Below are 112,235 nucleotides of genomic sequence, written 5' to 3'. Positions count from 1 at the left end.
TCACCGATGGCCCTCCAATGCTCAAAAGTGAGAACGCACGGCCTTCTGGCTGGGTGTATATCGACGTACGTGGCAGAGACTTGGCATCAGTTGTCCGCGATCTGCGCCAAGCCATCGGCCAGCAAGTCACTTTGCAGCCGGGGATGAGCTTGAGCTATTCGGGGCAGTTCGAGTTTCTTGAAAGGGCGAATGCCCGACTAAAGCTGGTTGTTCCAGCCACTTTGCTCATCATTTTCGTGCTGCTGTATCTGACCTTTTCACGAGTTGATGAGGCGTTACTGATCATGGCCACTCTCCCGTTCGCACTCACCGGGGGAGCTTGGTTCCTCTATCTGCTCGGTTTCAACCTTTCGGTGGCCACAGGCGTTGGTTTTATCGCACTGGCGGGAGTTTCTGCCGAGTTTGGCGTCATCATGCTGCTCTACTTGAAGAATGCCTGGGCAGAGCGTCAAAGCGTTGGTGACAGCTCAGAACACGGGCTGATCGAAGCAATTCGCCAGGGCGCGGTGCAGCGCGTACGGCCAAAGGCAATGACGGTGGCCGTCATTCTCGCTGGGCTGATACCGATTCTCTTAGGCAGCGGAACTGGCGGTGAGGTGATGAGCCGTATCTCGGCCCCCATGGTCGGCGGGATGGTTACAGCTCCGTTGCTTTCGCTTTTTGTCCTGCCTGCCGCATATCAATTGATGCGTCGCAGGCAGCTATCCATCAAATCTGCACGTTCTCAGGAGAAAATTGTATGAAACTGACTCAATCTGTTGTCGCTGCCACCCTGCTCGCGCTGTCTCTTTCTGTCTGGGCTGACGACATGCCGGGCATGAAAATGGATGGAATGGGTAGCTCCTCCGCCAGCGCGGCACAGGCCGCGAGTGCCGAGGGGATAATCAAGGCGATTGATCACGACAAGCACACCATAACCATTTCTCATGGCGCTGTTCCGGCTGTGCATTGGCCACCAATGACGATGGCGTTTGCTGTGGCAGATGACCAGATCGTTGGGCTTCAAGTTGGAGACAAGGTGTCATTTTCCTTTTCACAACCTGGAGGTAGAGCAACCATCGTTTCGATAAAAAAGTGATGTAGCCTGCAGGGCGATTGCTGTCATTTTCACTTGGCAGCAATCGTGCAGTTACCATACCAACGCTAGGCTGGAGCTGACATCATCTGGCTTCATAGCTGGCCGCCACTTCATCATTGCCCTGCCGAGGTAGGCCGACGATTTGGTACGCATCACGTACCGCGCTCCGGCCAATTTCTGGCGACCCGATTGATATGCCTAGGGCTGTCACACGGCATATCGTGCGCGGCTTCCCTGTCCAAAGTGTAATCACCAGATCAGCGTGCTGAAAGGTTCCGTCCTTCATTATCGAGTTGAACTTACCTGAAAGGATCTAGTTCTTCCCAAACAAATATGCTGAGGGCAGCCCATGAAAACTATGAAATTCGCAATTCTTACTTCCACCTTGATCATGTCATCACTGGCTTTCGCCGAGGGCGGCGGCGACCGCACTTTTGCACGCATGGCACAAGCACGCGAGGTCGCTTTGTCTGTTATTAAGCCCTCCGCCTCAGTCGAGACGCAAGAGGATGTCGCGCAACAAAAGCCTGCCACTGATAAGAAGCAGCCGCATTGCTAAGGGCTCCAGCTTACGGAAATGTAATTACCCCGTTGGCTGGCTTATGGCATCTTTCGACGTATCAAGCGCACTAGGTCGCCGAGCGATAGCACTCGGAGGCGCGCCCAGTGCGCACACCTTACATCCGACTGACGGGACACGACTCGGTATGCAAGCCAAAACATCTCGGCGCACCTTTGTGAAAGGACTCACCGCAGGCGGGATTCTCGGTGGTTTAGGCCTCTGGCATACCCCAATCTGGGCCGCTCCTAAACCGGGCGAGACCAATGTCTTATCAGGTACAAACTTTGACCTATTCATCGGAGAAACACCGGTAAATATCACTGGGAACTCCCGGACGGCCATGACCATAAACGGTGGTATTCCTGGGCCTCAGCTGCGCTGGCGTGAGGGCGATACCGTAACCTTGCGGGTCAAGAACCGCCTTAAGGATATGACTTCAATCCACTGGCACGGAATCATCCTGCCCGCAAATATGGACGGCGTCCCAGGCCTCAGCTTTCACGGGATTGAGCCTGATGGCACCTACGTCTATCAGTTCAAGGTCAAGCAGAACGGAACGTACTGGTATCACAGTCACTCCGGCTTCCAAGAACAGGTTGGCGTATACGGCCCACTGGTCATCGATGCCAAAGAGCCTGAACCTTTTGAGTATGACCGCGACCTCGTGGTGATGCTTAGCGACTGGACGGATGAAAATCCTGCTTCGCTGATGAAAACACTCAAGAAACAGGCGGACTTCTACAACACTCATAAGCGAACAGTGGGTGACTTCATCAGTGACGTGGCTGACAAGGGTTGGTCAGCAACCGTCGCTGATCGCAAGATGTGGGCCGAGATGAAGATGAATCCTACGGACATTGCGGACGTCAGTGGTGCGACGTACACATACTTGATGAACGGACAGTCTCCGGACTCTAACTGGACTGGCACTTTCAAACCTGGCGAAAAGCTAAGGTTAAGGTTTATCAATGGTTCAGCCATGTCCTACTTCGACGTCCGTATCCCAGGTTTGAAGATGACTGTTGTGGCTGCTGATGGCCAGTACGTCAAACCTGTAATCGTGGATGAATTCAGAATCGCCACTGCCGAGACGTTTGACGTGATCGTCGAACCCACCCAAGAGGTCTACACACTGTTTGCGCAGTCAATGGATCGGTCGGGTTACGCCCGAGGTACCTTGGCTGTCCGGTCTGGCATGACTGCTCCTGTACCTGCGCTAGACCCTCGACCTTTAGTCACCATGGCCGACATGGGTATGGCCGGTATGGATCACGGTGGGATGGCCGGCATGGGCGATATGGCTGGAATGGATCACAGCAAAATGGCCGGTATGGGAGACGACTCGATGCAGGGTATGTCAGGTATGGACGGCGGAGCCATGAAAGATAGCTCTGGTGCTATGCAAGGCATGTCCGGTATGGACAGCATGGAGGGAATGGATCACAGCAAAATGGCAATGGGGGGCATGAGTGGCATGGGAGAAATGCAGTCGCACCCAGCCACAGAGTCCAACAATCCCCTCGTCGACATGCAAGCAATGTCGACCACTCCAAAGCTCGATGATCCTGGCATGGGCCTTCGCGACAATGGTCGAAAGGTGCTGACGTATTCTGATCTGAAAAGCACGTTTGAAGATCCAGATGGCCGTGAGCCAAGTCGCACTGTTGAACTGCACTTGACCGGTCATATGGAGAAATTTTCCTGGTCTTTCAACGGCGTGAAGTTTTCAGACGCCGAGCCGGTAAAGCTGAAGTACGGCGAGCGAGTTCGGTTCGTTCTCGTAAACGACACCATGATGACTCACCCCATCCACCTGCATGGGATGTGGAGCGACCTTGAAGACGAAAACGGGCAATTCCTTGTCCGCAAACACACCATCGATATGCCGCCAGGATCAAAGCGTAGCTACCGAGTGACTGCTGATGCGTTGGGACGCTGGGCCTATCACTGCCATCTGCTGTACCACATGGAAATGGGCATGTTCCGTGAAGTGCGCGTGGAGGAATAAGGAGATGGCTATGAGTAATTTCTTAAGCGGGACTCGCATGCACTCAGCGGTACTCACGGTCGCTCTCACTGCTGGTGTTACTTTGCCGGCAGTTGCTGAGTCCAGCCAGGGCATGGATCACAGTCAGATGCAGGGCATGGATCACGGCCAAATGCAGGGCATGGATCATAGCCAAATGCAGGGTATGGATCACAGCCAAATGCAGGGTATGGATCACAGCAAAATGGAAGGTATGCAGCCCGCCAAGCAACCACAAACTCAAAGTCGGACTCCGATACCACCACTTACCGATGCTGACAGAGCCGCAGTTTATAACGCCCCTGGTGGTCACGAAGTCCATGACAGTGCTCTTAACTCATTTTTTATATTTGAGAAGCTGGAATGGCAGGATGCTGACGATGGAAGCGCGCTGAACTGGGAAGCCCAAGGTTGGATAGGGGGAGATATTGATCGGCTTTGGTGGCGCACCGAAGGAGAGCGCACCAATGGGAAGACTGAAGAAGCTGAGGTTCACGCTTTATGGGGACACGCCATCAGCCCTTGGTGGGATCTAGTCGGCGGGGTTCGTCAAGACTTCAAACCAGGCGACCCTCAGACGTGGGCTGCCTTCGGTATCCAAGGCTTGGCTCTCTACAATTTCGAGGCCAAAGCAACTGCTTATCTCGGGGAAGGTGGCCAGACTGCTGCCCGGCTGGAAGGCGACTACGACATTCTCCTTACCAACAAGCTGATATTGCAACCGACGGCAGAATTCAATTTTTACGGAAAAAACGATCCCCAGCGTGGAGTGGGTTCGGGGCTGTCTGAAAGTGAAGTTGGTTTGCGGCTCAGATACGAAATCCGTCCGCAGTTTGCACCTTACGTCGGTGTGACTTGGAACCGGTCTTATGGAAAAACCGCAGACTATGCCCGCGAGGAAGGTGAAGACAATAGCGAAGCACGCCTAGTGGTCGGCGTCCGAGTTTGGTTCTAATCGAAGTAAGCGGTACCCAATAATTATCTCACCTCATTACAACAGCTTCGTGCTGTGAGGAGCCTTGCATGTCCGTTTTCAAATCCTGTGTTGTGGCCGTTGCTCTTTCATCCAGCTTACTGCTCAGTGCAGTTGCCCAAGCCCACCCGAAGCTGCTGTCTTCAACTCCTGCTGAAGGTGAGAGCGGCCAAGCCCCGGCAAAGATTGAGCTGCACTTTTCTGAAAACTTGGTCACTCAGTTTTCCGGAGCCAAGTTGATCATGACCGACATGCCTGGCATGCCCAATTCACCTATGGGTGTGAAAGCCAGCGTGGCCGGTGGCGGTGATCCTAAAACGATGGTCGTAACTCCTGCCTCTCCTCTCACAACTGGCACCTATAAAGTGGAATGGCGAGCAGTCTCGTCCGACACCCACCCGATCACCGGCGCCGTAACCTTCAAAGTGAAATAAGCATGAGCGACTCTTTGAATGTGGTGCTGCGCCTCGCGCTCTACCTGGATCTAATGCTCCTGTTCGGTCTCGCGGTCTTTGGGCTATACAGCCTTCGGGGAAAGGAACGAGCATCGGGAACAGTTCTGCATTTTGGGTCGCTACTCCCTGGCACTGCCGCTGTAGGTATGTTTTTGTCTCTCGCCGCTTTTGTCGTTATGACAAAAAATATGAGCGGTGCCTCCGACTGGGCGGAGCTGCGGCCCCACCTGGAAATGATGCTGTACGAGACAGAAGTCGGCTACAGCTGGCTTACACGCATGATCTCGCTCGCGGTGGTGATTTTCTTCGGAAGCCAGAGTAAGCGATGGCCAACAGGCAGTCTCTGGATCGCTACTTTGGCGGGCAGCATCGCGTTGGCCACGCTCCCGTGGACAGGTCACGGGGCGATGGACGAAGGGGTGCGACGGTTCTGGCACTTTGCGGCTGATATTCTGCATCTACTTGCCGCAGGTGGCTGGATCGGAGCTCTCGCGGCGTTTGGCTTGATGTTGAGCATCAGGAGGTCTAATTCGGAGCAACTCGTACGAGTGCTGTCACGAGCGCTCAAGGGGTTCGAAACAGCAGGCGCGTTTATTGTGGGTACAATCATAGTGACGGGCGTCGCCAACTATCTCTTCATTGTCGGCCCGACGTTGCTAGAAGTTTCAACCAGCACCTATGGCGTCCTTCTGTTCTTAAAAATTCTGCTTTTTGCATGCATGATCGGGCTGGCTACCCTCAACCGTTTTTACCTAAGCCCTTCACTCGAGCGCTCTGTGGAAGCCGGTGAGTATTCTTTAGCAGCAACTGCTTTGAGAAAAAGCGTAGTGATTGAGTCAACCTGTGCTGTGGTTATCGTCTGCTTGGTGGCATGGCTAGGAACGCTGAGCCCTTCGGTTGAGATGGCTCAAGGGTGAGCGGTAGCCAGATCTGAGCGACCTCTAGGGCGCTCAGATCCAGGCCCGATTATCGGCTGACGGGGTAGTCAGCAACCACTTCTTGCGTTCCCGCTTTGGTAACTCCCAAAACTTGATAAGGCTGATGAATCTGGCCGTAGTCCATGCCGGGAGAACCTGCGGGCATACCTGGCACTGCGATACCTGCAAGGTCGGAGCGACTACTCAACTTTTTGATTTCTTCGGCTGGGACATGGCCCTCTACGAACTTGCCGTTGATAACACCCGTGTGGCACGACGCTAGTCCCTGCGGCACTCCGAGGCTCTGCTTGATAGTACTCATGTTACTTTCGACGTGGTCGATCACTTTGAATCCATTCGACTCAAGGTGCTTCACCCATTCCTTGCAGCAGCCGCAATTAGCGTCACGATGCACGTCAATTGTGAGTGGGTCAGCTGCCTGGACGACCCCACATATCACCAATCCCATAGCGACCAAAAGCTTTCGTTTGGACATTCAATGCACCTCATCAGGTTTTGGACGGTTGCTCTATGCCGTTGGCATCCGCATCCTCTGACAGGTAGGTTAAGCGCAAAAAATCAGATCGCGATTACATTTTTGTAAGCCGCCTGTTAGCTGATATCACCGCACACCGGCCTGCCGTGACAGGGAGTTCCGCATTGGCTGTTGAGGCCATTACATTTACGTAAGCTTGCGCACAGTTGTCAGATTGGTAGCACACTAGAACACCGCAAAACCGGAGCCCGCTCATGAAACTCTTGGTCGCAGAAGATGAACCCAAAATCGGAATGTATCTACAGCAGGGCCTTGTGGAGGCAGGCTTTAGTGTCGACCGAGTCGTGACGGGCACTGAGGCGCTAGCCCAAGCGCTGGGCGAGAGCTACGATCTCCTGATTCTGGACGTGATGATGCCGGGAGTTGATGGCTGGGAAGTTATCCGGGGTGTACGCGCATCTGGCAGCCCAGTCCCTGTGCTTTTTCTAACAGCCAGGGATGGAGTCGATGATCGGGTCAAAGGGTTAGAGTTGGGCGCGGACGACTATCTCGTTAAACCCTTCGCATTTTCCGAACTACTTGCTCGCGTCAGAAGCTTGCTTCGTCGTGGCTCCGCCGTACCCAACCAGACATCTATCAAGATCGGAGATCTGGAGGTCGACCTGCTAAAGCGCCGGGCCTCGCGCTCAGGTCGACGCATTGACCTTACCGCGAAGGAATTTTCGCTTTTGGAACTCCTTATGCGCCGTAGGGGGGAAGTCTTGCCAAAATCACTGATCGCCTCACAGGTCTGGGATATGAACTTCGACAGTGATACCAATGTAATCGAAGTCGCGATACGCCGTCTCAGGGCCAAAATCGATGATGATTTCGACACTAAACTGATCCAAACCACTAGGGGAATGGGCTACATGCTAGACGCTCCTGATACCGAATGAAGCGCACATCTCTCACCCTTCGTTTGAGCTTGATGTTCGTCTGTGCAACGGTTGCCGTGCTAGTAGTCGCGGGCTTTACGTTCGATGCGTTCAGTCGTCATCATTTCAAGGGGCTCGACCGTCAACTCATGACGGAAAAGCTCGAATCCATTCGGAAAATTATGGATGGCGAAGCTGGCTCCGCAGACTTGTCAGAAGTGGTGCTGCAACTCCAAGCCTTGCTAGGCGCCCACCAGGAACTGTCAGCATCAATTGTCACCCTGAGTGGGCGTACGATCTTCGCTACCTCCGACGGAGCCGCACAACCCGCTTCCAACGCTCACGAGGTTGGGCAGGATATGTTGGAGTGGACGGCTGCCGGCCACATGTATCGAGGCATGAAGGCCGAAGTTCATTTAGTAAATGAAGCTGAGCCTCTGACCGCTTGGTTGAGTCTGGATGTGACCAGTCATATGCAGTTCGTCGAAACCTTACGCTGGTGGTTGGTAATCGGGCTGGCTGTCAGCGCTTTGGTAAGCGCGGCTTTAGGATGGCTGGTGGCGCGTAGTGGGCTTAGGCCGGTTGCGCAAGTCACACAGGTCGCAGCTTCGATGTCAGTCGGATCGCTAAAAGAGCGCATACCGCTGGAATCAGTGCCCCACGAACTTGAGCTTCTCGTGTCTTCGTTCAATGCCATGCTAGGTCGCCTTGAGGATTCATTTGTCAGGCTGTCCAATTTTTCAGCCGATATCGCGCATGAATTACGGACTCCCATCAGCAATCTGCGCACACATACTGAGGTCATTCTTACGAAGAAACGTGCGCCAGAGGATTACGAGGAGAACCTATATTCCAATCTGGAGGATCTCAACCGGCTCTCCGGGATCATTGATGGCATGCTTTTTCTAGCAAAGTCAGACAATGGCCTGGTTCTACCTGATAAACAGAAAATCGAATTGCGTTCGGTCGTTGAGAAACTCTTCGAGTATTACCAGTTACTGGCAGATGACACTGGTGTAAAGCTCCAGGTCTCGGGACACGGCACGGTCTACGGTGACGGTACTATGTTGGACAGGATGATTTCCAACTTGCTGTCCAACGCGATTAGGTATACCTCCTCAGGGTCTACGATCTCCGTAGATATCATATCTGATCGAAACACTGTGCTTCTGTCAGTGACTAACCCCGGAGACGAAATTGCGGCAGAGCATCTGCCTCGTTTGTTTGATCGATTTTACAGAGCTGATCCAGCAAGGAGAGAAGGCGCTACCAGCAATGCAGGCCTAGGTTTGCCAATCGTCAAATCATTGGCGGAGGCCCATGATGGCACTGTGGGGTGCTATTCCGGAGGCGGGCATACGGTGTTTACGATAACCCTACCTGCTTTAGTGGCGCCTAATAGGGCGTGATTCAGCATCCTCAAGAGCATCGTCACTAAGGAACGGCTCAGTGGTTAGGCCACACTTTCTCCTGCGCTCAGAGACGACCTAGTTCAGCTCTGTTACCAGCGAAGGCAGACACTCCCCATAAGCTCTGCAAACTCGGTCGCAATGGCTCAACAGTCCGCATGTTGTGTGGTGCCACAGCTTTGCGCCAAAAAAACTACCGATTCCTAGTTCGGCAAATGTCTGGTAAGCAGGGCCTAGTCCAGGATATATGCTTTACCGCATATCTGATAAATCGTATATTCGATTTATCGTATGTTTGGAATGCGTCATGAGTAAGCCCGCCAAAGTCCTGTTCGTCTGCGTTTCCAAGTCTGCTCGCTCGCAAATCGCGTAGGCCCTGTTTCGGCATACCGATCCGCGTTTCGCAGCATTCAGCGCTGGCTGCGAGCCCTCCGTTGTAGATCCGCGAGCAATAGCTGCACTGGAGAACGCGGAGGTCGATGCATCACGCTTGCGCAGCAGATCTATCGACGAATTTCAGGGGGAGCGGTTCGATTACGTCATCACGCTGTGCGACAAATCCGGACGTGAGTGCCAGGCGATGCCTGGAGTCGGGGAGATCATCGCGTGGGCCTTTCCTGACCCGGTTACCCGCGAAGATCCCGGCGCGTTTCGGCACACCCTTCACGATATCCATGAGCGCATCAAGCTCTTCGTGTTGGTCAAGACAAAGCATCTGGAGGATGTATGACAGAACCCATGAATCCGACCGCGCTCTTCAAGTGCCTGGCGGATGACACCCGAACCAAAATCACGATGTTGATCGTGAGAGAGGGTGAACTGTGCGTCTGTGAACTGACGGCAGCCCTAGATCAGAGCCAACCCAAAATTTCCCGCCACTTGGCGCTACTTCGGTCGTCAGGCCTGCTCATGGATCGCCGTCAGGGGCAGTGGGTTTATTACCGGCTTCATCCCGATCTCCCGGCCTGGGTCACTGCGATCCTGAAGGACGTCGTCGATGCGAACCAGCAGTGGCTGCAAGACGAAGCTACCCGGCTGTGCGACATGAATGGCCGTCCCATCAAACAAGCCGTGTGTGACTGATCCACGTCCCTTTCCGAGTGTTTGAAATGCTACTTGCCGTACTGATATTCGTCGTCACTATCGTGCTGGTCATCTGGCAGCCCAAAGGGCTGGGTGTCGGATGGAGTGCGAGCCTGGGTGCTGTCCTGGCGCTACTCACCGGGGTAGTCAGCCTTGGGGACATTCCTGAGGTGTGGCACATCGTGTGGAACGCCACTGCCACGTTCATCGCTGTGATCATCATTAGCTTGCTGTTGGATGAAGCAGGGTTCTTCGAGTGGTCAGCACTGCATGTTGCCCGCTGGGGTGCAGGCAGTACCCGGAAACTATTTACCTTTATCATCCTGCTAGGTGCCGCCGTATCGGCGCTCTTCGCGAATGACGGGGCGGCACTGATCCTGACGCCTATCGTGATCGCGATGCTGCTGGCATTGCGGTTTACTCCCGCTGCCACCCTGGCGTTCGTGATGGCAGCAGGGTTCATTGCGGATACCGCGAGCCTGCCGCTGGTGGTCTCCAATCTGGTCAATATCGTTTCCGCCGATTACTTCAGCATTGGCTTTAGCGAATATGCCTCTGTCATGGTGCCGGTCAACATCGCCAGTGTTGCGGCGACATTGGTAATGCTGCTGTGGTTTTTCCGCAAGGAACTGCCTGCGACCTACGACCTTGCCCAACTGCACCAACCTTCAGAGGTGATCCGCGACCGGGCAACGTTTGTCGCAGGCTGGTGGGTTTTGGCTCTCCTACTGATCGGCTTTTTCGTGATTGAACCACTGGGCATACCGATCAGCGTCATTGCAGCGGTGTGTGCGCTAATCCTTTACGTGATAGCGGCTCGCGGCCACGCCATCGACACCGGAAAGGTGCTTAAAGGCGCACCCTGGCAGGTGGTGATCTTTTCGCTGGGCATGTACTTGGTCGTCTACGGACTCAAGAATGCCGGGCTCACTGATCACATCTCACAGATCCTGAATACCTTCGCTGGCCATGGCATCTGGGGCGCCTCCCTTGGCACCGGACTGCTCACAGCGTTGCTATCGTCGATCATGAACAACATGCCTACCGTGTTGGTCGGCGCCTTGTCCATTCACGGCACAGAGGCGCAGGGCGTGGTTCAGCAAGCCATGGTGTACGCGAACATTATCGGTTGCGACCTGGGGCCGAAGATCACACCCATTGGCAGTTTGGCGACACTGCTCTGGCTGCACGTCCTCGCAAAAAAGAACATCACTATCACGTGGGGTTACTACTTCAAGACCGGGATCGTGCTGACCCTGCCCATCCTGATTGTCACGCTCTGCGCCCTGGCGCTACGACTCAGTATCTAAATCCATGAGGCACTCCATGAAAGTCCTGTTCATGTGCACCCACAACAGCTGCCGCAGCATCCTGTCCGAGGCCGTGTTCAATCATCTGGCTCCGGCTGGAGTCGAGGCGGTCAGCTCGGGCAGCTTCCCAAGTGGTCGCGTAAATCCGCGAGCCTTGCAGACACTTCAAAGCGCCGGCATCTCCACGGAGGGTCTGAGTAGCAAATCCTCTGACGCCTTTGAGGGTTCGCCACCCGACATCGTGATTACGGTCTGCGACCGGGCTGCCGGTGAAGCTTGCCCAGTATTTTTTGGGCCCGCGCTGAAAGCGCACTGGGGGCTGTCCGACCCTTCCGAAGTAACGGCATCAGAGGCTGAAATCAGAACGGCATTTGAGTCGACCCTGGCCAAGATCCAGGAGCGTGTAGGCGTATTTCTGAGCCTGCCTCTTAGCACGATGAGCGCTGACGAACTGAAAGCTGAATTGAATCGCATCGGCACGCTTTAGGCCGACAGTCCGGGCTCAGTATCACAGAGCCCGAAGGAGTTTTTTATGCAAGACACACTACCCAACGTACAGGCCGATCTGATCGACATACCGTCGCTGGAGCGACTGGCGACCAGCACCTCGTCAACGCACAAGCCGCGCATCCTGCTGCTATACGGATCGACCCGAGAGCGCTCGTTCAGCCGGTTGGTCACTCAGGAAGCTGCACGCCTGCTTGAAGAGTTTGGCGCCGAAACCCGGATCTTCGATCCGTCAGGTCTGCCACTCCCAGACGATGCGCCTGATAGTCATCCGAAGGTGCTGGAACTGCGTGAGTTGATGCAATGGTCAGAGGGCCAGGTCTGGTGCTCGCCCGAGCGTCACGGCGCTATGAGTGCAGTATTTAAGGCCCAGATTGACTGGGTGCCGCTTGCGATAGGCGCGGTACGACCTACCCAAGGCAAAACCTTGGCAGTGATGCAGGTCTGCGGTGGCTCCCAGTCGTTCAACGTGGTCAACCAGTTGCGCGTTCTGGGGCGCTGGATGCGAATGTTCACCATCCCAAATCAATCCTCGGTCGCCAAGGCGTTCACTGAGTTCGATGACTCCGGTCGGATGAAGCCTTCGTCCTATTACGACCGTCTGGTGGACGTGATGGAGGAGCTGATGAAATTCACGATCCTGTTGCGGGATCGCCAGGACTATCTGGTGGATCGCTACTCCGAGCGTAAAGAGTCAGCGGCAGCGCTATCGCAGAGAGTTAATCAGCGCTCCATCTAATCCAACCCCAAAGGGAGCAATCGCCATGAGCGAGATCACGATCTACCACAACCCTCAGTGCGGGACGTCACGCAACACGTTGGGACTGATCCGTAACAGCGGAGAGGAACCCACGGTAATCGAATACCTGAAGACCCCGCCTGACCGCGACACGTTGGTAGGTTTAATCAACGCCATGGGTACTGGGGGGCGCGCATTACTCCGCATCAAAGGCACGCCTTATGAAGAGCTTGGGTTGGCCAATCCCGACCTGACCGATGACCAGCTTATCGATGCGATGATGACGCATCCAATTTTGATCAACCGCCCGATAGTCGTTACCCCACTAGGAGCGCGCCTGTGTCGTCCCTCAGAGGAAGTACTCGATCTGTTGCCGCAAAAGCAGCGCGGGAAATTTGCCAAGGAGGATGGCCAACTGCTTGTTGATGATGAGGGCAACAGGATTTGATGGCGCTTGCTGCCGAATAGTGACCGCTTGTGGCCGATATCTGCCGGTTCCTAAAATCGCTTGGAGGTGAATGCCTTCACCCCTCGCTCAATTCGCGAAGCGGTCTCGGCCCCACGCTGCCCGCTATGTGGAATTGGCCCAGAGGCGGCTATCGACCTATAGCAGACGTCTTCTGCAATTGCGGATGCTAGCCGGGTAATGCGTACGCCTCCGCAAATGCAACACGACCATTTTTGGGGGTGCAGGGGGCTAGCGCCCTGGAGCTTCGGGCGAAGCTCAACTCAGCTGTACCGCTGCGGGGAGCCTGTGAGCCCGATGATATGGTTTTGTGGATTATTCGTTCGAGTTTTTGGCGGCAGAACTCGCTAACTCATCATCCTCCATGCGTCTGCTCATGAGCTGCTCCAGCATCCAGGTCTGCGCTAAATCGAACTCTTGCATCATTCCATCGAATTCGTCGAGTGTGAGGGGCCTAGAGGCCTTGTCATGTTCCATACGACCTCTGGAGTCTGCTGAGACGCTATGAGGATGGGGAAACCGGTTAGGTGGAGTCAGTACAGTGCTTATTTGGCTATGAGCCTTATGATGATGTTGCACAGCCATCCTCCGCAAGAGCTGCCGGGCAATTTGGAGCCTTAGGGCGTCAGGCGAGAAACTCATCATTCGGTCATAATGTGCGACCCTGGCAATCTTGCTCAGGACTGCACCATACCCCGCACCTACGGTGTCATTTTTCTTTATGAGATCTTTCGCATGAGTGTTGATTTGAGCGAAGAGGAAATGCGCAGGGCCCTATTTGGTTCACCTGATAGATCTGTACCTCAGAGCGCGGAGCGCCAACCTTCACCTGTACCACCTGCCCGCGCAACACGCCGACTTACCAGTGGTCACCCACGTTCTTGAAGCTTCAGGTGACGTTGCGTGTTACGAGAGAGTTCGAGGGGCAAGAAGAGATTTTTATCTTCTATGCCAGCACGCTCAGCAGCCTGATGGCAGAACAAGATGCCAGAAACGCGGCCAAGAAAAAGGGATTCAAACATATCGAGCTGGTTTCCACCACTTCGATCTAAGCGACATCGAGAGCAGCAGGCTGTTAAAACACTCGGCTAGGTTTCAGAATCTTGCAGGTCGTTTTCATTTTCAGCACGAGGGTGACGATGTGATAGGGAATATCTTTGGTGTCTTTTCTCGTCGGAAGGAAAATAAAGGAGTCGTCCGAAAGCCTCTGACGAAAGAGTTCCGGCACAGGACGATGATGTTGCTGCGAGATGCTGGCCAAGGCGACTTGTCTGAGACCCTCGAATTCCTGCATGGGCGGCTCACTTACCTGGTGGGCCGCGCGCACCTCACGGAAAAACAGGGGCGTACTCGTGAAATGGACGCGTTGGAGTTTCTGGGCAGTTGCAGTGACGCGCATTTTTTAGACGCTATTGAGTACGTCGTTCACTCCGACGCTGGCCCTTATCTGCACGGTCGGCAAGGTGAAGTGGTGAGCCGGTTAAACGAGTTTTTCAGTATTGATGACCTGCCTTACTTCGTCACGCAACCCGTGTGGGAACGTGGGCAGTCAACGTTCTACGGGCAGGCCACTGAGTGCATGACGCTTCGTGAGGAGTCGAAGGTCATTCCCAAAGATAGCCAGGTCATGCACGACACTGCCATCGAGCCTGCTCTCCAATTGCTGCGCAAGCCCGCATTCTTGAACGCCAACGCGGAATTCATGGGCGCCCTGGAAGATTACCGACATGGAAAATTCAGTGACTGCGTCACGAAGTGCAACAGCAGCTACGAAAGCGTGATGAAGGTCATTTGTGGCCAAAAGGGCTTTGAGTATTCGCAGGGCGACACGACGTCGAAGCTGCTGAGAACGATCATGACGAAGACCGAAATGGATACGTTCTGGGAGACACCTCTGATGATCGTTGCAACGCTGCGTAATCGCTTGAGCTCTTCACACGGTGCCGGTGAAGTGCCAAAGGTGGTGCCTGAGCATGTCGCCAAGTACGCCTTGAATATCACTGCTTCGGCGATGTTGTTTCTGCATGACCAAGCCTACAGGGCTTGAGCAGAGCTTTGAACCGTGGTCGACGAATACTGCCGGCAAAGTCAGCGAAGGCGAACGCGGGGTAGAGAGCCGTTGCATTGAGGTACCTGTAGGCGCTGGGAAAGTTTTTTACAGGTACCGACGTAATCTTCGCAGTTCACTAACCTGCGCGCATCGTCCACATCACAGGTGATCCAAATGCCGATTGTTTCCTACCTTGCTGTTCGAAGCTGCGAAGCCGTTCTTCGTGAGGACATGGAGTACAACCTGGCTCACAAAACTTGGCCAAGCGTCAACAGAGTCATTGAACGCATGCTGTCCCGCAGCGTTGAGCTACATGACGCCTATGCTGAGATTCATAAGGCGCTCGATCATCACCCGCGCGCGCTCAAGGGCTTCTTTGACGTCTTCCTGTACACGCCCGTGGCTTGGAGTCCGGAGAAGATTCGCGAGGCTAGAATCGCTCGTAAGGAGCTTATCGAGGTCAATGAGCAGATCTCGTTGGTGGCCAGCCAGCTCGCCGGGCTCCTGACGCGTCGCGATGAGTTGAAGGAGTATTCAAGCTTCAGTTGCGACACTCACTACCATGTCCTTGATGTGATGGCCGAGGCGTCAGAGCATAACTACCTGTTCGAGTCGCACGTGAAGGAACATTTGGATGAGCTGCAGTACCAGTACGATCTGAAGTACTGGCCGTCTTTGAGCGCTTTTGTTGAGGTCATCGGCATCAATGCTGACGGCACTGAGGTTGTTGCAAATGATCCAGCAACAGCTGCCGCAACAGAGGGACGTCGATCAGGTCTGGCGGATTTTTTGAAGGCATTTGCTGCTCGCGTCAGCGATAACACGGTCAAGCACCACGGCTTCATCCCCAACGACTTCAAGCTGTCCGATAACGCTTTGGCCTCGTTGGTCAACTGTTCCTTGACCCTGGACGTAGATGACCTGATCGATGCGAGCTTCATCAAGCGATTCCGCCAGCGTCAACGACAATCCAGTAAGGTGTAAGGACTTTTGGTTTGCGGAGCAGTGGTCGTCAGGTACATCTCGAATTCAACGAAACCGGCAGGATGGTTACTAGTCTTCAGGCCATGTCGGAGTTCTGATGAGCGAACTCCGTTGATTCATTTGGGCGTATCCCAACGGCGTGGGGTTTAAAGTCTGCTGCGAATGCGTTGGTACCGCTTCGACTAGGCGTGGAAAACGATGGTTCATCTCACTGGCTCAAGCGGGCGAGTCGGGGAATGACCGCTTTGCGACTGAGGGCGACTTAAGGCGTTGTCCCCCAAATCGCGACGACGGTGTGCTGCGGACTCTTTTGGTTGGTGCATGCTCGGCATCGCCCAATGGGAACCGGCTATTACCCTCAAGCACTTTGGCGCTCGGATAGTCCGCCCAACTATCCCCTTGGGTGAGGACAATCTCCGGCTGAACCGCTTTAACAGTCAGGAAATGGCTGTCGTATTCGATCACGACTTCAGTCTCAGGATCGAATTCAGACAGGTATTGGATCAGCTCGCGTACGTTCACCGTGGGCACCCGTTTCGATTGATTGATGGAAGTGTAGGGCGGAATCCGGTTAGGGGGTTGGAGCCGGAGGGTTTTTATGCGTCACCGGATCCATGAAAAGGTCAGGCGATGCCGCCACTCTCGCGCCGTCTCAACCCTCGGTGCGGCAATGGCACCTTCGCTTCTTGGAGGAGGCCACAGTCGTATCAACATGCCGCTCGCATCACACGTACGCTATTTGAAAACCTCTTCCCAGTCGCGACTCATAAGCACGACGGACGTCTGCCAATGCGCTCTCCATAGCCTCTCGGGCGTTGGCGGTTTCTCTTATGAACTCCAGACCTAAACGACCGAATTGCCCAACGCCAACCAGTGCGTCGTCACATCCTTCCTCCGCTATGCGCTCAGGTAATCTTGCTGACTTGGGCTTGCGCAAGGAAGCTGGCTTGAGTGAGCTGTGCTAGTGCGGTAGTAGTATGGTAGGCGTGGTTAGATGCTTGCAATCATTCGAATCACGTTGGTTAAGGGTAAGCGTCCGGCGAACTCACCTTGCGTAAGTCAGGCCGGCACCCACTGATGCGGCAGCAACTGTCCGATCTCACTGGCCCGTTGGGTCGGCAGCCGCGTCAGCACATCTTTTAGATAGGCATACGGATCATGCCCATTCATGCGCGCCGACTGGATCAAACTCATGATTGCCGCAGCCCGCTTACCGCTGCGCAGGGATCCCGCAAATAACCAGTTCGAGCGCCCGAGTGCCCATGGCCGTATCTGGTTTTCGACCTGGTTGTTGTCGATGGGCACAGCCCCATCATCCAGGTAGCGCGTCAGCGCTACCCAGCGTTTCAGGCTGTAATCGAGGGCTTTGGCCGTGGCTGATCCATTGGGCACCAGGTCGCGCTGAGCCAACATCCAGTCATGCAGTTTTTTGAGGATCGGCACCGCCAATTCTTGTCGTACTCGCCAGCGCTCTTCATCACTCATGTCCCGCGCCTGACGTTCGACCTCGTACAAGCCGCTGATCGAGTGCAGGGCCTGTTCAGCTAGCTGACTTTTGTTCGCCACGTGCAAATCAAAGAACTTGCGCCGGGCGTGGGCCATGCAGCCGATTTCAGTGATGCCTTGTTCGAAACCGGCTTTGTAGCCAGCGAAGTCGTCGCAGACCAGCTTGCCGTTCCAGTCACCTAGGAAGTTGCGCGCATGTTCGCCAGCACGGCTTGGGCTGAAGTCGTAAACCACCGCTTTGAGCGCTGAAAACGGCGTCGTGCTGTAGGCCCAGACATAGGCCCGGTGGGTTTTCTTCTCGCCTGGCGCAAGCATTTGCACCGGTGTTTCATCAGCGTGGATCACGCCCTGGTTCAGCACGGCTTCACACAGTGCATCGACCAGTGGCTGAAGCCGCACGCCGGTTTGTCCGACCCACTGGGCCAGGGTCGAGCGAGCAATTGCCAGCCCGGCGCGGCCAAAGATTTTCTCCTGCCGGTACAGCGGCAAGTGATCGGCAAACTTGGCCACCATCACGTGGGCCAACAAACCTGCGGTCGGGATACCTTTGTCGATAACCTGGGCTGGCACCGGTGCCTGGATCAGGGTTTCGCACTGGCGACAGGCCCATTTGCCCCGCACATGTTGCTCGACGGTAAACACGCCCGGCGTGTAATCCAGCTTCTCGCTGACGTCTTCGCCGATGCGTTGAAGTTGGCAGCCACAGACGCACTGGGTGTTTTCGGGTTCGTGACGAATCACCGTGCGTGGAAACTGCGGCGGCAAAGGCGCACGTTTCGGGGATTGCCGTGGTTCGGCCTGTGGCGCATCTGGGAGAAGCTGTTTTAACTCGGCCTCGATAGCTTCAAGGTCTGTGTCGAGCAGGTCATCCAGCAAGCTGCTTTGCGCCGGGCTGATTTGCTCGCTGCGCTTGGCAAACTTGTGCCGTTTGAGCAGGGCGATTTCGAACTTGAACTGTTCGATGAGGATTTCATCGTTCTGAATCTTCCTGCTCATCGCCTCGACCTGGGATTGCAATTGCAACGCCTGTGCCGCCAAAGCACGAAGCTGTTCCGGGGTCATCTGGTCGAGGTTGGGCGAGAAAGTCATGCCGCCGATTGTGCCAGAGCAGGCGCGGGGCGGCGACAAGTAGACCGGCCAAATGGCCGGCGGTTACAGCATGCTGATCACGCCGCCTGAGCCGACGCGCTGCCACGGCAGGCCCAGCACCAACGCCTGGAGTTGTTCGCTGTCGAGTTCGACCTCGCAGCCGTGGCGAATGCCGGGCCAGTGGAACTTGCCTTGGTTCAGGCGCCGCGCGGCAAGCCAGACACCGACGCCATCGTGCACCAGCACTTTCATCCGGGTAGCCCGGCGATTGGCGAACAGATAAGCGCAGTGCGGCTTCGCCGCACCGAACACCGCAATCACCCGGGCTAATGCCGTCTCGGTGCCGGCGCGCATATCCATCGGCTCGGTGGCCAGCCAGATGGCATCGATGCGGATCATTGAGCCACAGCCCGAATAAATTGCGCACAACCCTCGGGATCCGAGGCTGGCCATTTCACCGTGATCACTTGCCCGGCCACGGGCAACTCGATGATCACTGACGCTTCGACTGGCCGTTTAGGTGCGGCTTTTAGCGGGACGAAAGCTGGTAGTGAAGCCGCTGCGGGCTGATCTCGATAGAGCGGTAGCCATTTGCGGATGACGTTGGCATTGATGCCGTGGTTGATGGCGACACTGGACACGGTTGCGCCAGGTTGCAGGCATTCCTGAACGACCTGGGCTTTGAACGGTTTCGGATAAGAGCTTCGTTGGCGCATGGAAATCCTGGCGATGAGGGTGATCGCGTCCGCTTAAAAATACGCGGACACCATCGCCCTTAATGCTGGAGTTCGGAAGGTGAGTTCGCCGGACGCTTACGGTTAAGGAGAGTAGATGAGTGTTCAGGGTGTGATTTTTGACGCGTTCGGGACGCTTATGAAAATTCAAAATGGCGTGCATCCCTATCGCCAGATCTATCAAAAAGCCCGTCAGCAGGGGCGCAGACCACAAGCCGATGATGCCTTTATCCTGATGACGAAAAGCCTAGGCTTGGCAGAGGCGGCAGATTATTTTGGAATCAAAATTGCGGCCCAGGAGCTGGAAGCTATTCAGTCGGCGCTCGATGAAGAGCTCGCGGGGGTTCAGGCTTTCCCTGATGCGATTGACGCGGTCGGTGCGCTTAAGGAGGCAGGGTTGAGGGTCGGAATCTGCTCTAACCTTGCTCAGCCCTATGGCGGGGCGGTGAGGCGCCTTTTTCCGTGTATGCATGGATATGGCTTTAGTTTTGAAATTGGGTGCGCCAAACCTTCGCCAGCTATATATCAGACCACTTTCGAACTGATGGGCGTCCGGCCCATTCGCAATGAGAGCGGGCCTACTGTCCTGATGGTCGGTGACTCTCTGCGTTGCGATCAGGATGGCCCACGAGCAGTGGGTATCGGCGGTTATCTGTTGGACAGGTCTGGCAAGACGGGCTTCAGTAGCCTCATGGAATTCGCGCAGTTCGTGCTTGCCAGCAAACTCGGTTGACTTTGAGATGATGGCAATAGCGTCGGTGGTGTGCAGCTCTCAAAGCACGACAAGGTACGGCAGCTGTTGATTGCCGTTAATTTTGAATGGGTAGCTCTGTGAGGAAGCTGCGATACCAGCCTAACGGCGACCACTGCCTTGGAACTCATGGGAGCCACCGCTTATGCACACACGCTTAGCCGTCCCGGACAAAGAACTCATGTCTCCTTCGGCAGCTGAATTTCGAGCCCCAATTCAGAATTAAAAAAGGATTCCAAGCCACTAGCCCAGATCACAAGCTTGTGACCGGGTGATGCGTCGACTGAAAATTCCAGTGCTCATTGGATTTGGTTTAGATTTTGAATGCTTCCCTCTATGGCGCTTGATTATAAATAAAGCCTGCAGGCCAGGTTTGGGCATTGGCGTGGCATCGGTATCCGTTCTCAATTCAGAATTGGGAAGCTAGCAACGTCATCTATGATGACGCCCAGCATGCCTCTAGCATGTGCGGTGTTGGGCGAACCGACGTCACCACGTCGAAACACAGAATGAAAAAAATCTTAAATTGGTGCTGTTCTGATTTTGAATTGGTAACTACCCAAGGCTTATCGACTATTAATTGAAATATTGAACTCTCTAGAAAGCGCGCGATAAAAATTCCAAATTACCTGATTTGGCCCGCGAACGCTGGGTTTTTCGTGGCCGGCCATTTACGTTTTTCGATTTTTTTGGCCGGCCAGTTAGTGGACTTAGTGAACTTTGGCCGGCCGAGTTAGTATACTCGGTGTACTTTGTCCGGCCGAGTTAGTACACTCGGTGTACTAACTAAGGATGCAAAAAAACAGTTGCGCGCTGGTCTGGGTTGTGGAAGCATAAAAAGACGTTAAGTGAGACTTAGGTTTTCAAGTGAATATGAATGCGTTGTCATCTGCCCGGTCGGTGGCACCGTTGGTAGAGCTTATCCCTACCGTTCGCGATGGTCGTAGCCAGTTCAGGCTATTATGCTCAGATCCCCTTCTATCTGCTTTCTTTGACAATTTTACCCGCGGTTTGGCGAAGGAAAGAAAGTATAGGACAGTTAGAGCATACTGTTACGCGCTCAAACAATTTCTGAACTACATCCAAGCGCTAACTAATCTTTTGGGTGGTTTGACATCTTTAGATCTTCTTGATGCTCTGGAAAACTATGAGAGCTTCTTGACGTTCGGCACTCTGAGTGACATCGAGGTTGTGAGAAAGGTTGCTCGGGCAGTCGGGGGGCGTAGCCTTGGTGGCAGCTCTGTTATTGTTCATCTAGCGGCAGTCAATAAATTTATTTCTGCAAGCGAAACTTTTCGGGCTGGATTATTGGAGCTTGAGGAAAGGGGATATATTGCATCTACGGCAATGTCGGGTTTCTCCCTTCAGCGAGTTGTTTCGATAGAATCCCCGCAAAAAGTTCGGCAAGCGATCAAGGCTAATAGTTGGTTGGCTGGATGCATCGCCGGTGGCGCAAAAAAGATTAAGCGCAAAGGGCTTAAGCCAGTTGCCCGTCGATCAGAGCTCGCTCACACCGACGAGTTTGGCGGCGACGAAATGACGTTTCCTATCGATAAATGCAAGGAGTTAATAGAGCGGGCGCCATCCCTGCGAGATAAAGTACTTTGGAGTTTGATTGCCGCTATTGGTTGCCGGATCTCCGAAGCACAAACAATGCTGGATGAAGATATTGAGATTAATATCAATCATCCGGAAATGAATCAGGTTTTGATTGTCGATCCTGGCACTAGGAGAGATAAGCTTATTCGATTTTTGGGTGAGCATCAGATTAACGAGCTTCCGCACAAAGGCAGAGCGAGCCCAAAGACGTTCATGATCGAGCCATTTGCAAGTATGTTTTGGATGGCGTTGGCTGAGTATAAGGCCGATGAGTACTTAAAGCAGAAGCATAGACCATTTCCTGTCAGGCATCCGTTTCTAATTAGGAACTTGGAATCAGGTAAGCCGATGTGTAACTCATATCAAGCCCTCTACGAACGCTTTGCTAAAGCAGCGTTTGAGCTTACGGGGCGCAGCTATGGTTTTCATAGTCTGCGTCACATGTATGGTTACTATCTGGTTAATCACTGTCCTAACCCTTACTCAGGTGGCCGCCAGTTTGGGATTGCCATTGATAAGGTGAAGCAGTTTATGGGGCACGTAAAAGTCGCCACTACCAAGAAGTATGCTCGTCAGGATGCCGTGATGTTGGAGTCTACCCTCTGCGCGATTAATTTGGCCAAGCTCCATGGAGGGGTAAAGACTGTCCGTCAAGCCCAGATTGCTCATCTTGAACATGAGATCAAACGTTTGAAATCTGAAATTACAGCGGAGGCCGCATGATCAATCTTGAGAAATCCAAAGCCGTATGGCTGGTCTCTGAAAATAATATTGGAGCTGAGTTCGATATTTCAGTGCGGAATGTAAGTCGGATGTATCGCCAGAAGTACTCAATGTCCGACACGACGACCCCGCTATCAATAGTGATCAAGCCTATTGAAAAAATGGGTTTGGCACCGTTCAGTAAATATGGCGCCGCGCAAATCGAAGATATCATGCTTCTTGGTATTCGTGATAAAAATTCTCAAACTCCGGAAAATTGGCCATTCAGAAGTCCTGGTGCGAAATCTAAGTCCGGAACATTTTTCAAACTGGTATTCATTGATCTATGGGTCAGACGAAAAGTTATTTTGCCTCCTGATTTTACTGCACCGGTTCATCAGGAAGACTTACTCGATCAAATGGCCTCATCTTCCGGATGTTCTTCAATGCTTCGCGTCCGAAGCGTTAATACTCACTCCTCATTAAGCTACGAGGGAGGGATGTCGCAGGCCGACCGTGCCTTGCGAATGTCGCATTGGTTTCGATTGCTTTTGAGTACAACGGCCTATGATTCGGCAGATCTTACTGAATCGGACATGCGGGTACTGAAAGCTGCGAGTACCAAAAGTGAGAATGAATGGCTACTTCGCTATTACCCTAGTGATTTCATTCTTTTTCTTTCTGACTCCGAAGATCAGAAACAGTCGGCGACCAAAATTTTTGCGGAATCTCGATCCGAGGCTAGTGCTGCGCGTGAACGCTCAAGCCCTGTAGCACGTAAGAAGACAACCCAACATGATGGTGCGGTTGATCGGTCGTTGAGATTTCTCCAGGGAGATGATCACAGTTTGGCGAAACTGGTCGAGACGGTAGGTGGAATTCAACATGTTCGAGTAGACTATAGCATTAAGACAAGCGCCGACGACCCAAACGATGTAAAGTTCGGAGTTGGATTTTCTAACTTGCCGGCCAAGGTAAAAGATTTCGCCAAGCTCCTCAATAGCGCATATGATTCTTTTGTGCGTTCTAAAAAATATCAGCAGGATAAAAATTCGCAACCGCCTCGTGCATTGCTCATGGCATACGCATCTACCTATCTTTTTAAATTTTTTGAAACTCGGGATGGACATCTTGCTGAGTTTCCTGCAACCCTGAATGACTTTTCCTGTGAGCTATTTGTTGCGGGCGATCCTAATCTCGTAGATGGATTGATCGTTTACACTAAGAAAAGGCCGCAGACTCTAGTTCAATTTATGAATGCTTTCGCCTTCGCCAGTGGTTGGGCCGCAGATACGCTTTACGCTCGAATTAAAATGATCGACAGTTTTTTTGATCATATCGTCGAAAATCAAGCCCGATTTGCAAATGCAGATCGTGTACGGAACGCTTTCAATCCGGGTTGTTATCCGAGGTTGAAAAAGCGCTATGGTACAACGAAGAAGCCAGTTCCACGGCAGTATTTCGCAACATTTATGAGCATGCTGTATTCTCTTGAAGCATTGGCCATGCACCTCAACGACATGGCGGATGGCGAGGTTGGTGGTGTGTTAGCGGGTGAGTTAGTTCATCCGACTATTGATGAACTCACTCAGTTGCCGGAGTGGGCCGGAATCTGGGGGGTTTACGGTAATAAGATGGCCTCGGTGGATCTAGATGCTCTTAGTTACTGTCCGATTTTCTATCACGATCAGAAGCCTGTAAGGTTCGAATATATCCCCCGCTTTTATCGTGCGGCTGATATGGAAGTAGTTCGCAAAGTCGGAGATGTCTTTGAGCATCGGGTGGAGAGCCGTATCATCATGAACGATGTTCGGATCACCCAGTTGATGTGTGAAACAGGTATACGTCAGCAGCACCTCATCTGGCTGGATAGAGATGAGTATGACTGCCACGTCGATGTTAACAGCCGACGTGGACTGGTTCCGCTCTATGTGACTACTGACAAAGCTCACTCGTCGTGGAGCGCAATTACTTCCCGACGTGTGATGGATTTACTACACAGGCAAGCGGCATGGTATGACAGGTGTGCCAATGCAGATTTCAGTGAAAAGATTTGGTATGGGGGGACTAACGGTTCCGCGTTCGGACAGTTCAGACCTTTGTTCAGGCTCCAGCAGGGGATTGGCAGCTGGGATAATCATGAGGCATTCACCTCATTTCTCTTGTGCCTGCAATATTTTATAAAAGCTGGACTAAATGATAATCAATTGAAGGATTTTGTCTGGCTTCAGTATCCTGGTCAACCGATTCAGTTTATTGAAAATCACAGTGCCGATGCTCTCGCATCACACTCCGGCAAGACTTTCAAACGTGCCATCTCTCCCCATGGATTACGAGCTGGTTTTGTAACCGAAGCCATTAAGTTCTTGCCTCCATTTCTAGTTGGACAATACTTTACTGGGCAAACGGAAGAGCTTGTTTATTACTATGCTGTTCATGGTGACGATGATCCTGATATGAGTTTTGAGCAAATTCTTGCTAAAATTCTGTTAAGTAATCAGCAAAAGATTGACGATGGCCTGGCGCCAAACTTGACGAATGCAGTCGTTCAGCTGAACTTGAGGCTTCAGCAAGATATTGAGCGCAATCCGGGCGCTGCTATCGATAAGTATAGGCTGTTTAGTCTGGAGCGGGCAAAGAATAATAAAGGTGAATTTGCGAAGAATGGGGTTGACCTAATTCGGCTTCAAGAGGCGACCGCGTTGGCCTTCAATAGCACCCACATTTGCCCATTCGGCAACAATTGTACTATGGAGGCGATTGCGATCGTTGGTGGGCCTAATTACTGCGCTGGGTGCCCTTTTGCAATTAGAGGTGCAGTACATTTGCCCGCAATTTCGGCTCAAAAAGATAAGTACAAAGAACTTATGTTGGGGGTTCTCGGGATGATCCAGGAAATGTTAAGTCGTAAGCCAGAACATAGGTCAAGCGCTGACATGGAGCGGCTTGAAAAGGAACATGACCATTTTGCATTCCAGGCATTACTGCTTGAAGCAGTTGAATTACAATTGGTAGAGATTTCGCAGCAGGGTGACGGTAAAGCCCTTATGGTTCAGCGTCGGGGTGAAGTGATTCAACAATACGCACGGTTTGGCTTGCCGGAGGAAGCTCAAGTGCTAAAGCGACTGGTTGATGCGCAGACATTTCCCGATTCGAACAGCCCTCAACTGGAGTGCCAACTGTCCCTATTGCGTTATGAACTACTCATGGACGGGCCTGACGCTCGTAAGAAACTACGCACATCGTCTCAGTCTGGAAGGTCAGCCGCACATCATGTAGGGGCACTGATCGGAAGCATGGTCAGTAGTGGAATTATCGATGAGTTTGGGGTCTACAAAATTTGCGCTGATTCGGCGATCCAGAACAAGGCTCTCGCTGCCCCATCACCAGTTATGTTAGGGCTATTAGGGTAGCTATGAAAAATCGGAAAACGCACGACCGAAAATCTTCCACCTTTGATTCGTTCATTGCCGCAAGAGGTGCGGCGACCGAGCGGCTCGTGATGAGCGCGGCGCGGACTGTGGATGCTTATAAGTACCGGAATATCACCGAGTACTGTAAGACGCTAGCGAAAATTATTGGTCAGCTGAGGGAGGCGGAGGCACAGAGTACTGCATCGCCATTTCACAGTGGCAAGTGCAAAAATTTCAGCCATGTCACACTTCTTCGAAATGAGAGCTACCGTCAAATCGTGGAGCAAGCCTTCAATGTATCTCGATCAAACTCGATGACTGATGATGTCATTGAGGAGGATCTTGAAGTTTTGAAAGCAATAAATGCTGGGTTGGTTGCCCAGGTCACTCTTTTGAAGGCTAAAATCATTTCTTTGGACTCGTGCCAAGAGGACGGAGGCTCACGGGGGGGCATTGGTGAGTATGAAGAAGGTGGGGCCATCATTGATGAGCTCAATCAGAAGTTGTTTCTCATCCTTAAACTCTTTCAGTTACTTCGACTTAATACGATAAAAGCTGTGCGAATTATAGAGGTGCCCACCGACGCTCATGAGGCCGGGCTACATGGTGTTCTTGGCCTAATCGCTACTTCGACCGAGCTTGATCAACTGGAGCTTATTTTAGACTCGCTCCCCACGGAGCTGCGAAAACAGTTGAATGCCATACTCCGATCCGCTGAATTTCAGCGCTCGTAGTGTTGCGTTGTAGTGAGTAGGTGCTGGCCTGCCAGCATTATCGACCAGTTGTATTTTGAGTTCTACAGACCTGAAGGGTATTGACATGGGCACCTTTCCGCAGGATCAGCAAGAAAACTTCTTGGAGGTACTGTACGCGGCACTGAGCATGTTTGAAGGCGATACGGTGCGTGCTCGCGAGTGGATACTGAAGCCGATCAAAGGCCTCGGCGGCAAGACGCCGGCCCGCATGACTGCGACGCGGGCAGAAACCGATCTCGTGCTCGACTTTGTTAGGCGCCTAGAGCACGGGTTCAGCGCCTGATGCTGATGAGTCTTTGATTGAATTGGATCGGTCATTACTTACGCAGCTCCGGCCCCGACCTCTCTTAAAGACCCAGATCCGCGCTGAAACGGATGTCGCGCAAGTGTGGAGGTAACGCATCAATCGGGCACCAGCCGATGGACTCACGGCTCAGCAAGTGCCACATCTCGGTTTGAATGACCAAGCCTCCGTGTAAGGGACTACTCTCATCATGCATCTGCGCACAGACGCCTTCGGGGAGTAATTTAAACAGTATCATGACCAATTTCTGGGGATAACGGCCATTCCCCAGCATATCTGCGATTGGCTGGTAGGCGATGCAGTTCCAAGTGCTGCGAGACTCTGAAATCTGTTGGATTTTCGGTCGAAGAGCCTGCTCTGAATGGCATGATGCAACCAGCCACCACATCAATTCTACGTCCTCTTGAGTCAGTCCATCTGGTGGGGGATCTCGGTACTGGTCATAGTCTTCGAACGGGATGATGGCCGGTCTTGGAATAGGCGTCCCGGGCTGCCAGTTGGTCAGAGGGCTCTGGATATCGGGGGTGGAGGACATGACAATCTATCTGAAATGCGAAGGGCACCCGACTTTATCCCGAATCGCATCCTTGGTCGACTTCATCCGGTACTCAGCGTCAGGAGGTATGTGGTGCTGTATTTGCCCTTCACATGAGCTGGTGCCGCTGAACGTTGGTCTATCAGATGAGGACTTGGGTAGTGTGCAACCAGTTGCATACTAAAAAAAGAAAAACTGTTTGGCTCAAAGGCCCGGTTTTGTTAGACTTAGTACATTAAGCAGCTGCAGGTTGAATGTCTTGTAGCTAAGGAAATGTGGGGGGACTTTGTATAAGGGTTCGAATCTCTGCGCCTCCGCCATATTTTGTACAGCAAAGCCCTGATTATTCAGGGCTTTGTCGTTTCTAGGGTTCGGGTTTGCGGGGCGCCCTCGATGCGCGGGCGCTCCCGGGACATCGCTGCGAAAGCGTGCTATCAGACGTGCCTCTCCTGCATTCCGTTTTTGGTGTCGCCACGATCTGCCCTCACATCTTTTCCTGATCGATGCTTTCGACGTCGTTGAGCTTGAGGCGACGGGCTGCCCTCGTTCCACGGGTCTTTGCAGTTGACAAAAAAGTCGCGCGGTTGGGACAGCGAACTCCTGATATGGCTCGTGCTCGTCTCTCGATATGCTTCCATCGCCGTTTTGCCCGCATCGTGAGGAAGTTCCAAGAAAGGCTAGATGGAATGCAGAAGCGATCTATTGCAATTCGCAATATAAGATTGATTTCTTGCTTGGAATTGTTCCTGTTGTAGTTAAGGAAGTGTTCTAGCGTTAAGCACACGACAGGCGAGGATCGAGGATTTACCTTTACCCGATTTGGTGACTGTCGCTTACGGCACCGTATAGGACAATTGATCATGGATGTTAAAGCTGAATACGCTAAAACAATTGCTGGCGCCAAGGCCGTGCCCGAAGGCTCTGTATTTCACGGGCAATTGCAAAGACCGGGCGAGAATGAGGAATCAAAATTTTACGCGACGGAAATCACCCAGAACCTGGGAGATTCTTACCAGGTCATTGGGAAAACAATGGTGAATGGGCCGCCAGGGGAGTGGATAGTGATTAATGTTCGAACCGAGAAGGACGGCAAGTTACGCATCGGTCCAAACCCGGATGACGAAGTATTTATCGGTGGTGTAATTTCGGGTGCGATGATAACGGCTAAGAGCGGCAGTATCACCTTGAAGCGTCAGCCGAACGGAGGCTTTGAAACGACTGATTTCAACTTCGAGTTTGGCAGTGGTGGTACGTTCTCGGGGAAGGTAACTGTTAAGCCGTCGGCAAAGACGTAGAGGGCTGCTGCGTGTGAATGGCCCCGGTATACCAAGCTTACTCGGGCCGGACACCGAGATGACCGCGGCCTTCGCTTTGCCTTAAACCGACGCGATGTTTTAGCTCAGGAATAGAGGCCGGATCAATTCGGACCACATGACCGCAATCCCGCTGCTACCTCAGGTCGCAGACGAAAGCCCTCCGAAAAAATTCCTCCACCGCTTACAATCACACCTCCCCATCGCAATTCAAACACTCCAGGCAGTATATGGCGCTCGACCCCATCACGATGTTGACTATCACAATCGCGCTTGCTGCCGCCGCTGCGCTGTACCTGGCGGTGGAATGGCGCAATGTGCGGGAGTCTTCGCTGCTGTTCTGGGCGACAGGGTTCGCGATTATCAGCGTCGGCTCGACTCTGGCGTTGTTGCGCAGTAGCGGCATTCTGCTGATCGGGATCTGGTTCGCCAACGGCATGCTGGTCACCGCCCACTGGATGTTTCTGTTGGGCGTTGCGCGTTTCACGGAGGCGAAGCTGTCGCGCGGCTGGTATCTGATTTTCGTGGTCTGGCTGGCGATGTTGCTGCTGCCGGAGGAGGCGTGGTGGTCGAAGGTGATGCTGGCGAGCAACTCTCTGCTGATCACCATATTGGTGCTTCGCGCCAGTTTTCTGCTGCGGCCCCATGGTCGGTCGCTGAGCGTCGGTGCGGTGCAGTTGCGTTTCGTGCTGTTGATCCACGGGCTTTTCTACTTTTCCAAGGCAGTCACGGCGGTTGTGCCGGGCACGCTGATCGATCTGGCGGCGTTTCGCGGCGAGATCATTCAAATTTCCCTGGTCGAAGGGGCGATGGCGATCATGCTGATTGCTTTGTCGATGACGGGTTCCGAGCGCTACCGGCGGGAGAAACGCATCGCGCGGCTGGCAGCCCGGGATCCGCTGACCGCGCTGTATAACCGTCGGGCGCTGGAAGTCCGGGCGCCGCGCCTGTTCGAGGACGTTTCGCCGGAGCGGCCGGGGGCGTTGCTGTTGATCGATATCGACAACTTCAAGCCGGTCAATGATCTCTACGGCCACACCGCGGGGGACCGTTTGCTGGTGGTGCTGAGCGAGATGATCCGCTCGGTCTTGCCGGAAGGCTCGCTGGCCGCGCGGCTGGGCGGGGACGAGTTCGTGATTCTGTTGGGTCATGCCTCCAGTGAGAAGGTCGTGGAACTGGGTGGCATTCTGCGCGAGCAATTTCACAAGGCGGCCTCCCAAGCCTTCGACACCCCTCAGCCGGTGACGCTGAGCATTGGCGCCAATCTGTTCGGCCATCGCCCAGCCAGCCTCGCAGCATTGATAGAACAGGGCGACGCTGCGCTTTACGAGTCGAAGCGAGGAGGGCGCAACAGCATTCGCCTTGTCGATCGAACAGCCACCAACGTCGAGTCGCTCGGTACTCCCTGACCGGCTTTATTACCTCGTGCAGACACTCGGACGAAGGGTCATCCGCTCCCCCTGCAGTTGGTCTGAACATTGCTGTGGTCCCTGTCGCAGAGCCCGCGACAACTGAAAATTGGCGCTCAGGCTTTTGCACCCATCCCCATCGTCAGTATCGACATGCTCCCAGATGAGCGTGTCATGGAGCCCGTCGTGAGTACCCTCTCGGAAATTGCAGCAAACCTGTTGAAGCGTGAACGTATGGCCGAGAGCACCGGCGCAGGTGTCGAGACGCAGGCATCGGGATGGGAGCAACTGATGGCCATTGCCAAGGAAAGCGATATCCACAAATGGCAGGCAGCGCTCAATCAGCACATCGCCGATAACCCCGGAAAACGCAGGGTCACGATGCTGCGCGTAATTGAAGGTGGAATGGCCTGAAGAGTGTCCATTACGCGCTATTAGTCGACTTGTTGGCGTTAGTCGGCAGTTGTGCGGAAGCGTAGAGTCGCAACACTGTTCCAGGTATATCCGGATATTTCCCATGACTCGTCCACGCTTTCTGCCCGATAACTTCACCCTGGCTTTGGTCACGGTGGTGATCATTGCCAGTTTTCTTCCCGCCAGCGGCCAAGTCGCGGTCGGCTTTGGCTGGTTGACCAACATTGCGATTGCGCTGCTGTTCTTTCTGCACGGCGCCAAGCTGTCCCGCGAGTCGATCATCGCGGGCGCAGGCCACTGGCGTTTGCACCTGCTGGTATTCGGGCTGACGTTCGTGGGGTTCCCGTTGATCGGCCTGGCGCTCAAGCCGCTGCTGTCGCCACTGATTGGCAAAGACCTGTACATGGGCATCCTCTACCTGTGCGCGCTGCCTGCGACAGTCCAGTCGGCAATCGCCTTCACTTCGCTGGCGCGTGGCAATATTCCGGCGGCGATCTGCAGCGCGGCGGCTTCCAGCCTGTTCGGTATTTTCCTGACCCCGCTGTTGGTGACCTTGTTGCTGAACGTGCATGGCGACGGCGGTTCGACCGTGGACGCCATCGTCAAAATCAGCGTGCAACTGCTGCTTCCGTTCGTGGCGGGGCAGATCATGCGTCGCTGGATCGGTGCCTGGGTCGGCCGCAACAAAAACTGGTTGAAGTTCGTAGATCAGGGCTCGATTTTGCTGGTGGTCTACGGCGCATTCAGTGAAGCCGTGAACGAAGGCATCTGGCACAAGATTCCGCTGTGGGATCTGGGCGGTCTGGTAGTTGTCTGCTGCATATTGCTGGGCTTGGTGCTGCTGGCTTCGACGTTGCTGGGCAAGCTGTTCGGTTTCAGCATCGAGGACCGCATCACCATTCTGTTCTGCGGTTCGAAAAAGAGCCTGGCGACTGGTGTGCCGATGGCTCAGGTGCTGTTCGCCGGAAGTACCATTGGCGTATTGATTCTGCCGTTGATGCTGTTCCATCAGATCCAGTTGATGGTCTGCGCAGTGCTGGCGCAACGTTATGCCAGACGCAATGAGTCAATCCCGGAAATGATGGCGCAGGTCGATCCTTGATCTGATGCAGCCACCCAAGAAAAAGCCCCGATATTCGGGGCTTTTTCATTTGCGATCATTGCTCTTCGAGCTGTTCCTTGTATTCCTTCTCGTAGCCACCGGCGAGCGATTCCTTTTGCTTGTCGTCCAGCAGCTTCCCGGCCATCTGGAAGAACTTCTGCTCTTCTTCCTTCAGGTGGTGGTGGACCTTCTCTGACAGTTTTTTCGCCGTCGCCAGCCAGGCCGGGCTGGACATGTCGGTTTCGTCGAGTTCCTCCATCATCTCGTCCATCTCGTGGTGTTCGGAGATGGCGTGGCGGCTGAGGTCGACGCCATTGTCGTACTTCATCAGCGGTATATAGAAGAAGCGTTCTTCGGCAGTTTCGTGAGCATGCAGTTCGGCCTTCAGTTGTTCGTAGGCCTCGACACGGTCTTTACTGTCGCCGTGGGTCTGAATCAGCGCATCGGCGTAGCCGCGTTGCCGGTCGTGGCTTTCTCTCAGGGCTTCGAAGATGTTCATGGTCATTCCTCAATCGGCTGTAGGTCTGGGTTCAGGATGCTTATTGCTAGACCGCGTGCTGTGATCGAGCGTTCCATCGACCTGCGGGCATAAGCTTAGAGCTATACGTTTCTTTCATAATTGGCGAAGGTTTTTATAATTAAATCGACTTTAAATCGTCTCGCTCATGTCTTTTTTGGATGCTGCAGCGCCCCCTCCATCGCCGACCCTTCAAAGGATTGCCATGCCCCTTCGCAAACTCATCGTCGCCGCCGCTTTGCTGCTGGCGACCGTCACGGCGCACGCCGAGCAGGTCATCAATATCGGGTACCAGCGATCTTCCACGCTGTGGCTCCTGCTCAAGAACGATGGCCAGATCGAGCAGCGCCTCAAGCCATTGGGTTTCACCGTGAACTGGCATGAGTTCAGCAGCGGCCTGTTGAGTGCGATGAATGCCGGCAGCGTCGATCTACATGCCGACGTGGCGGACGCCTTCGCGCTGTTCACCCAGGCTGCGAACACGCCACTGACCTACTACGCGCGGGAGAATCCTTCGCCGACTGCGCAGGCCATCATCGTTCAGGACAGTTCGCCGATTCGAAGCGTCGCCGATCTCAAGGGCAAAACCGTCGCTGTCTCCAAGGGCTCTGGGAGCAATTTCCTGTTGATCTCGGCGTTGAAGAAGGCTGGTCTGACCCTCAATGACATCACCCCGGTCTATCTGGAAGCGCCGGACGGCGTCGCCGCGTTCTCCAGTGGCAAGGTTGATGCCTGGGCGATCTGGGACCCGTTCCTGGCGACTCAGCAGCGTGAACATCATGTGCGGGTGGTGGCAGACGGCACTGATGGCGTCGCCAACTACAACCGTTTCTATGTCGCCAACACCAGCTTCGCCAAGGCTCATCCCGAGGTCCTGCAGGTGGTATTCGATACCCTTCACGATGCCGGGCAGTGGGTCAGAGGTCATCCGCAGGAGGCGGCGAAAAACCTCGCGCCGCTGTGGGGGAACATTCCGCCTGAAACCGTGGAATTGGCCAACAGCCGTCGCAGCTACGACATCGTTCCGGTCAAGATCGATGAACTGGCCGAACAACAGCGCATCGCCGATTACTACTACGACGCGAAGCTGATTCCCAAGCCGCTGAAAATTTCCGACATCGCCGTCTGGGTACCCAAGGCCAAATAAGGCAGGAGAAGGTTCATGAGTCGTCAAATTCACCTGTCTGCGTTTCTGTTGACCGGGCCGGTCATTCACAGCCACGCGGTGTGGCGACATCCGGAAACGCTGGGCAATTACCTCGATCCTGAGTACTACGCGCGCACGGCTCGTGTGGTGGAAGAAGGGTTGTTCGACTTTCTGTTTTTTGCCGATCGCCTGGCCGTGGGCGATCAGATGGGCGGCTCCCGTGACGTTGCCCTGCGTTATGGCGCACAGGACGCGACACGTTTGGACCCCTTGCCGATCCTGTCGTATCTGGTCGGCCAGACCCGCAAGCTGGGCCTCGGCGCCACCCGCTCGACCACCTATTACGAGCCGGCGCACATCGCGCGCGAGTTCGCGACCCTCGATCATCTGTCCAAGGGGCGCGCAGCCTGGAACATCGTGACCTCGATGAACGACAGCGAAGGACGCCTGTTCGGTAAGGACAAGCATCTGGAGCACGACCTGCGTTACGACCGCGCCGACGAGTTCGTCGAGGTGGCGCTGAAGTTGTGGCGCAGTTGGGCGCCGGATGCATTGGAGCTGGATCGCGAAAGCGGCGCACTGGCCGACCCGTCGAAAATCACTTCCGTGCAGCATCAGGGCGAGTGGTTCAAGGTCGAAGGGCCGTTGAACATTCCGCGCACGCCGCAGGGCAGGCCGGTGTTGATTCAGGCGGGGTCGTCGGGGCGCGGTCGGCGTTTTGGCGCGCGCTGGGCCGAGGCGATTTTCACCATTCATCCGCATCTCAAGGCGATGCACGCGTTCCGCGAAGATGTGCGAGACCAAGTCGTGCAGCAGGGCCGCAGCGCCGACAGCTGCAAGGTGCTGACGGCGGTGATGCCGTTCATTGGAGGCAGCGAAGCCGAGGCGCGGGCCAAACGCGACAAGCACAATGCCTTGGCGCGTCCGGAGTTGGGCCTGGTGACGCTGGCTTCGCAGTTAAATGTCGACCTGTCGCCATATCCGTTGTCGGCGACGCTGGCGCAGATCGCGCGGTCGCCGTCGATTCACCCGGCCGCGGCGGAAAAGCTGTTGATGCAGGGCCCGGACACTACGCTTGAAGAGCTCGGCCGGATTTTCGCCAGCAGTGTGCGTGTTCCTCAGTTGGTAGGCACTGGCGCGCAGGTTGCCGACCAGTTGGCGGAGATGTTCACTCAGGGCGGCTGCGATGGTTTCGTGATTTCGCCGGCGTATCTGCCGGGATCGTTCAGCGAGTTCGTCGAGAGCGTGATTCCGCATCTACAGCGCAAGGGGCTGTTTCGAACCGCGTATGAGGGCTCGACGTTGCGTGAGCATCTGGGGCTTGGCGCGTTGGCGGACTGACCCGGTAAGCGGCAAAAATCTGCAACCGGTACAGCATTCTGACAGCATCCCCTGATCGATTACGGGCTGACATCCGAGACATGCTGCGTATGATGGGCCCGACGTTTTTCTGAAAGGGCCCGTTTCAAATGATGAAGTTTTTCGCTGCGCTGCTCTGTGTGTTCACCGGTTTCGCTCACGCGGAACCGGCCATGCTCACCGATCTTGCCCTGCCATATCTCGCTGCGGCCCCCGCAGACTCCAAAGACAAACCTCTGATCATCTTCCTGCACGGCTATGGCAGTGACGAACGCGACCTGTTCGGCATCAAGGACGAGCTCTCGCAGGATTACACCTATCTCTCCGTGCGCGCGCCGCTGGAAGTCGATGGCGGCGGTTACAAGTGGTTCACCCAGGACACCGATCAGGCCGAGTACGAAGGCGTGACCAGCGATGTCGACAAGAGCACCGATCTGCTGCGCACCTTCATCGAACAAGCCACTGAAAAATACGCCACCCAGCCGGATAAGGTGGTGCTCATCGGCTTCAGCCAGGGCGCGATGATGAGCTATCAAATCGGCCTGCAGCACCCGGAACTGGTGCACGGAATTGCGCCGTTGAGCGGCAAGATTCTCGCGGCGCTGAATGCGCGGCTGAAGCCGGCCGATGGTCTGAAATCGCTCAAGGTGTTCATCGGGCACGGCTCGGCCGACAACCGCGTGCCGTTCTCCGGCGCGACTGAGGCGCAAACGATGCTGGAGAACCTGTTGATCACCCCGGAGTTTCATTCGTATGCGGGGGCGGGGCATACCATTACCTCGGCAGAGGTTACCGATTTGAAGCGGTGGCTGGAGGGAGTATTGAAATAGCCTGAGCGATCAGCGTCGTCGCTTGGCGTCCTGACCTGAGTGCACGGCAAATCCCGATACAACGCATAACCTGTGGGAGACGCCGGAGGTCACGACGGCAGCGATGGGGGGTTGGCAGTAGATTCATCTATAACTGACCCACCGCTATCGCTGCCGTCGTGACCTCCGGCGTCTCCCACAGAGATCGGGTTACTTCAGTGAATGCCTTGCCAAAGAGGTCGCGTTTCTTCAGTCCATGAGTTCAACCAATCACAACCCCTGACTGCCGCGAATCAATTCATATGCCCGCCGTGCCAGCGGGTTTACGGTGTTGGGCCTGATCCACAGGTGGTAGGTGACGTCGGGCATTCTTGGCAGGCCATCGGCTTCCCCCAGAACCCGCATGTCCGGCCCGAGCATTTCCATGCTGCGGGCCGTTACGCCTAGCCCTGCGCGGGTGGCGGCCTTGATGCCGATCAGGTTCGAGGCCAGATAGGCCTGGCGCCAGGGAATGTTGGCGCGCTCCAGCGCCTCGATGGCGTAGCGCCGATAGATGCTCGGCTCGTCCACCAGAATCAGCGGAATTGGTTCGCCCGGCACGTGTTGGTATTGGGCCGAGCAGATCCACCACACCGGTGATGTCCTTAACGCAAACCCTTCCAGCCCCGGATCTTCGCGGGTCGAAATCACCATATCGACCTTGCCGCGATGCAGATCGTCCATCAGAAACGGGCTGCGGCCCACGTCGATTTCCAACCTCAGCTTGGGTGCCGAGCGGGCGATGTGGCTGAGGATCGGCGGCAGAATGGTGTCCGCGATGTCGTGGGGCGAGCCGATGCGCAATACGCCGCTGAGGCTGCTTTCCCGCAAGGAGTTGAGGGCGTCGTCATTGAGCGACAGCATTTGCCGTGCATGGCGCAATAGCTGCCGGCCGGGCTCGGTGAGTTGCTTCTGCCGTCCCTGCTTCTGAAACAGGCTGACGCCAATCTGCTGTTCGAGGCGCTGCATGTGCTGAGTGACAGACGACTGGGTACGCGATAGCCGCGCCCCCGCTTCAGCGAAGCTGTGGTGGTCGACGACGGCGACGAAGGTGCGCAGCAGTTCGAGATCGAGAGTGGTAGACATGGTTTTCATATCAGGTGGAGTGGTTAATACATTACGAAATTTTATGTTTTAGGGAATTCATTTCTGACGAAAGTATGTTAAGTCCCCGAAATTCAACGCTTATAACCAATTTTCCAAAACGCTAAAACCATAAAGTTATAACCATATTTGATATTTGAATTTCCGTTGCCCGATTTTGCTCCCTAGGATGCGTGTCATTACAAGGCGCCGACGTACACCGTCGCAAGCGCCGAGCCGATGACCATTCGAGGGGAAATCCATGCCATACACGCGCTCGCCCGTTGCCCGTTTGTTGCCGTTGTTCGTCGGGGCGATGGCTGCCCTGGGCGCAAGCTTCGCGGCCCATGCCGATGCCACACTGGACAAGATCGAGCAGCGTCACCGGCTGGTGGTCGGCGTGCTGCTCTCCGGTGGGCCGTTCGGCTCCATCGATCCGAGCAATCAGAAGCCGAAGGGCCTGAACGTCGACATGGCCGAAGACCTGGGTCGTCAGCTTGGCGCCGAAGTCGAACTGATCCCGGTGTTGCCCGCCAACCGCGTGCAGTTTCTGCAGCAGGGCAAGGTCGATCTGCTGATCGCCAACATGGAGTGGACCGCCGAACGGGGTCAGCAACTGGGCTTCGTGCCGACGCCGTTCTATCGCGTCGGCGGTACAGCGGCGGTGCTAAAAGACAGCAAGATCACCCGTTGGGAAGACCTCAAAGGCCAACCTGTCTGCACCTCCCAAGGCAGCAGCTACGTCAAGCCGCTGACCGAATTCGGCGCTGAACTCAAAGCCTTCAAAAGCTCTTCGGAATCATTGCTGGCTCTGCGCGGCAACAACTGCGTAGCGGCGGTCCACGACGCCACGCTGATCAATCCGCTGGTCGCCGACAGCCCTGAATGGCAGAACTATCGAGCCATCACCCCGGAACTCAACCCCGCGCCTTCGGTGATCTGGACCCGCCCGGGCGAAACCGACACCCAGGCCAAACTCGATGCCATCGTCAAAGGCTGGCACCGCACGGGCTGGCTGATCGAGGCCGAAAAGCGCCACCACATCACCCCGGCGTCACCCGCGTTGGTCGAGCTGCATGACAAGTTCCAGGCCGCGGGCGCCTGAAGCGTTTACCGACCGTTCAGGCATTTCATACAAGGCATTCGTTGATGAGCAGTTTTTCCATCGGTAAAACCCTGTCAGTGTTTGGCGTTTTTCTAGGCCTGACCCTGTGCGCCACCCTGGCCCAGGCGGACGCGACGCTGGACAAGATCCAGCAACGTCACAAGATCAGCATCGGCGTGATCCTCAGCGGTCCGCCGTTCGGCACCATCGACCCCAAGACTGGCGAGCATCTGGGCTACAACGTCGAGTTGGCCAAGGGCATCGCCCAGAAGCTGGGCGTCGAGGTCGAGACCGTTTCGGTGCTGGCGCCCAATCGCGTGCAGTTCCTGCAGCAGGGCAAAGTCGACATCCTGATCGCCAACATGCAGTACACCGACGAGCGCGCCGAAATCCTTGACTACGTGCCAACCCCGTATGAAGAAGTCGGCGGCGCGGCGCTGATTCGCAAAGGTGCCGGCATCAGCAACTGGGAAGACCTCAAGGGCAAGCCGGTCTGTGTGTCTCAAGGCAGCAACTTCATCAAACCGCTTCAGGAAACCTACGGCGCGCAGATCAAGGCTTTCCGCAGTCAGTCCGAGTCGCTGCTCTCGCTGCGCGGCAACGGTTGCGTGGCTGCAGTGCACGTCAGCCCGACCATGCATGCGCTGCTGGATGACCCGGAGTGGGCCGACTACAACATTCCTCTGGCGAGTGATCTGATCCCGTCGAAATCGGTGATCTGGGTGCGCAAGGGCGAGCACGACACTCAAGCGAAACTCGACGCGATCATTCGCGACTGGCACCGCAGCGGCTGGCTGATCGAAGTGGGCGAGCGGACCGGCATGGCGCCGTCCCAGGCCCTGCGCGATCTGCATGAGCAGTTCCGCAACGCCGCGCCGCTTGCCAATAACTGATCTCCCTGGAGCCCTTCGATGAGCAGCGATCTGTTCCAGACTTTGCAGCAATTGCTCGGCATCGGTTACGTACTGCCGGGTGATGAATCGCAGACACAACTGACCGACAAACAGGGCACCTACGTCGGCAAGGCGCTGGCGCTGGTTCGTCCGGCCAATACAGAAGAAGTCGCGGCCGTGGTGCGCGCCTGTGTTGCTCACAAAACCCCGATTGTGGTCCAGGGCGGCAACACCGGGCTAATGGGTGCGGCAACGCCGGACGCCAGCGGCAGTTCGGTATTGTTGTTGCTGGACCGACTGAATCGGGTACGCCAGATCGATACCGACAACGACACGTTGACCGTCGAAGCCGGCTGCATTCTGCAGAATGTGCAGGACGTGGCCCGTGACGCCGGACGCCTGTTTCCCCTGAGCCTCGGCGCCGAGGGCAGCTGCACCATCGGCGGCAATCTGGGGACCAACGCTGGCGGCACGGCAGTCCTGCGCTACGGCAATACCCGGGAGCTGACACTGGGCCTTGAAGTGGTCACCGCCGAAGGCGAAATCTGGAACGGTTTGCGCGGTCTGCGCAAGGACAACACCGGTTATGACCTGCGCGATCTGTACATCGGCAGCGAAGGCACGCTGGGCATCATCACTGCAGCGACCTTGAAGCTGTTCCCGTTGCCGAAAGCCCAGTCCACGGCGTTTCTGGCCTTCGACTCACTCGGCCAGTCGGTGAGCTTTCTATCCCATGCCCGCGCCGGTTTTGGCGCAAGCCTCACGGCTTTCGAGCTGCTGACCGCCGATTGTCTGGCCCTGTTGCGCGAGCAGTTTCCCGAAGGGCCACAGCCGTTTTTGCATGCGCCGCAACCCTGGTTCGCCTTGCTTGAACTGTCCGATAACCACAGCGAAGCCCACGCCCGTCAGGCGTTCGAGGACGTGCTGGGCAGCGCTTTTGAAGAGGACTTGCTGGCCGATGCCCTGATCGCCGAAAGCCTGGCCCAGAGCGAAGCTTTGTGGCTGCTGCGGGAAAACATGAGCGAGGCGCAGAAGCTAGCGGGGCGCAACATGAAGCACGACATTTCGATTCCGATCTCGCGCATCGTCGAGTTCGTCGAGCACACCGACGCATTGCTCCAACAACACTTTCCCGGCGTGCGCAATTTCACCTTCGGCCACCTGGGCGACGGCAACCTGCATTACAACGTCGCTCATCCGCTGAACTCCACGGTCGAGGCGCACATGGCGCACTACGCCGAACTCAGTGAACGGGTGCATGACAGCGCCCATGCCTTTGGCGGCTCGATCAGCGCCGAGCACGGGATCGGGCAGCGCAAGCGGGCGATGCTGCCGCGCTACAAGAGCGCCGTCGAACTGGACCTGATGCGTCGCGTGAAGCAGGCGCTCGATCCCCTCAATCTGCTCAACCCAGACAAGGTTCTGGCGAGTGTCGAAAACCGGAGCACCGAACAATGAGCGTTCGTCTGTCTCGACGCGTGCAGCGCGTTTCCCTGTCCGCAAACGCTGCGGCCAAATCCCAGGCCACCGCCCTGCGCGAGGCGGGTCGCGACATTCTCGACCTGACCACCGGCGAGCCTGATTTCGACACCCCCGAGCACATCAAACAGGCGGCCTACAAAGCCATCGAGGGTGGCGCGACCAAGTACACGCCGACCCCAGGGGTGAAAAGGCTGCGCGAGGCGATTCAAGGCAAGTTGCAGCGGGAAAACCGTCTTGACTACGCGTTGCCTTCCATCGTCGTCGGCAACGGCGCCAAGCAGGTGATCTTCAACGCCTTCGCTTCGACCCTCGATGACGGCGATGAAGTGCTGGTGCCGGTGCCTTACTGGCCGTCGTTTCCGGACATCGTGCGGGTCAACGGTGGCGAGCCGGTCTTCATCGAGTGTGGTCTGGAGCAGGGCTGCAAGTTGACGCCCGAGCAACTGGAGCAACACATCAATGAGCGCACCCGCTGGTTGATTCTCAACGGGCCGGGCAATCCCAGCGGCGCGGTGTACAGCGAGGCCCAATTGCTGGCGCTGGCCGAGGTGCTGCGCCGACACCCGCAGGTCCTGGTGTTGCTGGACGAGCTTTACGAGCACATCCGTTTCGACGGCCAACCTGCCTTGAGCCTGCTGAACGTCGCGCCGGACCTGCAATCCCGAGCGCTGCTGGTCGGCGGTGTCTCGAAAACCTACGCCATGACCGGCTGGCGCATCGGCTTCGGTGCTGGTCCTCAGGAGCTGACCAGCGCGATGACCGTCATCCAGTCGCAATCGACCTCCGGTGCTTCGTCGGTGGGGCAGGCAGCAGCACTGGCGGCGTTCGAGGGTGGGCTGGCGTTTCTGCCGGAGCAGGTGCAGGCCTATCAGCAACGTCGCGATCTGTTGGTAGCCACTTTGAGCGAAGTGGATGGCCTCGATGTGCTGATACCGGAAGGCGGTTTCTTCGTCTTCGTGCGTTGCGAAGGGTTGCTGGGCCGGGTTCGCCCCGACGGCCAGCGCCTGAACAACGACGGTGACGTGGTGGATTATCTGCTGGAGCAGGGCGTGGCCGGTGTGGCGGGGAGCGCGTATGGCTTGTCGCCGTGGTTTCGCCTGTCGATCGCCACCGCCACCAGCAGTGTGATCGATGCGGGGCGTCGAATCGCCAACGCCTGCGCACAGCTGCGGGTGGAGGCGCTGGCATGAGTCACTGGCTTGCCTTCAATGAATGGCTGACAGGGTTTGTGCAGTGGACGGCGAAGTTCGGTCTGAACTACAGCTTTCTACTGGACGCCTATCAGCGCGGCTCGATGGTTGAGGGCGCGCTGACCACGGTCTTGCTGTGCCTGTTCACCATCGTCGGCAGTCTGGTCGCGGGCTTGGTACTGGCAGCGATGCTCACCAGCGGCAAGCCTTGGCTGGCAAAGCCTGCGCGGGTGTTCATCGAGGTCACGCGCAATACGCCGACGCTGGTGCAGCTGTACTGCGCGTTTCTGGTGTTGAACATGTTGCTGACCCAGGCGGTTGGCACTGCAAATCCGCTGACGCCATTCGCCTGGGTGGTCATCGTGATTTCCCTGCACAAAGGTGCGTTTCATGCCGAGGCCTTGCGCGCCGGCATCGAAGCCGTGCCCGCCGTGACGATGGAGGCTGCCAATTCGCTGGCGTTCAGCAGCCGTCAGTTGCTGTGGAATGTGCAGCTGCCGCTGGCAGTCCGGTTTGCCTTGCCATCGCTGATCAACAACCTGATCGACCTGGTGAAGATGACGGCTGTCGCTTCGGCGATCGCCGTGGGCGACATCACCTATGCGTCGATCATGATCTGGACCCAGAGCGATAACGTGCTGGAACTGATGATTCTGCTGCTGGCGTTTTTCGGCCTGCTCAGCTTCGTCGTCAATTGTGTGGGCCGTGCCCTCGAAGCCAGATTGAGGATGCCCGGTTATGGCCATTGATTCATCCGTGAGCGTGCCGCAGTCCTGGCCGCGTCGGCATCCGGGCAAGCTTGTAATCGTTGCCGTGATTGCGTTGTTCGTGATCTTTGGCGTCCCGCAGAACCCTGTGTTTGCTGCGTTGTACGAGTGGTCGCCAGCGTTGGCGGCTGGTTTCGGGCAGAACATCCTGATCAGCCTGCTGGCGATTGCGATTGGCTCGGTGCTCGGCTTGTTGATTGGTGCGCTGGGCGTTTCGCCTTTGTGGATCACCCGATTGCCGGCGAGGATCTGGGTCCAGGTGTTTCGCAATGCGCCGTGGCTGGTGCTGATCTACTTCACCACTTACGTGTTCCCGTTCGAACTGCACATCGGCAAATCCTGGATCGCCTTTCCTGACTGGGTGAAGGTGACCATTGGTCTGGCATTGCCGGCCAGCGCCAACGTAGCGGAAATCTTTCGTGGCGCCATCGGTTCGATCCCCAGTACCCAATGGGAAGCCTCGCGTTCGCTGGCCTTCACTCGCGGGCAGATCTTTCGTTCGATCATCCTGCCGCAGTGCTTCAAGCGCATGTTGCCGCCGTGGATGAACCTCTACGCGGTCATCACCATGGGCACCGCACTGGCCTCGCTGGTGGGTGTGCACGATCTGATCGACACCGCGCAGATCGCCAGCAACACGGTCAACCGGACCGGTTTTACGGTGCTGATCTATTTCAGTGTGCTGGCGTTGTTCTTCGCTTATTGCTACCCGATTTCCCGACTCACTCAATACCTGGAGCGACGTTATGCCTTCTCCTGAAACGCGCGCCGACCAGCCCTTGATCAGCTTGCGCGACATTCATCTGTCGTTCGGCAGCAACAAGGTCCTCAAGGGCATCGATCTGGATGTACAGCGCGGTCAGGCGGTGTCGATCATCGGCCCGTCGGGTTCGGGCAAGTCGACCATTCTGCGCTGCATCACTGGTTTACTGCAGCCGCAACGCGGCGCGATTCGTGTTGGCCAAACTGAGGTGCACACGCTCAATAACGAGGCGCAGCGCATTGAGTTGCGCAAGCGGGTGGGCTTCGTGTTCCAGCAGTACAACCTGTTTCCCCACCTGTCGGTGCTGGAAAACCTGGTGATCGCACCGCGCAAAGTGTTGGGCCGCAACGCGGTGGACGCCGAGAAAGAAGCCCGTGCGTTGCTGGCCAAGGTGCGCATGGAACACAAGGCCGATGCCTACCCTGGGCAGTTGTCCGGCGGTCAGCAACAGCGCGTGGCGATTGCCCGGGCGCTGGCGATGCGCCCCGAACTGATCCTGTTCGATGAGGTGACGTCGGCGCTGGATCCGGAAACGGTCGGCGAGGTGCTGACGGTGATTCGCGAGCTGACTGAGGAGGGCATGACCTGCGTGCTGGTCACCCACGAAATGCGCTTCGCCGAGGACATCAGTGACGTGGTGTATTTCACCGAGAACGGCCTGATCGTCGAACACGGCAGCGCCGAACAGATTTTCCAGCGCCCCACCAGCGAGCGCACGCAGACCTTTTTGCGCCACGCCCTGGGCGATGCCGAACGTCGTCCGGTGGCCAGTGGCGACCCGTTTCTATTGAGCAATATCAGCCGGTACAGCCTGTCGGTTTGACAGGTGGTGACTGGCGATCAATGACTAATAAAAGGAGCACCTGATGAGCACCGAAAATCGCAGCCAAGTGATCGAAGATTTCCTGCAGAAAATCCGCGTCATCCATCAAAGGGGCGTTGATCGCCAAGCGTTGCAAGAGATCGTCAGCCTGCTCGAAGGGCTGGCCGAGCGTCGCGATCTGTTCAATTTCGGCACCTTCCCTGCGCCAGTGCCGGGCGAGGGCGATACGGCCTTTCGGTATCGTCTGAACGACGACGGCGAGACGCCGACGCTGTACATGAATTCCTTGCTGCCGGGCAAAAGCACGCTGCCGCACAACCACGAAACCTGGGCGGTGATCGTCGCGGTGGAAGGTCAGGAAATCAACTATGTGTGGGCGCGCACCGACGATGGCAGTGACCCTACATTTGCCAAGCTTGAGCTGGATAAGGAAGTAGTGGTGCAGCCGGGCACGTCGATCAGCTTCCTGGGGGAAGACTTGCACGGCATCAAGGTCGATGGCGACAAACCGACGTTGCATTTCCACCTCTACGGCCGTCCGCTTGAATCATTGAACGGGCGATACGGCGTCAACACCGAAGGCAGGGTGCTCAACTACAACGCGTCGCAAATGGCCCCGTCGATCAAGGCCTACTCATGATCGATCTCTATTACTGGCCCACCGGGAACGGCCTGAAAGTCGGCATCCTGCTCGAAGAACTGGAGCAGGCATACCGCCTGCGGCCCATCAATATTCGCAGTGGCGAGCAGAAACAGGACTGGTTCCAGGCGATCAGCGCCAACGGGCGAATTCCGGCGATTGTCGATCACGCGCCTGTTGCAGACGGCCAGCCGCTGAGCCTGTTCGAATCCGGGGCTATTCTCAATTATCTGGCGGACAAGGCCGGGCGTTTTTTACCGGCGCAAGGTACGGCCGAACGTCAGCGGGTGCAGGAATGGCTGTTCTGGCAGGTCGGGCATGTGACGCCTTACCTGAGCCAGCTGCAGCTGTTCAAGGAGAAGGCGCCGGAGCCCATCCCGTTCGCCCTCGACCTGCTCGGCGCCGAAGCCGCGAGACTCTACGGCGTGCTGGAAAAGCGTCTGAGCGAAGTGCCGTTCGTGGCGGGGGAATATTCCATCGCCGACATGGCGATCTTCCCGTGGATTCAGCCGCTGCGTCAGGGCCAGGACCTGGCGCACTACCCGAATATCAATGCCTGGCGCGAACGCATCAAGGCCCGACCGGCCGTGCAGAGAGCCTATGAAAAGGGCAGGGAAGTGGCGGCGGGCGAGAAGTCGCTGGCGTTGCAGTAACCGGGAGTGAAAGTCCTGCAAACGCCGGATCTTTCTGCGTAGCACATTTCCTGTGGGAGGGAGCTTGCTCGCGAAAGATCGTTTGCACGATAGACATGTTTCGTCGGTACGGGCCATTCGCGAGCAAGTTCCTTCCCACAGGTTTCGCGCCTGGCACTGAACCCAGCCAAGAATGAGAATCACGAGAATTCCATGAGCCAGAAAGTCACCCCGCAACACCTGCAGACCTGGTTGTTCGACGGACAGGAAATCGCCCTGTTCGATGTGCGCGAGCATGGGCAATATGGCGAAGCGCATTTATTTCACGGGGTGAATCTGCCCTACAGCCGTCTTGAGCTGGAGGTGCGTCGGCTGGCGCCCAACCCCAGCGTACGATTGGTAATTTACGATCAGACTGGCAGCGACATTTCGGTTAACGCAGCGCAGCGTCTGCATGATCTGGGTTACACCCGCGTTCATGTACTGGAAGGCGGCGCCGATGGCTGGCAGGCGGCGGGTCTGCAATTGTTCGCCGGGGTTCACGTGCCGTCCAAGGCCTTCGGTGAGTTGGTGGAAGAAGCCAGCGACACCCCGCACATCAGCGCGCCCGAACTGGCGGCATTGCAGGCCAAAGGCGAACCGCTGGTGCTGCTGGACGGTCGGCCATTCGACGAATACCGCAAGATGACCATTCCCGGTTCGATCTGCTGTCCCAACGGCGAACTGGGCTATCGGCTGGCCGATCTGGTGCCTGACGAAACCACCCCTATCGTGGTCAATTGCGCCGGTCGCACGCGCAGCATCATCGGTGCTCAGACCCTGATCGACCTCGGCGTGAAGAACCCGGTCTATGCGCTGGAAAACGGCACCCAGGGCTGGTATCTCGCTGATCTGCCGCTGGAGCACGGCAGCAGTCGGCGTTACCCGGAGGTGTCCGCAGGCGCGGCGTTAAGCGAGCAACGTGACGCCGCGCAACGTTTGGCGCAGCGTGCGGGCGTGCAGACCGTCAACGCCGAGCAGGTCGCCGTCTGGGCTAAAGACGCTAAGCGCAGCCTGTTCCTCTGCGACGTGCGCACCCCTGAAGAATTCGCCCTCGGCAGTTTGCCCGGCGCGCAACACACGCCGGGCGGGCAGTTGATTCAATCCACCGATCTGTACGTCGGCGTGCGTGGCGCGCGGCTGGTGCTGGTGGACAACGACGGGGTGCGTGCGCCCATCGTCGCCAGTTGGTTGCGTCAATTGGGCCATCAGGCTTACGTGTTGGAAGGTGGTCTGCACAGCGGACTGGCGTTGCCGAGCGGCCAGTCTCCTGTGGCGCCGACCTTGAGTGTGATCACCGCCGCCGAGCTCGATCACTTGCTCCGGGACGATGCCGTTGCGTTGGTGGATTTGCGTGGGAGCGTGGCCTTTCGCAAAGCCCATATAGCGGGTTCGAGCTGGTCAATTCGGTCGCGTCTGGTCGATGATCTGGCGTCTGAATCAAAGCCTGTAGTGTTGGTGGCCGATCATTCCGACATTGCAGCGGTTGCAGTGCTTGAATTGCCAGAGCAGCAGCGTGGAGCAGTGCGTTGGCTGGATTTCAAAACCTGGCAAGCGGCGGGCCTTCCCCTGAGTGAAGACGTCAGTAATCCGCCGGACGAGCAGTGCATTGACTTCCTGTTCTTCACCCATGATCGGCATTCCGGTAACAAGGACGCGGCCCGCCAGTATCTGGCGTGGGAAATCGGTTTGCTGGGGCAGATGACACCGCAGGAAATCGCCAGCCTCAAGCCCTTGGCTGCAAACGGAGGTGAGAGCCGGGTGCGCACCCGGCTGATCCATGCCGCCCGTGGCCCAAAGGGCAGTGGCGTGCGCGGCGTTAACCCTCCGGTATCGCGTATGAGCACCGTGCTGTTCGACAGCCTTGGCGAGATGCGCGATGCCCGCAAACGTCGGGACACCGAACGCGTGCTGAGTTACGGCGCCCGTGGCAACCCCACGGCATTCGAGCTGGAGGATCTGGTCACCGAACTGGAAGGCGGCTATCGCACGCGCCTGTTCGGCACCGGTCTGGCGGCGGTGGCGCAAACCTTCCTCGCTTACCTGCGCCCCGGCGATCATGTGCTGATTACCGACGCGGTGTACTCGCCGGTGCGTCAGGTTGCCGAGGAGTTCCTGCAACCGTTCGGCATTCAGCACAGCTATTTCGCCGCCGATGGCAGCGGGCTTGAGGACAAACTGCAGGCCAACACCCGGATGGTCTACGCCGAAGTGCCCGGATCGCTGCTCTACGAGCTGGCCGACATTCCGGCCATTGCCGCGCTGTGCAAATCTCGTGGCATTCTGTTGGCTGTCGACAACACCTACGGCTCGGGTTATCAGTACCGGCCGCTGAAGTTGGGCGCGGACATTTCCATCATGGCCCTGACTAAATACCTGGCCGGACATAGCGATGTGGTGATGGGCAGCGTCTGTACAACCCAGGCGGTGTGGCAGCCATTGGCGGTGATGACCGACACCTTCGGCAGCACCGTCAGCCCCGACGATGCGTATCTGGTGCTGCGCGGCGCCCGCACCCTGGCCGCACGGCTGGATGTTCATCAGCGCCAGGCGCTACACGTGGCCCAGTGGTTGCAACAGCATCCGCAGGTCCAGCGCGTTTTCCACCCAGCCCTGGCGGATCACCCGAATCATGCCCTCTGGAAACGCGATTTCACCGGCAGCAACGGCTTGCTGACTTTCGAACTCGCCGACCATGACCCCAGACATCTGGAGTCCTTTATCGAGGCCTTGCAACTGTTCGGGCTCGGGGCGTCATGGGGCGGTTTTGAAAGCCTGATCATCGTCGCCAGCGTCAAGGATCGCCACAACGCGGCAGACAAAGCCCTGAACCCGCTGTTGCGACTGCACATCGGGTTGGAGGATGTGAGCGCGTTGATCGAGGATCTGGAACGCGGGTTTGCGGCGATTCGGTGACTTGGCACTCTGCGTTTTGGTCGAAGCGAAAATCATGGACATATAGATAAGTACCGCACAGTGAGGATTCCCGGACGTCATCATTCATTACCTTCTGTAGGCGACTCATAACATGAGCGCCATTGGTCAGACGCGGGAGGTGTCTATGAGCGTTAAAAAACGCAAGGCAAAGATGCAATTGATTGTTGACCTTAGATCCGACGCACGCTCCATTGCAGGTATGGGATTGTCTGAAAATCAGAAGCATTTTTTACGAGTAGGGCTTGCCCTTGGCAAGGACCTCGAGCCTGCGGGGCCGATGGCCGGACTCAGAGCTTGACCCCTGAAAAAAACCGCCAGAAATGGCGGTTTGTTATTTAGCGTAATTGTTGCCTACGAGATCAAAATCCCGCCTTACCCACCGATGCCCCACCATCGACGAATAACGTCTGGCCGGTTATGAATCCGCTCTGTTCGGACAGCAGAAACGCAATCGCCGAAGCGATTTCTTCGGGTTGGCCGAAACGGCCCATGGGTACGCCGGCGAGGTAGCGTTTTTCGCCTTCACTGCCCACCGGGTTGTTCTGCCGGAACAGTTCGGTTTCGGTCGGACCGGGCGCGACGGCGTTCACGGTGATGCCGGTCTGCGCCAGTTCCAGCGCCCAGGAGCGGGTGAAGCTGATCAGTGCGGCCTTGGCGGCGGCATAAGCCGTGCGCTGAGTGATGCCGAGTACCGTGAGGCTGGAAATATTGACGATACGGCCCCAGCCCTGTTCGCGCATATGCGGCAGCAGGGCCTGAGTGGCGAGCAGTGCTGAGTGCAGATTAACGCTCATGACTGCGTCGAAGTCCTCCAGCTCGATCTGCCCCAAGGGTTGAGGGCGAACCAGACCGACGTTGTTCACCAGCCCGTCGAAACGATAATGCTGGGCCAGTTCGGCCATACCGCAGCGGGTCTGATCCTTGTCGCTCAGATCGAGCTCTTTGAGGACCCCGGGAAAGGTCGGATCGTCGGCATTGCGGGCGATGCCCACCACTTGATGGCCAGCGGCGGCAAGGTATTCGGACAGCGCGCGGCCAATGCCTTTGCTGGCGCCGGTGATCAGAAAGGTGCGTTGGGACATGTGAGGTCTCCGTTGAATAGCGGTGTCAGGTGCACCATGGGGGCGACATGAATGCCACCTCGAAATCGTTCGTAGCAGTCCGGTCAGGCGGCTACAGGGAAATCCATGCGCTAGAAGCAGCGGCGCCGGGTTCGTCGGTCATTTGGTTGCTGAGCTCTTGAGAAACGCCAGCAGCGCGAGCAGCGGAAAAGCGCTCCCGGCGATGACGATCCAGATCCAGCCGCCGTGGTCGTACAGGGCGCTGGCGATCACCGAGCCAGTGGCGCCGCCGATAAAGATGCTGGTCATGTACAGGGCGTTGAGGCGGCTGCGGCTCCTGGCATCCAGGGCGTAGACCGAGCGCTGGCCGAGAACCATGTTCATCTGCACGCAGAAATCCAGAACGATGCCGGTCACCGCCATCCCGATCACTGCGTAGGCCGGCGTGATCAGGCTGGGCAGAAAGCTCAGTGCGGCGAAGAGCATGGCGCACAGGCTGGCGACTCGGGTGTGGCCAGCATCGGCCAGACGTCCGGCGATTGGCGCGGCGATGGCGCCAATAGCACCCACCAGCGCGAAAATGGCGATCTGGCTTTGCGATAACCCGTAATGGCCAGCCAGCTCCAGCGGCACCGCCGTCCAGAACAGGCTGAAAGTGGCGAACATGCAGGCCTGATAGAACGCCCGCTGACGCAAAACCGGCTGCTTGCGCAACAAAGTCCACAGCGATTTGAGCAGTTGCCCGTAGCTGGCGTTGTGCGCGGGTTGGTGTTTGGGAATGGTCGTGGCCAGCACCGCGCTAATGACCAGCATCACCACTGCGGCGGTACCGAACACGGCACGCCAGCCGAAGTGGTCGGCGATCAGGCTGGAGGCCGGTCGGGCCAGCAGAATCCCCAGCAACAGGCCGCCCATGATGCTGCCAACCACGCGCCCACGGGTTTCCTCCGGCGCCAGATGCGCAGCCAGCGGAATCAGGATCTGCACCGCCACCGAGCTGAAGCCCACCAGCAGCGACGCCAGCAGGAACAGGTTCGGCGTTTGGGCGAACGCCGCACTCAACAGGCTGAGAATCGCGACGCCGGTGGTGGTGATCATCAGCTTGCGGTTTTCCAGCAGATCACCCAGCGGCACCAGAAAAAACAGGCCCAGCGCGTAGCCAATCTGGGTCAGCGACACGATAAAGCTCGCCAGCGTGCTGGACAGCCCGATATCCGGAGCGATCAGGCCAATAATGGGTTGCGCATAATAGATATTGGCCACGATCGCGCCGCAGCAAAACGCGAACAGCACGGCCAGCCCCTTGGTCATCGTTGCACCCTGGGTTGCGTGAGGCATGGAAGTCATCCGGATACTCGACTGGCATCGGACCGCACAGAACACGGCTCTGGCGCGGCACATGGGAATGGATGCGCGAGAGGCTAACGCTTTTTCGTTGCGTTAAGAAGGGTTGTTGGGATGATATGTTTTATGCGTGAAAAGAATGATGCCGGCGTGCCACCCCCCCCACACCCGTCATCCTTCCGAAACTTTTCCTCACTCCCCCCGGTCACTCCTACACATACTCCAAGGGAATTACGGCGATGGCTCGGGCAATCTGGAAAGGCGCAATCAGTTTCGGGTTGGTGCATATTCCTGTCGCACTGGTGTCGGCGACCTCGCAGCAGGGAGTCGATTTCGACTGGCTGGACAAGCGCAGCATGGACCCGGTCGGCTACAAGCGGATCAACAAGGCCACGGGAAAGGAAATCACTAAGGAGAATATCGTCAAGGGCGTGCAGTACGAGAAGGGGCGTTACGTGGTGATCAGCGAAGACGAGATTCGCGCCGCGCACCCCAAGTCGACGCAGACCATCGATATCTTCGGTTTCGTCGACAGCAAGGACATTCCGCTGCAGAACATCGACACCCCGTACTTCCTGGCGCCCGACAAGCGTGGCGAGAAGGTCTACGCTCTGTTACGGCAGACGCTGGTAGACACAGGCAAAGTGGCGCTGGCTCATGTGGTGATCCGCACCAGCCAGCATCTGGCCGCGGTGATGCCGCTGGAGTCGGCGATCGTGCTGGTGCTGTTGCGCTGGCCTGCCGAGGTGCGAGGGCTGGACACTCTGGATCTGCCCAAGGAAGCCACTGACGTCAAACTCAGCAAGAGTGAACTGGACATGGCCAAGCGCCTGGTCAAGGACATGAGCACCGAATGGACACCGGACGCCGAGGAATACCGCGACACGTTCCAGGACCAGATTATGGCGCTGGTCGAGACCAAGGCCCGGGAAGGCAAGATCGAGAACGTGGAGACCGACGCTGGCGAGACCGAGCGTAAGTCCGCTGATGTCATCGATCTGACAGAGTTGCTCAAACGCAGTCTGGGCAGTCGAGGCGGTTCCGCCAAGGCCCCGGAAAAAACAAAAACAGCCAGCAAGAGCAAAACCGCAGCCGCTGATGATGACGTTCCGGCAAAACGGCGCGCCCCTGCCAGGAAGAAGGCAACCAAAGCGTCCTGAGCATGGGCAGCTCTGGAACAAGGTGCAGAGGTCTGATCGATCATGGCAAAACCCGTGAGTGAGTACACCCGCAAGCGTAATTTCGATATCACCTCCGAGCCCCCTGAAACCGCGGGACGGGCTCGAAGTGGCAAAGGCAAGGCGCTGAGTTTCGTTATCCACAAGCACGATGCGCGCAATCTGCACTATGACTTTCGACTTGAGCTGGACGGCACACTTAAGAGTTGGGCAGTGCCCAAAGGGCCGAGCCTTGATCCGAAAAACAAGCGCCTGGCGGTACACGTCGAAGATCATCCGCTGGGGTATGGCAGTTTCGAGGGCAGTATTCCCGAGGGCCAATACGGCGCCGGCGACGTGATTGTCTGGGATCGCGGCATCTGGCAGCCCCACGGCGATCCGCGCGAAACCTACAAGGCTGGCAAACTCAAGTTCACCCTGATCGGTGAAAAGCTTACCGGTGACTGGGCCTTGGTGCGCACCCATCTGCCAGGCAGCGGCGACAAGGAGCAATGGCTGCTGATTAAGGAGAAGGACGAGGCGGTGCGCTCTGCCGACGAGTACGATATCGTCGCCGACAAGCCTGAAAGCGTGGTGAGCGGCGCAACGGTGGGCGAGGGCCGCGCCTCGGCCAAGAGCGGCACACGCAAGACCGCAGCGGCCGCGCCAGTGGCAGAGAAAAAGCCCGCAAGCAAAACAACGAAGAAGCCGGCCGCGAAAAAAACCGCCATTCCTCAAAAGCTTTCCCCGCAACTCGCCACGTTGATGGATACGCCGCCCGAAGGTGAGTGGCTGTACGAGATCAAGTTCGACGGCTATCGGATCATGACCCGGATTCTCGACGGTGAGGTGCGGCTGATCACCCGCAATGGGCATGACTGGACCGAGCGTCTGCCGTTGCAAGCCAAGGCTATCAGCGAACTGAACCTGGGCGATGGCTGGCTTGATGGCGAAATGGTGGTGCTCAACGACGCGGGGTTACCGGACTTTCAGGCGCTGCAAAATGCCTTCGACATCGGCCGTAGCAAGGACATCGTTTATTACCTGTTCGACGTGCCATTCCTGAATGGTGAAGACCTGCGCGAAAAGCCCGTGGAAGACCGCCGCGCAGCCCTCAAAAAGCTGTTGGGCAAACAGAAGAAAGGTTTGCTGCGATTCTCCGATGCGTTTTCTGCAGGTCATCGCGACATCATCGAGAGCGCTTGCCTGCTGTCCCTTGAAGGGGTGATCGGCAAGCGTGCCGGCAGCGTCTATCAGTCCCGACGCAGCCCGGACTGGATCAAGCTCAAATGCAAGCTGCGCCAAGAGTTCGTCATCGTTGGCTTCACCAAACCGCAAGGCACACGCAGCGGCTTCGGTGCGCTGCTGCTGGCCGTGAACGAAGAGGGCGCGGGTTTGGTGTACGCCGGGCGGGTGGGCACGGGGTTCAATCAGAAAACGCTCGCAGAGCTGTTCGAGAAGATGCAGCCGCTGGAACAGGACGCGTCGCCTCTGGGCAAAAAACTCACCAGCGCTCAAGGCCGGGGAGTGCACTGGATTAAACCGACACTGGTCGGCGAAGTGGAATTCGGTGAGTGGACCCGCGAAGGCATCGTTCGTCATTCGGCTTTTATTGCACTGCGCAGCGACAAACCTGCCAGCGAAGTGGTCCATGAGTATCCCAAGACGCCCAAAGACATCAAGGCGCCATTCAAGCCCAATGCTTCCAAGACCAGCGCATCAAAAACGGATGAGCTTGCAGGAAAGCCCAAGGCTGCGAGCAAACGCGATAGCAAGGACAAAATTGAAGTCGCAGGGGTACTGATCAGCCATCCGGAACGGGTGATCGACAAGAAAAGCGGCTTGCACAAAATCGATCTGGCGCACTTCTACGAGTCGATTTCCGACTGGATTCTGCCGCACCTCGACCACCGTGCCGTGGCGCTGTTGCGCTGCCCGGAAGGCGTGGAAGGCGAGCAGTTTTTTCAGAAGCACGCCGAGCGTCTGGCGATTCCCAACATCAAGCAACTGGACCCCAAGCTGGACCCCGGTCATGCGCGGCTGATGGAAATCGACAGCGTGCAGGCGCTCGTTGGCGCCGCGCAGATGGGCACTATCGAGTTACACACCTGGGGTTCGACCTACGACAAGATCGAGCTGCCGGATCACTTCGTCCTGGACCTTGACCCGGACCCGGCGTTGCCATGGCGGAGCATGATCGAAGCGACGCAGATTACCTTGTCGGTGCTGGACGAGCTGGGCCTGGACGCCTATATCAAGACCAGCGGCGGCAAGGGCATGCACATCATCGTACCGCTGGCGCGCAAGGCCGACTGGGACACCGTCAAGGCCTTTGCCAAGGCTTTGGCGCAGTTCATTGCCGAGCAGTTGCCGGAGCGCTTTACCGCGACGTCGGGGCCGAAAAACCGCGTCAGCAAGATCTTCATCGACTACCTGCGCAATACCCGTGGCGCCAGTACCGTGGCGGCTTACTCAGCGCGGGCCAGGCCAGGGTTGCCGGTGTCGGTGCCGGTCAGCCGGGACGAACTGGCGAGCCTCAAGTCATCTGATCAGTGGAACATTGCCAACCTTCAAAAGCGCCTGCGCAAGCTCAAGGCCGATCCGTGGGCGGGGTACAAAAACACTCAGCGGATTACCAGGCCGATGTGGAAACGGTTGGGGGTCAAGGCTCCGACGTGAGGTCGGCTGAAGTATTTGTAACAGCACCGCTTGCCGGAGAGTGTGGGGGATCGGTGATAGTTTAGTGAATGCCATACCGCTTTCGCTGCCCTCGTCACCTCGGGCGTCTCCCACAGGGTCTTCGTTGAACCTGGGGTTTGCGGGCGTCTCCCACAGGGTCTTCGTTGAACCTGTGGTTTGCGGGCGTCTTTGACAGGGCTTTGTTGAACCTGCGGTTTGCGGGTGGTTTCAGGTTCAGTAGGTGCGGGCGTATTCAGGAAGATTGCTGTTCCAGGCTACGTCGCAATTGCCCCGGCGCCATGCCGTAGGTGTCCTTGAATACCTTGCTGAATGCTGCCTGGGACTGATAACCGACCTGGGCGGCGATGTCGCTCAGGCCGCTCTGCGTACGACTTAACAAGCCATAGGCCATTTGCATGCGTACTTGCGTGAGCAGCGTCCAGGGTGAGTTGCCAGCGAGTTTGGCGAATGCTCGCATGAACGTGGCGCGGGACATGCTTGCCCGTTCTGCAAGGGCTTCGATGGTCCACTCATGGGCGGGGTCTTGCAGCATCGCCTGCCAAGCCCGGCCTAACCGTTTGTCACCCAGCAACGCCAGGCTGCCTTCGTTTTGCGGCGCCTCTTGCAGATGCGCTCGCAGTACCAGCGTGAACAGTGCCGAAGTCAGGGCATTGACCATGAACTGGCCGCCCGCCTGATTACCGTCCGCTTCACTGCGCAGCAAGGTCACCAGCGCGGGGAGGGGGTCGCCGTCGTTGAGAGATTGGGTGGAAATCAGCAGGTGATCGGGCAGCGCCGAGAACAGCATGGAATCGCGCTGATAGACAAAGCGCCCGCAGAGCAGATCCAGCTCCGATCCATTGCCGAAGCGCTGCACGGTGAGCAGTCCACCCTCTTCGCGTCTTGGGGCTGACGGCGTCACCCGTTCGCCGCGACTGAGCAGCAGATGGCCGACACCGCTGGGCAGAACCAGAATATCGCCGGCCACCAGCTTCAGACGGCGACCGTCGGGCAGTTCGATCCGGCATTCTCCGGCGAGCACAATGTGATAGGGCGCGATGCCGCCGGCTTCCTGAGCATGGTCAAGCGCCCAGTCGCCCTGGAACTGGCAACGCAGGTCAAGGCTTCCGCGGACGTCAGCTAAAGTGATGAGCGTGTCGATGGCGTTCATATGCGACTTTCTGACAAAGAAATGAGCCAAACGAGCAAGTTACCCGAACGCCCTTGGCGGACACTATTTGTGTTCCCGGCGCAGTCTAGTCGCCGCTCTCAGGAGATACCACCATGTTCAGCAATTGGTCCGACCTCGTTTCCACCATCAAGCAATCCTTTGGTTCGCTGTCCAAATCCAACCCGAAAATGGTCAAGGCCTATATGACCCTTGGCGATGCGGCTGCCGAAAACAATGTGCTCGATGCCAAGACCCGCGAGTTGATATCCATCGCAGTCGCGATCACCACCCGCTGTGACGGCTGTATCGGCGCTCACTCCGAAGCCGCTATTGCCGCTGGCGCGACCCGCGAAGAAGTGGCTGCGGCGCTGGCTACCGCCATCTCGCTGAATGCCGGCGCAGCATACATCTACTCGATGCACGCGCTGGAAGCGTACGACGCGTTGAAGAAGTAAGGCGGGGATTCACTGGCTGTAGTCGTATGGCTTGCCCACGGTGCCGACCTTGTGAGCGCCACCACGGGCAAGCCGTGTTGCTACTGCGTCAACGTTGGTAGGGATATCGTCTCAAGTCTGTATAGCGCTACCCAAACAAGTATGGCTGCGTCACCGATACTGAGGACGGTGGCAAGGGTAACACTTATATCCAGGACGAAATTAATGTTCATAAACGGGTTAGTTCAAAAGGATGCCGATGGCTATTCCAAATGTCCCAAGCTTCTTCCATTGATGGTCAAGCGTTTCCAATCTTAGCCATCAACCAGAGACTCACAGCCCCCAGCAGTAGCATGCAACTACCCACTATCGGGCCCGCTGTCCAGATACGCAGGCTTAGCGGTACCTGATCAGTTTCATTCCGGTCTATTAAGCCTCTTTTTTCAAGTAAAACGCTCAATGTGAAAACCAGCGCCACGGCGCCCAGCCTGTTCAGCATTGCGATCGGACCGTTGCCTTTCCATAGGCGTTTAGTGTCCGAAATGATTCGGCAACCTGTGAGGTACTGTTCGGCGGCGGGGAGTTTTCGGTATGCCGAAAACAGCAGGAGAATCAGGTTCAACAACGTTAAGCCGCACATAACCATGGCAATCCATCCGGAGGTGTCGTTATTCATCGTTCAATATGCTCGAAGAGTTTTTCGCCTGCCTGTTCACCGAAGTGAGAGCCTGCCATACCGCCAGCATATGAACCTAGAGAACCCCCGATTACAGCGCATGCCAAGGTGCCCGCCCCGCCAGTGGGAATCCCGAAAGCAATACAAACAGCCCCTGCGAGATAGGCTCCCGCAGTCCCTCCAACGGTCGCTAAGCCTATACTTGCGGCCGTCTTGCCGCCCTCGACATATTTGGCCCTGGTGCATTCACTCTCTCGTCCGACAGAGCAAGCCTCCTGAATCTCCAATGCCCCCGCACCGACATCCAGCGCGATCCCTACATAGGTGCCTTTACTCATTGAACTCGCCAGTTTGGATACGACTCTGACGTGCCTGGCATACCCCGCAATCTCCCCTGTATGAAGATAGCTCTTGCTCGAAATACCAAGAATTCGCTTCATCTTGCCCCGGTTGTTCAGGTCGGTTCCAACTCGGCCAACGCCTTTGAGCTGGGTTTCCATCCGGGCAAACAAAGTTCGGCGTTGTGGGAAAAACTGATCATTAGTCATCGCGCCGTAACGCCAACGCTGATGCAACGTCTCGATTTCTTTGAGCAGATTTTCAATTCCGGCTAAATGCTTGCTCCACGCCCCCGTGCTGGCACCAATCCCGATCGAGCCGTACGACAAGATGCTTTGGAGTACATCAAAATTTTGCACCATGACTTCAGCTTCACTGTTCGTGGTGCCGATCATGGACATGCGCACGTCCTGTGCCAGTTGCATCAACTGTGTTTTCTCAGGGGTACACATGTGCGCAGGTCCATCGCTTACGATAACCACTTCGCCAGGCATGACTACGTTGTTGCGCAGGTAGGGGTTGAGTTGGTCGAACTTGGGACGTAGGGCGACGGGCAGGGCGAGCAGGTGGTCACGCAGGTAGTTGTAGTTTTGGGGCCGGTCATTGACGAATACGTGAGGGCTCGACATGGTTCAGCCTCCTGTTTTACTGGAATGAGGAGGCGACAATAAAGACGCGACTTAGCAAGTGTCATTAAACAAACGGCCAAAAACGGCATGACTACGAGCTTTTCGGAAAGCGCCTACGGAGGGCGCTTCCAAGACATTATCAGGTCAGTGAATAAATGCCTTCGCTTCCGAGGGAGACCGCACAGAGGCCAGGGTCTGGGCAGACGCCTGGCATTGACGGATATTCATCCAATTGACGCATGGCTGTCGCCCGATTCCGCCGGGTAGAACTCGCCCTCGAGCCCCAATGCGTGTAAGCGCTGACGTACTTCTTCTTCAACATCGAGCACCTGCTGCGGATCGTCAATGTCGTCAACCACCAGCCAGATACCCCTTACGTTCTGGTCGTGTGTGCCTTCGCTGAGCATGTCGTGGGTAAACGTGTCGTCGGAGCGCCACAGACACAGCTCGTCCTCGTTGTGGCCACTTTCAGCGAGCGCCTCGGCGGAAGTCAGCCAGACTTCGTTGTAGGGCCGCAGGTCCGCTTCGGCCAGTTCTTGCAGGGTGATCACCGTCTTCATTTCGTTGCCTCCATGGTCAGTGCTTAAGTTGTGACGCACGGCGGGCAAAGAGCGTTCCCGTGATCTTGCGCAGGCGGACGAAATGGCCGTTGAACCGACCCGACGGTTTGAGGGTCGATCAACCAGTGCCCGGCTATAGGAGGATGCCATGACCGACTCCGGTCTGTTCAGCCGTAGACGTCTACTCACCTTGGCCGCAGGTGTCAGCGCCGCGCTGGTGTTCGAGTCCGCCGCGGCCGGGGTGAAGTCACCTGCCTCCACCGAGAATGCCGATGCGTCATCCGACAAGCAAGGAGTCGAGAAAATGCTCACACGAAACATTCCCGCCAGCGGCGAAGCCCTGCCGATGATCGGCGTCGGCACTTATCGCGGTTTCGATGTCGAGCCCGGCAGCGATGCCTACAAACTCCTGCCCCAAGTCCTGACCGAGCTGTTTCGCGCAGGCGGTACGGTGATCGACAGCTCGCCCATGTACGGCCGCGCTGAACAAACCACGGGCGAACTGCTGTCGATTCATGAGCCGCGGTCTCCGGGGTTCCTGGCCACCAAGGTCTGGACCCGCGGGCGAGAAGCCGGCATCGCGCAGATGGAGGACTCGTTTCGCCTGCTCAAGACCGACCGCATCGACCTGATGCAGATTCACAACCTTCTGGACTGGAAAACCCACCTGCCGACCCTGCGCCAGTGGAAAGAACAGGGTCGCATTCGTTACATCGGCATCACCCATTACACGTCGTCGGCCTACGACGAAGTGGAGGCTGTGCTGAAAGCCGAGCCATTCGATTTCCTGCAGATCAATTACGCACTGGACGACCGGGCTGTCGAGGCGCGGCTGTTGCCGTTGTGTCGCGAACGAGGTGTGGCGGTGATCTGCAATCGACCGTTCGGCGGTGGAGGGTTGCTCGGGCGCTTGAAGGACAAACCGTTGCCTGGCTGGGCGGGCGAAGTGCAGGCGAAAAGCTGGGCGCAACTGGCGCTGAAATTCCTGATTTCGCACTCCGCCGTGACCTGCGCCATTCCGGGGACGGGCAATCCGAAGTACATGAAGGAGAATGCCGGCGCGGCGATGGGGGCTTTGTTGACCGATGCGCAGCGCCAGCAATTGATTGCGTTGGTGGGATAGAGAGCGCACCGCAGCCCTTGTAGCAGAACTTCGTCAGGCCGTGCTGCTACAGGTCAGCGTTTCACTGGCGCAGGCGTCATCAAGATCGTCACCCAAGAGACATTGCGCCGGCAAGCCGTGAAGCTGCCAGGAGTTCCGCATTTGCGAGGCTTAGCGGTTAACCAGCTTCGCCGGCAACGCCACGACCAGCAGGCTGCTGAGCAACAGACACCCGGCAAAGAACCACAATGCGCCCGCACTGCTGCCGGTAACGTCGATCGCGATGCCCATCATCGAGTTGCTGACCAGGCCGGCGATGTTCGCCAATGAACAGGCCAGGGCAAAACCGGTGGCGGCGGCGCGACCCTTGAGGAAGGTCGCCGGCAGGCTGAAGAACACCGGCACCGCACCGATGATCGCCGCCGATGCGATGGCGAACAGCACAACGGTGGCCACCACGTTATGGGTGAAGAACGGGCTCGCGGCCATGGCCACGGCGCCGATCCAGAACGGCACGATGATGTGCCAGCGGCGTTCGCGGCGACGGTCGGAGCTGGCGCCGATCATCAGCATGCCGATCAGCGCGGCGACGCTGGGCAGGGCAGTGAGGATGCCGATGTGAAAGGTGTCGGTGACTCCGGCGTTCTTGATGAAGGTCGGCATCCAGAATCCCATGGCGTAGGCGCTGAGCAGGATCGAAAAATCGATACCGCCAAGCATCCACACTTTCAGGTTGAAGAACCCGTCGCGGAAGCTGTGTTTGCTGTCCTTGCCCTCGGCATCGTCCAGACGCAGCTCGCCTTCGAGCAGGGTCTGCTCGCTGGCGTTCAGCCATTTGGCGTCTTTCGGCGCATTGGGCAGGGCCCAGAACGTCAGTACACCCAGCAGCACGCTCGGAATACCCTCGATGAGGAACAGCCACTGCCAGCCGCGCAGCCCGGCAGCTTGATCGAAGTGCCCCATGATCCAGCCGGACAGTGGACCGCCGATAACGCTCGACAGCGGCAGGCCGATCATGAACAGCGCGATGATGCGGCCGCGACGGTAGGTCGGGAACCAGGTGGTCAGGTAGAACAGCACGCCCGGCAGAAAGCCCGCTTCGGCGGCGCCCAGGAAGAACCGCAGGATGTAGAACTGCATCGGCGTGCTGACGAACAACGTGCAGACCGAGAGCAGGCCCCAGGTGATCATGATCCGGGCGATCCAGATCTTCGCCCCGACTTTCTCCAGCACCAGGTTGCTCGGTACTTCGAACAGGATATAGCCAACGAAAAACAGCCCGGCGCCGAGGCCGAAAGCGGTTTCGCTGAAGTGCAACTGATCGAGCATCTGCAGCTTGGCGAAGCCGATGTTGATGCGGTCCAGATACGCGGCCAGGTAGCAGAAACACAGGAACGGAATGAGCTTCCAGGTGATCTTGTGGTACAGCGCTTTGATCGGGTCCGCGACAGCTGTCGCGGCGGTTTCTACATTCGCAGAGGGCATGGGTGTCTCCTGGCGGTTCTTTGACCGATGAGCACAGCTCGCGGCTGATCTTGCCTGCGTTTGCTGCGTTCTCCTACGGCCTGTTGTGGTTTTTGTTTGCCGCACATCAAGTACTCTGGCAAGCACCGGATGGCGACTTCCAAAGGCAGTGTCAGAAGACTGGGCACTGGCCCGCCGATCCATGGCGAAGCTGTGTCCAGTGAGTGCGCGAGAAGCCTGCGCGACCAGTGCTCTGTGGCCTGGTTCTGACGGCGGAAATTCCGTTTCTGCCGGGTGTGTTCAGTCAGTTGTATCTCGGGTGTCTGAGTGACCGTTTTCGCGAGCAAGCTCCCTCCCACAGGTTCCGATGCCAGGCACAAATGTAGAGAATCGCCATGAACCTGTGGGAGGGAGCTTGCTCGCGAAGACTGTGTGGCAGACACCGCGGGCATTCCTTCATGGCTACGCTCTGAATTTCGCCATCGCCTCCTGTTTGCTCACCACATCGCCGTACTTGCTGTCGATGTCGAACAGGTTGGCCTCATGCGGATCAGGGTGGCGGTCGCCGACGCACTCACGCACGACGATGGTCCGGAAACCATGCTGCACAGCATCCACCGCCGTCGCCCGGATACAGCCACTGGTCGAGCAACCGGCCAGTACCACGGTGTCGATGCCTTGCGCGTGCAGCATCGATGCCAGCGAGGTGCCGAAGAACGAACTGGCGTATTGCTTGCTGATGACCACTTCTTCCGGCAGGGGCAGCGCCTCTTCGCAGAACGCCGCCAGCGGATTGCCCTCGACCATGTCCTTCATAACAGGCGCCTTTTTCACCCACATCCCGCCGTCGGCAAAATGTGACGGGTGATAGCGGATGTTGGTGTGCACCACCGGGATGCCCTGTTGGCGGGCGCAATCGAGCAGCTCGACGCTCTCGGCCACGGCACTGACCACGCCCGGCGCGAACAGCGGCGCGCCCGGTTGGGTGTAGCCCTGCATGAAATCGATCATCAGCAACGCCGGTTTTTTCCCGAAGCCGATGCGGTTGCCCCAGACGCCTTGATAGTTGGCGTCGGCGCTTTGGTTCTGTTCACTCATGGTGTTCTCCCACCAACGGGCTGCCGAGGAAATCGCCAAACGCGGCAAAGAAGCCCGCCAGGTTGTCCCACGGAATCATGTGCCCGGCATCTTCCACGCGAGCGATGACAATCGTCGGCTGCAACTGTCGGATTTCAGCCTCGTCCTGCGCCTGAATCACACCACCACGGGTTGCGACGATAAGCAGGGCAGGGACCGGCAACTGCGGCAGATCCTGATGAAAATCCACCTCGTGGAAATCGTTGAACGCCCGCACGATGGCCGGCTCGTAACAGGTGTGCAGCCATTCGGCGCGCAATTGCAGCTGTTCCTCGGTCCAGGTCGGGCAGAACGCGCGCATGTCTTCAGCGCTCATGCCGTTCTGCGACTGGCGGATCGAGTCCACGTACCACGGCAGTTTCGACGGGTACTCGCGACGGCCCGGGCCGGACACCGGCGGATCGATCAGCACCAGACTTTTAAGGCCCTTCGGGTTGCGCACTGCAGTCCGCGCGGCAAAACGCGCCCCCATTGAGTGGCCCACCAGGTGATAGCTGTGCAAGCTCATGGCGTGGGCGAATGCGCTGATGTCGTCGGCGCAGGTGTCGACGCTGTAGTCCAGATCCGGCCCGGTGGAGGACAAACCACGACCGCGCGCATCGAGTACGTAGGTGTCGAAATGCTCACCCAGGCGCTCGGCCACGAAGCCCCAGGTGATCGCCGGGCTGGTAATGCCCGGGATCAGAATCAGCGCGGGTTTGTTGGCATGTTGGGTGCCGCCGTAGCGCAGGTAGTGCTGACGAATACCGTTGGCGTGGACATTACCACCGTGAATGAAGGTGCTCACGCTGGTACCCCCGATTTCAGGTCCTGACCGTACAGGTCATAGCCATACACCCAGGCCGGGTCTTCCTGCGTGCGCAGCCAGGTGTTGGCGTTCGAAACCGCCTGCACGCGCGAGGCGCGTTCCTTGCGGTTGGCTTCATACAGCTCGAAGGCGGTGCGGTAGTCAGTCAGGCCGGTTTCCTGCAGGCAGCGGGTCAGCATCGCGGCGTCTTCGATGGCCATCCCGGCGCCTTGCGCCATGTGCGGCTTCATCGGGTGGCAAGCGTCGCCCAGCAGCACCAGACGACCACGGCTCCACAGCGGCAGCGGGTTGCGGTTGAGCAACGGCCATTTGGTCACACTTTCGGTGGACTCGATCAACGCCTGCACGGTCGGGTGATAACCGGCGAAGGCTTCGTACATCTCCTCTTGGCTGCTGTCGACCCAGTTGCTCTGGAAATCCCAGGCCGGGTGAGGCACGCCCGTGACGTAGTAGTACTCATCGCGCTTGCCGGTGGTGTGATAAACCATCATGTGACGGTCTTCACTCCACCATTTGACGCAGTTCTCGAAATCCAGGTTGTATTTGGTCAGTACTTCGCTGCGGATCAGCGCACGGTGCGCGACCCAGCCGCTGTACAGCGGTTTTTCAAAGCCCAGCAATTCCTCGCGGATTTTCGAGTTGATGCCATCGGCGCCGATCACGATGTCCGCGTCGGCGTGAGTGCCGTCGGCAAAGTTCAGGCGCACGCCGTTGTCGCGTTCTTCAAGGGTGGTCAGGCATTTGCTGAAATGCACGCTGCCCGCGGCGAGGGTCGACATCTGCAGCGCATGCAGGTCGCCACGGTGCACGGTGATGTAGGCCGCGCCGTATTCCTTGCGTGAGAATTCGCCCAACGCGATGCGGGACATGTAGTCGCCGGTCGCGCCATCGCGGCTGAACCAGAAGTCAGGGTGCGAGCCCATGTCGCTCAGTTGCTGCTCGATGCCCATGCGACGGAAGATTTTCATGATGTTCGGACCCATGTGGATCCCCGCACCAATACGCGAGAATTCCGGGGCCTGTTCGTAGATGTCGACGTGAAATCCCGCCTTCTGCAGCAGCGTGGCGGCTGCAGCGCCACCCAGACCGGCTCCGACGATGGCAATTTTTTGAGTGCTAGGCATGGCGCGCTTTCCTTCGTGTTTCGCGAATCTTTGGTGAGTGTGCGGCGAATCATGCTCATCGCCACGTTGCGTTTTTAAAGTGTATACGCTCAATTTTCAAAATGTGAATAGCTCTTTCAAAAAATAGTCCACCACGTCGCAAACAGGCATGTCACCCTTTGTAACCCAGTAAATTCAGGCTATGTGTGCATTGGTAACGAAATGGCGCGGGTATTGCAGACTGCGTTCGTTTGATGTCTTATCGCTTTTAATTAGTGTGTACACTTCAAAAAATGCACTAGTGTGATGCGGGATGCCTTTCAATGGTGCATTCGGTGCCGGGTGTTTCGCCTGAGCCGGATGTCGAGGAGACGAGAGATGCCAGTTAGCGATTGCGAATTGACCCAGATGTTCGAGCACGTTCTGAAACTGTCGAAAGTGGATACGACCCAGAGCGTCGCGGTGCTCAAGAGCCACTACTCAGATCCGCGCACCGTGCGTGCCGCGATGGACGCAGCGCAGCGGCTCGGCGCCAAGGTGTATGCGGTGGAATTGCCGTCGTTCAATCACCCCAAGGCCATGGGCAACGACATGACGGCTTACTGCGGCGACACCGCGCTGACCGGCAACATCGCCGCGCAGCGGGCGCTGGAAGCAGCCGACCTGATCGTCGACACCATGATGCTGCTGCACTCGCCGGAACAGGAGCAGATCCTCAAGACCGGCACGCGTATTCTGCTGGCTGTCGAACCCCCGGAAGTGCTGGCGCGCATGCTTCCCACGATTGCCGACAAGGAACGTGTGCTCGCAGCGGAGCAGGTGCTCAAGTCGGCGCGCTCGATTCATGTGAAGTCCCGCGCGGGCAGCGATTTCCGTGCGCAACTGGGGCAGTATCCGTCGGTCACCGAGTACGGCTTCGCCGATGAGCCGGGGCGTTGGGATCACTGGCCCAGCGGCTTTCTGTTCTCCTGGCCGAATGAAGAAACGGCCGAAGGCACGCTGGTCATCGACATTGGCGACATCGTCCTGCCGTTCAAGAACTACTCCCGCGAGCAAATCATTCTGGAGATCGACAAGGGCTTCATTACCGGGATCAAGGGTGGCTTCGAGGCTGAATACCTGCGCGATTACATGAAATATTTCAACGATCCCGAGGTATATGGCATTTCCCACATCGGCTGGGGCCTGCAGCCGCGCGCACAGTGGACGGCCATGGGCCTGCACGACAAGAACGACGGCATGTGCATGGACGCCCGCGCGTTCTATGGCAACTTCCTGTTCTCTACCGGCCCGAACACCGAGGTCGGCGGCACCCGCAAAACCCCGTGTCACCTGGATATTCCGCTGCGTCATTGCGACATTTATCTGGATGATCAGGCAGTGGTGCTGGGCGGGGACGTGGTGGCGCCCGAGGCTTCTAAGGCTAGTTGACAGTTTGTCCAGATCTTGCTGGCCCTACACGACCTATGTGGGAGGGAGCGAAGCTCGCGATGGCGGTGGATCAGCCACTGAATCAGCGTCTGAACGGATATTTCGCGAGCTTCGCTCCCTCCCACGGTTTGATCTGCAGTGCTTTTTGAAGATTCCCCTGTCTGCCCGCAACCGTTAATGTACCCACCACTTCTATATCCCGCCGAATGAGCCAGCCGTGCCCACTGACAACCCCTCCAACGACAATCAGTCCTACACCTTTTCCGAGCAGGTCGGCCATCTGCTGCGCAAGGCTTACCAGCGTCATCTGGCGATCTTTCAGCAGAATGTCGGCGACTCGCAACTCACGGCGGTGCAGTTCGTCACCCTCTGTGCGCTGCGCGATCACGGGCCCAGCTCGCAGACCGAACTGGTCAAGGCCACGGCGGTGGACCAGGCGACCATTCGCGGCATCGTCGACCGGCTCAAGGCCCGGGACCTGATCAGCCTTGATCCGGACCCGCAGGATCGGCGCAAAGTGATCTGCAGCCTGACCGACAGCGGCCTGCAACTGGTGCAGGAAACGGTGCCCCGGGCTGCACAGATATCCGAGCTGACCCTGAGCAAGCTCAACCCTGCCGAGCGTGTGGCCGTGTTGTTTCTGCTGCGCAAGTTGATTGATGAGCCGGAGGAGTAAGACCGCTCCGGGTCGATGCGACCCTTTTGAGCGACGCTCCCACAGTTGATCTCCTACTGATCTGAATGCATCGCAGATCCAGTAGCAGTCCGGCCGGACTGCTACAGGTAATTTCTCGCGACGAAACCTCCGCTTTCCTACAGCCATTTCTCCACTGGCACGCTTCCTGCTCTCTTTTCATGAAGTAACCACTTCATAAAAAGCGCGAGACGGTTGGTAACAAATGGGGAATGCGAAATGAGCGAGCAGCAGCCGGCGCAGAAGACCGTGACGTTGAACGTCAACGGGCAGTCCTCGTCCGTCACGGCAATGGCGGACACCCCGCTGTTATTGATCCTGCGCAATGATCTGCAGCTCAACGGTCCGAAATACGGCTGTGGGCTGGGGGAGTGCGGCGCCTGCACGGTGATTATCGACGGCGTGGCGGCGCGCTCTTGCGTGTTCCCGCTGGCCGGTGCCGAGGGACGTGAAATCACCACGCTTGAGGGCATCGGCTCGCGGCAATGCCCACACCCGGTGCAACAGGCGTTTATCGACGAGCAGGCCGCGCAATGCGGCTACTGCATGAACGGCATGATCATGACCGCCAAGGCCCTGCTCGACCGCAATCCGCACCCCAGCGAAACCGAGGTTCGGCACGAACTTTCAGCCAACCTCTGCCGTTGCGGCACCCATATCGAAATCCTCCGCGCGGTCATGCGTGCCGCCCGCCAACAGTCTTGAACGGAGCGAAACCCTTGAATCAGTCCATCACTCCGCCCACGACGCTGCCCACGCCCACTCGCGACCATCTGCTGGCCAAAGACGGCGTGTTGCTGATCGTCGATGACATCCTGCCGCCGTCCGGCCCGGTCGCCAAAGGTGGCACGCCGACGGTCAAGCCCAAGGAACTGGGGCTGTTCATCGCCATCGATCAGGACGACACGGTCTACGCCTTCAATGGCCACGTCGATCTCGGCACTGGCATTCGTACCTCGCTGGCGCAGATCGTCGCCGAAGAGCTCGACCTGCGCATGGACCAGGTGACCATGATCCTGGGCGACACCGAACGCGCGCCAAATCAGGGCGCGACCATCGCCAGCGCCACCTTGCAGATTTCCGCGATTCCCTTGCGCAATGCCGCCGCCGAAGCCCGTCGATACCTGCTCGACCAAGCCGCTCAGCGTTGGGAAGCCAGTGCCGACTCGCTGGTCATTGAAAACGGGGTGATCAAGTGTCAGGACGGCCGCACGCTGCGCTTCGGCGAATTGCTGACGGGGCAGCACGTCGAGCTGCGTATTTCCGGTAACGCACCGCTCAAGCGTCTGGAAGACTACAAGCTGGTCGGCACTGTCGCTGCGCGGGTCGACATTCCGGGCAAGGCCACCGGGGAGCTGACCTACGTGCACGACATGCGCCTGCCGGACATGCTCCATGGTCGGGTGATTCGTCCGCCGTATTCGGGTTACGACACTGGCGAGTTTGTCGGCACCAGTCTGCTGGAAGTCGACGAGTCGTCCATCGCGCATATTCCCGGCATCGTACGGATCGTGGTCATCCGCGATTTCGTTGGCATCGTGGCGATGCGCGAAGAGCAGGCGGCCAAGGCGGCGCAAGTGCTGAAAGTCACCTGGAAGCCCTGGCAGCATCTATTGCCGGACCTGAGCGACATCGAGCAGGCGATTCGTGATAACCCCAGCGTCAAGCGGGTGGTGCTGGACCAGGGCAATGTCGATGACGCGCTGGCCAATGCCAGCGAACGGATGACCCGTACGTATCTCTGGCCGTATCAGATCCACGGCTCCATCGGACCATCCTGCGGGCTGGCGGACTACCGCGAAGATGGCATTCGCGTCTGGTCCGGCACTCAGAACCCACACATGCTCAGGGCAGATCTGGCGTGGCTGTTGGAATACCCCGAAGAGAAGATTGAAATCATCCGCATGGAGGCCGCCGGTTGTTACGGCCGCAACTGCGCCGATGATGTCTGTGCCGATGCCGTGCTGCTGTCCCGGGCCGTCGGTCTGCCGGTTCGAGTGCAACTGACCCGCGAGCAGGAACACGCGTGGGAGCCCAAGGGCACCGCGCAACTGATGGAAGTCGATGGCGGCCTGAATGCCGAGGGCGGCGTGGCGGGTTATGACTTCACCACCAGCTATCCGTCGAACAATTCGCCGACCCTCGCGTTGCTGCTGACCGGGCGTGTCGAGCCGGTGCCGGTGATGTTCGAAATGGGCGACCGCACTTCGATTCCGCCCTATGACATCGAGCACATGCGCGTCACCATCAACGACATGGCGCCGATCGTTCGCGCCTCCTGGATGCGCGGAGTGTCGGCGCTTCCCAATACGTTCGCTCACGAATCCTACATCGACGAGTTGGCGTTCGCGGCCGGGGTCGACCCCGTTGAATACCGTCTGCGCTATCTGCACGACGACCGCGCTTCGGAACTGGTCAAGTCCACCGCCGAACGCGCTGACTGGACGCCTCGCACACAGCCGATGCAGATCCCCGAAGAGGATGGCGTGCTGCGCGGTCGCGGTTTTGCCTATGCCCGTTACATTCACAGCAAGTTTCCTGGCTTCGGGGCGGCGTGGGCGGCCTGGGTCGCGGACGTTGCGATAGACAAGCACACAGGCGATGTTTCGGTGACGCGCGTGGTGATCGGACATGACGCCGGGATGATGGTCAATCCGGCGGGGGTGCAGCATCAGATTCACGGCAACGTCATTCAATCCACCAGCCGTGTGCTCAAGGAGCGCGTGACATTCGAGGAGTCCACGGTCGCGAGCAAGGAGTGGGGCGGGTATCCGATTCTGACCTTCCCGGAGGTGCCGAAGGTCGACGTCATGATGATGCCGCGCCAGGCCGAACCGCCGATGGGCGCGGGGGAGTCGGCATCGGTGCCAAGCGCGGCGGCGATTGCCAATGCCATTTATGACGCCACCGGGATTCGCTTTCGCGAACTGCCAATCACCGCCGAGCGAGTATTGGCAGCGCTTAAAAGTGCAGGCGAGGCGGCCAACAGCAATCCCCCGCAGTCGCCGAAGGCCAAGCGTTCGAAATGGCTGTTCGGCTCATTGTTCGCCGCATTTGGCGCGGTGCTGGGAGTGGCCGCGACTGCCTTGCCGTGGCGAGCCGAGATTGCACCGATCACCCCTCCGAGCGCGGGCACCTGGTCGGCGGCCACACTGGAGCGCGGGCGGTTGCTGGCATCGGCGGGTGATTGCGCGGTGTGCCATACAGCGCCAGGCGGCACCGTAAACGCGGGCGGTCTGGCAATGCAGACGCCGTTCGGCACTTTATATAGCAGCAACATCACCCCCGACCCTGAGACCGGCATCGGCAACTGGTCCTATCCGGCGTTCCAGCGGGCAATGCGTGACGGCATCAGTCGCGATGGCAAACACCTGTATCCGGCGTTTCCCTACACCGCGTTTCGAAATATCGAAGATGCCGACATGCAGGCGCTGTACGCGTATCTGATGTCGCAGACCCCGGTGAAACAGGTTCAACCGGCCAACAGCATGCAGTTCCCGTTCAATATGCGGCCGTTGATGGCCGGCTGGAATGCGTTGTTCCTGCGCAAGGGCGAAGTGCAGGCTCAGCCGCAGCAAAGCGCGCAGTGGAATCGCGGGCAGTATCTGGTCAACGGCTTGGGGCACTGCGCAGCGTGCCATTCGCCGCGTAATTTGATGGGGGCAGAGAAGGGCGGCACGTCGTTTCTTGCCGGTGGCATGGTCGATGGCTGGGAAGCACCGGCGCTCAACAGCCTGTCGAAATCCCCCGCGCCGTGGACTGAGGACCAGTTGTTCAATTACTTGAGCAGCGGTTACTCCGATGCCCATGGCGTGGCCGCAGGGCCGATGGGACCGGTGGTGTCGGAACTGGCGAAATTGCCGAAGTCGGATGTGCGTGCGATGGCGGTGTATCTGGCGTCGCTCAATGGCTCGGCTGACGCGGCGCCCGTGGCTGAACCGGTTTCAGCACCGAAGGCTGCGCCTGTGGTTTCGGCGCAGTCGTTGAGTAACGGGCAGCGGGTTTTCGAAGGTTCGTGTCAGGGCTGTCATGCCGATGGTCTAGGGCCGAAGTTGTTCGGGGTCAGCCCGTCACTGGCGAGCAATACCAACGTTCATAGCGCGCTGCCGGACAACCTGATCAAAGTGATTCAGCAAGGGATTTCCAATCCGGCGACACGGGATCTGGGCTACATGCCGGGGTTCAAGGACAGCCTGTCGGACACTCAGATCAGCGATCTGGCCGCGTACCTGCGCAACCGCTTTGCGCCGAACGAGCCGCAGTGGCCGGGGCTGACGGAGAAGGTGGCGTACCTGAAGGCGAATCCCGGAACGCACTGACGCGAAACAATGCGGGGCAATCGCCGTAATCTCCGCAGCTCCTGCAGGTGATCGACGCCTATCCCAAGGGCGGCAACACCAATACCCCACGCACCACCAGGTCCTGAACAAACGCCAGCCAGTCCTGCCGCTGGCCCTGACCGGCCATGTCCTGACCCAGGAAGGAGGTCAGGGTGTGCAGGTTGGAGTTATAGAAGTAACAGAGCGAGGCGATCATCAGGTAGACGTGCTTGAGGTCCACATCCTGACGGAACAGACCCTGCTGCTGGCCTGCCTCGATGATGGGTCGGAGCACGCCGACCGCCTCACCCGACAGGCGTCGCATTTCGCTGGACTGCTTGGCGTGCTTGCCCTTGTGCAAGTTTTCGATGCTGAGGATCGCGACGAATTCCGGGTGCGTCACGTAATAGTCCCAGACGAACGCCACCAGTTGCCGCAGGGTGTCCACGGGCGTCGACGGGTCAAGCTTGAGCGTGCTTTCGGCAATATTGAACTGCTCGTACGTGTGCTCGAGCACTTTGACGAAGAGCTTTTCCTTGCTGCCGAAGTAGTAGTAGATCATCCGGTCGTTGGATTCGGCCTCGGCGGAAATCTTCTCGATGCGCCCGCCCGAATAACCATCGCGGGTGAATACCGTGATGGCGGCCTTGAGGATGCGTGCGCGGGTTTCTTCGGCTTGTTGCGCGCGGATGCCGGTGTTCTTGCTCATGATGCTCAGAGAATCCGATACAGCAGTCGTTCGACGCGCACCCGGCTGACCCGACGCAGAAAGGTGCGTACGCCCATCGGATATTCGCTCAGGGTGTCCAGCTCATCGAATTTGCCGACGCGATGGGTGTTGCGCATCAACAGCTCGATTTCCTCGTTACGCGGCTTCAGCCATTCGCCTTTGGGGTCGTCGATCAACACGGCGTTTTCCAGATCGAGCTGGAAGGCGCGGGGGTTGAGGTTGTTGCCGGTCAGCAGCGTATAGCGCTCGTCCGACCACAGGCCCTTGAGGTGATAAGTGTTGTCACCGTCCTTCCACAAATGAATGTTCAGGCGGTGCTTGTCGACGGCGGTCTGATGCTTCTGCATGAAGCGTCGCAGGCTGATTTCGTACAGATAGGGCAGCGCGGAGATGACTTTGAACGGCTCTGCTGGCGGGATGAAGAAGTCGTTGGCGGTCTTGTCACCGATGATGATGTCGATCTTCACGCCACGCTTGAGCGCGCGGTTGATTTCGCGCTTCACCGACAGCGGCATGTTGAAGTACGGCGTACACAGGGTCAGCTGGTGCTTGGTCGCGGCGATCAGATCGCACAAGACCTTGCTCAACGGGTTCTTGTTGCCGATACCCAGCAAGGGGATCAGGCGCAACTCGCCGTTTTCGCGAATGCCCTCGTTGATGTCGTAGCTGGCGCGTTTGAGGCGCTGACGGAACTGGCGAATTTCCCCGCGAATGCTGCGAGAGGCAGGCGGTGAGGGCAGGTCGAGGCGATGCACAGCGTCGGACGGCAGGATTTCCTGCGTCACCAGACGCTGGAAGGAATCGGCCAGGGCCTTGTTCTCCAGCAACTGGTAGCGATCCAGGCGGTATTTGCCCAGTTTGTGCAGATAAACGTTGTTGATGCTGGCACCGGTGTAGATCACGCAGTCATCAATGATGCTGCCCTTGAGGTGCAACACCCCGAACAGCTCGCGGGTCTGCACCGGCACGCCGTAGATCGGCACTTCCTGCTCGTGTTCCAGATTCTGCGCCTGGTACCAGGCCGAATTGCCCGCCTGTTTACCCGCGCCGATCAGCCCGCGCTGGGCGCGGAACCAGTCCACCAGCACGACGATATCCAGCGTTGGCCGCGCGGCCTTGGCGGCGTACAGGGCGTCGAGGATTTCCTGACCGGCTTCGTCCTGCTGCAAATACAGAGCGACGATATAGATGCGCTGGGTTGCCGACGCGATCTTCTCGAGCAACGTCCGGCGATAGTCGGCCGCGCTCGGCAGGATGGTGATCGCCGCGCCAGAGGATTCAAAGCCGCGCAGCGCCGCAAGGGTAGAACGTCGGAAGGGAGCCCGCATAAGCCTCTCGATGGGTCGAAATCAACAGCGCACGAGCTTACACCAGAGTGCGCCTTCTGGTGGTTTTGGCAGCAGGATCGTTGACTTGTTCAGCAGATTTTCAGCAAGAAGCGGGGGCGGGAGGGCGTGAATTCGCCCCTGATGGCTTTGCGTCGGATCAAAATGTCGACCTGAGCACGTGTCTCTGTGGGAGCCAGCTAGCTGGCTCCCACCGGTTTGTGTCTCGATCAGAAATCGATGGTGCCCGAGAACTTCACCAGCCGCGGATCACCCTGGGTCAGATAGCCGCCGTTGGCCGACGCCCAGTAATCCTTGTTGGCGATGTTCTCGACGTTGACGCGCAAGGTCACGTCCTTTTCCGCCACCTTGAAGGCGTAGCGGGCGCCGGCGTCGAAGCGGTTCCAGGTCGGCAGGCTGAGCGTGTTGCTCGGGTTGGCATACTGCCCACCCGTGCGCAGGAAGCGTGCGTTGAGGGCTACGCCTTGCAAGCCCGGTACGTCCCAATCGACGTTGGCGTTCATCTGAAAGGTCGGGACGCCCACCGCATGGTTGCCATCGTTGGTGCCGCCCGCGGTGTCTTCAAGCTTGGATTCCATTCGGGTGGCACCGGCCAGCAGGCGCAGGCCATCCAGGGGTTCGCCGAACACGCTGAACTCGATGCCACGGTTGACTTGCTTGCCTTCGCGCAGAAAAACGTCGCCTTCGATAAAACCATCAGTAGGCTTCTCGATGCGGAACGCCGCCAGATTCGCGCCGAATGTACCTATGTCCAGCTTGACGCCGGCCTCGTATTGCTTGGTGCGCCCGGGCGGGAATGTCTGCCCTATGTTCACCACGTTGCCACTGGCGGTCGGACCTTGAGCAAGACCTTCGATGCGGTTCGCGTAGAGAGACACCGTATCCGTAGGTTTGTACACGATGCCGTAAACCGGCGTGGTGATGCTGTCGTCGTAGAGTGACGTGCGAGCGCCAGTGTTCACACTGTAGTTCTCGACTCGCAACTGTTGGCGACGAACGCCGTAGGTCAGCAACAGCGAGTCATCAAACAGTCCCACCGTGTCCGACAACGCGAGACTGCGATTGCGCGTTTTGCCTGCCAGGTCCGGATCGCCCATATCGCCTCCGACGAGGGTGGGGGTGCTCGGCTTCGCGATCGATGGCGTGGTGTAGATATTGGTGGGTGCGCTGTTATAGAAGATGTAACCGTTTTCCTGACGGGTCCATATGCTCGCAACCCCCAGTGCGATCTGGTGGCTGATCGGCCCGGTCTGGAACTTGCCGTTCACACCGGCCATGACCGTGCCGTTGTCCTCGTTGTGGTTGGTATCGGATGCGCTGATCGTGCCATTGCCATTTGCTGCATTGGTCAGGACGGGCGTGCCGTAAACGCCGGTCTCGCGGGTGTGTTTGCCGCCGCCTGCCAGGTAGGCTGTCCAACTGTCACTGAGGTCGTATTCGGCGCGGAACATCCCGAACGTGTCTTCGATTTCCTGATGGCTCCAGTCCTGGCCGTAGTTATGATCCGAATCCGGGGCGTGGGGGATGCTGGTCAGCCCCGTGCCCAATCGCACGTTATTGCGCAGGTGATTGATACGCTCCTTCTGGTAGCCGAAATCGGTCGAAATCCGGAAGCGATCTCCCTGGTAGTCCAATCCGGCAATGAACAGCTTCGAGCGCTGATCCATGTCGTCAATGGCGGTTTCGCCTTCGCGCTGACTCAGGTTCAGCCGCGCGCCGAAGCGGTTTTCCTCACCGAAGCGCTGGCCGATGTCCAGATGTTCGCCGACCCGACCGTCGGTGGAAATGTCTTGGGTATAACGGCGAGTCGGGATGTCTTCAGCACGTTTAGGTTGCAGGTTCACGCTGCCGCCCAGGCCAGTACCCGTCGGGCTGGCGCCATTCAGGAAGGCGTTAGGCCCTTTGAACACCTCGACCCGCTCCACTGAATCAACAGAGATGATCTGACGTGGCAACACGCCGTAGAGCCCGTTGAAGGAAATATCGTCGCCGTTGAGCGGCAGGCCACGAATCACGAAGGCTTGGGACTGGTTGCCGAAGCCCCCGGACATGCGCACCGAGGGATCGTTGAGCAACACGTCGCCGACGTTCTCCGCCCCCTGATTCTCAATCAGCTTTGAGGTGTAGCTGGTCATCGTGAACGGAACGTCCATGTTGTCCTGGTTACCCAGCAGCCCCATCTGCCCGCCGCGCGCGACCTGACCGCCCGCAAACTCTTCGGGCAAGGCGCCTGGGGTCTGTTTGATGGCTTGAGCATCGATGGCGGTGGCCCCGAGTTCAATGGCTTGATCAGCAGCGTAGGCGCTGACGCTGACCGAGCAGCACAGCGCCAGCAGGGTCGGGCGGGAAGGGAGGCGTAAGGCCATGGGAAGCTTCCTGTAGATATCTAGTCTGCGAAAAGCCTCCCTGGCAATGCGAATGTTTCTTCGGCGCAGATGCTAGCAGGAAGTGATTGCGAATTGTTATCACTGGTGCCGACTTTTTTCACCTTTTTTTCACATTGGCGAATCAGACTTTCAGCACCAGTTTCCCGTGGTTCTCGCCCTTGAACAGCATCTGCAGGGTTTCCGGGAACGTGTCCAGGCCTTCGACGATGTGTTCCTTGCTCTTGAGTTTGCCTTGGGCGAGCCATCCGGCCATTTCCATGCCGGCTTTCTGAAAGTTTTCGGTGTGATCCATGACCACGAAACCTTCCATGCGCGCACGATTGACCAGCAGCGACAGATAGTTGGCCGGGCCCTTGACCGCTTCCTTGTTGTTGTACTGGCTGATCGCGCCGCAGATCACTACCCGGGCTTTGAGCGCCAGACGGGTCAGGACCGCATCCAGAATGTCGCCGCCGACGTTGTCGAAAAACACGTCCACGCCTTTCGGGCATTCGCGTTTCAACCCCGCGTGAATGTCTTCGTTCTTGTAGTCGATGGCGCCGTCGAAGCCGAACTCATCAATCAACGTCTGGCATTTGTCCTTGCCGCCCGCAATGCCGATCACCCGACAACCCTTGATTTTGGCGATCTGCCCGGCGACGCTGCCGACCGCGCCAGCAGCGCCGGAAATCACCACAGTGTCGCCTTCTTTTGGTTGGCCGACTTCCAGCAGCGCGAAATACGCCGACATCCCGGTCATGCCCAGCGCCGCGAGGTACACCGGCAACGGCAGCAGTTTCGGGTCGACCTTGTGGAAGCCTTTGGGCTCACCGACGAAATAGTCCTGCACACCGAGTACGCCCTGAACGCAATCACCGACAGCGAACTTAGGGTTCTGCGACTCGACGACCTTGCCCACACCCAGCGCGCGCATCACGGCGCCCAGTTCCACCGGCGCTATGTACGACTTGCCCTCGTTCATCCAGCCGCGCATGGCCGGGTCCAGCGACAGGTACTCGCTTTTGACCACGATCTGTCCGTCCGCCGGTTCTGCAACGGGCACGGTCTGGAAGGTGAAGTCATCACGGCTGGCTGGCCCCACGGGGCGACGAGCAAGAAGGAATTGGCGATTGTTCAACGCGGTCATGGCAGGTTCCTGATCGAGAGGGAAACGCCAGTGATAGACCCGGAACCGCTTCAGGGCAAGGAAAGCCGTTGCAGCGAATGCGCGCCGATCCATTCAAGTGATGCTGGCGTTTTTCACTATCACCACAACGCATGATTGCGTAACCGGGGTTTTGATAGTGCTGACCGGATCGCGTATCGGCTGACTACACTCCCTCGCCACGGCCCAGCGCCTTCCCCTATAAAAAGCACAACACAGGACATTTGCATGAGCATGACGTTTTCCGGACAGGTCGCGCTGGTCACTGGCGCAGCCGCAGGTATCGGCCGGGCTACCGCGCTGGCCTTCGCCGAGCAGGGTCTGAAAGTGGTTGCGGTGGATCTGGACAGCGACGGTGGGGAAGGGACCGCCGAGCTGATTCGCCAGGCAGGCGGCGAGGCGTTATTCCTGCGTTGTGATGTGACGAAAGAGGCCGAGGTTCAGCAGATGATGATCAAGGCGGTGGAGGCGTTCGGTCGTGTTGACTATGCCTTCAACAACGCCGGGATCGAGATCGAGAAAGGTCGCCTGGCCGAAGGCAGCGAAGCCGAGTTCGACGCGATCATGGGCGTCAACGTCAAAGGCGTGTGGCTGTGCATGAAGTATCAGTTGCCGGTGATGTTGGCTCAGGGCGGTGGCGCCATCGTCAATACCGCGTCTGTCGCGGGATTGGGTGCGGCACCGAAGATGAGCATTTATGCGGCCTCGAAGCATGCAGTCATTGGCCTGACCAAATCTGCTGCCATCGAATACGCCAAGAAACACATCCGGGTCAACGCGGTGTGCCCCGCGGTGATCGACACCGACATGTTCCGCCGCGCCCACGAAGCCGACCCGCGCAAAGCCGAATTCGCCGCGACCATGCACCCGGTCGGGCGTATCGGCAAGGTCGAAGAGATCGCCAGCGCCGTGCTGTACCTGTGCAGCGATGGCGCAGCGTTTACCACCGGTCATTCATTGGCGGTTGACGGTGGGGTGACTGCGTTTTGATCTGACCGTATGAATCATGCCTCACCCCCCTGCAAGAAGCCGGAGATGACGATGTCAACGAAAGCCGTTTCGCCACTGTCGCGCGGCTACGGCGTCTCCCACGAAAAAAGGGGGGGGCGCAGACTCAGGCATCCAGCGCCTTGAGCAGGGTCTTGCCGGTATTGAGCAACTCTGCCGCCAACTCTTCATCCGCAACCGCTCGGGACAAACCGATAGCCCCGACCAGCGTGCACATGGCCAGTAACGCCTGAGCACGTTTTTTCGCGGGCTGCTTGCTGCTGGTCAGTGCAGAGATCGCCGCAAGCTCGTTCTGCAACTCGCGGGTGTACACCTCACGGATCGACTCACTGCTGCGGGCCACGTCGTTCATCACTGCCGCCAGTGCACAGCCTGATCCCGGATCGTTCAGGTGCCGCTCGCTCAGGTAGCTGTCCACCAGATCGGCCAAGGTCAGCGTGGACTCGGGATCGGTGTACTTTTCAAGCGCCTTGGCGCGTTTATCGAAGGCGCATTGCAGCGCTTCTTCGACCAGTTTTTCTCTGGATTCGAAATGCTTGTAGAAGCCACCGCCGGTCCGGCCTGCCTCTTTCATCAGGTCGGCCACGCCGATGCCATTCAGCCCAACCTCACGGAAACGCTCGGCTGCAAGGTTGACGATATGTTCGTGAATGACGGCTTTCTCTGCCTGCGAGCGTGACATGGGGTTCTCCGGTGACAGCTTTTCATGACGATATGGTGAGCGATCATACGCCAAAAATCACTGTAAAGAATTTTAATAAGGAGTATGGACGAAATCCTAAATAGGAGTATGGTTGTGCTCCATAACGCCTTGGCAAATGCCGGCGGCCATCCTCCGAATGCGATGAAGGGAAAGAACCATGACTGTTCAAGGCAAGACGATTCTGATCACTGGCGGCAACAGCGGTATTGGCCTGGCCACCGCGCGGCTGCTGCTGGAAAACGGCGCGCGTGTCGCTATCACCGGACGCGACCAGGCCAAGCTGGACGCCGCGGCCGCTGAGTTGGGCGGTGATGTGTTGGCGATCAAGGCCGACGTAAACAACCCCGCCGATGTCGACGTCGTCGTGAAAAAGATCAGCGAAGCATTTGGCACGCTGGATGTGGTGTTTGCCAACGCCGGCATTTCCGGCGCGACACCGCTGGGCAGCACAACGCTCGAAGCCTTCGAATCCATTGTGCGGACCAACCTGACATCGGTATTTTTTACCGTGCAGGGCGTTCTGCCGCTGCTCAAGGAAGGCAGCTCGGTCATTCTCAACGGCTCGGTGATGCGCGAACTGGGTTCGCCGGGTTCCTCTGCCTATTCGGCGAGCAAGGGCGCAATCACGTCGATGGCCAAGGTCTTCGCTTCGGAACTGGCGCCCAAGGGCATCCGCGTCAACACAGTGATCCCGGGCGCAACCCGCACGCCGATCTGGAGTCGTGGCTCACGGGCCGGTTCCAGCATCGATGCCACCGAAAAAGCCATGGCGCCGCGCATTCCAATGGGCCGTTTTTCGGACCCCGAGGAGCTGGCCCAGGCAGTGATGTTCCTCGCTTCCAATGCTTCGTCCGGTATGACCGCCGCAGAAATCGTGGTCGATGGTGGCAACATTGGTGCCCCGTGGGGTATCCCGCTGTTCCGAGGCTGACACCGACCCGTTAGCGGCGCCCCTTTCCTCGCAAGGTATTCAGCTAAGCTGCATGGGCTGTCTACCTTCAGGAAGCCTCGATGGAACATTTGTGGTTTGCCTTTCCCCTGCTCAGCGCATCGCTGCTGTTGGTCATCGATCTGGTGCTGTGGCAAACGCTGCCCCCGCGAATGTTGCGGCGCAAGCTGATCTGTCGGCTGGTGCTGTTCGTGCTGTTCAGTCTGGCCCTGCTCGACGGGGGGTTGAGTCCGCTGTATCCCGTGCCGATTGAACTGTCGGTGCCGCGCCATGTGCTGGCGACGATCCTGACCATCGCCTGGTGGCTGTTCGGGGCTCGCACCCTGACGGTCTTCGCGGTGGTGGTGATGGGCCCGCGTATCGGCGGCAAGGGCCATCTGCTGCAGGATGTCATGGGCGCGATCATCTTCCTTGTTGCGGTCGTGGCGGCGGCGGGGTACGTGCTCGATCTGCCCGTCAAAGGTCTGTTGGCAACCTCCGGCGCAGTGGCAATCATCTTCGGGCTGGCGGTGCAGAGCACCTTGGGCGACGTGTTTTCCGGCATCGTCCTCAATGCCACCAAACCCTTTCGCGTCGATGACTGGATTCGCGTCGACGACATTGAAGGCAAGGTCATCGAAATCGACTGGCGCTCCACGCGGCTGCTGACCTCCGAAGGCAGCACGGCGGTGATTCCCAATGCCATGGCGGCCAAGACCCGCATCGTCAACTTCAGCCGTCCCGATCATTTCCATTCCGTGACGCTGACCCTTGAGCTGTCGACGCGGCTGCGCCCCAGCGTGGTGCTGGACTCGCTGGACAAGGCCTTGCAGGGTTGCCGTGAATTGCTCTCGCAGCCCAAGCCCTCGGCGGTGGTGGTGAAGTCCGGCCTGCGCTGTGTCGAATATCAGGTCACCGGCTACGTCAAATCCCGTGACCGCAGTTCAGCGGTGCGCAATCAGCTGTTCGATCTCATTCATCGTCAGCTTGCGTCGACCGAAACCCGTGGTGATCAATCGCGTCCGGCCACGCGGCAATCGGCGGTGCTCAATACCGTGGGTGCGCTGCGCATGCTCAGCGACGGTGACCGCGCCCAGCTGGAACAGCACATGCATCTGGGGGCGTATGCGGCAAAGGATGTGGTGTTGGCCGAAGGGGTGATACCCGATGCCCTCTACATTATCGAGTCAGGGGTGATTTCGGTTTCCATACAACGCTCCGATGGCTGGGTCGAAGTGGGTCGAATGGGGCCCGGCGAGCTGATCGGCGAGACCGGTTTTGTCGACGGCACCGCGACCGTGGGCCGGTTCTGCGCCTACACCGATTGCATGGTCTACCGCATCGAAAAGGCTGACCTGGAGCCCTGGCTGCAAGCGCACGGCGAGTTGATCGGCGCGCTGGCAGGGCTGGCAAAATTCCGCGCCAAGGCCCGTGCCGCCATGCTGGAGACCAAGCCTGTGGTGATAGATCCGAGTGGTTTCCTCGGCTGGCTGCGCAAGAGTGTCACGCGGTTCAGGGTGAGTGGTGATCAAGGCCCGAATGACAAAATGAGTTGAAGGTTCCCACTCACACCGAAGCTGTTTCCCGATTTTTCATCAGAGGTGTCCTGCCCGCGGCGTCGACACCGAGCGCTGGATTCGAGACAGGGAGTGCTCTACATTGCCGGTTCATTCAAACGTCAGCCGAGTTGTTGAAATGCCTTTGTCCCGCCCGACTCTGAACCCCAATGTCCTGCGTGTCGGTGATGCCGTTGCGCTGGTTTCGCCTGCTGGCCCCGTGGCCGAAGCGAGGGTTCAGGCGGCGGTGCGCGAACTCAGCGCCTGGGGGCTGCGGCCACGTATTTACCCCCATGCGCTGGACGCCGATCATTTTCTCGCCGGCAGCGACGCCAATCGCGTCGCCGATCTGAACGACGCCCTGGCCGACCCGCAGATTCGCGGCGTGCTCTGCAACCGTGGTGGTTATGGCGTGCAGCGAATTCTTGAACACGTGGATTACGACGCCGTTAGCCGCGATCCGAAACTGGTGGTCGGGTTTTCCGACATCACCGCCTTGCACGCGGCGCTCTGGAATCGGGCTGGCCTGGTCACCGTCCATGGCCCCGTGGCTGCGCAGCTGGAGCGCGGCGGGATTTTCGCCAGCACACTCAAACATGCACTCATGAGCACCGAGCCCATGGTGGTGAACGCCGATCAGGCCGAGCCGACCTTCAGCGTCCGGACTTCGGGTGTGGCCGAGGGCGTTCTGTTGGGTGGCAACCTCAGCATGCTCAGTACGTGTGTCGGCACTCCCTTCATGCCGGATCTTGAAGGGGCAATTCTGCTGATCGAAGACGTCGGTGAGCTGGCCTATCGCGTCGACCGCCTGCTCACGCATCTGGGCAACTGCGGCATCCTCAAGCGCCTCGCGGGCATTGCCGTCGGCCAGTTCAGCGAGCCGGGTCATGGTAACAATGCGATCAAGCCGCCCGCTGTGCTGATGGAGCGTCTTGGCAATCTGGGCATACCGTTGCTGGGCGGTTTGCCCATCGGTCATGGCGATCGCAACCTCGCAGTCGCCCTTGGCAGCCGCGCAACCCTGGACGCTGATACAGGCACCCTGACAGTTGCACCTGCCGCACGCTGAAACGGTCTTGATGGCGAGCGTTATCGACGCATCATGCGCCACTCAAATGCGCTTTTCGCGCCTCAATGGCGCGTTACCTTTCGTCGCATCGCTCCTGTATTCGGGGCGTTTGCGGCGCCTGTGCCCCTGTTGAAGAATCCGGATACGCCGATAACCGTTCTGGAAGCGACGTTGGCGTAGCTATTTGCCATTATTCCGACGTCAAAGACTTGTTTTGCCGCTGACCCGTTGCGACTCTGCACGAAAATTGAATGGCTGTGCTGACATGGCCTCGTTGTGTGTGCCTTTTAGCTGTGATTGGGGACTGATCGTATGATTTCGGCCGTGCAAACGCGTTTTGCCAATCTCGAGATGGCGAAGAAACTGGGCATCGGATTTTTCCTCGTTCTACTGCTCACGGCATTGGTGGCCGCCATCGGAGTCTGGTCGCTGCGTTCGATCAGCGTGCATTTCGACAGCCTCAAGGACATGACCGCCCTGAACACCGGGCTGAACCGCGTGCGCTTGCTGGAGCAGGACTTCGCCTTGCACAGCGACCCGAAAGTGGTGGACGAACTGCACGCCGGTCTCGAGGCGCTGAACGCTCAGGCCGAGCAGCTTGAAACAAGCTCAGCAGTGAATCAGCGAGTCATGCCCCAGGTTCAGCAGGCGCTGGCTGCGTACCGTAAATCCTTCGACCAATTCGTCAGCATCAGCCAGAGCAAGGACCTGGCGCTGGAAATGGCCAGTTGGTCGGTGTCCAGTGTCGCCAACAATCTGGACGTGTTGCAGGCTGGCCTCGCCGACGACGGCGCTTACAACCTAAAGGACTCTCAGGGCCAGCAGGGCTCGGAGTTCATCGAGCAATCGGCTCAGGTCAGCCAGATTTCCAAATTGATGATGCAGGCCATGGATGAAGCGCGCGTGCGCCTGGACAAGAGCCGCAAAACGGGGTCGGGCGAAGAGGCCAAGAGCGGCAAGATCGAACAGGCGGTGCAGGCGCAGGAGTCCGCCGAACAGCTCAAGGGGGTGATCAAGGATCCGGGCTATCTGACCGTATTGACCGAAGTCAGCGGGCACATCACCAACTTCGGCGACAAACTCAACGAGTACACCGGTTTGCTCGCTGATGAGGCCAAGGTGTCGCAGCAACTCGCCGCCAACGCCAAGGCTGTCGTGCAGCAGGTCAATCAGGCTTACGACGCCGAAGATCAATCAATGGTTGCCGAGCTGCAAGCCAACGCGTTGAAGATCATCGGCTCGTCGGTTCTGGCGCTGTTGGTCGGCCTGATCGCTGCTCTCGTGATTACCCGCATCATCGTCGCGCCGCTGCGCAGCGTGATCGCCACCGCCCAGCGCATTGCCGCAGGAGACCTGAGCGGCACGGTGCAGGTCACTCGCAAGGATGAAGTCGGCCAGCTGATGCAGGCCATGCAGCAGATGGGCGCCGGCTTGAGCGGTATCGTCAGCGGCTTGCAGGCGGGTATCGAGCAACTGGCGACATCGGCACATTCCCTTTCTGCCGTAACCGAGCAGACCAATCTGGAAGTCAGCAGCCAGAAAGAAGAAACCGAGCAGGTCGCCACGGCCATGAACCAGATGACCGCCACCGTTCATGATGTGGCGCGTAACGCCGAAGAAGCTGCGTTGGCCGCGCAGACCGCCGACACCAAGGTCGACAGCGGCCAGGCCGTGGTGCGTCAGAGCATGCAGCGCATCGAGCAACTGGCGACTTCCGCCAGCTCGGCCAGTGACAGCATCGAAAACCTCAGCGCCGAAATTCAGAACATCGGCAAGGTGCTCGGTGTGATCAAGAGCGTTGCCGAGCAGACCAATTTGCTGGCGCTCAACGCTGCGATCGAGGCTGCGCGGGCGGGCGAGCAGGGCAGGGGCTTTGCGGTGGTGGCGGATGAAGTCCGGGCATTGGCCAAGCGCACTCAGCAGTCGACCGAAGAAATCGAACGGCTGGTCACCAGCCTGCAGAGCGGTGCGCAGGCGTCGGTGGCGCAGATCCAGAGCAGCGGCGAACTGGTAAAGCTGGCGGTCAGCGATGCGTTGCAGACTGAAAGCGCATTGGGCAGCATCGCGGCAGCGGTGTCGTTGATTCAGCAGATGAACCAGCAGATCGCCGCCGCGGCAGAAGAGCAGAGTTCGGTCGCAGAAGAGATCAACCGCAGTGTCACCAGCATCCGCGCCAGCGCCGATCAGTCGGCCCTGGCGATGCAAGGCAATGCCGCCTCCAGCATTCAGCTTGCTTCGCTGGGCATGGAGCTCAAGGGCATGGTCGGGCATTTCAGGTTGTAAGGGATGTTGTTCGTTCAACCCCTGTAGCCGCCCGTCCGGACTGCTACAGGGAACGCTCAACCAGCCATTGCACGGCGAGCGCAGGTACTTGTCACTTGCGGTAGTTAAGAATCACCAGCGTCAAAACCCCCGCCACAATCCCCCAGAACGCCGAACCGATGGAGAACAGTGTCAGTCCCGACGCTGTCACCATGAAGGTAATCAACGCGGCTTCACGCTCCTTCGGCTCATTCATCGCCACGGTCAGGCCATTGATGATCGAACCGAACAATGCCAGCGCGGCAATCGACAGCACCAATTCCTTCGGGAAGGCGGCGAACAGCGCTGCCAGTGTCGCGCCGAACACTCCGGCGATGGCGTAGAAAATCCCGCACCAGATCGCTGCGGTGTAGCGTTTGTTGCGATCTTCATGAGCGTGCGGGCCGGTGCAGATCGCCGCGCTGATGGCCGCCAGGGTAATGCCATGAGCCCCGAACGGCGCGGTGACCAGCGAGATCAGTCCGGTGGCGGTGATCAACGGTGAAGCGGGAACGTGGTATTCATCAGCCCGCAAGACCGCGATCCCTGGCATGTTCTGCGAGGTCATCGCGACCACGAACAGCGGAATGCCGATGCTGATGGTCGCGCCCAGAGAGAACTCCGGCGTAGTCCACACCGGCACTGCCACTTCGAGGCTGAAGCCGCTGAAATTCAACATGCCGAGCATGGCCGACAGCGCCACGCCCACCAGCAGCGTGGCGAGCACCGCATAGCGCGGCGAAAAGCGTTTGACGATCAGGTAAGTGAAAAACATCCCCAGCACCAGCCCGGTGCGATGCTGCGCGGCGACGAAGATCTCGCTGCCGATCTTGAACAGGATCCCGGCCAGCAGCGCGGCGGCCAGCGAGGTGGGAAGGCGTTTGACCAGCTTCTCGAAGCTGCCGGTGATGCCACAGATAAACACCAGAATCGCGCTGGTGATGAAGGCGCCGATGGCTTCCGGATAGGCCACGTGCCCAAGGCTTGTGATCAGCAGTGCCGCGCCCGGCGTCGACCAGGCGACAGTGATCGGCGAGCGATAACGCAGCGACAGGCCGATGCTGCAGATCGCCATGCCCATGAACAACGCCCAGATCCACGAGGAGATCTGTGCCGACGTCAGCCCTGCGGCTTGCCCGGCCTGAAAGATCAGCACCAGCGAACTGGTGACGCCGGTCATCATCGCAATAAAGCCAGCCACGATGGCCGAAGGCGAGGAGTCGGTCAGCGGGCGCAATGGCGTGTGCGTTACGTCAGTCATGCAGTCGATCCCTGAAGCGGCAGTGTGGACAGAACTGCAAGCCTATACGCAGTTGTCACAATTCGTTGCGATACAGCCATAAACGCAATAATCGGCACAGTTTGATGCTGTGCAGTGTCACTGACAGGGTGACGCAAATGTCTGGCTTGCAGCGGACAGTGGGAGGGAGCTTGCTCGCGAATACAGAGTGTCAGTTACGACTTGGGGGCTGATCTGCCGCGTTCGCGAGCAAGCTCCCTCCCACACATCAAATCAGTGTGATGTATGAGATCGTGACGGATCGATCATCGCGCCCCAAGCGTATTACCCAACGCCTGATTCACCGCCAGCCAGCCATCCACCGCATCGCGCCCTGCTTCGGCGAAGACCCGTTGCAGCAGCTTGACCTGCTCGCGGCGTAGCGACTCTTCGAACTTCGCTCCTTCAGCCGTGAGTTCCAGCAGGCGTTTGCGCTTGTCGTCTTCGGGCGCGACGCTCAGTACCAGCTCCATTTCGATCAACTGCCGCAGCGGCGTATTCAGCGCTTGCTTGCTCACCCCGAGCACATTCAGCAATTCCTTCACGCTCAAACCCGGGTAGCGGGCGATAAAAAACACGATGCGCTGGTGCACCCGGCTCAGACCCCGGCGGTCGAGCATTTCATCGGCCTTGGCGGTGAACGCCTGATAGCCGAAGAAAAACGCTTCCATGGCGATTTGTTGCGTCGAAGAATTTTTAAGGTCAAGCATGTTGACGTATCCGGGCAAGTCATCGTAATTTCGGTCAACCAGTTTGACGTATTTCCATTTATTTCCGCCAGCGGTGATCTCATGGCTTTTTCTGAACGCGTCACCCGTTTGAAGAGTTCTCTGATTCGCGAAATCCTGGCTGCTGCCCAGCGCCCGGAGATGATGTCCTTCGCTGGCGGCTTGCCAGCCGAGGCCATGTTGCCGAAGAGCGAGTGGGCCGACATGCCGCGCAGCATCGGCCAATACGGCATGAGCGAAGGCGAGCCACAGTTGCGCGAAGCGCTTGCCGCACAGGCGAGGGCGCTGGGGATCGAATGCGAAGCCAGTCAGGTGATGGTGGTCAGCGGTTCGCAACAGACGCTGGATCTGGCCGCCAAGCTGTACATCGACAAGGGCACCGAAATTCTGCTGGAGGGCCCGACCTACCTCGCAGCGCTGCAGATCTTCCAGCTGTTCGGGGCCGATTGTCTGACCGTGCCATTACAGGCCGAAGGTCCGGATCTCCAGGTGCTGCGTCAGCGCCTGCAAGACCACAAACCGTCGTTTGCTTACCTGATTCCAACGTTCCAGAACCCGTCCGCCGTGCGTTACAGCGAATCGGCCCGGGATGCGGTGGCCGCCTTGCTCGATGAGTTCGGTGTGACCCTGATCGAAGACGAACCCTATCGCGAACTGACTTTCGACGGCGGCAGTGCAAGGCCCATCGTCAGCCGATTGAAAAAAGCCAGCTGGATCTACACCGGCACGGTGTCGAAAACCCTGATGCCGGGGCTGCGTGTGGGTTATCTGATCGCCTCGCCGGACCTGTTCCTACACCTTCTGAAACTCAAGCAGGCCGCCGATTTACACACCAATCGCGTCGGTCAGTGGCAGGCGTTGCAGTGGATCGGCAGCGAAACCTATCAAGAGCATCTGCTGGAGTTGCGCGGGTTTTATCGCACCCGCCGCGACCAGTTCGAAGCGGCGCTAAAGCGACACTTCAGTGATCTGGCCGAATGGAACAGCCCGCAAGGCGGCTTGTTTTTCTGGCTGACGCTCAAGCAAAAGCTCGATACCCGCACGCTGCTCGACACCGCGCTGGCGCAAAACGTGGCGTTCATGCCCGGCGAGCCGTTCTTTACCGACCCGGATGCCAATCCCGGTTACCTGCGCCTGAACTTCAGCCATATCGACCCGCAGCGGCTGGACGAAGGTTTGAAACGACTGGCGAACGTCATCCGCCACGCACCGGCAGCCCTGGCGGCCTGATACATTACGCACACGCATCACCGGGCAGAATTGAGGGGAGAGCAGCAGATGTACAAGGTTTATGGCGATTACAACTCGGGCAACTGCTACAAGATCAAGCTGATGCTCAATCTGCTGGGCGCTCAGTACGAATGGGTGCCGGTGGACATTCTCAACGGCGAGACCGAGACCGAAGCGTTCCTGGCGAAGAACCCCAACGGCAAGATTCCGGTGCTGGAGCTTGAAGACGGCACCTGCCTGTGGGAGTCCAATGCGATTCTCAACTTCCTGGCCGAAGGTACGCCGTACTTGCTGACCGAGCCGCGCCTGCGCACGCAAATGCTGCAATGGCAGTTCTTCGAGCAGTACAGCCACGAGCCGACCATCGCCGTGGCCCGCTTCATTCAGTTCTATCTGGGCCTGCCTGAAGCGCGAATGGAAGAATATCGCTCGCTGCACAAGCGCGGTTACAAGGCGCTGAGGGTCATGGAACAGCAACTGGTGCGTACGCCGTTTCTGGTCGGGGACAGTTTCTCGATCGCCGACATCGCGCTGTACGCCTACACCCATGTGGCGCATCAGGGCGGTTTCGACCTGACCCAGTTCCCGGCCATCCAGAGCTGGCTGGAGCGCATCAGGCAGCAGCCGGGTTACGTTGGCATGCTGGATTGAAGCCGCTTGGATAAACACGCGGATAAAAAAACCGGTCCTGGCAGCAGTGACCGGTTTTTTCATGTCTGAATGTTGTGCGCGATAACAGCGCAGGCGGCACTGCTTTACCCTGCGTTCCCGTTTGGCTCAGGCCAGGCGATCAATCACGGAAAAGGAGAACTCGATGCGGTACATGATGATCGGCGTTGGCATGTTCATGGCACTGGGCATTGGCTGCTCGGCTCAGGCTGAAGATTGCAACGCCACTCAAGCCTCGATGAACCAGTGCGCAAGCAAGGACTACGCGGCACAGGATGCCGAACTGAACAAGCAGTACAAGGCGCAGATGGCTTACTTGACGAGCCCGGCGCAGAAGAAGGCGCTGCAGGATGCGCAGAAGAAGTGGATCGCGTTTCGTGATGCCGATTGCCAGTACCAGGTGGGCAAACGCGAGGACGGCGGCAGCCTGTGGCCGCTATCCCAAGCGCAATGCCTCACTGCCCAGACCAAGGTTCGGGTCGAGCAGTTGAAGGCGTATACGGCGTGTCGGCAGGAAGGCTGCCCGAAGTAGGGCGTATCAAACCGCTGAAAAACGCTTGTCCAGGTAATCGATGATTACCTTGGACTCATACATCCATACCGTCTGACCGGCTTCCTCGATGCGCAGGCAAGGGACTTTGATCTTGCCGCCTTCGGTGAGCAGGGTCTGGCGGTCGAGTTCGTTGTTCTTCGCATCGCGCAGGGCCACCGGAACGTTCAGGCGACGCAGGGTGCGGCGGGTCTTCACGCAGAACGGACACGCCTGAAACTGATACAGGGTCAGGTCTTTGGCCGATTCATCGACCGCTGCCTGCGCTTGGGGCGAACGCTTTTTCTTGCTTGGACGGGTCAGGAAGTCGACCAGAATGACCAACTGGCCCAGACCGACCCTCAATGCCTTCATCAACATGCTTGAAACCTCGACGGCCGCGATAATGAATCGCGGCGTTCAGGATGCCCGGATCACTTGATCAGGCTGAGGAACTCGGTGCGCGTGGCAGCGTTTTCGCGGAAGGTGCCCAGCATCACCGAGGTGATCATTGACGAATTCTGCTTCTCGACGCCGCGCATCATCATGCACATGTGCTGCGCTTCAATGACCACGGCAACGCCTTGAGCGCCGGTGACTTTCTCGATGGCTTCGGCGATCTGGCGGCTGAGGTTTTCCTGGATCTGCAGACGGCGGGCGAACATGTCGACGATACGTGCGATCTTCGACAGCCCCAGGACTTTTCCGCTCGGCAGGTAGGCCACGTGAGCCTTGCCGATGAACGGCAGTAAATGGTGTTCGCACAACGAATACAGCTCGATGTCCTTGACCACGACCATCTCGCTGTTATCGGAAGTGAACAGGGCACCGTTGGTGACTTCTTCCAGGGTTTGCTCATAGCCGCGGCAAAGATACTGCATGGCTTTGGCCGCACGTTTCGGGGTGTCGAGCAGGCCTTCGCGGGAAACGTCCTCGCCGAGTTGACCAAGGATCGCGGTGTAGTTCTGTTCCAGTGTCACAGGGTTGTGTTCCGTGTGGGTTCAAAAAAACGCCGGCTTGGTGGCCAGCAAAGGCGCACATAGTAGCTTAGCCGGGCGCGGAGGGGTACGGCAGGCGACCGACAAACCTGCGGCATGACGCCGCCGGGCCGCTGTAAAGGCACCTTTACCTAACCTTTACCGAGCGCATATGTCGAAATGTGTCGGCTTGGTGTCTGAGTTAATGGGTGACAGATGCCCGGATGAAGAGAGTATTCATATGTTTAGCCGAATCGCGAAAATCGCCCTGGTGATTGCACTGACGTCATCGGTTTCGGGATGTTTTTTTGGCCCTGGATGGGGCCGTCACGGTGGTTGGGATCATCGCCATTACGATGGTGGTCACTATGATGAAGGCCGAGGAGGCTATGGTCCGGGACCCGGTTATTATCGCCGCTGATCTTCATGAACTGATCGGGTGACGCAGCCCTGATCGCTAACGGACACTGAATAAAGGCCACAACGGGAGTGTTTTCCGGTTGTGGCCTTTTTGTTTCTGCAGTGTTTCTCGTATCAGCACTGATACCTGGCAGCTACCAAGTGGCGACGCGGTTTGGGCGCCTGGTGCTGTCAGACTTTGCAGGTGATGAATGCCTGCTGTTAAGAGAGTGATGAGAATGTTGAGTCGTATAGCGAAAGTCGCGATGGTCATCGCGGTAATGTCGGCCATGTCCGGTTGCTGGCCTTTCTGGGGGCCAGGCGGTGGAGGTCATGGCGGTGGGCATGGAGGCGGTGGCGGTGGCCATTACGAGGGCGGCGGGCCTGGTGGTGGCGGTGGCGGCGGGGGACCCGGCCCTCGCTGATTGGAACCCTCGGCCTTGAAAGGATTTCAAGGCTGCTGCAATGCCTGTGGGAGCCGGCTTGCTGGAGAATGCGATGTGTCAGTCAATGTTGATTTTTATGACCGATCGCATTCGCTGCCGTCGTAACCTGCGACGTCTCCCACAGGAAATTTGTCAGTCACGACAACAGCGGTTGATCCATTCCCGATGAAGAAAAAACGGGTTACTCGTCCCGTCCATCCATCATGGTGCGCTTGAGCATCACGTAAACCGCCCCGGCGCCACCATGTTTGGCGATGCACGAGGTAAAACCCAGCACCTGTTGATGCTGACGCAGCCAGGTGTTCACATGGCTCTTGATCATCGGCCGCTTGCCGTCCAGTCGCACTGCCTTGCCATGGGTGATGCGCACGCAGCGAATTTCCAGCTTCGTTGCCTCAGCGAGGAATTCCCACATGGTTTCCCGCGCCAGTTCCACACTCATGCCGTGCAGATCCAGACTCCCCTCGAAGCTGATCTGACCCAACTTGAGCTTGCGCATCTGACCTTCCTGAACGCCATCGCGCGCCCAGTAGAGGGTGTCTTCAGGCCCGACATCAATCACGAACTGGTCGGACAGACCGTCCACGGTAATGGTGCCGTCGGAACGGACAGTCGCCGCCTGCCGCAGTCTGGCCAGGTTCTTACGATCGGTTTTGGGTTTGCCTACCTCGGCGTGTTCAGTCTTGATCGGCTTTACGCCACGAATTTCACTTCTGAACAGGGAAAAGTCGTCGTCTTGCATGTCGGTCTCCGCGAAGGACGCCAGTTTAACCAAGTCACGCCGTAAACGGCGCGACTAAAAAACGTTCTAACGGCTGCGGATGACGCGGGGAGGGGTCAGTCGTGTTTCTTCATCAGATGAGGAGACATGTTCAATTCACCAGCGCGACGACGGCGGCGGCGACTGCGACGCCAGAACCAGACGCCGAGATACAGCAGAAGCAGCCCTATGACGATGGTGACAATAGCGCCCGCCGGGCTTGCGTTGAGTTCACCCAGTGCAGCGGGGTGGCCGATCAGACTGGCGACGCCAGCCATCGCCAACAGTACGCCGGCAGTCGCAAGAATTGCCGATATTGCTGCGCCAATGCGCATCCGCCAGTTGCTCTGGCCTTTGGGGCGCAGGCGTCGGGCATCAAAACCATCGGATATCTTCATTCCGACTTCCTCTATGGGTATCGGCGCTCTGACCAGCGTATGCCGGTGTGGTTCCCGTCTGGTCAGCGCCCAGAGGCAAACACGAGTGATTAACGGATAGGCGGTTATGTGAGATGAATCACACAACCCGATGACTGCATTTGTACGCTTTTTCTTCAGGAACTGCCGGAAAATGATGTCCGAGGCGCGGTCAAGGCTCCGCGGATCATAGGGCCAGCTCCTGATGAGTCATGAGGGACAGAGCAGATCAGATCAGGTTTTCGGTCAGGGCAAGCTTGGCGAAATTGTCGTTCATGATTGCCATCTCCGCCTGCTGCACGAGCTCGGCCTTGATCACCCCGGTGGGTGTCGGCAGGTCGCGGGTAGCGCAGGCGTCTTCCACCAGGGTGCAGCGAAAACCGTAATCCTTGGCCGCGCGCACGGTGGTACTGACGCTGGAGTGGCTCATGAATCCGCAGACCACCAGATCCAGACGTCCCAGATCCTCAAGCAGCTTGTGCAGGGTCTTGCGGTCGTCAGTGGTGACGGTGCCATTCAACGCGTTGGGCAGGCGTTTTTCGATGATGATTTCGTCGCCCTGGGGTTGCAATTCCGGTACGAACTTTCCACGTTCGCCTTGCGGATCGAACATGCCACCCACAGTGCCCAGATGGCGAACATGAATGATCGGCGACTTGGCGGCGCGGGCAGCTGCGACCAGTTTGACGATGTTGTCGATGGCCTCTTGAACGCCGGTCAGCGCCAGAGGGCCGCTGAGGTATTCCTTTTGCGCGTCGATGATGATCAGCGTGGCATTACTCAAAGTGGCCGCTGCGTATTCACGGCCACTGAGTTGATACATGGTCTTTGGACCGGTGTTTGAAACAGACATCTGGGGCTCCTTCGAGTGGGGCTTTTGCCACATTGTCCACTGGCTGAGCGATTCTGTGAATCTCAATGCTCACAGGCGTCGCTTTTTGCCGGGCTTCAAGCCGTCGAGCAGGTCGCGGTTGCTGTCATATTGCCTGCAAAATGAAGCAAAGGTTGTGGAAAGTTTTAGCCCTCGCACAGCCGTCGGGCGCAGGCATCGTTTGTTGCGGCGATGGCTGCTAGAATCGCCCGTCGTTTTTTCAAGGAGTCTGCCGTGATCACTTCCCGCCTGCGCACCCTGCGCGATCATATCCGTTGGGCCGTCAGCCGTTTTCACGGGGAAGATCTGTTCCACGGTCACGGTACCGACAACGCCTGGGACGAAGCACGCCAGCTGGTATTGGGGGCTTTGCACCTGCCTTGGGAAATTTCAGACAACTATCTGGATTGCAATCTGGAAGACGACGAACTGGTCAATGTCCAGCGCCTGATCAAGCGGCGTATCGATGAGCGCGTGCCGACCGCATATCTGCTCGGCGAGGCCTGGTTCTGCGGCATGTCGTTCATCGTTGACGAGCGCGTGCTGATCCCGCGCTCACCGATTGGCGAACTGATCGAAAACCGTTTCGAACCCTGGCTGGCCAACGAGCCCGCCCGCATTCTCGACCTGTGCACAGGCTCCGGATGCATCGGCATTGCCTGTGCGGACGTGTTCCCGGACGCCGAAGTCGCGCTGGCGGACCTGTCGTTCGAAGCGCTGGAAGTGGCGAATCAGAACATCGAACGGCATGGCCAGGATGAGCGCGTTTACACCGTCCAGGGCGATGGCTTCGACGGTTTGCCGGGGCAGCGGTTCGATTTGATCGTGTCCAACCCGCCCTATGTCGATGCCGAAGATTTCGCCGACATGCCGGACGAATATCAGCATGAGCCCGAGCTGGCGCTGGCCTGTGGCGATGACGGACTGAATCTGGTGCGACGCGTGCTGGCCCAGGCGGCGGATCATCTGACCGAGAAGGGTTTGCTGATCGTCGAAGTGGGCAACAGCCAGGTGCACGTCGAGGCGTTGTACCCGGAAGTGGAATTCGCCTGGCTGGAATTCCAGCGCGGCGGCCACGGTGTGTTCATGCTGACGGCCGAGCAGTGCCGTGAGCATCAGGCGGTGTTTGCCGCGCGGGTCTGATTCACGATTCTATTGTGGAGAGGCGCTTGCAGCAGTCCGGCCGGGCGGTGTTCCGTTTGCCGGCGGTAGCGTCTTCGAAGACGCCACCGCCGGCAAGCCATAATCAGCTGAAAGCCAGTAGGGCCCGCAGAGTTGTTCAGCGATGCGTTGCAATCCAGATCAATAACCCGGCCTGGAACACCGCGAAGGTCACCAGACAAGCGATGGTGAAACGCAGACCGCTGTCGTCGCGGCGGTATTTGCTGACCTTGTCTTCGGCCTTCTTGATCGTGACTTCCTGTTCCTGAATCTTCTGTTCCGCCTGCTGCAGCATCTGCGCGGCGTCGAGAATTTCGACGATCTGCACCTTGTCGGTGTTCCAGGTGTTGTTCAGGCTGCCGACCTTGGCATCCTTGATGCTGCCCTTCAGATGCTGAGGGTCGGCGTACACCACCTCGAAGCCGTTTGTCTTGAGGAAGTGGTCGCGGCGCAGGCGAGTGTCTTCGTTCAGCGCGTCCTTGTTGGCCAGAGCCGTACCGGCAATCTTGTATTCCGACCAGCGTTTCTGCGCCCAGTGAATGCCCTGAGCGACCATGAAGCGACCCAATCCACGGTTCCACGGTTCGATCTGCAGACCCGATTCAGGGCCCACGCGCACGGCACGATTGGCGTGGTCGACCCAGATATCCAGATGATTCTGTTCCTTGCGGGTCTTCTGCCCCGGCAAGTGATAACTCATGCGCAGCAGGCTGAAATCCTTGCTGTTGCGCTCGGCGCGGCCGAACTCGACGAACCGCAGCGGACGACCACCGGTGGCCCGATCCGTCGGCAGCGGGGCCAGGCGCAACATCGAAAAATGCTCGGCCTGGACCTCTTCCCACAGTACCGGTGCGGCGACTTCACCTTCTTTGGTGTCGCTGGGGGCGGGCGCTTGGGCCTCAATCGTTGCTTCTGTCATCACGGCGATCCTGTTCTCGGCATTGCTCGGCAAACACAATGCCAGCAACCCGCTATCGGCCGTTTTCGGCGAAGCTGAAGGGGGATGCGCGCAGGAACGATGTCGATACGACCTGTAGCCGTCCGGCTGCAGGCGGTGGCGACCTCGGAATCGCCACCGCCGGCAAGCCGGGCTGCTACAGAAGAGGAGCGAGCTTGAGTCTAGGCGGCAGGAACAGAATCGATGAACTTCATGATGCGATCGGACAGCTCGCTGGCGAGCGGCAGTTGCGGGTCCTTGTAGGAGGCGAGCTGGCGCTTCATGTCCATCGGCACAATACGCAGGACGTGGTTCATGCCGTCGATGATCGCCAGTTGCGAGTCCGGCTTGGCCTGATGCAGCCGCTCGGCATCGCCCACTCCCACCTGCATGTCGTTACGGCCCTGAATGATCAGCGTCGGAATCTTCAATTGGCCAAAGGCAACAGCGGGTTTCTGCCGGAATAGCGAAATCAGATAAGGCTGCACGCTCGGCCGGAACACCACCTGCAACTGTTCGGGAACGTTGTCGTCGGTCTTGCCCGCTTTCATTTCCTCGATCAGCTCTTCGCTGCGTGCCAGCAGGGGAGGTGGAAGGCGGTACTGCAATTGCTCGCGTACAACCTGATCCACTGGCCTGCCGGTGCCTGCGACCGAGATCAGCGCCTTGGCTCCGGAGCGTTCGGCGGCCAGCGTCGCCACCAGCGCGCCTTCACTGTGTCCCATCAGAATCAGCTGCCCCAGGCGTGGGTCGGCCTTGAGTTTTTCGCTCCAGGCCACTGCATCGTCGACATATTTCTCGATGGTCAGGTCGCGTTCGTCCGGGGTCGCTGGCCGGCTTGCCGCCACGCCGCGTTTGTCGTAACGCACGCTGGCGATATTGTGCTTGGCCAGAATCAGCGCCAGGCGCTTCATGCTGTCGTTGCGCCCGCCATCCGGATTGTTGCCGTCGCGGTCGGTCGGGCCGGACCCGGCAATGATCAGCACCACCGGCACCGGCGCCTTGGATTTGGGCAGCAGCAGGGTGCCGAACAGCTCGCCGGTGCCGGTGTCGAGACTGATGGGGCGTTGCAGCACGACCGGGGTGCCGGCGTGGGCAAGGGTAGTCAGCAGAGTGAGGGTCAAGGCGATTACTCGCAGCGGCAGCAAGCCGCGGATCAGGGACATAGCACGTAGCATCGCAGGACCATCGTCAATAAAGTGTCAATTGGATGCGGACAATCGAATAAGGTTCGAGGGTGATTCAGGCGATCAGCCTGCGTATACTGGCGGGCTCGTGTGTTTGATCGATTTTTCGGAGCCTTCCCGCATGTCCGGCAATACCTACGGCAAGCTGTTCTCTGTCACCACCGCTGGCGAAAGCCATGGCCCGGCGCTGGTTGCCATCGTCGACGGCTGCCCGCCCGGTGTCGAGTTGTCGCTGGAAGATCTGCAGCGTGATCTGGATCGCCGCAAGCCTGGCACCAGCCGGCACACCACCCAGCGTCAGGAGGCTGACGAAGTCGAGATCCTTTCCGGCGTCTTCGAAGGCAAGACCACGGGCGCTTCCATCGGCCTGCTGATTCGCAACACCGATCAGAAATCCAAGGACTACTCGCAGATCAAGGATCTGTTTCGTCCAGCCCACGCCGATTACACCTACCACCACAAATACGGCATCCGCGATTATCGCGGCGGCGGTCGCAGTTCTGCACGTGAAACTGCAATGCGTGTAGCGGCCGGTGCCATCGCCAAGAAGTATCTGGCCACTCAGGGCATCACGGTACGTGGCTACATGAGCCAGTTGGGCCCTATCGAAATCCCGTTCAAGACCTGGGAGTCGGTCGAGCAGAACGCTTTTTTCAGCCCTGACCCGGACAAAGTGCCGGAGCTGGAAGCCTACATGGACCAGCTTCGTCGCGACCAGGATTCGGTCGGGGCGAAGATCACCGTTGTCGCCGAGGGTGTGATGCCAGGTCTGGGCGAGCCGATCTTCGACCGCCTGGACGCCGAACTGGCCCATGCGCTGATGAGCATCAACGCCGTGAAGGGCATTGAGATCGGTGCCGGCTTCGACAGCGTCGCCCAGCGCGGCACCGAGCATCGCGACGAGATGACCCCTGAAGGCTTCGTGACGAACAACGCCGGTGGCATTCTCGGCGGTATTTCGTCGGGCCAGCCGATCGTCGCTCACCTGGCATTGAAGCCAACGTCGAGCATCACCACGCCGGGCCGTTCGATCGACGTCGACGGCAACCCGGTCGATGTGATCACCAAAGGCCGTCACGACCCTTGCGTCGGCATTCGCGCCACACCGATCGCCGAAGCGATGATGGCGATTGTCCTGCTCGACCATCTGCTGCGTCATCGCGGCCAGAACCTGGACGTGAGCGTCACCACCCCGGTCCTGGGCCAACTGTAATGTCGCCATTCGGTCCCGCTGCCACGGCTGTTTGAACGTGGCAGCGCTTCCTTACTGGCGGCTGTCGGGCTTTTATCTCTTCTATTTCGCCCTGCTCGGCTCGACGGCGCCGTTTTTGGCGCTGTACTTCAATCACCTCGGGTTTCCCAGCGCCAGGATCGGTGAGCTGGTCGCGATTCCCATGCTCATGCGCTGCGTGGCGCCGAACCTGTGGGGCTGGCTGGGTGACTACACCGGTCGCCGGCTGGCCATCGTGCGCTTCGGCGCGGTCTGCACGCTGGCGTGTTTCTCGCTCATCCTCGTCGACAAGTCCTACGCCTGGCTGGCCATGGTCATGGCGCTGCACGCGTTTTTCTGGCACGCCGTATTGCCTCAATTCGAAGTGATTACCCTCGCACATCTGCAAGGGCAGACAGCTCGCTACAGCCAGATCCGGCTGTGGGGTTCGGTGGGCTTCATCCTCACGGTGGTCGGTCTAGGGCGATTGTTCGAGTGGTTCAGCCTGGACCTTTACCCGCAGGCGTTACTGCTGATCATGGTCGGGATCGTCGCCAGCAGTTGGTGGGTCCCCAATGCGCAGCCGCAGGTGTCGAGTCAGCGGCCCGCGGGCGAGGGATTTCTGCGACAGTTATTCAGCCCCGGCGTATTGGCCTTTTTCATCAGCGTTGCGTTGATGCAATTGAGTCACGGGCCTTATTACACCTTCCTGACCCTGCACCTGGAGCATCTGGGCTACAGTCGCGGGATCATCGGCATGCTGTGGGCGGTGGGGGTCGTGGCCGAGGTGTTGATGTTCATGGTGATGAGCCGGATTCTGCAGCGCTTCAGTGTCCGCCACGTGTTGATCGCAAGTTTTGCCCTGGCCTCGGTGCGCTGGCTATTGCTGGGTAATCTCGCCGATCATCTTGCCGTATTGATCTTCGCCCAGCTACTGCATGCAGCTACCTTTGGCAGCTTTCATGCTGCTGCCATACATTTTCTGCAACGCAGTTTCGGCTCGCGTCAGCAAGGCCAGGGTCAGGCGTTGTACGCGGCCCTTTCCGGCACTGGCGGGGCGGCGGGCGCGTTGTATTCCGGTTACGCCTGGAACGCGCTGGGTCCGGGCTGGACCTTTACCATTGCCAGTCTGGCGGCGCTGATTGCCGCGATTCTGGCCGCTACACGCATGAAGCCTGAGCGTCTATAGGCTCTGCGCCGAATGGCGCAATGGTCGAAATGGCCTTATATCTGTGAACCCGCGCCATACCGGACTTGATGCCGTGGCGCGTTGACCGAACCGAGGAATACCGTAATGAGCAGCCTTTGCGTCTATCACGTGTCATCTCCGGCGTTGCCGAACAAGGTCCTGACCCATCTGGAGGACATTGCCTCGACGCTTGCCGAGCATGGGGTGACGTTCGATCGTTGGCAGGCAGAGACGCCTCTCGCACGGGACGCCAGTCATGAAGAGGTGATCAGCGCCTACCGTACGCAAATCGACAAGCTGATGACCGAGCACGGCCATGGGCTGATGGATGTGCTCACTGTGAAGCGCGACCATCCGCAGAAAGCCGAGCTGCGTGCCGAGCTTCTTGAAGAGCATCATTACGATAACGATGTAGTACGTTTCTTCGCCGCCGGTCTTGGTTTGTTCAGCTTGCACATCGGTGATTTCGTCTATGCCGTGCAGTGCGAACGCAATGATTTGATTTCCATTCCTGCTGGCACTCGCCACTGGTTCGACATGGGCGAACATCCGCACTTGGTGATGATCCGTCTGGCCCGTGATGCGCAAGGTCGTGCGCCGAAATTCAACAGCGAATCCATCGCCGGACAGTTCCCGCGCCTGGATGATTGAACCAGTCAGGTTCTGAGCATCGCGTCGTGATTTTGCAAACGGCCAATGTCTGTGACATTGGCCGTTTTTGTTTCTAAATCACAAAAAATGTAAGCACGTTTTGGTTGTTTTGTGGGAAGTGGCCTGTTTACAAGTCAGGCATGCCTGTTTGTTTTCACCCTTATGTTTAACCCTTCCAGACTGTGTAACCCTTCGCCTGTCGGGCCCTGACAGTCTTTGGATGAGCACCGGTCGTGCAGTTTTTCTGCAGGACTCGGGGCGTCCGACGGCTGCACATCAACCTAGCGCCATGAAGAGCGTTCGGGGACGACACATGGGTTCTTAAACGGAGGGAAAGATGAAAAACATGCCAACAGGGACGCTGAATCCGTTGATCCAGCAAATGGTCAGTAGCGTGACGGAGCAGGATGGAGACGCGGCGATTGCCAATGCGCTCGACTGGCTGAGGGAAGAGTGCAAGTGTGAGCGGGCGATGCTCTACCAATATCGCAATGGTGATTTGCTCAGTTGCATCACTTCCAATGTCGACCGTTATTGGAAGGACCTGTATTGCCAGGGAAGGTTGATGATCGAGGATCCGATCGTACGCTGCTTCCGCCATAGAATGGGGTTTCTGAGCTGGACCGAGGCGTTCGAAACCTACCCACCCTCGGCTCCCTACCTGGCGGCAGTGGAAGACTGCCAGTTGCTGCCCGCGTTTTCGTACGGATATAGCTGCCAGAACCGCACCAATCATGGCGTGATCACGATCTGCTCGCTCAATGGCATGACACGTCCATTGACCCATAACGACCGGTACCTTCTCACCAGTCTGGTACCCATGCTGCATGTGGCCGGGAAGGGACGACAGTTTCAGACCCGCGCCCTGACACCAAAGGAGCTGGAGATTTTGAAGTGGGCTCGCGAAGGTAAAACGGCTTGGGAGATCGGTTTGATCAAGGAAGTTTCCGAAGCCACCGTCAAGCACCATTTCAAGAGCATCTACGCCAAACTCGGTGTCACCAATCGAGCGCAGGCGGTCGGCGAGGCCTTGTGCCGCGGGATCATTCGTTAGCCCGACCGATGGCCCGACAACCGTCGGATTCGAAGGCAGGCAAAAAAAACCGCGATGGCAGTGAAGGCTATCGCGGTATCTACAAGGGATGCTTCAAGTGGTGCGGGGGTAATCGGCAACGCTTGCCATTAACGGGTGTGATACGTCGGCAGATCGAAACGGTGTTGGCTTTGCAGCATCGAGATGGCCGGCAGTTCACTGGCCTGAGCCGCGAGGTCGCGGCGGATGGCGCTGATCACCCATTCCAGCTGAACCGGCGTATGCAATTGGGCATAAGACACCGAGCGACGGATCTGTTTGCCCTCACCATTGCGCAGCGACAACAGCAAGCCACCGTCCGGACGCGGTTGGGTGGTGACTTCGAAATCGGAAAATACGGAAGCGAATTTTTCTTGGATGAAAGTCATGTCTAGCGGCTCCATTGCTCAGTGATAACAAGCTTGGAAGAACTAGTGCAGTGACTGTGCCAGTATTTGAAAACGATTAAATCCCTTATGAATCAACACGTTAGAAAATAAGAGAATTTTTGCTTTCGTGCATTTTGCAAGAATGGCCATCGGGCATCCTGCATTTTGCCGGAGAGGGAGGGAGCTAATGGGAGAAAACGAGGAATCGTTGAAATCTCAGACAGCGGTATCCGGAATTTATTTCATGGTGTTCCACAGATTTTTCGCGGAGTCGATCGGCGGCGTTTTTCTATCGGGATAATCGAAAAGGTTTTCTGGCTTAACATAGGCTCGAACTGCCATTGTTGGCGCCTTCAGCGGAACTTCGTCAACGGCATGCGCCTCTGAAAATTTCCGCGAAACAATGATCGATGATGCGCGCCCGTTGCGGCGCTACAGGAGTGATGCAATGTCTGACGCCCCGAAACCCACAGCTTCCGCCACGCGGATGACCGATGAAGAGGCGCTGGAATTCGCCGAGCAGGTATTCGACCGGGCGAGAGCGGGCGACGCACAGATGCTGGATCGTCTGCTGGAAAACGGCCTGACCCCCAATCTGCGCAACCACAAGGGCGACACATTGTTGATGCTCGCCAGCTATCACGGCCACCAGGCTGCAGTCAGTGTGCTGCTGAAACACAAGGCCGACCCCGAAATACGCAACGACAATGGCCAGAGCCCGATTGCCGGAGCCGCTTTCAAAGGCGATCTGGAGGTGGTGCGGATTCTGGTGGAAGGCGGTGCAGACGTTGAAGGGGCGGGAGCGGATGGCCGTACTGCATTGATGATGGCAGCGATGTTCAACCGAACCGCGATTGTCGATTACCTGATTTCCAAAGGCGCCGACCCACATGTCAAAGATGCCAAGGGCGTCACGCCGCTGATGGCCGCGCAAACCATGGGCGCCACTGAGACGGCCGAGCAGCTGACCCGTCTGGGCGTGTGAAGCGATAGAGGCGCGAGGGATTTCCGGCTATCCTTCGCGCCTTGTTTTTCCCCCGGATACATCGCCATGAAAGCCTCCCTCATCGAATTCATCAGCAAGATCAGCTCCGGCTGCATGACTGACGAGGAAATCGAAAAGATTGCCGACGAGGCCGCTCAGGCCTACGCCGATCCCGACGCCTTTCTGGCCGCCAACCCGGATATCAATTACGACGACAGCTTCCCCATTCCTCTGGGCGAGTGGATCGTGGTGGGCAGCCTCCCGGAAACCGTGATGTTCCAGGCCGATACCTACATGGACTTGTTTTCTGAAATCACCGCCTCGTTCGGGCCTGACGTCAGCTTCAATATCAAGCCCAAACAACTGGCCAAGACCGAACCACTGACCGCGCTGAACCGGATCCAGATTCAGCTCGGCAGCATGAACAGGGAAATGGGCGGTTACGTACTGATGAACCTCAGTGAGCCGCTGGACGACGAGCTGCAGACCGTGCTGGTCTACGGCAATGATCAGGCGCGAGTCATGGCGCTGGGTGTCGAACTCGGGATCCTCATCGAGCCTGCGCTCGATGCGTTGAAAGCGCAGGGCTGAGGTCACGCTGTGGCAGTGTGAAATATCCCTTCCGACCCACGGAACCCTCGTCGAGCGGTATGACTCCTAAGTGGGCAAGCCTTCAATAAGGAGCAACACCATGGGTTCCACCTTTAATGGTCTGATTGGACTGATCATTCTGGCCCTCGACATCTGGGCGATCATCAATGTCTTGAAGAGCGGCGCCGAGACCGGAATGAAGATTCTCTGGGTCCTGCTGATCGTGCTGCTGCCGGTCTTGGGTCTGATCATCTGGGCTATCGCGGGTCCACGAGGCAACGTCCGAATCTAGAGTGTCACAAGGCTTCAGAATACCGACGCCTGATTGCCTGCTGGCAATCAGGCGTTTTTATTGGGGCTTGCAGTGGACACTCCCATCCTTTGAACCCCTTCGATAGCGCCTCTGTTTTGTATGCGTAACATCGGCTGAATGGGGCAGGGCGAGAGCATGCGCCGAAGGTGTTTGAGGCGATCGAATACGCGCCTGTTTTGTACAGCCGATTCTTTAAATGGCGGCAGCAGAAGTGTCTTTGTAAGCAAATATTTGAACCTCGCCAAAACAACGGAATTTTCACTGCTTTTTCTGGAAAATCCCCATCGCTTGACACCATGGAATCGCCCTATGCCAGGTATTTACCCCAATCGCCCATGAAGAATGCGGCTCATTGGTGGTAAACAGCAGGCGATCACGTAATATTTGCCCCCCGCGACCCAGGCCGGCGTTTCGACGTCACCGGGCGCACCGGCTTTTTGAACTTAAACCTGAATCCAACGGATCCTACAACACATGGCCAAAACGGACGCCCCGGCGCGCGCGCCGCAACCTACCGTCAAATCGCACCTGGCTTACACGCTGTTGAGTGGCCTGGCGCTGATGGTCCTGTACACCCTGTTGCGCGTTGCGCTGCTGGTCTACAACCGCGAGGGGATCGGCGCGACGCCGGCCTCGACGTTCATCGAGGCGTTCGGCAACGGCCTGCGTTTCGACTTGCGTCTGGTGGTCTACATCCTGATCCCGCTGCTGCTGGCCCTGTTCAGCGCACGGTTGATGGCCGCACGCGGGATATTCCGTTTCTGGCTGACCTTGGTCGCCAGCCTCACCACGTTCTTCGGCCTGATGGAGATGGATTTCTACCGGGAATTCCATCAACGCCTGAACGGTCTGGTGTTTCAGTACGTCAAGGAAGACCCGAAGACCGTACTGAGCATGATCTGGTACGGCTACCCCGTCGTTCGTTATCTGTTGGCGTGGGTGTTGCTCACCTGGCTGCTGAGTCTGGTGTTCAAGGGCATCGATCGCCTGACCCGTCCTCGCGGCGGTTTCAATATCGGCAGTTCCAGCAACCGCGTGGTAGCGCCCTGGTACACTCGCATCGGCGTCTTCGTGGTGTGTCTGCTGATTGCGGTGGTTGCCGCTCGCGGCACGCTGCGTCAGGGTCCGCCACTGCGTTGGGGTGATGCCTACACCACTGAATCGAACTTCGCCAACACGCTGGGCTTGAACGGCACGTTGACGCTGATCGCCGCGGCGAAGAGCCGGATGTCCGAAGACCGCGACAACATCTGGAAAGCTACCCTGCCGCAGCCCGAGGCTCAGCAGACCGTGCGTGACATGCTGCTGACGGCCAACGACAAACTGGTCGACCCGGACAGCGCTGCGGTGCGTCGTGAATTCACCCCGCCAGAAAGCAATACGCTGCCGATCAAGAACGTCGTGGTGATCCTCATGGAAAGCTTCGCAGGCCACTCGGTGGGTGCGCTGGGCGACGAATCCAACATCACCCCGTATTTCGACAAGCTGTCTGAAGAAGGTCTGCTGTTCGATCACTTCTTCTCCAACGGTACGCACACCCACCAGGGCATGTTCGCCACCATGGCGTGCTTCCCGAACCTGCCGGGCTTCGAATACCTGATGCAGACTCCTGAAGGCAGCCACAAGCTGTCGGGCCTGCCGCAGTTGCTGAGTGCGCGTAAATATGACGACGTGTACGTGTACAACGGCGACTTCGCGTGGGACAACCAGTCCGGGTTCTTCAGCAACCAGGGCATGACCAACTTCATCGGTCGCAACGACTTCGTCAATCCGGTGTTCTCGGACCCGACCTGGGGTGTTTCCGACCAGGACATGTTCGACCGTGGCGCACAGGAGCTGAAGGCTCGCGAAGCCAAGGGCAAGCCGTTCTATGCCTTGTTGCAGACCCTGTCCAACCACACGCCATACGCCTTGCCCGCCAACCTGCCGGTGGAGCGCGTGACCGGTCACGGGACGCTGGATGAACACCTGACCGCCATGCGTTATTCAGACTGGGCGCTGGGGCAGTTCTTCGAGAAGGCCAAGAAAGAGCCTTACTACAAGGACACGCTGTTCGTGGTGGTCGGTGACCATGGTTTCGGTAACAACGAGCAGATCACCGAGATGGACCTGGGTCGTTTCAATGTACCGATGCTGATGATCGCGCCGGGCCTGCAGGACAAGTTCGGCAAGCGCAGCAGCATCGTCGGTACTCAGATCGATATCGTGCCGACCATCATGGGTCGTCTCGGCGGCGACACGGTGCATCAGTGCTGGGGTCGTGACCTGCTGAACCTGCCTGCGGGCGATCTGGGCTTTGGTGTGATCAAGCCGTCGGGCAGCGAGCAGACAGTTGCGCTGGTGACGGGTGATCGGATTCTGATCGAGCCCAAGGACATGGAGCCGAAGGTTTATAGCTACGCGCTGGGGACCAAGCCGCACGCCGAGGTGATGCCGAATGCGCCGGACGTCGCCGAGTTGCGCAAGAAGCTGGATAGCTTCCTGCAGACCGCGACCAAGAGCCTGCTGGATAACACGGCGGGGGTTAAGGACGCCAAGCCTTAGGTTTTTGACTGCATGAAACAAGAGGCCCTTTGGGGCCTCTTTTTTTTGTTGCGCAGACTTCCAGGGGATCTGGACGTTTGCAGGAATGCTCGACTCAGCACCGGCAAAAACGTTGAACGAATGCCAAAAATCCACAGTCCGATTTCGGTAGGCCGGCTCCCGGCCTGACTGAGGAGACATTGATGAAAGTCTGGACTATTTCGTTTCTGGATAAAGAAGGTGTGCAGCAGACCCTCGATCTTGAACTCGAGCACCGTCCCAGTGAGGAGGAGGCTGCTCAATGTCTGCGTCCGCGCCTGTTCCCGGTCACCAATGACCTTGATCTCAATGACCTGGATGGCCGAACACTAGAACCCACGGTCAAGACACTCAAGGAACAGAACGCGGTACAGATCATTTCCATCGTCGAGGCTTCATGAAAAAACCTCGGCAATCACCCCCATCTGCCAATTGGCAACACGCCAGCAATGGGCGTAGTCTGCAAATGAGGCCGGTGAAGCATCTACCCGACCCAGCTCGCGTATAGATGCCCGGTTTGTAAAAGCAGCACCGGCCTTGTCAGCGACATGCTTGAGTCCCGGGCGACAGATGAACTGTCGCTCGACGTCCCGTCCGAGGGGCGTTCAGGGATCGTTGAAACTCTATCTATCGTTGCATAGGAGGACGTTTCATGAGCACGACCTATCAAGAAGACATCAGCAGTCACGTACTGCGCCGCATGAAAGAAGGCGGTTTTGACTTCGCACGTATCCACCCCATCGAGTTCTATGCCGTGTTTCCGGATGAGGAACGTGCGCGCCAGGCCGCCGAAAAGTTTCGTGGCGAATCCCTAAATACCCAGATCAACGCCCGAGAGGACGGGGCGTGGCACCTGCAATTAAGCAAAATCATGTACGCCACTTACGACGGAATAGGAGATTTCGAGCAGGACTTTCAAACCGCGATCCTGGGGCTCGACGGTGAGGTTGAAGGATGGGGCGTGAAGCAGGAGATCAAGCGGCTGCATTGATATTGACGCTCGGCTATATAAAGCCTGTGGGAGGGCGCTTGCTCGCGAAGACGGACGACAGACACACCCCGTCATGTGACCGCAATCGCGAGTCAGCTCCCTTCCGTGGTGCCTGCACCTAATTCACGCCTTTGCCAGACCTCGGCATGGCGCAAGCCCGAATCCAAAAACGGGGCAAAAAAAAGCCGCTCGGGTGTGAGCGGCGTAAAGGGAATTTCGTTGGGAATCCGATAACACATGAACATCGCTCATCGAGTCTGGAGCGGGCTATCTGGGTTGATGGCGCGATTATCCGGAAACAAAGTCCTGTCCGGAAATCAACTCTGGCTATGCTGGTGATAGTTTTTTCTGCGGCGGGACGCTTCTCTTTGAAGCGTAGGAGAATTGGTTAGAGCGCATCTTGCACAGGAATGGTGCGGGGGCTTCTGCTGTTTTATTCAACCAATTGATTTTAAAGCGTTTATGCCGCTGGCACGGGCCTTGCGAAGGCCCTTGTGTCCATGGTGACAAGGAGTACGGCATGATCCGCACCTTTTATGATGAGATGTACGATGTGGACGGCTCGGTCCGCCCGCATTATCGGGAATTCGCCCGCTGGCTGGGCGAAGCGCCACCTGAGCTGCTGGCTCAGCGTCGGCGTGAGGCCGATCTTTTGTTTCATCGCGCCGGGATTACTTTCACGCTGTACGGTGACGAGCAGGGGACCGAGCGTCTGATCCCCTTCGATACGATTCCGCGCAGCATCCCCGCCAGCGAATGGCGAGTGGTCGAGCGCGGCTGCATTCAGCGCGTCAAGGCGCTGAACATGTTTCTCGCCGACTTGTATCACGATCAACGCATCATCAAGGCAGGGATCATTCCCGCCGAACAGGTGCTCGCCAACGAGCAATATCAGTTGGCGATGCAGGGCCTGAATCTTCATCGCGACCTGTACTCGCACATATCCGGTGTCGATCTGGTGCGTGATGGCGACGGCACCTATTACGTCCTCGAAGATAATTTGCGCACCCCCAGCGGCGTGAGTTACATGCTTGAAGACCGCAAGATGATGATGCGTCTGTTCCCCGAGCTGTTCGCCGCGCAACGCATTGCTCCCATCGATCACTACCCGAACCTGCTGCTCGACACGCTGAAAAGCTCCAGCCCGCTGGACAACCCGAGCGTGGTCGTCCTGACGCCTGGCCGCTTCAACAGCGCGTTCTTCGAGCATGCGTTTCTGGCGCGGGAAATGGGCGTTGAACTGGTCGAAGGCGCGGACCTGTTCGTGCGTGATGACCGAGTGTTCATGCGCACCACGGATGGGCCGAAGGCCGTCGACGTGATCTATCGCCGCCTCGACGATGCGTTCCTCGATCCGCTGGCGTTCAATCCTGATTCGATGCTGGGCGTGCCGGGTCTGCTCTCGGCCTATCGCTCGGGCCATGTGGTGCTGGCCAATGCCATCGGCACCGGGGTGGCCGACGACAAGTCGGTTTACCCGTTCGTGACTGACATGATCCGTTTCTACCTCGACGAAGAGCCGATCCTGAAAAACGTGCCCACCTGGCAATGCCGCAAGCCGGAAGAATTGTCCCATGTGCTGGCCAACCTCGGCGATCTGGTGGTCAAGGAAACCCAGGGATCGGGCGGCTACGGGATGTTGGTCGGCCCGGCAGCTACGGCCGCCGAAATCGAATCATTTCGGGCTCGCCTGAAAGCCAAGCCACACGCGTACATCGCTCAACCCACTTTGTCCCTCTCGACTTGCCCTACTTTCGTCGAGAACGGCATCGCCCCGCGACACATCGACCTGCGCCCGTTCGTTCTGTCTGGCCGCGAAACCCGCGTCGTTCCTGGCGGACTCACCCGCGTTGCGTTGCGCGAGGGGTCGCTGGTGGTGAACTCGTCGCAGGGTGGCGGAACCAAGGACACCTGGGTGGTCGAGGATTAAGGATGCCTGCCAATGCTAAGTAGAACTGCCTCGGATTTATATTGGATGTCGCGGTACCTGGAGCGGGCGGAAAACCTCGCGCGGATGCTGGACGTCAGTTACTCGTTGTCGTTGATGCCTCAGGACGGACGCGGGGATGGTCTCAACGAAATCGCCATGCCTCTGCTGATCACCGGAACCCTGGACGATTATCTGGAGCGCCATGGCGAGTTGCATGCCGAGCGCTTACTGCATTTCTTCGCCCTGGACGCCAGCAACCCGGCCAGCATCTTCAGCTGTCTGGGCGCGGCGCGGGCCAGCGCCCACGCAGTGCGTGGGCGCATTACCGCGGACATGTGGGAAAACATCAACGCCACGTACCTGGAAATTCGCGGCATCGCTGAACAGGGCCTGAGCCGTTATGGCATGAGCCGGTTCTGTGAGTGGGTCAAGGAGCGCTCGCACCTGTTTCGCGGTGCGACCTACGGCACCATCATGCGCAACGATGCGTTCCGTTTCATCCGTCTGGGGACGTTCATCGAGCGCGCCGACAACACGTTGCGCATGCTCGATGCCCGTTACGAAATGCTGGAGCTGCGCGGGCCTTCGGCCAACGCGGCGGCGGACAGCTCGGCTGCCGGTTACTACCAGTGGAGTGCCTTGCTGCGCGCGCTGTCGTCGTTCGAGGCGTACACCGAGGTTTACCGCGATGCACCGGGGGCGCGTCAGGTCGCCGAGTTGTTGCTGTTGCGCGCCGATATCCCACGTTCGCTGCGCGCCTGTCTCGAAGAACTGGACATGATTCTCGCCAGCCTGCCCGGCGCCAATGGTCGTCCTGCGCAACGTCTGGCGGCCGAGCTGGATGCGCGTTTGCGCTACACCGGCATCGATGAAATCCTCGGCGAAGGCCTGCACGAATGGTTGAACGAATTCATTCCGCTGTTGGCCCAACTGGGTAACGTCATTCACACTTCTTACCTGGAGGCTGCATGAGACTCTCAATTAGCCACGAGACCACTTATCACTACGACGATCAGGTCCGCGCCAGCATCCAGTATTTGCGTCTGACCCCTCACGACAGCGAGCGTCAGCAGGTGCTCAGCTGGCAACTGGCACTGCCGCGCCCGGTGCGCGCGCAGGTCGATCCGTTCGGCAATATCCTGCATGTGCTGACCATGGACGAACCCCATGAAGCCATCGTCATCGGTGCGCGGGGGCAGGTTGAAATCGACGAGAAACGCGAAGCGGAGCATGAAAGCCAGTCATCGCTGCCGTTCCTGCGCTTCACTCGCCTGACTGAAGCGGACGAGGCGATTCGTGCCTTCGCCGCCAAAGAGACGAAAAAACGCACCGACCGCAATGCCTTGATCGACCTGATGCAGGCGTTGAATCAGCACATCACGTACACGCCCGGCGCAACCGCGGTCGATACCAGCGCTGCCCAGGCGTTTGCCAACGGCGCCGGTGTCTGTCAGGACCACACCCATGCATTTCTGGCCTGCGCGCGCAGTCTTGGTGTGCCGGCGCGTTATGTGTCGGGCTACCTGTACAGCGACAGCAGCGAGCACCTGGCCAGCCACGCCTGGGCAGAAGCCTGGATTGATGACGCCTGGTACAGCTTCGATGTGACCAACCAACTGGCGATTCCGGAGCGTCACCTGAAGCTCGCGGTGGGCCTGGATTATCTGGACGCTTGTCCTGTGCGCGGAATGCGCCGTGGCGGTGGTTGCGAGCAGATGCACGCCAAGGTGGTGGTATCACCGACGGCGCCGGTGGCAATGCCCGTGGCTGCCGCGCCCAAACCGGTGGTGCAGATGCAGGTGCAACGCCAGTCCTGATCGCACGGTGATTGTGTAGCGGTCCGGCTCGCCGGCGGTGGCTTTCCCCAGATCGCCTCCGCCGGCAAGCCGGGTGCTACAGGTAAGTCTGGCAGGCGGATCATCCGATTACTGACTGACTTTGCGCCCCGCCATATGCTTCAGGTAACTCACCACTTGCCCCAACTCCTCATCCGATAAGACCTCTGGCGTGATCGCCGGCATCTTCGCCTGCGGCCACTGGCGCAGGTTTTGGGGGTTGCGGATGTACAGTTTCAGGTAATCCGCCGCGAAGTACTCGGTCGGATTATGGGGGGTGTTCAAGTCTGGGCCGAGCTGCGAATCCCCGGCGCCGTTCAGGCGATGGCAGGCGAAGCAGTTCTTCTGAAACAGCGCGAAACCCTTGTTCACCGAATCGTCCGCCGCCAGCTTCGGATCCGGCAGCATGGCCGGAAACCGTTCGGCAACCGAGGCCAGCAATCGAAACTTGCCGACTGCGTAGGGCCACTGTTCGGGGCTGATCCTGCTGGCGGCCGGGTGGGTCCAGACCAGATAGAACGGCCCGGCACTCGGTTTGTCCTTGCTCAGCCCCGGCCAGGGATGCTCAGGGTCTTCAATCGCCAGCCAGGCCTGAGAACCGGTGGTTTGCAGCAACGGTGCGGCAGGCATCTCTGCCGCGAAGCCGTCGGTGGCCACCGCCTGCAGATGAGCATCGCCCGAAACGCCTTCCAGCAAGACTGCCAGCGGCACCGCGCGATAGTGCATGGCGCGTTTGTAGGACACGTCGTCAGGAATATCGATGTCTTTGGCTTGAGGGTGTTTCAGCAGTTGCCCGGTGTTCCAGGTGCGGGAGCCGTTGGCGAGGTTGACAGTCAGCTGTGCAGCATGAACGGGGAGGGCGAGCAGCAAGCCCGCCAGCATCAGAAGAGATGAGCGCAAGATGGTTGTTACTCCGCAGGATCGTCGGTGACGTCGTACAGCGCGTTGTGCAGTTCGTCGTAGGAACCGCCGTTGATGATACTGGTGTAACCGGCTTTTATCAGCTTGTCCTGTGCTTTGCCCGCGCGGGCGTCGCTCGAGCTGAAAATCACCAGCACCAGATTGCGGTCGGTCATCACCTGCTTGAGCTGGTTGACCAGACGCCGATCATCGACCCGCACAGCGTTGAGCACTGTGCCGGACTCGTAATCGCTTTGACTGCGCACATCGATGGCGAGCTTGCCCTCCTTGATCGCGGCCACCGCCTCGGCCTGCTGAACCGGGCCGGCGTGTGCCGCTATGCTTGCACCCAGTGCGAAAACTGCCAGCCACTGACGCATCTGCTTATCTCCCTGCGATGATGCAGGAAGGTTGGCACAAATGCGGTCTGTCGCAAGCGCGTATGGAAAAGATCAGCCAACCAAACGAGTCAGGTTCGGCAAAATCAGCAAGAGTGTGGTGGCGAAAACAATCAATCCGGCTTGACGTACTTTCGAATGTTTGAACATGGCGCGTGCCTTTTTTTGTTATTCCTGAGCGACAAAAGCTCACTGCTTCGTTATGGAAAGAAGCGGCAGCTGGCAAAGGTGAAAGCGAAAGAGCAGGTGTCCCGACAATACGGATCGTGGACGGCGGCGCTTGAAGAATCTTTTTTATTGCGCCTCTGCTACTGACTTAACCTTAGAGCCCACGTGCGACGCGACTTAGATCGGTTTGATATGAGTAATTCCATCTGGTTAGGGAAAACGGTCATAAGGCCTTTGGCTAGCATTTAACACTCCCTTGCTAGACACGTTGAGGCGAAACGATTCACGTCCGATAGCTCACTACCGTTCGTCTGAGTCCGAAACTTCCTACAACCGGCTAACCTTCCTCACAGTCAAGCGAGCTGAGCACTTTGATCATTGCAACATGCGGTGTGACAGTTATGGTGTCAGCGGTAAAAAATATTCCAGCAGGGCAGCGAGGAACATGATGAGCGAAGCGTTTATTTTCGATGCGTTGCGCACCCCCCGAGGCAAGGGCAAGGCCGATGGAGCGCTGTACAGCGTCAAACCGGTGAATCTGGTGGCGGGCCTGTTGACGGCCCTGCAGTCGCGCAATCAACTGGACACCCGTCAGGTTGACGACATCGTGCTGGGCTGCGTGACACCGGTCGGCGACCAGGGCGCCGACATCGCCAAGACGGCTGCATTGGTGGCCGACTGGGCTGTCAACGTGGCGGGCGTGCAAATCAACCGCTTCTGCGCCTCGGGCCTGGAAGCCGTGAACCTGGGGGCAATGAAGGTCCGGTCCGGTTTTGAGGATCTGGTCGTGGTTGGCGGCGTGGAGTCCATGTCGCGGGTTCCCATGGGCAGCGATGGCGGCGCGTGGGTGCTGGACCCGCAAACCAACCTGCATACGCATTTCACCCCGCAGGGTATTGGTGCCGATCTGATCGCCACGCTTGAAGGATTCAGTCGTCACGACGTCGACAGTTTCGCCCTGCAGTCTCAACAGAAAGCTGCGCGAGCTCGCGAGAACGGTGCCTTCAAGCGCTCCCTGGTCCCTGTCACTGATCAGAACGGCATGTTGTTGCTGGGCCACGACGAATTCATCCGCGGCGACTCCACACTTGAAGGGCTGGGCAAGCTCAAGCCCAGTTTCGAAACCATTGGCCAGTTGGGCTACGACGCCACCGCGTTGCGCGTTTACAGCCATGTCGAACGCATCGAACACATACACACCCCCGGCAACAGTTCCGGCATCGTCGACGGCGCTGCGCTGATGTTGCTTGGTTCGGCGCAAAAGGGTCAGGCGCTGGGGTTGCGTCCCAGGGCGCGGATCGTCGCCACGGCAGTCACCAGTACCGATCCGACCATCATGCTCACCGGCCCTGCGCCCGCTACCCGCAAGGCGCTGGCGCGGGCAGGGCTCAAGGTCGAAGACATCGACCTGTTCGAGGTCAACGAAGCCTTTGCCTCGGTGGTGCTCAAGTTCATCAAGGACATGGGCGTCGATCCGGACAAGGTCAACGTCAATGGTGGCTCGATTGCCCTGGGGCATCCGCTGGGTGCTACCGGGTGCATGATTCTGGGCACATTGCTGGACGAGCTCGAAGCACGACAGCTGCGCTATGGCCTGGCGACCTTGTGCGTCGGCGGTGGCATGGGGATTGCGACGATCATCGAACGGGTGTGAGCGCCAGCGATGATTCGCTGCTTATTGTTCAACTTCTATATAAGAACAGCTTCAGGAAGAACGACCGCATGACTGACGCCATCCAGTATGAAATCGGCCCCGATCAGATCGTCACGCTGACTCTGGACATGCCCGGCCAGCAGGCCAACACCATGAACCAGACCTACCGTCAGGCCATGGGGGGAACGCTTGAGCGATTGCAGGCGGACAAGGATCAGATTGTCGGCGTGATCATCCGCTCGGCGAAGAAGACCTTCTTTGCCGGAGGCGACCTCAATGAACTGATTAAGGTCGACACATCCCGCGCCCAGTGGTTTTACCAGATGACCCTGGACCTCAAGGCGCAGCTTCGCGCGCTTGAGACCTTCGGCAAACCGGTGGTGGCGGCTATCAATGGCGCGGCGTTGGGCGGCGGCTGGGAGTTGTGCCTGGCGTGCCATCAGCGCATCGCCCTCGATGACAAACATGTGCGCCTCGGCTTGCCCGAAGTCACGCTGGGTTTGCTGCCCGGTGGAGGCGGCACGGTGCGGCTGGTGCGTATGCTGGGTCTGGAAAAGGCCCTGCCGTTGTTGATGGAAGGCAAGACCCTGAGCGCCCAACAGGCGCTAAAAGCCGGACTGGTCGATCAGCTCGCCAGCGACGCCGAGGAGCTGCTGGCAAAAGCGCGCCAATGGATTCTGGCAAACCCCTCGCCGAGCAAGGCCT

At 58.1% G+C, this 112,235-nt stretch carries 108 protein-coding genes and 2 pseudogenes (2 of these 110 only partly in view); 74 read left to right on the top strand and 36 right to left on the bottom strand.

Features of this window, described 5'->3' with window-relative positions; translation table 11 throughout:
- The 7 genes from BWR59_RS19785 to copD form a co-directional block, all read left to right on the top strand.
- Positions 1-743 carry the final stretch of an efflux RND transporter permease subunit gene (locus tag BWR59_RS19785; RefSeq protein ID WP_081567340.1) on the top strand. It extends 2,416 nt beyond the left edge of the window, so 743 of the gene's 3,159 nt are visible here — the last part of the coding sequence; its start codon lies beyond the left edge, outside the window; it ends in the stop codon at positions 741-743.
- The gene (locus BWR59_RS19780) at positions 740-1,078 is read left to right on the top strand and encodes a copper-binding protein (protein WP_081567339.1); all 339 of its coding nucleotides are present in this window, start codon (positions 740-742) and stop codon (positions 1,076-1,078) included. Before BWR59_RS19785 ends, BWR59_RS19780 begins: the two co-directional genes overlap by 4 nt.
- A 349-nt stretch (positions 1,079-1,427) precedes the next feature.
- Positions 1,428-1,637: a co-regulatory protein PtrA N-terminal domain-containing protein gene (locus BWR59_RS19775; RefSeq protein WP_081567338.1), complete on the top strand. Its 210-nt coding sequence runs from the start codon at positions 1,428-1,430 to the stop codon at positions 1,635-1,637.
- 148 nt (positions 1,638-1,785) lie between these two features.
- Positions 1,786-3,648, top strand: coding sequence for a copper resistance system multicopper oxidase (locus BWR59_RS19770; RefSeq protein WP_081567337.1), 1,863 nt, complete (start codon positions 1,786-1,788; stop codon positions 3,646-3,648).
- 10 nt (positions 3,649-3,658) lie between these two features.
- Positions 3,659-4,621: a copper resistance protein B gene (locus tag BWR59_RS19765; protein ID WP_081567336.1), complete on the top strand. Its 963-nt coding sequence runs from the start codon at positions 3,659-3,661 to the stop codon at positions 4,619-4,621.
- A gap of 68 nt (positions 4,622-4,689) precedes the next feature.
- Positions 4,690-5,073 carry a copper homeostasis periplasmic binding protein CopC gene (copC, locus tag BWR59_RS19760; protein WP_081567335.1) on the top strand — a complete coding sequence of 128 codons (384 nt, stop codon included), beginning with the start codon at positions 4,690-4,692 and terminating at the stop codon, positions 5,071-5,073.
- A gap of 2 nt (positions 5,074-5,075) precedes the next feature.
- Positions 5,076-6,011 carry a copper homeostasis membrane protein CopD gene (copD, locus tag BWR59_RS19755; protein WP_081567334.1) on the top strand — a complete coding sequence of 312 codons (936 nt, stop codon included), beginning with the start codon at positions 5,076-5,078 and terminating at the stop codon, positions 6,009-6,011.
- Between the two features lie 49 nt (positions 6,012-6,060).
- Here the strand turns inward: copD and BWR59_RS19750 are convergent, their stop codons facing one another.
- The gene (locus BWR59_RS19750; RefSeq protein ID WP_081567333.1) at positions 6,061-6,507 is read right to left on the bottom strand and encodes a DUF411 domain-containing protein; all 447 of its coding nucleotides are present in this window, start codon (positions 6,505-6,507) and stop codon (positions 6,061-6,063) included.
- Positions 6,508-6,761: 254 nt separating this feature from the next.
- On the opposite strand from BWR59_RS19750, the gene BWR59_RS19745 reads away from it, so the two are divergent.
- From BWR59_RS19745 to arsC, 8 genes and pseudogenes are all read left to right on the top strand, one after another.
- Positions 6,762-7,445 (top strand): heavy metal response regulator transcription factor, encoded by a 684-nt coding sequence (locus tag BWR59_RS19745; protein ID WP_081567332.1) that lies wholly within the window; start codon positions 6,762-6,764, stop codon positions 7,443-7,445.
- On the top strand, positions 7,442-8,833 hold the full coding sequence (locus BWR59_RS19740; protein ID WP_081567331.1) for a heavy metal sensor histidine kinase: 1,392 nt from the start codon (positions 7,442-7,444) through the stop codon (positions 8,831-8,833). Before BWR59_RS19745 ends, BWR59_RS19740 begins: the two co-directional genes overlap by 4 nt.
- 307 nt (positions 8,834-9,140) lie before the next feature.
- A pseudogene (locus BWR59_RS19735) lies at positions 9,141-9,563 on the top strand (arsenate reductase ArsC).
- Positions 9,560-9,916: a metalloregulator ArsR/SmtB family transcription factor gene (locus tag BWR59_RS19730; RefSeq protein ID WP_081567330.1), complete on the top strand. Its 357-nt coding sequence runs from the start codon at positions 9,560-9,562 to the stop codon at positions 9,914-9,916. The pseudogene BWR59_RS19735 and the gene BWR59_RS19730 overlap by 4 nt, the downstream one beginning before the upstream one ends.
- A 26-nt stretch (positions 9,917-9,942) precedes the next feature.
- Positions 9,943-11,226 carry an arsenic transporter gene (locus BWR59_RS19725; protein WP_081567329.1) on the top strand — a complete coding sequence of 428 codons (1,284 nt, stop codon included), beginning with the start codon at positions 9,943-9,945 and terminating at the stop codon, positions 11,224-11,226.
- 16 nt (positions 11,227-11,242) lie between these two features.
- Positions 11,243-11,713 carry an arsenate reductase ArsC gene (locus tag BWR59_RS19720; RefSeq protein ID WP_081567328.1) on the top strand — a complete coding sequence of 157 codons (471 nt, stop codon included), beginning with the start codon at positions 11,243-11,245 and terminating at the stop codon, positions 11,711-11,713.
- Positions 11,714-11,758: 45 nt separating this feature from the next.
- Complete coding sequence (arsH, locus tag BWR59_RS19715) at positions 11,759-12,472, top strand: arsenical resistance protein ArsH (protein ID WP_081567327.1); 714 nt, start codon at positions 11,759-11,761, stop codon at positions 12,470-12,472.
- Positions 12,473-12,497: 25 nt separating this feature from the next.
- The gene (arsC, locus tag BWR59_RS19710) at positions 12,498-12,920 is read left to right on the top strand and encodes an arsenate reductase (glutaredoxin) (protein ID WP_081567326.1); all 423 of its coding nucleotides are present in this window, start codon (positions 12,498-12,500) and stop codon (positions 12,918-12,920) included.
- A gap of 333 nt (positions 12,921-13,253) precedes the next feature.
- Here arsC and BWR59_RS32445 read toward each other — a convergent pair whose 3' ends face one another.
- Complete coding sequence (locus BWR59_RS32445; protein WP_168184511.1) at positions 13,254-13,415, bottom strand: hypothetical protein; 162 nt, start codon at positions 13,413-13,415, stop codon at positions 13,254-13,256.
- Between the two features lie 416 nt (positions 13,416-13,831).
- On the opposite strand from BWR59_RS32445, the gene BWR59_RS32890 reads away from it, so the two are divergent.
- The 3 genes from BWR59_RS32890 to BWR59_RS19695 all read left to right on the top strand — a co-directional run bounded on the left by BWR59_RS32890 (position 13,832) and on the right by BWR59_RS19695 (position 15,972).
- A complete protein-coding gene (locus BWR59_RS32890; RefSeq protein WP_230982055.1) occupies positions 13,832-13,990 on the top strand; it encodes a hypothetical protein in 159 nt (52 codons plus the stop codon).
- A gap of 182 nt (positions 13,991-14,172) precedes the next feature.
- Complete coding sequence (locus BWR59_RS19700) at positions 14,173-14,985, top strand: abortive infection family protein (protein WP_230982054.1); 813 nt, start codon at positions 14,173-14,175, stop codon at positions 14,983-14,985.
- A 177-nt stretch (positions 14,986-15,162) separates the two neighbouring features.
- A complete protein-coding gene (locus tag BWR59_RS19695) occupies positions 15,163-15,972 on the top strand; it encodes a hypothetical protein (RefSeq protein WP_081567325.1) in 810 nt (269 codons plus the stop codon).
- A 769-nt stretch (positions 15,973-16,741) separates the two neighbouring features.
- Here the strand turns inward: BWR59_RS19695 and BWR59_RS32885 are convergent.
- The 4 genes and pseudogenes from BWR59_RS32885 to BWR59_RS19670 all read right to left on the bottom strand — a co-directional run.
- Positions 16,742-16,909: pseudogene (locus tag BWR59_RS32885) on the bottom strand (DNA-binding protein); the annotation flags it as partial.
- A gap of 122 nt (positions 16,910-17,031) precedes the next feature.
- Positions 17,032-18,567 (bottom strand): IS66 family transposase, encoded by a 1,536-nt coding sequence (locus BWR59_RS19680; RefSeq protein WP_081567322.1) that lies wholly within the window; start codon positions 18,565-18,567, stop codon positions 17,032-17,034.
- 63 nt (positions 18,568-18,630) lie between these two features.
- Positions 18,631-18,966, bottom strand: a complete 336-nt coding sequence (tnpB, locus tag BWR59_RS32880; RefSeq protein WP_010792762.1) for an IS66 family insertion sequence element accessory protein TnpB — start codon at positions 18,964-18,966, stop codon at positions 18,631-18,633.
- Positions 18,963-19,283: a transposase gene (locus BWR59_RS19670; RefSeq protein WP_078464875.1), complete on the bottom strand. Its 321-nt coding sequence runs from the start codon at positions 19,281-19,283 to the stop codon at positions 18,963-18,965. The genes tnpB and BWR59_RS19670 overlap by 4 nt, the downstream gene beginning before the upstream one ends.
- Positions 19,284-19,398: 115 nt before the next feature.
- Here BWR59_RS19670 and BWR59_RS19665 point away from each other — a divergent pair, with 115 nt between their 5' ends.
- The 5 genes from BWR59_RS19665 (at position 19,399) to BWR59_RS19645 (ending at position 26,804) form a co-directional block, all read left to right on the top strand.
- Complete coding sequence (locus tag BWR59_RS19665; RefSeq protein WP_081567321.1) at positions 19,399-20,034, top strand: HAD family hydrolase; 636 nt, start codon at positions 19,399-19,401, stop codon at positions 20,032-20,034.
- Between the two features lie 891 nt (positions 20,035-20,925).
- On the top strand, positions 20,926-22,374 hold the full coding sequence (locus BWR59_RS19660; RefSeq protein WP_081567320.1) for a site-specific integrase: 1,449 nt from the start codon (positions 20,926-20,928) through the stop codon (positions 22,372-22,374).
- Entirely contained in the window at positions 22,371-25,766 is a 3,396-nt protein-coding gene (locus BWR59_RS19655; RefSeq protein WP_143490883.1) for a hypothetical protein, read from the top strand. The genes BWR59_RS19660 and BWR59_RS19655 overlap by 4 nt, the downstream gene beginning before the upstream one ends.
- A gap of 2 nt (positions 25,767-25,768) precedes the next feature.
- Complete coding sequence (locus tag BWR59_RS19650; protein WP_081567318.1) at positions 25,769-26,500, top strand: hypothetical protein; 732 nt, start codon at positions 25,769-25,771, stop codon at positions 26,498-26,500.
- Between the two features lie 85 nt (positions 26,501-26,585).
- Positions 26,586-26,804 (top strand): antitoxin Xre/MbcA/ParS toxin-binding domain-containing protein, encoded by a 219-nt coding sequence (locus BWR59_RS19645; protein ID WP_081567317.1) that lies wholly within the window; start codon positions 26,586-26,588, stop codon positions 26,802-26,804.
- A gap of 64 nt (positions 26,805-26,868) precedes the next feature.
- On the opposite strand, the gene BWR59_RS19640 is transcribed toward BWR59_RS19645, so the two are convergent.
- Complete coding sequence (locus BWR59_RS19640; RefSeq protein WP_081567316.1) at positions 26,869-27,360, bottom strand: hypothetical protein; 492 nt, start codon at positions 27,358-27,360, stop codon at positions 26,869-26,871.
- Between the two features lie 860 nt (positions 27,361-28,220).
- Between BWR59_RS19640 and BWR59_RS19635 the strand changes: the two genes are divergently transcribed.
- From BWR59_RS19635 to BWR59_RS19620, 4 genes are all read left to right on the top strand, one after another.
- A complete protein-coding gene (locus BWR59_RS19635; RefSeq protein ID WP_081567315.1) occupies positions 28,221-28,655 on the top strand; it encodes a hypothetical protein in 435 nt (144 codons plus the stop codon).
- Between the two features lie 248 nt (positions 28,656-28,903).
- Complete coding sequence (locus tag BWR59_RS19630; RefSeq protein ID WP_081567314.1) at positions 28,904-30,082, top strand: GGDEF domain-containing protein; 1,179 nt, start codon at positions 28,904-28,906, stop codon at positions 30,080-30,082.
- 186 nt (positions 30,083-30,268) lie between these two features.
- The gene (locus tag BWR59_RS19625; protein WP_143490882.1) at positions 30,269-30,496 is read left to right on the top strand and encodes a hypothetical protein; all 228 of its coding nucleotides are present in this window, start codon (positions 30,269-30,271) and stop codon (positions 30,494-30,496) included.
- Positions 30,497-30,599: 103 nt separating this feature from the next.
- Complete coding sequence (locus BWR59_RS19620) at positions 30,600-31,598, top strand: bile acid:sodium symporter family protein (protein ID WP_081567312.1); 999 nt, start codon at positions 30,600-30,602, stop codon at positions 31,596-31,598.
- A gap of 55 nt (positions 31,599-31,653) precedes the next feature.
- On the opposite strand, the gene BWR59_RS19615 is transcribed toward BWR59_RS19620, so the two are convergent.
- Entirely contained in the window at positions 31,654-32,097 is a 444-nt protein-coding gene (locus BWR59_RS19615) for a hemerythrin domain-containing protein (RefSeq protein WP_081567311.1), read from the bottom strand.
- 223 nt (positions 32,098-32,320) lie between these two features.
- On the opposite strand from BWR59_RS19615, the gene BWR59_RS19610 reads away from it, so the two are divergent.
- The 3 genes from BWR59_RS19610 to BWR59_RS19600 all read left to right on the top strand — a co-directional run bounded on the left by BWR59_RS19610 (position 32,321) and on the right by BWR59_RS19600 (position 35,451).
- A complete protein-coding gene (locus tag BWR59_RS19610; RefSeq protein ID WP_081567310.1) occupies positions 32,321-33,262 on the top strand; it encodes an aliphatic sulfonate ABC transporter substrate-binding protein in 942 nt (313 codons plus the stop codon).
- 15 nt (positions 33,263-33,277) lie between these two features.
- Entirely contained in the window at positions 33,278-34,603 is a 1,326-nt protein-coding gene (locus BWR59_RS19605) for an LLM class flavin-dependent oxidoreductase (protein ID WP_081567309.1), read from the top strand.
- 128 nt (positions 34,604-34,731) lie between these two features.
- Positions 34,732-35,451 carry a dienelactone hydrolase family protein gene (locus BWR59_RS19600; protein WP_081567308.1) on the top strand — a complete coding sequence of 240 codons (720 nt, stop codon included), beginning with the start codon at positions 34,732-34,734 and terminating at the stop codon, positions 35,449-35,451.
- Between the two features lie 249 nt (positions 35,452-35,700).
- Here BWR59_RS19600 and BWR59_RS19595 read toward each other — a convergent pair whose 3' ends face one another.
- Complete coding sequence (locus BWR59_RS19595) at positions 35,701-36,564, bottom strand: LysR substrate-binding domain-containing protein (protein WP_081567307.1); 864 nt, start codon at positions 36,562-36,564, stop codon at positions 35,701-35,703.
- A gap of 250 nt (positions 36,565-36,814) precedes the next feature.
- On the opposite strand from BWR59_RS19595, the gene BWR59_RS19590 reads away from it, so the two are divergent.
- The 11 genes from BWR59_RS19590 to BWR59_RS32440 all read left to right on the top strand — a co-directional run bounded on the left by BWR59_RS19590 (position 36,815) and on the right by BWR59_RS32440 (position 48,121).
- Entirely contained in the window at positions 36,815-37,657 is an 843-nt protein-coding gene (locus BWR59_RS19590; protein WP_081567306.1) for a transporter substrate-binding domain-containing protein, read from the top strand.
- A gap of 44 nt (positions 37,658-37,701) precedes the next feature.
- Entirely contained in the window at positions 37,702-38,550 is an 849-nt protein-coding gene (locus BWR59_RS19585) for a transporter substrate-binding domain-containing protein (RefSeq protein WP_081567305.1), read from the top strand.
- A gap of 18 nt (positions 38,551-38,568) precedes the next feature.
- On the top strand, positions 38,569-40,008 hold the full coding sequence (locus tag BWR59_RS19580; RefSeq protein WP_081567304.1) for an FAD-binding oxidoreductase: 1,440 nt from the start codon (positions 38,569-38,571) through the stop codon (positions 40,006-40,008).
- On the top strand, positions 40,005-41,222 hold the full coding sequence (locus tag BWR59_RS19575; RefSeq protein ID WP_081567303.1) for an aminotransferase class I/II-fold pyridoxal phosphate-dependent enzyme: 1,218 nt from the start codon (positions 40,005-40,007) through the stop codon (positions 41,220-41,222). The genes BWR59_RS19580 and BWR59_RS19575 overlap by 4 nt, the downstream gene beginning before the upstream one ends.
- Positions 41,219-41,971: an amino acid ABC transporter permease gene (locus BWR59_RS19570; protein ID WP_081567302.1), complete on the top strand. Its 753-nt coding sequence runs from the start codon at positions 41,219-41,221 to the stop codon at positions 41,969-41,971. Before BWR59_RS19575 ends, BWR59_RS19570 begins: the two co-directional genes overlap by 4 nt.
- Entirely contained in the window at positions 41,961-42,749 is a 789-nt protein-coding gene (locus tag BWR59_RS19565) for an amino acid ABC transporter permease (protein ID WP_081567301.1), read from the top strand. Before BWR59_RS19570 ends, BWR59_RS19565 begins: the two co-directional genes overlap by 11 nt.
- Positions 42,736-43,575, top strand: coding sequence for an amino acid ABC transporter ATP-binding protein (locus BWR59_RS19560; protein ID WP_081567300.1), 840 nt, complete (start codon positions 42,736-42,738; stop codon positions 43,573-43,575). The genes BWR59_RS19565 and BWR59_RS19560 overlap by 14 nt, the downstream gene beginning before the upstream one ends.
- Positions 43,576-43,618: 43 nt before the next feature.
- Positions 43,619-44,215, top strand: coding sequence for a cysteine dioxygenase family protein (locus BWR59_RS19555; protein WP_081567299.1), 597 nt, complete (start codon positions 43,619-43,621; stop codon positions 44,213-44,215).
- Entirely contained in the window at positions 44,212-44,868 is a 657-nt protein-coding gene (locus tag BWR59_RS19550; RefSeq protein ID WP_081567298.1) for a glutathione S-transferase N-terminal domain-containing protein, read from the top strand. Before BWR59_RS19555 ends, BWR59_RS19550 begins: the two co-directional genes overlap by 4 nt.
- 192 nt (positions 44,869-45,060) lie before the next feature.
- On the top strand, positions 45,061-47,802 hold the full coding sequence (gene metC / locus BWR59_RS19545) for a cystathionine beta-lyase (protein WP_081567297.1): 2,742 nt from the start codon (positions 45,061-45,063) through the stop codon (positions 47,800-47,802).
- Between the two features lie 145 nt (positions 47,803-47,947).
- Entirely contained in the window at positions 47,948-48,121 is a 174-nt protein-coding gene (locus tag BWR59_RS32440; RefSeq protein WP_168184510.1) for a hypothetical protein, read from the top strand.
- Between the two features lie 61 nt (positions 48,122-48,182).
- On the opposite strand, the gene BWR59_RS19535 is transcribed toward BWR59_RS32440, so the two are convergent.
- Complete coding sequence (locus tag BWR59_RS19535) at positions 48,183-48,905, bottom strand: SDR family oxidoreductase (protein ID WP_081567295.1); 723 nt, start codon at positions 48,903-48,905, stop codon at positions 48,183-48,185.
- Positions 48,906-49,043: 138 nt separating this feature from the next.
- Complete coding sequence (locus tag BWR59_RS19530) at positions 49,044-50,222, bottom strand: MFS transporter (RefSeq protein ID WP_143490881.1); 1,179 nt, start codon at positions 50,220-50,222, stop codon at positions 49,044-49,046.
- A gap of 245 nt (positions 50,223-50,467) precedes the next feature.
- Between BWR59_RS19530 and BWR59_RS19525 the strand changes: the two genes are divergently transcribed.
- Positions 50,468-51,388 (top strand): Ku protein, encoded by a 921-nt coding sequence (locus tag BWR59_RS19525; protein WP_081567293.1) that lies wholly within the window; start codon positions 50,468-50,470, stop codon positions 51,386-51,388.
- Between the two features lie 42 nt (positions 51,389-51,430).
- Positions 51,431-54,064 (top strand): DNA ligase D, encoded by a 2,634-nt coding sequence (gene ligD, locus BWR59_RS19520; RefSeq protein WP_081567292.1) that lies wholly within the window; start codon positions 51,431-51,433, stop codon positions 54,062-54,064.
- Between the two features lie 253 nt (positions 54,065-54,317).
- Here ligD and BWR59_RS19515 read toward each other — a convergent pair whose 3' ends face one another.
- Positions 54,318-55,235 carry an AraC family transcriptional regulator gene (locus BWR59_RS19515; protein ID WP_081567291.1) on the bottom strand — a complete coding sequence of 306 codons (918 nt, stop codon included), beginning with the start codon at positions 55,233-55,235 and terminating at the stop codon, positions 54,318-54,320.
- 113 nt (positions 55,236-55,348) lie between these two features.
- Here BWR59_RS19515 and BWR59_RS19510 point away from each other — a divergent pair, with 113 nt between their 5' ends.
- Positions 55,349-55,690, top strand: a complete 342-nt coding sequence (locus BWR59_RS19510; protein WP_081567290.1) for a carboxymuconolactone decarboxylase family protein — start codon at positions 55,349-55,351, stop codon at positions 55,688-55,690.
- Positions 55,691-55,967: 277 nt separating this feature from the next.
- On the opposite strand, the gene BWR59_RS19505 is transcribed toward BWR59_RS19510, so the two are convergent.
- The 3 genes from BWR59_RS19505 to BWR59_RS19495 all read right to left on the bottom strand — a co-directional run bounded on the left by BWR59_RS19505 (position 55,968) and on the right by BWR59_RS19495 (position 57,873).
- On the bottom strand, positions 55,968-56,345 hold the full coding sequence (locus BWR59_RS19505) for a hypothetical protein (RefSeq protein ID WP_081567289.1): 378 nt from the start codon (positions 56,343-56,345) through the stop codon (positions 55,968-55,970).
- A complete protein-coding gene (locus tag BWR59_RS19500; RefSeq protein ID WP_081567288.1) occupies positions 56,342-57,313 on the bottom strand; it encodes a hypothetical protein in 972 nt (323 codons plus the stop codon). Before BWR59_RS19500 ends, BWR59_RS19505 begins: the two co-directional genes overlap by 4 nt.
- A 224-nt stretch (positions 57,314-57,537) precedes the next feature.
- Positions 57,538-57,873, bottom strand: a complete 336-nt coding sequence (locus tag BWR59_RS19495; protein WP_081567287.1) for a hypothetical protein — start codon at positions 57,871-57,873, stop codon at positions 57,538-57,540.
- A gap of 148 nt (positions 57,874-58,021) precedes the next feature.
- Here BWR59_RS19495 and BWR59_RS19490 point away from each other — a divergent pair, with 148 nt between their 5' ends.
- On the top strand, positions 58,022-58,996 hold the full coding sequence (locus BWR59_RS19490) for an aldo/keto reductase (protein WP_081567286.1): 975 nt from the start codon (positions 58,022-58,024) through the stop codon (positions 58,994-58,996).
- A gap of 150 nt (positions 58,997-59,146) precedes the next feature.
- Here BWR59_RS19490 and BWR59_RS19485 read toward each other — a convergent pair whose 3' ends face one another.
- From BWR59_RS19485 to BWR59_RS19470, 4 genes are all read right to left on the bottom strand, one after another.
- A complete protein-coding gene (locus BWR59_RS19485; RefSeq protein WP_081567285.1) occupies positions 59,147-60,460 on the bottom strand; it encodes an MFS transporter in 1,314 nt (437 codons plus the stop codon).
- Between the two features lie 441 nt (positions 60,461-60,901).
- Positions 60,902-61,537 carry an N-carbamoylsarcosine amidohydrolase gene (locus tag BWR59_RS19480; protein WP_081567284.1) on the bottom strand — a complete coding sequence of 212 codons (636 nt, stop codon included), beginning with the start codon at positions 61,535-61,537 and terminating at the stop codon, positions 60,902-60,904.
- A complete protein-coding gene (locus tag BWR59_RS19475; protein ID WP_081567283.1) occupies positions 61,530-62,363 on the bottom strand; it encodes an alpha/beta hydrolase in 834 nt (277 codons plus the stop codon). Before BWR59_RS19475 ends, BWR59_RS19480 begins: the two co-directional genes overlap by 8 nt.
- Positions 62,360-63,508 carry an FAD-dependent monooxygenase gene (locus BWR59_RS19470; protein ID WP_081567282.1) on the bottom strand — a complete coding sequence of 383 codons (1,149 nt, stop codon included), beginning with the start codon at positions 63,506-63,508 and terminating at the stop codon, positions 62,360-62,362. Before BWR59_RS19470 ends, BWR59_RS19475 begins: the two co-directional genes overlap by 4 nt.
- A gap of 357 nt (positions 63,509-63,865) precedes the next feature.
- Between BWR59_RS19470 and BWR59_RS19465 the strand changes: the two genes are divergently transcribed.
- From BWR59_RS19465 to BWR59_RS19450, 4 genes are all read left to right on the top strand, one after another.
- Positions 63,866-64,918 carry a 2,5-dihydroxypyridine 5,6-dioxygenase gene (locus tag BWR59_RS19465; protein ID WP_081567281.1) on the top strand — a complete coding sequence of 351 codons (1,053 nt, stop codon included), beginning with the start codon at positions 63,866-63,868 and terminating at the stop codon, positions 64,916-64,918.
- A 217-nt stretch (positions 64,919-65,135) separates the two neighbouring features.
- The gene (locus BWR59_RS19460) at positions 65,136-65,594 is read left to right on the top strand and encodes a MarR family transcriptional regulator (protein ID WP_081567280.1); all 459 of its coding nucleotides are present in this window, start codon (positions 65,136-65,138) and stop codon (positions 65,592-65,594) included.
- Positions 65,595-65,831: 237 nt separating this feature from the next.
- Positions 65,832-66,317 carry a (2Fe-2S)-binding protein gene (locus BWR59_RS19455; protein ID WP_081567279.1) on the top strand — a complete coding sequence of 162 codons (486 nt, stop codon included), beginning with the start codon at positions 65,832-65,834 and terminating at the stop codon, positions 66,315-66,317.
- A 14-nt stretch (positions 66,318-66,331) separates the two neighbouring features.
- The gene (locus BWR59_RS19450) at positions 66,332-69,931 is read left to right on the top strand and encodes a molybdopterin cofactor-binding domain-containing protein (RefSeq protein ID WP_230982053.1); all 3,600 of its coding nucleotides are present in this window, start codon (positions 66,332-66,334) and stop codon (positions 69,929-69,931) included.
- A 58-nt stretch (positions 69,932-69,989) separates the two neighbouring features.
- Here the strand turns inward: BWR59_RS19450 and BWR59_RS19445 are convergent, their stop codons facing one another.
- The 4 genes from BWR59_RS19445 to BWR59_RS19430 form a co-directional block, all read right to left on the bottom strand.
- The gene (locus BWR59_RS19445; RefSeq protein WP_143490880.1) at positions 69,990-70,643 is read right to left on the bottom strand and encodes a TetR/AcrR family transcriptional regulator; all 654 of its coding nucleotides are present in this window, start codon (positions 70,641-70,643) and stop codon (positions 69,990-69,992) included.
- Between the two features lie 2 nt (positions 70,644-70,645).
- Positions 70,646-71,989 carry a CDP-diacylglycerol--serine O-phosphatidyltransferase gene (pssA, locus tag BWR59_RS19440; protein ID WP_081567277.1) on the bottom strand — a complete coding sequence of 448 codons (1,344 nt, stop codon included), beginning with the start codon at positions 71,987-71,989 and terminating at the stop codon, positions 70,646-70,648.
- Between the two features lie 227 nt (positions 71,990-72,216).
- Positions 72,217-74,373 carry a TonB-dependent siderophore receptor gene (locus BWR59_RS19435; RefSeq protein ID WP_081567276.1) on the bottom strand — a complete coding sequence of 719 codons (2,157 nt, stop codon included), beginning with the start codon at positions 74,371-74,373 and terminating at the stop codon, positions 72,217-72,219.
- Between the two features lie 142 nt (positions 74,374-74,515).
- Entirely contained in the window at positions 74,516-75,520 is a 1,005-nt protein-coding gene (locus BWR59_RS19430; protein WP_081567275.1) for an NADP-dependent oxidoreductase, read from the bottom strand.
- 246 nt (positions 75,521-75,766) lie between these two features.
- Here BWR59_RS19430 and BWR59_RS19425 point away from each other — a divergent pair, with 246 nt between their 5' ends.
- Positions 75,767-76,528, top strand: coding sequence for an SDR family oxidoreductase (locus tag BWR59_RS19425; protein ID WP_081567274.1), 762 nt, complete (start codon positions 75,767-75,769; stop codon positions 76,526-76,528).
- Positions 76,529-76,652: 124 nt separating this feature from the next.
- On the opposite strand, the gene BWR59_RS19420 is transcribed toward BWR59_RS19425, so the two are convergent.
- Positions 76,653-77,228, bottom strand: a complete 576-nt coding sequence (locus BWR59_RS19420) for a TetR/AcrR family transcriptional regulator (RefSeq protein WP_081567273.1) — start codon at positions 77,226-77,228, stop codon at positions 76,653-76,655.
- A 178-nt stretch (positions 77,229-77,406) separates the two neighbouring features.
- Between BWR59_RS19420 and BWR59_RS19415 the strand changes: the two genes are divergently transcribed.
- The 4 genes from BWR59_RS19415 to BWR59_RS19400 all read left to right on the top strand — a co-directional run bounded on the left by BWR59_RS19415 (position 77,407) and on the right by BWR59_RS19400 (position 83,085).
- Positions 77,407-78,180: an SDR family oxidoreductase gene (locus BWR59_RS19415; protein WP_081567272.1), complete on the top strand. Its 774-nt coding sequence runs from the start codon at positions 77,407-77,409 to the stop codon at positions 78,178-78,180.
- 80 nt (positions 78,181-78,260) lie between these two features.
- Entirely contained in the window at positions 78,261-79,733 is a 1,473-nt protein-coding gene (locus BWR59_RS19410; RefSeq protein ID WP_081567271.1) for a mechanosensitive ion channel family protein, read from the top strand.
- A 139-nt stretch (positions 79,734-79,872) separates the two neighbouring features.
- On the top strand, positions 79,873-80,802 hold the full coding sequence (locus BWR59_RS19405; RefSeq protein WP_081567270.1) for an LD-carboxypeptidase: 930 nt from the start codon (positions 79,873-79,875) through the stop codon (positions 80,800-80,802).
- 312 nt (positions 80,803-81,114) lie between these two features.
- Positions 81,115-83,085, top strand: a complete 1,971-nt coding sequence (locus tag BWR59_RS19400; protein ID WP_081567269.1) for a methyl-accepting chemotaxis protein — start codon at positions 81,115-81,117, stop codon at positions 83,083-83,085.
- 91 nt (positions 83,086-83,176) lie between these two features.
- Here the strand turns inward: BWR59_RS19400 and BWR59_RS19395 are convergent, their stop codons facing one another.
- Together BWR59_RS19395 and BWR59_RS19390 are read right to left on the bottom strand one after the other, a co-directional pair.
- Positions 83,177-84,364 carry a benzoate/H(+) symporter BenE family transporter gene (locus BWR59_RS19395; protein WP_081567268.1) on the bottom strand — a complete coding sequence of 396 codons (1,188 nt, stop codon included), beginning with the start codon at positions 84,362-84,364 and terminating at the stop codon, positions 83,177-83,179.
- A 284-nt stretch (positions 84,365-84,648) separates the two neighbouring features.
- A complete protein-coding gene (locus BWR59_RS19390; protein ID WP_081567267.1) occupies positions 84,649-85,092 on the bottom strand; it encodes a MarR family transcriptional regulator in 444 nt (147 codons plus the stop codon).
- Between the two features lie 81 nt (positions 85,093-85,173).
- On the opposite strand from BWR59_RS19390, the gene BWR59_RS19385 reads away from it, so the two are divergent.
- The 3 genes from BWR59_RS19385 (at position 85,174) to BWR59_RS19375 (ending at position 87,541) form a co-directional block, all read left to right on the top strand.
- Positions 85,174-86,340, top strand: a complete 1,167-nt coding sequence (locus BWR59_RS19385; protein ID WP_081567266.1) for a PLP-dependent aminotransferase family protein — start codon at positions 85,174-85,176, stop codon at positions 86,338-86,340.
- Between the two features lie 48 nt (positions 86,341-86,388).
- On the top strand, positions 86,389-86,991 hold the full coding sequence (locus BWR59_RS19380) for a glutathione S-transferase family protein (protein ID WP_081567265.1): 603 nt from the start codon (positions 86,389-86,391) through the stop codon (positions 86,989-86,991).
- 163 nt (positions 86,992-87,154) lie between these two features.
- Complete coding sequence (locus tag BWR59_RS19375; protein ID WP_081567264.1) at positions 87,155-87,541, top strand: lysozyme inhibitor LprI family protein; 387 nt, start codon at positions 87,155-87,157, stop codon at positions 87,539-87,541.
- A gap of 6 nt (positions 87,542-87,547) precedes the next feature.
- On the opposite strand, the gene BWR59_RS19370 is transcribed toward BWR59_RS19375, so the two are convergent.
- Positions 87,548-87,919 (bottom strand): glutathione S-transferase N-terminal domain-containing protein, encoded by a 372-nt coding sequence (locus BWR59_RS19370; RefSeq protein WP_081567263.1) that lies wholly within the window; start codon positions 87,917-87,919, stop codon positions 87,548-87,550.
- Between the two features lie 53 nt (positions 87,920-87,972).
- Positions 87,973-88,518: a GTP cyclohydrolase I FolE gene (gene folE, locus BWR59_RS19365; RefSeq protein ID WP_081567262.1), complete on the bottom strand. Its 546-nt coding sequence runs from the start codon at positions 88,516-88,518 to the stop codon at positions 87,973-87,975.
- Positions 88,519-89,153: 635 nt separating this feature from the next.
- Between folE and BWR59_RS32435 the strand changes: the two genes are divergently transcribed.
- On the top strand, positions 89,154-89,339 hold the full coding sequence (locus BWR59_RS32435) for a hypothetical protein (RefSeq protein ID WP_168184509.1): 186 nt from the start codon (positions 89,154-89,156) through the stop codon (positions 89,337-89,339).
- Positions 89,340-89,541: 202 nt separating this feature from the next.
- Here the strand turns inward: BWR59_RS32435 and BWR59_RS19350 are convergent, their stop codons facing one another.
- The 3 genes from BWR59_RS19350 to BWR59_RS19340 form a co-directional block, all read right to left on the bottom strand.
- The gene (locus tag BWR59_RS19350) at positions 89,542-90,102 is read right to left on the bottom strand and encodes a Smr/MutS family protein (RefSeq protein ID WP_081567259.1); all 561 of its coding nucleotides are present in this window, start codon (positions 90,100-90,102) and stop codon (positions 89,542-89,544) included.
- A gap of 95 nt (positions 90,103-90,197) precedes the next feature.
- Positions 90,198-90,518, bottom strand: a complete 321-nt coding sequence (locus tag BWR59_RS19345) for a hypothetical protein (RefSeq protein WP_081567258.1) — start codon at positions 90,516-90,518, stop codon at positions 90,198-90,200.
- Positions 90,519-90,765: 247 nt separating this feature from the next.
- Positions 90,766-91,389 (bottom strand): cysteine hydrolase family protein, encoded by a 624-nt coding sequence (locus BWR59_RS19340; RefSeq protein WP_081567257.1) that lies wholly within the window; start codon positions 91,387-91,389, stop codon positions 90,766-90,768.
- Positions 91,390-91,641: 252 nt separating this feature from the next.
- Between BWR59_RS19340 and prmB the strand changes: the two genes are divergently transcribed.
- Positions 91,642-92,550, top strand: coding sequence for a 50S ribosomal protein L3 N(5)-glutamine methyltransferase (gene prmB, locus BWR59_RS19335; RefSeq protein ID WP_081567256.1), 909 nt, complete (start codon positions 91,642-91,644; stop codon positions 92,548-92,550).
- 136 nt (positions 92,551-92,686) lie between these two features.
- Here the strand turns inward: prmB and BWR59_RS19330 are convergent, their stop codons facing one another.
- Together BWR59_RS19330 and BWR59_RS19325 are read right to left on the bottom strand one after the other, a co-directional pair.
- Positions 92,687-93,487 (bottom strand): hypothetical protein, encoded by an 801-nt coding sequence (locus tag BWR59_RS19330; protein WP_081567255.1) that lies wholly within the window; start codon positions 93,485-93,487, stop codon positions 92,687-92,689.
- A 200-nt stretch (positions 93,488-93,687) separates the two neighbouring features.
- Positions 93,688-94,683 carry an alpha/beta fold hydrolase gene (locus tag BWR59_RS19325; RefSeq protein ID WP_081567254.1) on the bottom strand — a complete coding sequence of 332 codons (996 nt, stop codon included), beginning with the start codon at positions 94,681-94,683 and terminating at the stop codon, positions 93,688-93,690.
- A gap of 130 nt (positions 94,684-94,813) precedes the next feature.
- Between BWR59_RS19325 and aroC the strand changes: the two genes are divergently transcribed.
- The 4 genes from aroC to BWR59_RS19305 all read left to right on the top strand — a co-directional run bounded on the left by aroC (position 94,814) and on the right by BWR59_RS19305 (position 98,796).
- Positions 94,814-95,905 carry a chorismate synthase gene (gene aroC, locus BWR59_RS19320; protein ID WP_081567253.1) on the top strand — a complete coding sequence of 364 codons (1,092 nt, stop codon included), beginning with the start codon at positions 94,814-94,816 and terminating at the stop codon, positions 95,903-95,905.
- A 37-nt stretch (positions 95,906-95,942) separates the two neighbouring features.
- Entirely contained in the window at positions 95,943-97,091 is a 1,149-nt protein-coding gene (locus BWR59_RS19315) for an MFS transporter (protein WP_081567252.1), read from the top strand.
- Between the two features lie 105 nt (positions 97,092-97,196).
- On the top strand, positions 97,197-97,742 hold the full coding sequence (locus BWR59_RS19310) for an acireductone dioxygenase (RefSeq protein ID WP_081567251.1): 546 nt from the start codon (positions 97,197-97,199) through the stop codon (positions 97,740-97,742).
- 337 nt (positions 97,743-98,079) lie between these two features.
- Positions 98,080-98,796 (top strand): helix-turn-helix transcriptional regulator, encoded by a 717-nt coding sequence (locus BWR59_RS19305; RefSeq protein ID WP_081567250.1) that lies wholly within the window; start codon positions 98,080-98,082, stop codon positions 98,794-98,796.
- A 128-nt stretch (positions 98,797-98,924) separates the two neighbouring features.
- Here the strand turns inward: BWR59_RS19305 and BWR59_RS19300 are convergent, their stop codons facing one another.
- The gene (locus BWR59_RS19300) at positions 98,925-99,203 is read right to left on the bottom strand and encodes a DUF3509 domain-containing protein (RefSeq protein WP_081567249.1); all 279 of its coding nucleotides are present in this window, start codon (positions 99,201-99,203) and stop codon (positions 98,925-98,927) included.
- 448 nt (positions 99,204-99,651) lie between these two features.
- Between BWR59_RS19300 and BWR59_RS19295 the strand changes: the two genes are divergently transcribed.
- The 9 genes from BWR59_RS19295 to BWR59_RS19255 all read left to right on the top strand — a co-directional run bounded on the left by BWR59_RS19295 (position 99,652) and on the right by BWR59_RS19255 (position 108,392).
- Positions 99,652-100,188, top strand: coding sequence for an ankyrin repeat domain-containing protein (locus BWR59_RS19295; protein ID WP_081567248.1), 537 nt, complete (start codon positions 99,652-99,654; stop codon positions 100,186-100,188).
- Between the two features lie 66 nt (positions 100,189-100,254).
- On the top strand, positions 100,255-100,779 hold the full coding sequence (locus BWR59_RS19290) for a hypothetical protein (protein ID WP_081567247.1): 525 nt from the start codon (positions 100,255-100,257) through the stop codon (positions 100,777-100,779).
- Positions 100,780-100,879: 100 nt separating this feature from the next.
- Positions 100,880-101,071 carry a PLDc N-terminal domain-containing protein gene (locus BWR59_RS19285; protein ID WP_074755146.1) on the top strand — a complete coding sequence of 64 codons (192 nt, stop codon included), beginning with the start codon at positions 100,880-100,882 and terminating at the stop codon, positions 101,069-101,071.
- Positions 101,072-101,566: 495 nt separating this feature from the next.
- On the top strand, positions 101,567-103,636 hold the full coding sequence (locus BWR59_RS19280) for an LTA synthase family protein (RefSeq protein WP_081567246.1): 2,070 nt from the start codon (positions 101,567-101,569) through the stop codon (positions 103,634-103,636).
- 182 nt (positions 103,637-103,818) lie between these two features.
- Positions 103,819-104,055: a hypothetical protein gene (locus BWR59_RS19275; RefSeq protein WP_081567245.1), complete on the top strand. Its 237-nt coding sequence runs from the start codon at positions 103,819-103,821 to the stop codon at positions 104,053-104,055.
- Between the two features lie 251 nt (positions 104,056-104,306).
- Entirely contained in the window at positions 104,307-104,645 is a 339-nt protein-coding gene (locus BWR59_RS19270) for a ribonuclease E inhibitor RraB (protein ID WP_081567244.1), read from the top strand.
- A 520-nt stretch (positions 104,646-105,165) separates the two neighbouring features.
- Entirely contained in the window at positions 105,166-106,575 is a 1,410-nt protein-coding gene (locus tag BWR59_RS19265) for a circularly permuted type 2 ATP-grasp protein (protein WP_081567243.1), read from the top strand.
- Between the two features lie 12 nt (positions 106,576-106,587).
- A complete protein-coding gene (locus BWR59_RS19260; RefSeq protein ID WP_081567242.1) occupies positions 106,588-107,547 on the top strand; it encodes an alpha-E domain-containing protein in 960 nt (319 codons plus the stop codon).
- Positions 107,544-108,392, top strand: coding sequence for a transglutaminase family protein (locus BWR59_RS19255; protein ID WP_081567241.1), 849 nt, complete (start codon positions 107,544-107,546; stop codon positions 108,390-108,392). The genes BWR59_RS19260 and BWR59_RS19255 overlap by 4 nt, the downstream gene beginning before the upstream one ends.
- Before the next feature lie 108 nt (positions 108,393-108,500).
- Here the strand turns inward: BWR59_RS19255 and BWR59_RS19250 are convergent, their stop codons facing one another.
- Positions 108,501-109,292 (bottom strand): cytochrome c, encoded by a 792-nt coding sequence (locus BWR59_RS19250; RefSeq protein WP_143490889.1) that lies wholly within the window; start codon positions 109,290-109,292, stop codon positions 108,501-108,503.
- Positions 109,293-109,318: 26 nt separating this feature from the next.
- Positions 109,319-109,690: a rhodanese-like domain-containing protein gene (locus BWR59_RS19245; protein ID WP_081567239.1), complete on the bottom strand. Its 372-nt coding sequence runs from the start codon at positions 109,688-109,690 to the stop codon at positions 109,319-109,321.
- Between the two features lie 634 nt (positions 109,691-110,324).
- Between BWR59_RS19245 and BWR59_RS19240 the strand changes: the two genes are divergently transcribed.
- Both BWR59_RS19240 and BWR59_RS19235 read left to right on the top strand, forming a co-directional pair.
- Entirely contained in the window at positions 110,325-111,530 is a 1,206-nt protein-coding gene (locus tag BWR59_RS19240) for an acetyl-CoA C-acetyltransferase (RefSeq protein ID WP_081567238.1), read from the top strand.
- A 68-nt stretch (positions 111,531-111,598) separates the two neighbouring features.
- Positions 111,599-112,235, top strand: partial view of a 3-hydroxyacyl-CoA dehydrogenase NAD-binding domain-containing protein gene (locus BWR59_RS19235; protein ID WP_081567237.1) — the 5' end (the start) only. 1,505 nt of this gene lie beyond the right edge of the window; the window shows 637 of its 2,142 coding nt (coding positions 1-637); it begins with the start codon at positions 111,599-111,601; the stop codon falls past the right edge of the window.

Origin of the sequence: Pseudomonas sp. Bc-h, from assembly GCF_002080045.1 — a bacterium.
In the GTDB taxonomy this organism is placed as follows: domain Bacteria; phylum Pseudomonadota; class Gammaproteobacteria; order Pseudomonadales; family Pseudomonadaceae; genus Aquipseudomonas.
The sequence above is the reverse complement of the archived record's forward strand: the minus strand, read 5'-3'. Positions and strand labels throughout refer to the sequence as shown.

What these genes read in the sequence shown, in the direction of transcription:
- BWR59_RS19490 (WP_081567286.1), top strand. Translation starts at nt 58,022, where the DNA reads ATGACCGACTCCGGTCTGTTCAGCCGTAGACGTCTACTCACCTTGGCC.
- BWR59_RS19585 (WP_081567305.1), top strand. Translation starts at nt 37,702, where the DNA reads ATGAGCAGTTTTTCCATCGGTAAAACCCTGTCAGTGTTTGGCGTTTTT.
- ligD (WP_081567292.1), top strand. Translation starts at nt 51,431, where the DNA reads ATGGCAAAACCCGTGAGTGAGTACACCCGCAAGCGTAATTTCGATATC.
- BWR59_RS19570 (WP_081567302.1), top strand. Translation starts at nt 41,219, where the DNA reads ATGAGTCACTGGCTTGCCTTCAATGAATGGCTGACAGGGTTTGTGCAG.
- BWR59_RS19740 (WP_081567331.1), top strand. Translation starts at nt 7,442, where the DNA reads ATGAAGCGCACATCTCTCACCCTTCGTTTGAGCTTGATGTTCGTCTGT.
- BWR59_RS19340 (WP_081567257.1), bottom strand. Translation starts at nt 91,389, where the DNA reads ATGTCTGTTTCAAACACCGGTCCAAAGACCATGTATCAACTCAGTGGC.
- BWR59_RS19595 (WP_081567307.1), bottom strand. Translation starts at nt 36,564, where the DNA reads ATGAAAACCATGTCTACCACTCTCGATCTCGAACTGCTGCGCACCTTC.
- BWR59_RS19280 (WP_081567246.1), top strand. Translation starts at nt 101,567, where the DNA reads ATGGCCAAAACGGACGCCCCGGCGCGCGCGCCGCAACCTACCGTCAAA.
- BWR59_RS19580 (WP_081567304.1), top strand. Translation starts at nt 38,569, where the DNA reads ATGAGCAGCGATCTGTTCCAGACTTTGCAGCAATTGCTCGGCATCGGT.
- BWR59_RS32435 (WP_168184509.1), top strand. Translation starts at nt 89,154, where the DNA reads ATGTTGAGTCGTATAGCGAAAGTCGCGATGGTCATCGCGGTAATGTCG.
- BWR59_RS19275 (WP_081567245.1), top strand. Translation starts at nt 103,819, where the DNA reads ATGAAAGTCTGGACTATTTCGTTTCTGGATAAAGAAGGTGTGCAGCAG.
- BWR59_RS19660 (WP_081567320.1), top strand. Translation starts at nt 20,926, where the DNA reads ATGAATGCGTTGTCATCTGCCCGGTCGGTGGCACCGTTGGTAGAGCTT.
- BWR59_RS19255 (WP_081567241.1), top strand. Translation starts at nt 107,544, where the DNA reads ATGAGACTCTCAATTAGCCACGAGACCACTTATCACTACGACGATCAG.
- BWR59_RS19505 (WP_081567289.1), bottom strand. Translation starts at nt 56,345, where the DNA reads ATGAATAACGACACCTCCGGATGGATTGCCATGGTTATGTGCGGCTTA.
- BWR59_RS19600 (WP_081567308.1), top strand. Translation starts at nt 34,732, where the DNA reads ATGATGAAGTTTTTCGCTGCGCTGCTCTGTGTGTTCACCGGTTTCGCT.
- BWR59_RS19770 (WP_081567337.1), top strand. Translation starts at nt 1,786, where the DNA reads ATGCAAGCCAAAACATCTCGGCGCACCTTTGTGAAAGGACTCACCGCA.
- BWR59_RS32440 (WP_168184510.1), top strand. Translation starts at nt 47,948, where the DNA reads ATGAGCGTTAAAAAACGCAAGGCAAAGATGCAATTGATTGTTGACCTT.
- BWR59_RS19410 (WP_081567271.1), top strand. Translation starts at nt 78,261, where the DNA reads ATGGAACATTTGTGGTTTGCCTTTCCCCTGCTCAGCGCATCGCTGCTG.
- BWR59_RS19300 (WP_081567249.1), bottom strand. Translation starts at nt 99,203, where the DNA reads ATGACTTTCATCCAAGAAAAATTCGCTTCCGTATTTTCCGATTTCGAA.
- copC (WP_081567335.1), top strand. Translation starts at nt 4,690, where the DNA reads ATGTCCGTTTTCAAATCCTGTGTTGTGGCCGTTGCTCTTTCATCCAGC.
- copD (WP_081567334.1), top strand. Translation starts at nt 5,076, where the DNA reads ATGAGCGACTCTTTGAATGTGGTGCTGCGCCTCGCGCTCTACCTGGAT.
- BWR59_RS19375 (WP_081567264.1), top strand. Translation starts at nt 87,155, where the DNA reads ATGCGGTACATGATGATCGGCGTTGGCATGTTCATGGCACTGGGCATT.
- BWR59_RS19435 (WP_081567276.1), bottom strand. Translation starts at nt 74,373, where the DNA reads ATGGCCTTACGCCTCCCTTCCCGCCCGACCCTGCTGGCGCTGTGCTGC.
- BWR59_RS19350 (WP_081567259.1), bottom strand. Translation starts at nt 90,102, where the DNA reads ATGCAAGACGACGACTTTTCCCTGTTCAGAAGTGAAATTCGTGGCGTA.
- BWR59_RS19730 (WP_081567330.1), top strand. Translation starts at nt 9,560, where the DNA reads ATGACAGAACCCATGAATCCGACCGCGCTCTTCAAGTGCCTGGCGGAT.
- BWR59_RS19245 (WP_081567239.1), bottom strand. Translation starts at nt 109,690, where the DNA reads ATGCGTCAGTGGCTGGCAGTTTTCGCACTGGGTGCAAGCATAGCGGCA.
- BWR59_RS19395 (WP_081567268.1), bottom strand. Translation starts at nt 84,364, where the DNA reads ATGACTGACGTAACGCACACGCCATTGCGCCCGCTGACCGACTCCTCG.
- BWR59_RS19325 (WP_081567254.1), bottom strand. Translation starts at nt 94,683, where the DNA reads ATGCTACGTGCTATGTCCCTGATCCGCGGCTTGCTGCCGCTGCGAGTA.
- BWR59_RS19575 (WP_081567303.1), top strand. Translation starts at nt 40,005, where the DNA reads ATGAGCGTTCGTCTGTCTCGACGCGTGCAGCGCGTTTCCCTGTCCGCA.
- BWR59_RS19700 (WP_230982054.1), top strand. Translation starts at nt 14,173, where the DNA reads ATGATGTTGCTGCGAGATGCTGGCCAAGGCGACTTGTCTGAGACCCTC.
- BWR59_RS19345 (WP_081567258.1), bottom strand. Translation starts at nt 90,518, where the DNA reads ATGAAGATATCCGATGGTTTTGATGCCCGACGCCTGCGCCCCAAAGGC.
- BWR59_RS19590 (WP_081567306.1), top strand. Translation starts at nt 36,815, where the DNA reads ATGCCATACACGCGCTCGCCCGTTGCCCGTTTGTTGCCGTTGTTCGTC.
- BWR59_RS19265 (WP_081567243.1), top strand. Translation starts at nt 105,166, where the DNA reads ATGATCCGCACCTTTTATGATGAGATGTACGATGTGGACGGCTCGGTC.
- BWR59_RS19260 (WP_081567242.1), top strand. Translation starts at nt 106,588, where the DNA reads ATGCTAAGTAGAACTGCCTCGGATTTATATTGGATGTCGCGGTACCTG.
- BWR59_RS19535 (WP_081567295.1), bottom strand. Translation starts at nt 48,905, where the DNA reads ATGTCCCAACGCACCTTTCTGATCACCGGCGCCAGCAAAGGCATTGGC.
- BWR59_RS19415 (WP_081567272.1), top strand. Translation starts at nt 77,407, where the DNA reads ATGACTGTTCAAGGCAAGACGATTCTGATCACTGGCGGCAACAGCGGT.
- BWR59_RS19430 (WP_081567275.1), bottom strand. Translation starts at nt 75,520, where the DNA reads ATGACCGCGTTGAACAATCGCCAATTCCTTCTTGCTCGTCGCCCCGTG.
- BWR59_RS19370 (WP_081567263.1), bottom strand. Translation starts at nt 87,919, where the DNA reads ATGTTGATGAAGGCATTGAGGGTCGGTCTGGGCCAGTTGGTCATTCTG.
- BWR59_RS19470 (WP_081567282.1), bottom strand. Translation starts at nt 63,508, where the DNA reads ATGCCTAGCACTCAAAAAATTGCCATCGTCGGAGCCGGTCTGGGTGGC.
- BWR59_RS19295 (WP_081567248.1), top strand. Translation starts at nt 99,652, where the DNA reads ATGTCTGACGCCCCGAAACCCACAGCTTCCGCCACGCGGATGACCGAT.
- BWR59_RS19495 (WP_081567287.1), bottom strand. Translation starts at nt 57,873, where the DNA reads ATGAAGACGGTGATCACCCTGCAAGAACTGGCCGAAGCGGACCTGCGG.
- BWR59_RS19465 (WP_081567281.1), top strand. Translation starts at nt 63,866, where the DNA reads ATGCCAGTTAGCGATTGCGAATTGACCCAGATGTTCGAGCACGTTCTG.
- BWR59_RS19650 (WP_081567318.1), top strand. Translation starts at nt 25,769, where the DNA reads ATGAAAAATCGGAAAACGCACGACCGAAAATCTTCCACCTTTGATTCG.
- pssA (WP_081567277.1), bottom strand. Translation starts at nt 71,989, where the DNA reads ATGCGGGCTCCCTTCCGACGTTCTACCCTTGCGGCGCTGCGCGGCTTT.
- BWR59_RS19270 (WP_081567244.1), top strand. Translation starts at nt 104,307, where the DNA reads ATGAGCACGACCTATCAAGAAGACATCAGCAGTCACGTACTGCGCCGC.
- BWR59_RS19515 (WP_081567291.1), bottom strand. Translation starts at nt 55,235, where the DNA reads ATGAACGCCATCGACACGCTCATCACTTTAGCTGACGTCCGCGGAAGC.
- BWR59_RS19665 (WP_081567321.1), top strand. Translation starts at nt 19,399, where the DNA reads ATGAGTGTTCAGGGTGTGATTTTTGACGCGTTCGGGACGCTTATGAAA.
- BWR59_RS19510 (WP_081567290.1), top strand. Translation starts at nt 55,349, where the DNA reads ATGTTCAGCAATTGGTCCGACCTCGTTTCCACCATCAAGCAATCCTTT.
- BWR59_RS19720 (WP_081567328.1), top strand. Translation starts at nt 11,243, where the DNA reads ATGAAAGTCCTGTTCATGTGCACCCACAACAGCTGCCGCAGCATCCTG.
- BWR59_RS19780 (WP_081567339.1), top strand. Translation starts at nt 740, where the DNA reads ATGAAACTGACTCAATCTGTTGTCGCTGCCACCCTGCTCGCGCTGTCT.
- BWR59_RS19615 (WP_081567311.1), bottom strand. Translation starts at nt 32,097, where the DNA reads ATGAACATCTTCGAAGCCCTGAGAGAAAGCCACGACCGGCAACGCGGC.
- BWR59_RS19420 (WP_081567273.1), bottom strand. Translation starts at nt 77,228, where the DNA reads ATGTCACGCTCGCAGGCAGAGAAAGCCGTCATTCACGAACATATCGTC.
- BWR59_RS19305 (WP_081567250.1), top strand. Translation starts at nt 98,080, where the DNA reads ATGAAAAACATGCCAACAGGGACGCTGAATCCGTTGATCCAGCAAATG.
- BWR59_RS19455 (WP_081567279.1), top strand. Translation starts at nt 65,832, where the DNA reads ATGAGCGAGCAGCAGCCGGCGCAGAAGACCGTGACGTTGAACGTCAAC.
- tnpB (WP_010792762.1), bottom strand. Translation starts at nt 18,966, where the DNA reads ATGATCCGCATCGATGCCATCTGGCTGGCCACCGAGCCGATGGATATG.
- BWR59_RS32445 (WP_168184511.1), bottom strand. Translation starts at nt 13,415, where the DNA reads ATGGAACATGACAAGGCCTCTAGGCCCCTCACACTCGACGAATTCGAT.
- BWR59_RS19525 (WP_081567293.1), top strand. Translation starts at nt 50,468, where the DNA reads ATGGCTCGGGCAATCTGGAAAGGCGCAATCAGTTTCGGGTTGGTGCAT.
- BWR59_RS19605 (WP_081567309.1), top strand. Translation starts at nt 33,278, where the DNA reads ATGAGTCGTCAAATTCACCTGTCTGCGTTTCTGTTGACCGGGCCGGTC.
- BWR59_RS19405 (WP_081567270.1), top strand. Translation starts at nt 79,873, where the DNA reads ATGCCTTTGTCCCGCCCGACTCTGAACCCCAATGTCCTGCGTGTCGGT.
- BWR59_RS19530 (WP_143490881.1), bottom strand. Translation starts at nt 50,222, where the DNA reads ATGCCTCACGCAACCCAGGGTGCAACGATGACCAAGGGGCTGGCCGTG.
- BWR59_RS19750 (WP_081567333.1), bottom strand. Translation starts at nt 6,507, where the DNA reads ATGTCCAAACGAAAGCTTTTGGTCGCTATGGGATTGGTGATATGTGGG.
- BWR59_RS19550 (WP_081567298.1), top strand. Translation starts at nt 44,212, where the DNA reads ATGATCGATCTCTATTACTGGCCCACCGGGAACGGCCTGAAAGTCGGC.
- metC (WP_081567297.1), top strand. Translation starts at nt 45,061, where the DNA reads ATGAGCCAGAAAGTCACCCCGCAACACCTGCAGACCTGGTTGTTCGAC.
- BWR59_RS19635 (WP_081567315.1), top strand. Translation starts at nt 28,221, where the DNA reads ATGGATGTTAAAGCTGAATACGCTAAAACAATTGCTGGCGCCAAGGCC.
- BWR59_RS19290 (WP_081567247.1), top strand. Translation starts at nt 100,255, where the DNA reads ATGAAAGCCTCCCTCATCGAATTCATCAGCAAGATCAGCTCCGGCTGC.
- BWR59_RS19390 (WP_081567267.1), bottom strand. Translation starts at nt 85,092, where the DNA reads ATGCTTGACCTTAAAAATTCTTCGACGCAACAAATCGCCATGGAAGCG.
- BWR59_RS19630 (WP_081567314.1), top strand. Translation starts at nt 28,904, where the DNA reads ATGGCGCTCGACCCCATCACGATGTTGACTATCACAATCGCGCTTGCT.
- BWR59_RS19655 (WP_143490883.1), top strand. Translation starts at nt 22,371, where the DNA reads ATGATCAATCTTGAGAAATCCAAAGCCGTATGGCTGGTCTCTGAAAAT.
- BWR59_RS19695 (WP_081567325.1), top strand. Translation starts at nt 15,163, where the DNA reads ATGCCGATTGTTTCCTACCTTGCTGTTCGAAGCTGCGAAGCCGTTCTT.
- BWR59_RS19400 (WP_081567269.1), top strand. Translation starts at nt 81,115, where the DNA reads ATGATTTCGGCCGTGCAAACGCGTTTTGCCAATCTCGAGATGGCGAAG.
- BWR59_RS19385 (WP_081567266.1), top strand. Translation starts at nt 85,174, where the DNA reads ATGGCTTTTTCTGAACGCGTCACCCGTTTGAAGAGTTCTCTGATTCGC.
- BWR59_RS19485 (WP_081567285.1), bottom strand. Translation starts at nt 60,460, where the DNA reads ATGCCCTCTGCGAATGTAGAAACCGCCGCGACAGCTGTCGCGGACCCG.
- BWR59_RS19680 (WP_081567322.1), bottom strand. Translation starts at nt 18,567, where the DNA reads ATGACTTTCTCGCCCAACCTCGACCAGATGACCCCGGAACAGCTTCGT.
- BWR59_RS19555 (WP_081567299.1), top strand. Translation starts at nt 43,619, where the DNA reads ATGAGCACCGAAAATCGCAGCCAAGTGATCGAAGATTTCCTGCAGAAA.
- BWR59_RS19670 (WP_078464875.1), bottom strand. Translation starts at nt 19,283, where the DNA reads ATGCGCCAACGAAGCTCTTATCCGAAACCGTTCAAAGCCCAGGTCGTT.
- aroC (WP_081567253.1), top strand. Translation starts at nt 94,814, where the DNA reads ATGTCCGGCAATACCTACGGCAAGCTGTTCTCTGTCACCACCGCTGGC.
- BWR59_RS19240 (WP_081567238.1), top strand. Translation starts at nt 110,325, where the DNA reads ATGAGCGAAGCGTTTATTTTCGATGCGTTGCGCACCCCCCGAGGCAAG.
- BWR59_RS19560 (WP_081567300.1), top strand. Translation starts at nt 42,736, where the DNA reads ATGCCTTCTCCTGAAACGCGCGCCGACCAGCCCTTGATCAGCTTGCGC.
- BWR59_RS19640 (WP_081567316.1), bottom strand. Translation starts at nt 27,360, where the DNA reads ATGTCCTCCACCCCCGATATCCAGAGCCCTCTGACCAACTGGCAGCCC.
- BWR59_RS19565 (WP_081567301.1), top strand. Translation starts at nt 41,961, where the DNA reads ATGGCCATTGATTCATCCGTGAGCGTGCCGCAGTCCTGGCCGCGTCGG.
- BWR59_RS19775 (WP_081567338.1), top strand. Translation starts at nt 1,428, where the DNA reads ATGAAAACTATGAAATTCGCAATTCTTACTTCCACCTTGATCATGTCA.
- arsC (WP_081567326.1), top strand. Translation starts at nt 12,498, where the DNA reads ATGAGCGAGATCACGATCTACCACAACCCTCAGTGCGGGACGTCACGC.
- BWR59_RS19285 (WP_074755146.1), top strand. Translation starts at nt 100,880, where the DNA reads ATGGGTTCCACCTTTAATGGTCTGATTGGACTGATCATTCTGGCCCTC.
- BWR59_RS19310 (WP_081567251.1), top strand. Translation starts at nt 97,197, where the DNA reads ATGAGCAGCCTTTGCGTCTATCACGTGTCATCTCCGGCGTTGCCGAAC.
- BWR59_RS19725 (WP_081567329.1), top strand. Translation starts at nt 9,943, where the DNA reads ATGCTACTTGCCGTACTGATATTCGTCGTCACTATCGTGCTGGTCATC.
- BWR59_RS19330 (WP_081567255.1), bottom strand. Translation starts at nt 93,487, where the DNA reads ATGACAGAAGCAACGATTGAGGCCCAAGCGCCCGCCCCCAGCGACACC.
- arsH (WP_081567327.1), top strand. Translation starts at nt 11,759, where the DNA reads ATGCAAGACACACTACCCAACGTACAGGCCGATCTGATCGACATACCG.
- BWR59_RS19745 (WP_081567332.1), top strand. Translation starts at nt 6,762, where the DNA reads ATGAAACTCTTGGTCGCAGAAGATGAACCCAAAATCGGAATGTATCTA.
- BWR59_RS19250 (WP_143490889.1), bottom strand. Translation starts at nt 109,292, where the DNA reads ATGCTGGCGGGCTTGCTGCTCGCCCTCCCCGTTCATGCTGCACAGCTG.
- BWR59_RS19765 (WP_081567336.1), top strand. Translation starts at nt 3,659, where the DNA reads ATGAGTAATTTCTTAAGCGGGACTCGCATGCACTCAGCGGTACTCACG.
- BWR59_RS19500 (WP_081567288.1), bottom strand. Translation starts at nt 57,313, where the DNA reads ATGTCGAGCCCTCACGTATTCGTCAATGACCGGCCCCAAAACTACAAC.
- BWR59_RS19380 (WP_081567265.1), top strand. Translation starts at nt 86,389, where the DNA reads ATGTACAAGGTTTATGGCGATTACAACTCGGGCAACTGCTACAAGATC.
- BWR59_RS19620 (WP_081567312.1), top strand. Translation starts at nt 30,600, where the DNA reads ATGACTCGTCCACGCTTTCTGCCCGATAACTTCACCCTGGCTTTGGTC.
- BWR59_RS19645 (WP_081567317.1), top strand. Translation starts at nt 26,586, where the DNA reads ATGGGCACCTTTCCGCAGGATCAGCAAGAAAACTTCTTGGAGGTACTG.
- BWR59_RS19425 (WP_081567274.1), top strand. Translation starts at nt 75,767, where the DNA reads ATGAGCATGACGTTTTCCGGACAGGTCGCGCTGGTCACTGGCGCAGCC.
- BWR59_RS19480 (WP_081567284.1), bottom strand. Translation starts at nt 61,537, where the DNA reads ATGAGTGAACAGAACCAAAGCGCCGACGCCAACTATCAAGGCGTCTGG.
- BWR59_RS19610 (WP_081567310.1), top strand. Translation starts at nt 32,321, where the DNA reads ATGCCCCTTCGCAAACTCATCGTCGCCGCCGCTTTGCTGCTGGCGACC.